Genomic DNA, 112,926 nt, shown 5'->3' on the forward strand with positions numbered 1-112,926 from the left:
CCTCGATCCTGGACACCCTCGACCTGTGCTTGCGGCAGGCACGCCGCCAGTCACCCCTTGGAATCAATCATCTAGGGGTGCGACCGGGGGAGGAGGGGTCTTCATATCCGGGTGGCGGAGTGCACCTCGCGGTTCGCTGATGCCCAGCGGTTGACCCCAGTACGGGTGGACGGCGCGCCCGCCGAGCCAGGCGGCCAGCTGCGGCATTGTCAGCGCGAGGCGGGGTGCTAGCGTGATCGCGAGGACCTCTATGAGCAGGCCCCAGAGGGCGAAGATGAGGAACGTCCACGGCAGCAGGCCGACACTGAGATTCAGCATCGCCGGGATCTCGCCGTCGAACAGCTCGGCACCCTGCCCGCTTACCCGGCCGCTGACGGTGACCGGCAGCAGCACAAGTGAGAGCAGCCCCCACAGCAGACCGAAGGCGACCGGCAGCTGCCAGATCGCGGTCCACGGACTGGAGACGCCGGGCTGGTGTGCCCAGCTCGGCCGGCGTGTGACGGCCGCGGCGACCGCCGCGATGAAGGCGGCCAGCAGCACGGCCAGGAGCCCGAGCCACAGGGTGCCCGGGATTGTGTCGCTGAACATGGTGACCGCTGTCGAACCGCCCTCATGACCGTCACCGGCCAGTGCGCTGCCGCTGGCACTCAGGCCGCCGAGGTGGGTTAGCGCTGCCATCATGAGGGCGGCGGTGCCGGCGAGCAGCGGCACGAAGCTGCCGTTGACATCGAAGTGCAGCGGCAGGACGAAGAAGCTGACGATGAGGAAGATCGTGCCGACGACGACGAGATGCAGCAGCGCGGTGCGTGCTGGCGCTGCGGCGTAGCGCAGCCACGGGAGCCCGGCGGCATCGCAGCCGCGGTGGTGGCCGAGGATCCGGCCGATCGTCGTGGCGATGAGGATGAAGATGAGCGGCAGGAAGAACGTCCGCGGAGTCACGGCGGAGAACTCGATGGAGGCAGAGAAGTAGTCTTCGGTGATGGTCGAGCGGGAGGCGAAGATGAGCTGGAGCAGGAACAGCACGGTGGTCAGCGCCAAGGTCGTCAGGCCGATGCGGATCCAGAATGCCGCGATCGTACGCGAGGGGTGGCGCCGTTCGCTCAGCATCGACCACCACACCAGGGCGGTGGTGAACACGGCGGTGATGAGCAGCGGGGCGCCGGCGAAGTGCACTGCCGCTGAGGCGCTGAGCTCATCGAAGGCCTGACCGCTGAATCGCAGTGCGGCTGACCCGCCGAGGGCGAGGGCGAAGAGGATGAAGGGCAGCACGAAGCCGAGCGATCCGGTCGGCAGGTCGTCAGCGAAGTCGGTGATGGCGTCGTTGATGGTGGAGACGATGATGACGGAGATGATGAGCGAGGCGATGAAGCCGGCGGCCAGCCCGATGGCAGCGGTCACGAGGCCCTCGCGGATCGTCAACCCGTCGATGGGGCTCTGGCGGGCCGGCCATGGGCCGGTGGGAAAGCTGTAGGTCCCCTGCTGCGGTTGCGAGCCTGGGTAGGGTCCGGCGGGCTGACTGTAGACCTGCTGCTGTCCGTAGGCCTGCTGCTGTCCGTAGGCCTGCTGCTGTCCGTAGGCCTGCTGTTGGCTGTAGGCCTGCTGGTGATAGACCGGCTGCGAACCGGGAGCCGGCTGCGGTCCGGTGGCCGGCTGCGGCGGTATGGAAGGGGGTGACGGGATGCCTTGCTGACCGGGGTTCGAGCCGGGCGGGTTCTCAGGTGTCTGGTCCGGTGGCGGCTGGTCGGTCATGACGGCTCCTTGGCTCAGTCGCCTTCGCCTGGGGAGGGGCGAAGCTGCTGCGACGTCGATTCAGTTCTCGTCTCCCACTGATGGCCGAGCGACCCGCGCGAGGATGAGCGGACGGCAAGGCTCCTTGGCGCCCACGATACAAGAACCTGAACGCGCTGTGTATGGTTCATAAGAGAACAGTCAGTCCATGGGTGAGGTGCCGCCGAGGACAGGAGACAGAGCCATGAGTGTTCCGCCCCAGGGAGATCCGCAGCACAACGGCTGGAACCAGCCGCAGGGCCACTGGCCTGCGCCGCAGCAGCCCCAGCAGCCGCAGGGACACTGGCCGGCGCCTCAGCAGCAGCCCCCGGCCGGCTACCCGCCCCACGCCCAGCAGCCCGGCCAGCCCTACACCGTCGGCCCGCCCTACACTGCTGGCCCGCAGCCCCCGCAGCAGCGCCGGAAGCGCGGTCCCTGGCCGGTGATCCTCGGCATCGTGCTCGTGCTGGCACTCGGCGGCGGCATCGGCTGGGGAGCCATCCAGCTGTTCGGCTCCGACGACGACTCCGATGCCACCGCCGCCCCGAGCGCGCCGCCGTCGGCTGCACCCACCGAGGATCCGACCGGCGGGGAGACCAGCGATGAGGGCGCCGACCCGACCGGCGAGGCGAGCGACGGCGCCCTGCCCGACGATCCGGCCGAGGCGCTCAGACAGCGCATCGACACCGACGCCTCGGCGGTGGCCGCCGACATCGAGGGCAGCTGGGTGCCGCAGCTGAGCTCGAAGAAGGTCGGCCTCGAAGCCGAGGGCCGGACGTGGGACGAGCAGGCGATCCTCGATGAGCATGAGCGGCTGCGCGAGGAGCACCCGCGCGTCAAGCTGCTGTGGTCCGGGGACTACGCGAGCTTCAAGAGCAAGGACTTCTACGTCACGATCGTCGGCATCACCTTCGACGACCCTGACCAGGCGCTCGCCTGGTGCGGCTCCCACGGCCTCGACGCCGACTCCTGCTACGCGAAGAAGATCAGCACCACCGGCGGCCACGACGGCACGACGAAGACGCGCTGATGAGCACCCGCAGCCAGGACACCGCCGCGATCGCCCGCGCCACCGGCCGCAGCTGGGCGGAGATCTCAGGCGCCTTCACCGCCGCCGGGGGTGAGTCGCTGTCCCACCGCGAGCTCGCCGCCGTCGCAGCGGAGCTCTTCACCGGCATCGACAATCCCGGCTGGTGGGCCCAGGGCGCGGCCGTGGCCTACGAGCAGCAGATCGGCCGCCGGCTGCCCGGCCAGCGCGCCGACGGCAGCTTCGAGGTCAGTGTGACGAAGACGGTGCCCGGCGACCCCGATGAGGCGCTGGCGGCCTTCGAGACCCTCATGGCTGCGCGCACCGAGCTGGGCGGGGTCCCCTTCGCCGCGGCGCCGGTGACCTCGCGGACCCAGAAGTGGCGCTACTGGCGGGTCCCGTTGGCCGACGGCACCCGCATCGCCGCGACGATCGGCACCCGCCGGCCCGGCGCCTCGGGCGTGGCCGTGCAGGTCAGCCGGCTCACCGGACCCGAGGCGGTCGAGACATGGCGTGAGCACGTGCGCAGTCTGCTGGCTGGGATGTGAGCGGACAGCCACCGGCACCGGGACTACCATGACGACATGACTGCCGACCCGACCAGCCCGCAGCCGCCCGCGCACGAGCCGACCGCAAGCGAGCCGACCGCCTCGGCGCCGGCGTGGGCCGAACGCGACTTCACCCACCGCGAGCTGCCCGGCGGGCTCATCATGCGCCGAGCGCGCACAAGCGATGTCACCGCGATCCGCAGGCTCGTCCAGCCGATGGTCGATGCGCGGATCCTCGTGGCGAAGGAGGCCGTCAACTACTTCGAGGGCCTGCACGAGTTCCGGCTTGTGACCGACCCGCACGCAGACGGTGGGGAGCGGGTCGTCGGCTGTGCGGCGCTGCACGTGCTGTGGGAGGACCTCGCCGAGGCGCGCACGGTGGCGACCGACCCGGACTACCGGGGGCGGGGGGTCGGGCGGATGCTCATGGAGCAGCTGCTCGCCGATGCCCAGGCGATCGGGGTGCAGCGGGTGTTCTGCCTGACGTTCGAGACCCGTTTCTTCACCTCGCTGGGCTTCGAGCAGATCACCGGCACCCCGGTCTCACCGGAGGTCTACGTCGAGCTGCTGCACTCCCATGATGAGAACGTCGCCGAGTTCCTCGACCTGGCCCGCGTCAAACCCAATACGCTCGGCAATACGCGCATGATGAAGCACCTCTGAGACCGGCGGACGCCCCGGTTCGGGGCCTCCCACGGCGGGCCGCTCAGTGCGGCAGGTGCAGCCTGCCGCCGGACTCGGCCGCCAGCCCGTCGGCGATGAGCGCATCGACGAGCCGGCCGATCCGCTGCCCGTCGCCGAGCTCGCGCACCCGCAGGATCGCCGCCTCCACCGTCCCAGCGGCGAACCCCGGGTCGAACCACGGGTCGGACTCCGGGTCGAACTCGGTCGCCGAGGCGGTCAGCAGCTCGCGGGCGACCGGCGCCTCGGCGGCCTTGAGGACGGCCATGATCGCACCGCGCAGCTGCCGGTCGGTGCCGTGCCAGGCCTGGGTCTTGGGCCTGCGGGCGGGGTCGTCTCCTGCCGGGCGGCCGGCGGCCAGCCAGCGGCACTGCTTGGCCAGCGGGCAGACCTCGCAGCGCGGGCTGCGGGAGGTGCAGACCAGCGCGCCGAGCTCCATCACCCCGGCATTCCACGCCACGTGACGGGCACCCGGGGCATCCGGTCCGGCGGGCACGAACTGGGCGGCCCACGCGGTCTCCGACTTCGTCAGCGCACCCTTGGGGTGGGCATGGCCGTCGAAGGCGCGGGCGAGCACCCGGCGGATGTTGACGTCGAGAACAGTGGTGCGCTGCCCGCACGCGAACGCGGCGACCGCAGCGGCGGTGTAGGCGCCGATCCCCGGCAGCGCGCGCAGGGTCTGCTCATCACACGGCACCTGGTCGCCGTGCTCTGAGGCGATGACGGCCGCGCTGTCTTTCAGGCGCAGGGCCCGGCGCGGGTAGCCGAGCGAATCCCAGGCGCGCAGCACCTCGGCGGTGGGCGCGGCGGCGAGGTCGGACGGTGCCGGCCAGCGGGCCATCCAGTCCCGCCAGCGGGGCGCGACCCGGGCGACCGGGGTCTGCTGGGACATGATCTCGGAGACGAGCACCGCCCACGCCGAGGTGCCCGGCGCCCGCCACGGCAGGTCCCGGGCGTGGGCGTCGAACCAGGTGAGGACCGCCTCGTGCGCGGCGGCGAGGTCGGTTTCGGTAGGTGTCCGGTGTGTCATCGTCGTCGCTTCCATCTGCAGCCCGTAGGCTTCAGGTGATGTCTCCTTCTGCGCGTGGTCAGGGTTCCCAGCGGCGCCGGCCGGGTTCGGCCCGCGGCGCGCGCCCGGCCGCCCGTTCGACGGCCCGGTCGGCAGCCCGTTCGGCGGCTGGTCCCGGGGGCGGCGGTCCGCGCCGCCCCGACCCTGCAGTCTATCGCCGCCGGCGCATCGTCGTCGGCGTGCTCGCACTCATCGTCGTGTGCCTGCTCGTGCTCGGCATCGTGCTCATGGTCAAGGCGATCCAGAAGGTGCGCCAGGACTCCCGCGATCAGGCCGCAGCCGAGGCGGCGGCCGCCCAGTCGCCGGAACCGACCCTCCCAGCCCCGACCGGGGACGAGGCCTCGGGCGCCTGCCCGGCCGATGCCGTGGAGATCATCGCCGGCACCGATGAGGAATCCTACGCGCCCGGCGCCTCGGCGACCCTGGAGCTGACGGTGAAGAACAACCACGACGTCGCGTGTGCGATCTCGGTGGGCCCGGAGCATCAAGTCTTCGAGATCCGCCAGGGCGGCAAGACGCAGTGGTCGACGGAGTACTGCACGCCGGGCGGGGACGAGGCGGATGAGGATGTGCGCGTCTTCGCTCCGGGCACCGAGCGCAAGTCGACGCTCAAATGGCAGATGATCCCAACGGACAAGAACTGCAACCGCACCGGTGACTCGTTCACGGCAGGCGACTACGAGCTGGTGACGAAGCTCGGCGAGGTGGAGAGCAAGCCTGCGCACTTCACGGTTGAGGAGCCATCGCCGGAGCCGACCGAAAAGCCCGAAGACGAGGGCTGAACGCAGGGCTGACGGGTGGAGTCAGGGCTGAGCGCAAGGCTGAGCGCAGGGCTGACCGACCCGAATGGAGCGCCTTCAGTTCTCGTGGACTTCCTCTTCGATCCGGTTGAGGCCCTCGCGTACGATCCGCGCGCGGTGCTCGCCGACGCCCTCGACGGATTTGAGCTCTGAGAGCTCGGCAGCCAGCAGCTCGGTGAAGCGGCCGAAGTGCTCGGCGAGCCGGTCGACGACCACCGGGGGCACACGGCGGATCGTCGAGAGCAGCCGGTAGCCCAGCGGGTAGACGTAGCGGTCGAGGGATTCGCTGGCGGCAGAGGAGCCGATGGTACGGGCGACGATGTCGATGTCGATGAGGTCGTGGCCGGGCAGCGCGGCGAGATTGTGCAGGACGTTGTCGATCGAGTCGTGCTCGGGGATCGCGTCGATGTAGTCGCGCAGCAGGTGGTGCTGGCTGTCGCTGCGGGGACCGACGAGCTCATCATGCTGCAGGGTGATGAGGCGGGCGTCGTCGCCGAGCTCGAGGATGTAGGTCTGGATCTCCTTCGAGATCCGGCGCACCATCTCCTGGCGCTGCAGGACGACGAGCATATCGGCCAAGGTGGCCCGGTCGACGATCTCCAGATACGTCAGCGTCGCGGTGACCTCGTCGAGGCGGTGCTTGTAGCGCTCCAGGGTGTCGAGCGCCTGGTTGGCGCGGGCGAGGATCCTGTCGGAGGTCTCGAGCACATGCCGGATGCTGTGCACGTAGACCTGGATGATCTGCATCGACTGGCTGACGGAGATGACGGGGAACCCGGTCTGCTTGGCCACGCGCTCAGCGGTGCGGTGGCGGGTGCCGGATTCCTGTGTGTCGATCGAGGGGTCGGGCAGCAGCTGCACGCCTGCGGTGTGGATGTGGGAGGCGTCGCGGCTGAGCACGATGGCGCCGTCGAGTTTGGCCAGCTCGCGCAGGCGGGTGGCGGAGAATTCGATGTCGATGTTGAATCCGCCGGTGGAGATCGAGTCGACGACCTTCGATGAGCCGAGCACGATGAGTGCGCCGGTGCGGCCGCGCAGGACCCGTTCGAGACCGTCGCGCAGCTCGGTGCCCGGGGCGACGGCTGCGAGTGTGGAGAGGACGAGATCGTAGCTGGTCTGGTCGACCTCGCGCTGAGCGTCAAGGAAGAGGGGATTTGTCGCCGCGCGCACCTATGCTCTCCGATCAGTATCTGCAGTCCTCTCAGTAGGCTAGCGAACCGTGTCGCGCCCCGGCGGGGAATACTGTTGCGAATGAGCAACAGTTGTGTTGCCGATCTGCCGCAATCCTCATGGCGGCAAGGGGCATTGCTGCGTTCCTCAGCGCGCGGTGTTGTTGAGTTCGAGGCCCATGGAGGCCTCGACGGCCTGCCGGATGCTGTCGCATTCGCTGACCTCCATGCCGCGCGGGACGGTGACGTTGTTCAGTCCGCCGGCAGCGACGATCGCATGGCTGACGCCCTGCCGGTACGCCTCCTCCAGCCGCTGCTCGATGCCGGGGACATTGCGGATCTCACCGGACAGGCTGATCTCCCCGATGCCGATGACCCGGTTCTCCAACGGGCGGAACTGCCAGGCGGACTCCAGCGCAAGCGCCAGTGCCAGGTCGGCAGCCGGTTCGACGACCTTGGCGCCGCCGACGGTGGAGGCGTAGACATCGCATTCGGCGAAGCTGTGCAGCATCGGCTCGCTGTTGAGCACCGCGAGCGTCATCGCCAGCCGGTTGGCATCGAGCCCGCTGACTGTGCGCCGCGGCGCCCCCTTCGTCTGCTTGTCGACGAGCGTCTGGATCTCCACGAGCAGGTGGCGTTTGCCCTCCTGCACGACTGTCAGGCACGAGCCCGGCGCGTGCCCGCTGCCGCGCGAGAGGAACAGGCCCGTGGGATCGGGCACCGACTGGATGCCGAGCTCGGTCATGTCGAAGCAGCCGACCTCATCGGTGGGTCCGTAGCGGTTCTTCACCGCGCGCAGCAGCCGCAGGCGGGAGTGCTTATCGCCTTCGAACTCGCACACGACGTCGACGAGGTGCTCCAGCAGGCGCGGGCCGGCAACCGTGCCGTCCTTGGTGATGTGCCCGACGAGCACCGTCGGCACGTCGAGTGACTTCGCTGCGCGGATGATCGCAGCCGCCACCTCGCGCACCTGCGTCACGCCGCCGGGCACGCCCTGCACCTCGGCAGAGGCCAGCGTCTGCACGGAGTCGATGATGAGCAGCTCCGGTTGGATCTCGACGATCATGCCGAGCACCGTGGCGAGGTCGGATTCGGCGGCCAGCAGCAGGTCGGGATGCATGGCGCCGATGCGCTCAGCGCGCAGCCGCACCTGCCCTGCCGATTCCTCACCGGTGATGTAGAGGGCGCGGCGTCCCTCACCTGACTCGCGCGAGGCCCGCCCGGCCACGTCGAGGAGAAGCGTGGACTTGCCGACTCCCGGCTCGCCGGCGAGCAGGATGACCGCACCTGGGACGACGCCGCCGCCGAGGACCCGGTCCAGTTCGGAGACCCCGGTGCGGAATGCGCGGGTGCGAGTTCCGTCGACTTCGGTGATCGGCTTGGCGAGCTTGCTCGCCGGCACTTCCTTGGCCTGCGTCTTGATCGCTGTTGCGCCACCGGCGGCTTCGGACTGCTCGAGAGTCCCCCATTCGCCGCAGCGCGAGCATCTGCCCAGCCACTTGATGCTGCTGTAGCCGCATTCCGTGCAGGTGTATGACATGTGCCCAAGTCTGGCATGGGCCACGGACAACACGGCCTCCGCTGTGGATAACCGCAGGTCAGGCAGCGATGTCAGTGCCCTCTCCTAGGGTGGGAGGCAGATCTGAAGGAGGACGTGTCGATCTGAAGGAGGACGTGTCGAGCACTGAAGATCAGCCGAAATCATCTCTGGACACGGCATATCAGAACGATTATAATAGAACTCAAGAGACGTTCTCCGTTTTTTGATCGCTCACGAGGGGGTGGCGGCAATGAGAACTCGGAATCCTGATCCTGCGGACACGGAGCCATTGATCGAGGCTGCCCTCCGGTCGCACATCCGTCGCCCGCGATGCAGGGGAGTTCTGCCCGGCCGGGCTGCTACGGGTCGCAGGGGTCACGGTGAGGCCGTGCGGGGAGACCTCGATGTCCGGCTCAACCGGCTGCATGCCAGCCGCGTCGCCCAAGGACTGCTCAAAGTGCATGAGTACGAGGATGTGCTCGCAAGCTACAGCGCACGCCTGGATCGTGAGCCTGAGTACCGCGAACTCGCCTGCATCGTGGACGAGTGGATCAAGTACCGGCCGGCGCGGTTCCGGCACCTGCCCCCTGCCTCCACCTCATCGGAGACGATCGAGTGGACGGTCCCCTGCACTGAGGAGCAGCTCCTGGAGTTCCTGCGAAGCCACCGGGGGATGGAAGATGCAGAAGACCACCCGCGGGAGCCGGGCAGTGAGCCGCGGGACCACGTCACCTTCGTCTTCGATCCCTCCGCGATCCATCGCATCGAGGCCGACCTCAGCTGGGATCGCGGCCTGCCCGACCTCAGCGATCCCGACAGCATCCACAGCACGCTGGTCCACCAGGGAATCGACATCGGCCTCCGCCGCAAGGACGCGGTGCGACCGCGTGCGATCATCGGCCATAGTGCGCACGGGCGGTTCTCACGCCTCGGCGCCGTCAGCGCGGATGACCGCAAGCACGGCAAGAGGAACGCGACGAGCGAGTTCCGTCCGATCGCCGACGGGGTCAACGCACAGCTCGCGGAGCGCATGGCCGCCTCGCTCGCCCAGGTTGAGGACACATTCACAAGCGAGCTGCTGCTCAGCCTCACCGAACTGTTCGACTGCACCACCCAGACAGCAGCAAGCAAGGTCAAGCGGGCAGCACGCGCCATCCTCGGCACGCCACGCCTGCTGTCGATGGTGCGCGCAGGTGAGCTCTCGTTCGATCGTCTGGAGTATGCAGTGCGTGCCGCCGGCAAGCTGCCTGCACGCAAGATGCCCGTCTTCGACGACAAGATCTCTCAATGCCGGGCGACGAAGATGGTCTATTTCCGTCGTGCGGTCAACGAGCTGATCGCCGCCCTCATGACCGATGACGAGCGCAACGAAGAAGCCTTTTCCCGGCGCCGTGTCGTCACCCATCACAACGCCAACGGCACCAGCGAGATGACGCTCATCGGCCCCACGCACTCTCTCGTGCTGCTGGAAGCGCGGCTCGCCGGCATGGCCAGGGCGATCCGGCGCGGTCAGCTCTCAGTCTTCGGTGAACAGCTTCCTGAAGGGCACGTCTCGGTCGAGGATCGCACACTCGAGCAGCTGAAGTTCGACCTGCTGGCAGGAGCGATCCTCGCCACGGGGTCCGAGTGCGCCCCTGCTGACGAGGTGGGTGCGGAGTCCATCCCCGGTGTCGAACCGGACCGTGCGCGTGTCCGCTTCACCTGCCCGACCGATACCGAATGGCTGCGCCGGCAGGCGCGCGTGAACATCACCGTGCCGATGATGACTCTGCTGCACGAGGACGCCGACATCCCCGGTACGCTCAACGGCATTCCCATCAATCCCGAGGCCGCTCGCCACATCGTCGGATCTGGGCCGAAGACCGTCTACCGCATCCTCACCGACCCTGAAACCGGGAAGGTGCGTGACGCGCAGGCACAGACCTACACCATTCCCGAGGCGATGCGCATCGCTCTGGTGGAGAAGTGGCAGTACTGCACCGCGCCAGGCTGCCACCAGCCGGCGCGCAAGGCCGAACTCGATCACCAGCGGCCCTTCGATCACAGACATCCGGCAGCCGGCGGGCTCACGACGATGAAGAACCTGCATCCGCTGTGCAAGATGCACCACCAGCTCAAAACACAGGGCGTACTGCGCCTGTCATCCTGCGGAGACAGCGAGATGATCTGCTGGGAGATGGACGGTCGCACGTGCGATCCGGTGACGATCCCCGAAAGTCTGCTCGGCGTCCTCAATGCTGAGCACTTCGCTGCCATGGCTGAAGGGCGATTGCCCAATCCCAGCCCAGAACCGGTGCTGCGCATACCGGACCGCTCCGGCGGAGACGACGACCCAGACGATTCCGCCGAACCAGCCACCGCGCGGACACACCGACCTGCTGATTCCACACCAGCAGACGATCCAGCGCGCCCGCCCCACACGCGGACCGTCTTCGACAACCTCAGAGGCGAGCCCTCAGGCGGCTGGGAGAACTCGGCCGACCCACCACCGTTCTGATCGATCGCCGCAACCCGGAACGTCGACCGCCGCAGCCCGGACACGTCGATCGCCCCGGTCCGAACTCAATGCTCGAACCGGGGCGGTGACAGCGGAGATCAGGCCAGCTGCAGCTCAGCTCGACTACAGCTCAGCTGCAGATCACAGGAACTTCACTCCCTGGGCCAGCGGCAGCTCACCGGAGTAGTTGACCGTGTTCGTCGCCTGACGCATGTACGCCTGCCACGAATCCGCACCGGACTCACGTCCGCCGCCGGTCTCCTTCGTGCCACCGAACGCGCCGCCGATCTCAGCACCAGAAGTGCCGATGTTGACATTCGCGATGCCGGTGTCCGAGCCTGCGAGGAAGCGCTCAGCCTCAGCCTGATCCTGCGTGAAGATCGCCGACGACAGGCCCTGCGGGACAGCATTGTTCAGCTCGATCGCGTCATCGAGATCCGTGTACTCCATGACGTAGAGGATCGGTGCGAAGGTCTCCGCCTCGACGATCTCCGTCTGCCCGGGCATCTTCACGACAGCGGGTTCGACATAGTAGGCATCCGGGGCGTCATCGGCGAGCACACGGCCGCCGCCGCACAGCACCTCGCCGCCCTGGGCCTTCGCAGCCTCAAGCGCTGCCTGCATGTCATCGAAGGCCTTCTTGCTGATGAGCGGCCCGACGAGCACACCGTCCTCCGTCGGCGCGCCGATGCTCAGCGTGCCGTAGGCGTCGACGATCTTGCCCACGAGCTCATCGACGATATCGGCGTGCACGATGAGGCGGCGCAGCGTCGTGCAGCGCTGACCGGCCGTACCGGCGGCAGCGAACACGGCGCCGCGCAGCGACAGATCCATGTCTGCGCTCGGGGCGACGATCGCGGCATTGTTGCCGCCGAGCTCCAGCAGCAGCCGTCCGAACCGCTGCTGCACCTTCGGCCCGACAGCCCGGCCCATCGGCACCGAACCGGTCGCCGAGAGCAGCGCGACGCGCTCGTCCTCGACGAGCACCTCGCCCACGGAGCGGTCGCCGACGAGCAGCAGGTTGAGGTTGTCCGGTGCGCCCTCCTCCTTCGCGGCCTGCGCCAGCAGCGCATTCGCGCCGAGGGCGGAGAGCGTCGAGGCCTCTGAGGGCTTCCAGATCACCGTGTCACCGCAGGCGATCGCCAGCGCGGTGTTCCATGCATACGGGGCGACCGGGAAGTTGAACGCGGTGATGATCCCGACGACACCGAGCGGATGCCAGGTCTCCATGAGCCGGTGGCCTGGGCGCTCACTCGGCATCGTCTTGCCGTACATCTGCCGCGACTGGCCGACCGCCAGCTCGCAGATGTCGATCATCTCCTGCACCTCGCCGGCCGCCTCGGACGGGGTCTTGCCCGCCTCGACGGTGACGAGCTTGGCGAGGTCGTCCTTGTGCTCCTCAAGCAGGCGGCCCCAGCGCTGCACCACCTTGCCGCGGACGGGAGCCGGCACGTCCTTCCACTGGCGGAACGCCTGCTGGGACTTCGCCACCGCCTCGGCGGCGGATTCGGGGGTGTCGACGGCGATGTGGCCGAGGACCTGGCCGGTGATGGGGGAGGGCAACGGCATCGACTGCGCCGACTCGTCGGTCAGCAGCGAATCGAAGTCGATGCCGCAGGCTGCCAGTCCTTCGCGGGTGAGCTGGATGATGGCGTCCTGGCTGGGAAAGGTCATGGATGCTCCTTCTCTTGTGGGGTGTCTTCAGTCTGTCGCAGATTGCCGGCTTACACGACGTTCATCTCGACGCGCAGCTCCTCGCGGTCGAATCGCTCGACGCTCAGACCGCTGACGTCGACGAACGGCGCGCGCCCGAGGTAGAGGTCGCGCACCACCTCGCCCACGGCCGGGCCCTGCAGGAACCCGTGGCCGGAGAACCCGGTCGCATAGATGAACCCGGGCAGGTGGGCCGCGGTGCCGATGAGCGCGTTGTGATCCGGGGTGCACTCGTACAGGCCCGCCCAGCCCTTGCCGATCCCGACGTCGCCGAGGGCCGGCGCTCGGTGCTCGATGAGCTCGGCGAGCCGGTCGAGCCAGGCGGGGTCGGTGTGCAGGTTGAACTCGCGGACGTCCTCGACCTCCGGGGCGCCCATGAGCAGGCCGCGGCACTCGGAGTGGAAGTAGAACGAGGTGGTGAAGTCGATGGTGAACGGCAGCTTCGTCGCATCGAAGTCGACCGGCTCGGTCACCGCGACGTGCCGCCGCAGCGGGGTGACCGGCAGGTGCACGCCGGCCATCTCGCCGATCCGCTGCGACCAGGCACCGGCCGCGCACACCACGTGCGAGGTGGCGATCTCACCCTTCGACGTCGTCACCCCGTGGATCTCCTCGCCGGTGGCGACGATGTCGGTGACCTCGCAGTGCTGCACGAACGTCACCCCGCGCTTGCGCGCGGCGCACGCGAACCCGCTGACGGCAGCCTCAGGTGTGCAGTGGGCGTCGTCGGGGTTGAATGCCGCTGCCACCAGGCCCGAGGTGGAGATCACCGGGGAGAGCTCGTGGGCTTCGGAGACGGTGAGCATCCGCGAGGACTGGCCGAGGGAGCGCTGCAGCTCGACATTGCGCTCGAACGCTGCGGCGTCGGCGTCGTTGTCGAGCAGGAACAGGTAGCCGCTGGTGACGAGATCGAGGTCGGTGCCGAAATCGGTTTCGAAGCGGCGGAACGTCTCCAGGCTGCGGGCGCCGAGCATGATGTTGGTCTCGTCGGAGAACTGCGTGCGCAGGCCGCCGGCGGCCTTGCACGTCGATCCGGAGCCGAGCTGGTCGCGTTCGATGACGACGATGTCCTCGACTCCCGCCTCGGCCAGGTAGTACGCGGCTGCCACGCCCATGATGCCGCCGCCGATGATGACGATCGAAGCACTCGGGGGCAGGGGAACAGTCATGGTGAACCTCCTCCTCTTCAGGCCGGCGCGGCCTGCCGGGACCGGGTGGATCCTGGCAGTCTGCGCCGGGAGCACAGGCCCGACGACTGTGTCGGGTCTCACAACTGCGTGTGCTGTCATCTTCCGCCAGTGAACCGGCTCCAGGCAATGTCCTGACAGCGATGAACTGTGAATGCAGCGTTTAGGATTGCTGAAAGGCGGCCGGTGCGGCCGATGGTGAACGTGACAGAAACGGTAGGGAGTGCCGATGGCGATGAACTGGACGCTCGTGCAGCTGCGCGCCTTCGTCGCCGTCGCCGAGCTCGGCACCATGAGTGCGGCCGCCCGCGCGCTCGGCTACACGCCCGGGGCGGTGAGCCAGCACATGGCGACCCTGCGCCGGGTCGTCGGCACCGACCTGCTCGTCGCCGCCGGCCGCGGCTTCACCCTCACCGAGGCCGGACGCACCCTGCTCGAGCGCGCCCGCGCGGTCATCGCCGCTGAGGAGCAGGCCGCCGAGGCGGTGCGCGGTCAGGACTTCGGTCGCGTCGGCGCGGTGACGCTGGGGGTGTTCGGCTCGGCCTCGGTCGTCGCCTTCGCCGCCGCGGCCAGCCGGCTGACCGGTTCAGGTGTGCAGGCGCGTGAGATCGACGTCGAGCACATGCCCGAGGCGGTGCTCGCCGGCCGCATCGACGTCGGCATCGGGATCGACTACCCGGCCGCCCCACTCGCCCCGCAGCGCGGGCTGCGGGTCAAGCGCGTGCACAGCGAGGAGTTCTCCGTCGTCTCTCCCGCCGGTCCCGCGCCCACGCACGAGGAGCTCGCCGGCAGCACGTGGATCCTGCCGCCGAGCCGGTCCCTGCAGGGCCGGGCGGTCCGCTTCGCGATCGCCGGGCTGGGATTCGCCGCCCGCGAGACCCACATCATCACCGACACCTCCGTGGCTCTGGCGATGGTCCGCTCGGGGCTGGGCTACACGCTCGGCACCCCGATCATGATGGCGCTCGCCCCGCCCGGGCTGCAGCTGGTTCCCGGCACGCAGGCAGGCGGCCGGCACATCGTCGTCATCAGCCGGGAGGAGCAGGCCGACCGGCCCGACATCACCGCAGTCACCGAGGTGCTCACCGAGGTGTTCGCTTCCGGTGCGGGGATACGATGAGGCCATGAGCTACCAGCACCAGTGGGCGCAGATGATCGCCAGGGATCCCGAGCACTCGCATCGCTACGCCGAGCGCTGGCGCAGCCTCGCCGCCGCCGGCCACGACCTCGACGGGGAGGCCCGTCTCATCGACGCAATGGCCGAACGCGACAGCCGCATCCTCGACGCCGGGTGCGGCACCGGCCGGGTCGGGGCGTATCTGGCTGCGCGCGGACACAGCATCGTCGGCATCGACCTCGACGAGGTGCTCATCAGCGAGGCGCGCGAGACCTGCCCGGCAGCCGAGTGGCACGTCGGCGACCTCGCCGAGACCGGCCCCGAACAGCTCGGCGACGGCTTCGACATCGCCGCCAGCGCCGGCAACGTCATGACCTTCCTCGACCCCGCCTCACGCGCGGCCGTCATCGCCAACCTCGCCTCCGTGCTCGCACCCGGCGGGCGGCTCATCACCGGCTTCGGCGCCGGCCGCGGCTACGACTTCGACGAATACGCCGACGACCTCGCTCAGGCCGGACTGCGCATCGAGCACCGCTTCGCCACCTGGACGCTGCAGCCGTTCGCAGCCGACAGCGACTTCCTCGTCTGCGTCTCCGCCAGGACCTGACCCCGCGGGCCGTCTGCAGCACAGCGGTGCCGTCACGACCCGATCGTGAAGATGAAGTTCCAGGTCCCGGCGGCGACCGCCGCACCGATCGTGACGGCAGCGGCGATGATCGCTCCGGCGAGAAGCACGCCGTCGCGCGGATGGAACGTCGAGATCCGCGCCCAGGTGCGGTTCTGCGCACCGAAGCCGCGGCCCTCCATCGCCATCGCCAGCCGGGTGCCGCGCCGGATCGCCTGCACGAGCAGGGCGAACGACGTCTGGAAGAATCCGCCGACCCGGGCGAACACGTTCCCGCCGGCCACACCTCGGGCGCGGCGGGCTTGGGCGAGAGTCTGCCATTCGGCGATGAACAGGGTCACGAGCCGGGCGGCAGCCAGCGCCGCGAGCACGAAGGTCGCCGGCAGCCGCAGGTGCTGGATGAGGCTGTCGGCCAGATCGGTCGGGTCGATCGTCGCGATGAGCATGACCGCCGGCAGCGCGAGTGCGAGCGCGCGCAGCGCAACTGCTGCGCCCATCGTCAGCGAGTCGCTGGTGAGCAGCAGCGGGCCGGCGTCGACGATGACCGTGCCGGTCTTCTGCGACAGCAGCGCGGTGCCCCAGCCGGCCATGAGCGCGGCCAGCGGCAGGAACCACAGCCGCTTGACGAGCATCGCCAGGTCGAGGCCGGTGAGCGGCAGCATGAGGACGACGAGTCCGAGCATGACGGCTGCGGAGACGACGTCGATGCTGAGCACGACCGCAACGGCGAGCACCGCACCGGCAGCGAGCTTGGCGACCGGGTTGCAGCGCACCAGCGCGGTCTCCCGGACGACGGGGACGAGGAGGTCGGCGTTCATGCGCGCACCGCCTGTCCGCGTCCGAAGACCATCCGCTCGGCGGCGATCACCTGCAGGAACTCCGCATCGTGGCTGACGGTCAGCAACGCGGTCCCGGCATCGAGCAGCTCACAGCTGAGCGCCGCCAGCTCCCGCCACGTGTTGGCATCCTGGCCGAAGGTCGGCTCGTCGATGATGAGCACCGGCGGGCGGGTCGCCATCATGCACGCCACCGACAGCCGCCGCTTCTCCCCGCCGGAGAGCGTATGCGGATGCGCGCCGGCCAGCCGGGTGAGCCGGAGGCGTTCGAGCAGCTCGGCCACCCGCGCCTCGGTCTCGGCCTGCGGGCAGCCGGCCTGGCGCGGGCCCAGCCGCAGCTCATCGGCGACCGTGGTCGTGAGGAACTGATGCTCCGGCTCCTGGAACACCGTGCCGATCCGGGCGACGAGGTCGGCCGCCGGCCACCGGTGCGGGTCGCTGTGGCGGGGAGCCCCGCGCCCGAGGTCGAGCAGCCGGTCCGTGGCCCGCACCCTCCCAGCCCGGGCAGGCAGCAGGCTGCCGAGGGTGAGCGCTGTCGTCGACTTGCCGGCGCCGTTGTGCCCGACGAGTGCCAGCGCCTGCCCTTCGGCGAGGTCGATGCTCAGGTCGCTGACGGCGACCGGGCCGCGGCGGGCGCGGGCGACGGCGAGCCCGTCGGCCTCCAGCAGCACCGCACCTGCCGGCTGCGGGGTGCGCGGCTGGGGGAGTGCGGCACCGGGCAGCCACACCCCGGCTGCTGCCAGGGTGCCGCGCAGCGCCGGGTCGTGCAGCACAGCAGCCGGCGAGCCGTCGGCCACCAGCCCGGTCTCACCCAGCACGATGATCCGGTCGACGTGCTCAGCCCAGATGTCGACGCGGTGCTCGACGATGAGCAGGGTCGCCCCGGACGCGGCCTGCGCGTCCAGAACCGCCTGGCACACCTCGGGCACGGCAGCCGGATCGATGTTGGCCGTCGGCTCGTCGAGGACCATGAGGCCAGGTGCCATGGCGAGCACCCCGGCCAGGGCGAGACGCTGCTTCTGCCCACCCGACAGCGCTGAGGTCGGATGGTCCCACGGCAGGTCGAGGCCGACGGTGGCCAGCGCTGCGCGAGCGCGGGCGGGCATGACAGCCGGGTCGACGCCGGTGTTCTCCATCCCGAAGCACACATCGTCGCCGAGCCGGGCGAGCACCACCTGCGCGTCCGGGTCCTGCAGGACGAGCCCGGTGGTGCCCGAGGTGGGGTCCGGTGGGCGGCCGCCGACGAGCAGCTCGCCGGTCCGGTACCCGGATTCGGCCGGCAGCACACCGGCGATAGCGTGCAGCAGCGTCGACTTCCCAGCCCCCGAGGAGCCGAGCAGCAGGACGCGCTCACCGGCCTCGATGCGCAGGTCGATGTCGCTGACGGCGGCGCGCTTGCGGCCGGAGTGCCGCCAGCCGAAACCGCGGGCCAGGACGTCGACGCCGCCGGTCGCGGCTGCCATCAGACTTCTCGCGCGCTGCGTCCGGAGGCGAAGGCGCCGAGCGCCCCGGTGCGGGCGATCGCCTTGAGTGCGAACCACGACACGAGGCCGGCCAGCACCATGCCGGAGATGCCGGCGAAGACGGTGTAGAGCGCCTTGTGCTCGAACGTCCACGCGGCGTTGTAGAGGATGTTCTCGCCGATCGCCAGCGACAGCCCGGCGCCCAGGCCGGCGAGCAGCGTGGCGATGAGGGTGTAGCGGCGGTAGCGCAGTGCGGCGAAGATGAGCTCGGCGCCGAAGCCCTGGATGAGCCCGGAGACGATGACCATGAGCCCGAAGTAGTTGCCCGGCACCGCCGAGACGATCGCCGCGAGCACCTCGACGTACAGTGCTGCGCCGGGCTTGCGGATGATGAGCCCGCCGAGCACTCCGCCGAGCACCCACACGCCGGTCAGCAGGCCCTTGGTGGGCGGGTAGAGGGCCTGGAACGGGGCGCTGATCGTCTCCCAGGAGTTCGACCAGGCCCAGAACACGATGCCGATCGCGACGGCGAGCACCGAGGCGACGACGATGTCGACGACCCTCCAGCGCATCGTGGCCGGCACGCCGGCCGGAGTGGGGTTGGGTTCGGAATCGGTGTGGCGGGTCTGGACGTCAGACATCGCAAATCCTCCTTCAATCAGGCAAGGAGGGGTGAAGAGACTCGACTTCCTCCGGCGGTATGAACCGCGTCAGGTTCGAGGGTCTGCAGCTGTGCACTCTCAGCGCTCCTCATGAGCGCTCCCCTGTCGTCGCGTCTACGGTAGCAGACCCATGTACGCCAGGGCGGCCTTGACGATGTGCTCCTGGCCGTGGTTCATCTCCGCCACGATGTCCTCGCGCAGCGCCTCATCCGGGGTCAGCCAATCGAGGCTGAGCGCATCCTGGCGCGGCGTGCACTCACCCTGCACCGGCAGGATGTAGCACAGCGCGATCGCATGCTGGCGCGGATCGTGGAGCCTGGAGGCACCCTCGGTGGGGAAGTACTCGGCGACGTGGAACGGGTTGAGCGAACTCGGCAGCGACGGGAACGCCAGCGGCCCGAGGTCCTTCTCCGCATGGCGCATGAGTGCCGCCCGCAGGGTCTCGTGGAAGCGCACCCGCCCGCCGATCACCTCGCGCACCAGCGATCCGTCGTCGCCGGTGCGCAGCAGCAGGCCGACCTTCTCGGGCACGCCGTGCTCGTCGAGCAGCACCGGCACCGCATTGATGTAGGCCATCGGCAGGCGTCTGCGCAGCCGGGCCAGCTCATCGGGTTCGAGCCAGTTCTCATCGAAAGCCAAAGCGGTGCGTGTCATAGTCCCATGGTTCCACACGCGCCCTGGTCAGGCCAGACTCCGGGCGCATGTCCGCAGTCCCCGGCGGCATCGACCGCCGGCCCGGCCCTGCGGTAGGTTCGGGGTATGAGCGATGACATGCATGAGCCGACCACCGGCGGAGACCAGCGCCTGGCCGACGAGATCAGCGCCCACTACCACCCGATCGCCATGACCCTCTTCGGGCTGCTCGACGCCGAGGACCAGATCGACCAGCCCGAATCGCAAGCCGTCGACGCCGCCGGGATCGCCGAGGTGCCGGTCGTCAGGGCCGCACTGCGGATCTGGCAGTGGGTCGCCTCCGGCCCGAACGCCCAGCGCCCGGCCGCCGAGACCGGCGAGCTGACCGGCGATGAGCTGACTGCTGTTGCCGAGCTCGCAGGTCTTGACGCACCCGGCGCGGCCGGATCTGCCGGCACACTGGCCGAGCTGCCGCTGACCGAGCGGGCCTGGGCGACGCTGCTGCTGACCGGCATGCTCGAACAGGCCGGCTCCGATGCGGTGACCGTCGGGCTGCCCGAACTCTTCGGCCCCGTCGCCGAGGCGGTGGCTGCCGGCCGTGCGGTCGAGCTCAGCGACGAGCAGGCCGGGGCGCTCGCCCGCTGGCTCAGCGTCTGGGCGCTCGCCGCAGCGAACCACTGGCAGCAGGTCAACACGCAGGTCACCGGTGCCGGAGACCTCGACATCCCGCTGTTCTCGACCCTGGCGATGTACCTCGGTGCCGGCGGTCGGGTGAGCCTGCCGGAATCCGAGCAGGTCCACGCGGTGCTGCAGGCCGATGAGCGGCTTCGGGCGCACACCGCTGAATTCTTCAGGCTGCTCGGCTACGCCCCGGAGACGATCTCCGGTGAGAGCTTCGCCCACGTCGTGCTCGCCGGCACCTCCGAGACCCTGCTGCGGATCCTCAGCGACTGGCGCGCAGGCGGCGTGCTCATCGATGCCGGGGACGGCAGGCTGCGGGCGCATCCGGGAGCGCGGCTGTCGCTCATCACCCTCGTCTCCATCATCCAGGGCGCCGAACAGACCGCACCGGGCGCCGAACAGAGCGCAGAGGACTGAGCAGACAGGGCATCGGCGCAGGCCAGCGAGCTGCGTGCGCGGTCGAGACCGCCCCCGGTGAGCGAGGCCACACGGGCGCGTGGCATCCTAGAGAGCGTACGGCGTTTGTGCTGCCCCTGCTCATGTTTTATCTTGATATCAAGATAAAGTGTGGCGTGGCGCTCAGCCCGCGCCGCTCATACAGTTGAATGCAGCCCGCGAACACCTCGGGCACTGACGGTCAGCGTCGCCGACACCTCGGCTGCCGACGTCGAGATAAGGAGAATCTCCATGATCAACCATGAAGTCCGCACGTATAAGAGCTCGGAAAACCTCCCCCGCGAAGATCAGCTGGCCTGGAAGATCGCAGAAGTCGCATCCGATCCCGTCGCCGTCGACGCTGAGGTGACCGACATGGTCATCAACCGCATCATCGACAACGCCGCCGTCGCTGCCGCCTCGGTCCGCCGTGACGCACCGACCCACGCCCGCGAGCAGGCGCTGCCGCACACGTCGAAGCCCGGTGCCACCGTCTTCGGCCAGCCGCTCGACGAGACCGTCTCCCCGGAATGGGCTGCCTGGGCCAACGGCGTGGCCGTGCGCGAACTCGACTTCCACGACACCTTCCTCGCCAAGGACTACTCGCACCCCGGTGACAACATCCCGGCCATCCTCGCGGTCGCCCAGCACCTCGGCGTCGACGGCAAGGACCTCGTCAACGGCATCGCCACCGGCTACGAGATCCAGGTCGACCTCGTCAAGGGCATCTGCCTGCACGAGCACAAGATCGACCACGTCGCCCACCTCGGCCCCTCGGCTGCAGCCGGCATCGGCGCAATGCTGCACCTGCCGACCGAGGTGACCTTCCAGGCTGTGCAGCAGGCGCTGCACGTCACCACCGCCACCCGCCAGTCGCGCAAGGGCGAGATCTCCTCGTGGAAGGCCCACGCGCCGGCATTCGCCGCCAAGATGGCCGTTGAGGCCGTCGACCGTGCGATGCGCGGCGAAGGCGCCCCGAGCCCCATCTACGAAGGCGAGGACGGCTTCATCGCCTGGATCCTCTCCGGCCCCGAGGCCCGCTACACCGTGCCGCTGCCGGCCAAGGGCGAAGCCAAGCGCGCGATCCTCGACACCTACACCAAGGAGCACTCGGCTGAGTACCAGGCGCAGGCGCTCATCGACCTGGCCCGCAAGATGGGCAAGGAGATCGACGATCTGACGAAGATCAAGAAGATCGTCATCCACACCTCCCACCACACCCACAACGTCATCGGCACCGGCGCCAACGACCCGCAGAAGATGGACCCGAAGGCCTCGCGAGAGACGCTGGACCACTCGATCATGTACATCTTCGCCGTCGCCATGGAGGACCAGGGCTGGCACCACGAGGACTCCTACGCCCCCGAGCGCGCCGCCCGCCCGGAGACCGTCGCACTGTGGCACAAGATCGAGACGACCGAGGATCCTGAGTGGACCCGCCGCTACCACTCGACCGACCCGGAGGAGATGGCCTTCGGCGGCCGCGTCGAGATCGAGTTCGAGGACGGCTCGACGATGGTCGACGAGATCGCCGTCGCCGACGCCCACCCGAACGGCGCACGCCCGTTCGTGCGCGAGAACTACGTCGAGAAGTTCCGCACCCTGGCCAAGGGCATCATCGCCGAGGAGGAGCAGGACCGCTTCCTCGACCTCGTCCAGCGCCTGCCGGAGCTTACCGCCGATGAGGTCCGCGAGCTGTCCTTCGTCGTCGAGGGCCTGGAGCACACCGGGTCGAAGGGGATCTTCTGATGCTCGGCGCCACCACACCAGCAGCTGAGCGGCGCAAGCGGTTCCGCGAACTGCTCGCCGGCAGCGAGATCGTGCAGTTCCCGGGCGCGATCAACCCGATCAACGCCCAGATCATCGAACAGCTCGGCTTCGAAGGCGTCTACATCTCCGGCGGTGCGTTCTCCGCAGCGCAGGGGCTGCCCGACATCGGGCTCACGACGCTGACCGAGGTCGTCGCCCACGGCCGGAACATCTCCCGGGTGACGAACCTGCCGACCTTCATCGACGCCGACACCGGCTGGGGCGAGGCGATGAACGTCGCCCGCACCGTCCAGGAGTTCGAGGACGCAGGCCTGGCGGGCATGCACCTGGAGGACCAGGTCAACCCCAAGCGCTGCGGCCACCTCGACGGCAAGGAGGTCGTGTCGACCGCCGAGATGGTCAAGCGGATCTCCGCAGCCGTCAAGGGCCGCCGGGATGAGAACTTCGTCATCTGCGCCCGCACCGACGCCCGCGCCGGTGAGGGACTCGACGCCGCGATCGACCGCGCGAAGGCCTACGCCGACGCCGGGGCGGATCTCATCTTCCCCGAGGCCATGCGGGACCTGTCGGAATTCGAGGCCTTCGCCTCGGCGCTCGACGTGCCGATCCTGGCGAACATGACCGAATTCGGCAAGAGCGAGCTGTTCACCACCGAGCAGCTCGCCGGCGCCGGCGTGCGGCTCGTCATCTACCCGGTGACGACGCTGCGCATCGCGATGGGAGCCATCAAGCGCGGGCTCGAGACGATCCGCGCCGAAGGCACCCAGGAAAGCATCGTCGAGGGCATGCAGACGCGTGCCGACCTGTACGAGACCATCGACTACGGTGCGTACAACGACTTCGATGCAGACATCTTCAACTTCTCACAGGAGGGTCACCAGTGACCGAGACCGACATCAAGAAGGGCCTGGCAGGCGTCGTCGTCGACACCACGGCTGTCTCCAAGGTCGTCCAGGAGACCAACTCGCTGACCTACCGCGGCTACCCCGTCCAGGAGCTCGCCGCGAACTGCAGCTTCGAGGAGGTCGCCTACCTCATCTGGAACGGCGAGCTGCCCAGTGCTGCCCAGCTGGAGGAGTTCACCGCCCGTGAGCGCTCCCAGCGCGCCGTCGACGACAAGCTCGTCGACCTCATCCTCGGCCTGCCGAAGGACTGCCACCCGATGCACGTCGTGCAGACCGCCGTCGCCTACCTCGGCTCCGTCGACCCGGAGGCAGACGTCGAGGGCGAGGAGGCCAACCGGGCGAAGGCCGAGCGGCTGTACGCGCAGCTGCCGACGATCGTCGCGATTGACCACCGTCGCCGGCACGGCCTCGACCCGGTCGCCCCGACGACCGATCTGCCGTATGCCGCGAACTTCTTCAAGATGGTCTTCGACGAGGTCCCGGCCGACGAGGTCGTGCGCTGCTTCGACATCTCGATGATCCTCTACGCCGAGCACTCCTTCAACGCCTCGACGTTCACCGCCCGCGTCATCACCTCGACGACCTCGGACCTGTACTCGGCCGTCGCCGGTGCCGTCGGCGCCCTCAAGGGACCGCTGCACGGCGGTGCCAACGAGGCCGTCATGGCGATGCTCGAAGAGGTCGGCACCGCTGACAAGGCGGAGGCCTGGATCGACAACGCGCTGGCGAACAAGCAGAAGATCATGGGCTTCGGCCACCGCGTGTACAAGAACGGCGACTCGCGCGTGCCCACCATGCGCGCCGCCTTCGAGGATATGGTCAAGGTCAAGGGAGCGGACGAGCTGCTCGCCCTCTACAACGCCTTCGAAGAGGACTTCGTCGGCCGCAAGGGCATCTACCCGAACCTCGACTACCCCTCAGGTCCGGCCTACCACCTCATGGGCTTCGACACCGAGCAGTTCACGCCGATCTTCGTGATGAGCCGCATCACCGGCTGGACCGCCCACATCATGGAGCAGCAGGCGTCCAACGCACTCATCCGCCCGCTCTCGGCCTACGACGGCGAAGAGCAGCGCGAAGTCCCGGCTGACCGCGGCTGACATGAGCACGCTGGACCAGCTGCGCCGGTCCATCGAGAGCATCGAGGGTTTCGGCTTCACCATCACCGGTGGAGTCGGGACCCTCGTCCTCGATCGGCCCGAGAAGCGCAACGCCCTGTCCCGTCAGATGTGGCAGGCCCTGCCGGACATCCTCGCGACCATCGACGCCAGCGATGAGCTCTCGGTGCTCATCCTCACCGGCGCCGGCGGGCACTTCTCAGCAGGCTCCGACATCCACGACCTCGATGTGCCGCTGGCGGACTTCTGGGAGACGAACTCCACCGCCGAGGCGGCACTGGCCTCGGTGTCGATTCCCACCATCGCCGCGATCGAGGGCAACTGCGTGGGCGGGGGCACCGAGCTGGCTGCGGCCTGCGATGTGCGGGTGGCAGCTCCCGGGACCATCTACGGGGTGACGGCCGCCAAGCTCGGGCTCGTCTACCCGCCGGGGCCGACGAAGCGGCTGGCGGCGATCATCGGCGATGCGTGGGCGAAGTACTTCCTGCTCACCGCCGAGATCATCGACTTCGACCAGGCGCTCAACCTCGGCTTCATCCACACCGTCAGCGAGGATCCGCTCGCCACAGCGCACGAGATCGCCGCGACGATCGCCAGCCGCTCGCCGCTGTCGCAGACCGGGGCCAAGCAGATCCTCTCAGGCGCGGTGCCCGATGTCTCCGCCGGCTCCTGGCTGGCTGAGGCGTATGCCACCGAGATCGTCGAGGGGCAGGAGGCGTTCTTCGCCAAGCGCCGGCCCGACTTCTCCTTCACCCGCCAGGACTGGCAGGACTGACCCGCTCCCGAGGCGGTGCTTCCGTCCCAGCCACTGACGCCCCCGCATCGATGCGGGGGCGTTCTTGCATCTGCCTGCGTTGAATGGTGTACTAGTTGAGTATGTAACCAAGGAGGAGAGATCCATGATCGAAGAAGGCCGTGCGCTGTTCCTGCAGATCGCCGAGAGCATCGAGAACAGCATCGTCGACGGCTCACTGGCAGAGGAGTCCCGGGCGCCGTCGACGAACGAGCTCGCCGCGTTCCACCGCGTCAACCCGGCCACCGCCGCCAAGGGGCTGACGATGCTCGCCGACAAGGGCCTGCTGACCAAGAGGCGGGGGATCGGCATGTTCGTCACCGCCGGTGCCCGCGAGAAGCTGCGCGCTGAGCGCCGCGCAGTCTTCGCCGCTCGCTTCGTCGAGCCGCTCATGGTCGAGGCCGCCACCATCGGGCTCAACGCCGGAGAGGTCATCGCCATGGTCAAGGACCGCGCCGCGGCAGTCGGAGCGCAGTCATGAACCCCGTCGTCCGCGTCCGCGACCTCGTCAAGGCCTACCCGTCAGGCAATGCGCTCGACGGCGTGAGCTTCGATCTGGAGGCGAACACCATCTACGGCTTCCTCGGCCGCAACGGCGCCGGCAAGTCGACGACCATGTCGATCATCACCAGCCAGCTGTTCGCCACCTCGGGAACGGTGCGCGTCTTCGGTGAGGATCCCTACGAGAACCCGCGCGTGCTCGGCCGGATGTGCTTCGTGCGCGAGAACCAGAAGTATCCCGAATCGATGACCGCCGCGCACGCCCTGCGCGCAGCCAGCCTGTTCTACCCCGGCTGGGACCATGACGTCGCCGAGCAGCTCGTGGCCGACTTCCGGCTGCCGCTGAAGACGAAGGTCAAGAAGCTATCACGCGGTCAGCTCTCGGCGGTCGGGGTCATCATCGGGCTGTGCTCGCGGGCGGAGATCACCTTCTTCGACGAGCCCTACCTCGGACTCGACGCGGTGGCCCGGCAGATCTTCTACGACCGGCTCATCGCCGACTACGCGGAGCACCCGCGCACCATCCTCATGTCCTCGCACCTCATCGACGAGATCGCCGGCCTCATCGAGCGCGTCCTCGTCATCGACGGTGGCCGCATCATCATGGACGAGACCGTCGAGGAGGCGACCTCGGCGCTCACCCGTGCGACCGGACCCACCGCCGCACTCGACCGCCTCGCCCGCGGCCACCGGGTGCTCGAGCGCAGGACCATGGGCAGCGCCGGCGCGCTCGTCTTCCACGGCATCCCCAGTGAGGCCGCATCCGAGACCGCCTCCCATGCCGGCGTGCGGCTCGAGTCCGTCGGACTGCAGGAGTCGATCGTCCACCGCACTGCGGCCGCCGCGACGGCGACCGGACCGGAGCTGTCCCCCTCGAGCATGGAAGGAGCGCTGTCATGAGCCAGACTGCGCGCATCGCCAATGTCATCCGCCTGCAGTTCGTCAACCGGCATCCGTTCCTGTGGGTGCCGCTCCTCGTCTTCGGCCTCGCGGTTGCGCTGTCCCTCATCATCTACGCGATGATCCCCGAAACCGGGCCCAAGTACGGCGGCGCGGCTCAGGCGCCGATGTGGACCTTCCTGTTCGTCGGCGTATCCGCGATGACCCTGACCTTCCCGTTCTCCCAATCGGTGGGCCTGGCGCGCTGGGAGTTCTACCTCGGCAGCCTCGCTGCGGCAGCCGTCGGTGCTGCCGCGATGGCCAGCGCGTTCATCGTCCAGGGATTCATCGAACGCGCAACCGACGGCTACGGCATGAACGGCTACGTCGCCCACCTGCCATGGCTGTGGGAATCGGGCTGGTGGGCCGCGTGGCTGACGTTCTTCGTCTTCACCCTGATGGCCTTCGTGCTCGGATTCTGGAGTGCGACCGTGTTCAAGCGCTGGGGCATGACGGTGCTCGTCGCCGTGCTCGGCGTCCTCGGCGTGGCGATCGCCGGTGCGCTGCTCGTCGTCTCCCGCCGCGAAGCCTGGGGTGAGGTCATCGCCTGGTTCGCCACCGCCGGCTCCCTGCAGCTGACCGGCTGGCTCGCACTTCTGACCGCCGTGCTCGCCGGGCTGTCCTACCTCACGCTGCGCCGCGCGGTGCCCTGAGCATGCGCCTCGACCCGGCCGCCCGCGCGGCGCGGATCCGCGCCACTGGGCGGCCGGGAGCGCCGGTGCCGGCTTCGGTGCCCCGGTCCCGAGGCGGGACTCGCCTGCGCCGATGGGCGGGCCGCCTGGTGCGGCGGGCACCGGATGAGCGCAGCGGCATGTGACGGTAGGATGAATCCGTGCGTCTTGCAGTTCTCGATATCGGATCCAACAGCATCCACCTCCTGGTGGTCGATGCTCATGTCGGTGCCCCGCCGCTGCCGGCGACCTCCCACAAAGAGGTCCTGCGCTTAGCCGAGCACCTCAAAGACGACGGATCGATCACCTCCTACGGCCAGCAGCGCCTCGTCGACTTCTGCAGGGAGTCGATCACGATCGCCGAAGAGCAGGGCTCCGAGCAGATCCTCGCCTTCGCCACCTCGGCGATCCGCAGCGCCCCCAACGGCGACGAGACGATCGAGCGCATCCACCGGGAATCCGGACTCACCCTCAACGTCATGAGCGGGGAGGAGGAGGCGCGCATCACCTTCCTCGCCGCCCGCCGCTGGTTCGGCTGGTCGGCCGGCAACATCCTGCTCCTCGACATCGGCGGCGGCTCCCTGGAGATCGCCGCCGGCACCGACGAATACCCCGACATCGCACTGTCCCTGCCGCTGGGCGCCGGGCGCATGCACAGCCGGTTCCTCTCCGCCGACCAGCCCAGCGAGGACGACATCGCCGCCCTGCGCCACCTGGCCCGCAAGGAGATCGGCCGGATCGCCGGAGACGTCAACCGCGTCGGCAAGCCGGAGAAGATCGTCGGCTCGTCGAAGACCTTCCGGTCGCTGGCGCGCATCGCCGGAGCCGCGCCGAGCGGTGACGGCATCTACGTGCCGCGCAAGCTGCAGCGCAAGGACATGCCCGGCATCATCGACACCCTGCTCTCGCGCACTCCCGCACAGCGCGCCGAGCTGCCCGGCGTCTCCGCAGCCCGCTCCGGGCAGGTGCTCGCCGGCGCGATCGTCGCGGATGTCGCGTTCACGATCTTCGGCATCGAATCGATGAAGATCAGCCCCTGGGCGCTGCGCGAGGGCATCATCATGCGCAAGCTCGACCTGCTCGACTCCTCGGAGTCCGTGTCCATCCCGCGCGGCCGCCCGCTCGCCCTCGACCTGTAGGCCGCGTACTAGACTGTTCGGTGTGACACCGAGAGCATCGCGACCCCGACGGACGTTCCGCAAGGCGCTGACGACGCCGAACTCCGCGCGCGCGAACTCCCGCCGCCACCGCGAGTTCTTCGAACGGGTCCCGGTCTACGAGTTCGGCGTCAAGCACGTCTCCGACCATCCGATCCGGCTGGGCCTGTCGACCTCCTCGGTCTATCCGATGACGGTGACCACCTGCTTCGACACCGCCGCCCGCCTCGGCTACGAGGGCGTCGAGATCATGATCACCAACAGCGCCGAGACCCAGGACGTCGACTTCATCCGCTCCGAAGTGCAGCGCACCGGCCTGCCCGTGCTCTCGCTGCACGCCCCGACCCTGCTGTTCATGCCGCGGGTGATGACGAGCGATCACTGGGAGAAGCTGCGCATCACCTGCCGGATCGCCGCCGAGGTCGGCGCCCGCTCAGTCGTCCTCCACCCGCCGTTCCGCTGGCAGGGCGACTACGCCCGCAACTTCGTCACCGGGGTGCGTGAGATCAGCGAGGAGACCGGCATCACCCTGGCCGTGGAGAACATGTACCCGTGGCGGGCCGGCATCCGCGAAGTCCAGGTCTACCTGCCTGACTGGAACCCGATCGGCTACGACTACGACGCCGTCACCTTCGACTTCTCACACGCCGCGACCGCCGGGATGAACGCACTCGAAGCGGTCCAGGAGCTGTTCGGCCGCCTGCACCACATCCACCTGACCGACGGGGCCGGATCGCTCAAGGACGAACACCTCGTGCCCGGTCGCGGCCACATGCCCGTCGCCGAGGTGCTGCAGTACCTGGCCAAGGAGAACTGGTCCGGCGACGTCGTCGTCGAGGTCAACACCCGCTTCACCACCAGCTCCCGCAAGCGCGAGGAGATGCTCATCGAATCGCTCGAGTTCGCCAAGCGCCACCTCGGCCTGCGCGACTGAACCGAACCGACAGGAGGACGTCATGACACTGGCATTCATCGGCACCGGATCGATGGGGACCGCCCTGCTGGCAGGAGTGATCGCCGGCGGCTGCGACCCGGCTGAGATCATCGCGACGACGAAGTCCGCCGACAGCGCCCGCAGGCTCGAACGCGAGCACGGGGTCCGCGCCCTGGCCCTTGATGACGATCCCGATGCCAATCGCAGCGCTGCCGCCGAGGCGGACTGCGTTCTCCTCGGCGTCAAACCGTGGATGGTCAAGGACACCGCCGCCGAGGTGGGTGCTGCGATGGCAGCCGACGCGGTCCTCGTGTCGATGGCCGCAGGTGTCACCCTCGAGCAGCTGGCAGCCGCCTCCGGGCGCGAGGCGGTCGTGCGGATCATGCCGAACACGCCCTGCCAGATCGGCTGCGGGGTCATCTCACTGTCCCCGGCTGAGGCGGTCAGCCCGGACAGGGTCGAGACCCTGCGGCAGCTGCTGTCGGGTGCCGGTGATGTCGTGCCCCTTGACGAAGACCTCATCCCGGCGATGACCGGGATCTCCGGTTCGGGTGTCGCCTACTTCTTCCTGCTCGCCGAGGAGATGGTCAAGGCCGGTGTGGCGATGGGACTCGACGAGGAGACCGCTGCCGGCATGGTGGTGCGCACCGCGGAGGGCGCCGGCCGGCTGCTGGCGAAGCACCCGGACCCTGAAGCGCTGCGCACCGCGGTGACGAGCACCGGCGGGACGACCCACGCGGCGATCACAACCTTCCAGGACGCCGGATTCGCAGACCTGGTCGAACGCGCGGCCCAGGCCGCCGGGCAGCGGGCCATCGAGATGGCCGACGAGTACTGAGCCGACGAGTACTGAGCCGGCGCGCCGGTCAGCCGGCGCGGTCCTCCCGCTCGATGTGGCTGCGCGCGTGTGCGACTGCGGCGTCGAGGTCGTCGAAGAGGTGATTGGGGTGCCGCAGAGCCGCTGACAGCCCGCCGGTGCGGGCCAGCCGCTCATGGCGGGCCTGGATGCCCTTGACGAGCACCGTGATGCCGCGGCGCTCGAGGGTGGTGACGAGTTCGGTGATGACCCGGGCGCCGGTCGAGTCGAGCATCCGGATCTGCGACATCCTGAGGATGACGACCGAGACGTCCTCAATATCGGCCAGCTCGGTCAGCAGCCGGTCGCCGACACCGAAGAACAGCGCCCCGTCGAGCCGGAACAGGGCGATGCGCTCATCGCCGGGCTGCGCTGTGCCCGGCAGCTCCTCCCGCGTCGTCGTCGACTGCGCCGACAGGGTGCGCAGCGCGAAGAACGCAGTGGCGACGACGCCGATGCCGACCGCGATGATGAGATCGAAGGACACGGTGATGAGGGCGGTGAGCCAGAAGACGAGCGCATCGGCACGGGAGGCGCGGCACACCTCGGCGGCCACAGGCACATTCACCATCCGCACTGCCGTCAGCAGCAGCACCCCGGCCAGCGCGGCGAGCGGGATCTGGGAGACGAAGCGGGCGGCGAAGAGCACCACGCCGATGAGCACGAGAGCGTGGACGACGGCCGCCAGACGTGTCTGCGCACCGGAGCGGATGTTGACGGCCGTGCGCGCGATCGCACCGGTGGCCGGCATGCCGCCGAAGAACCCGGCGCCGATCGACGCCAGCCCCTGGCCGACGAGCTCGCGGTCGCCGTTGTAGTGCCCGACCGGGCTGAGCGTCGACGCGACGCGGGCCGAGAGCAGCGACTCGATCGCCGCCAGGGCTGCGACCGTGAGCGCGGGACCGGACAGGGCGGCGATGAGGTGCAGATCGAAGGCCGGCAGGTGTGGCATCGGCAGCGTCTCAGGCAGGGTGCCGATGCGCTCAAGCGGAGCGTCGAGCCAGGCGGCGAGCAGCGCGGCGACGATGATCGCGATGATCGAGCCGGGCAGCTGCGGGTGGATGAGCGGGGCCAGCAGCATGATGCCGATGACGAGGCCCACGGTGCCCAGCGTCCAGCCGAGCTGCGGCCAGCTGGCCCCGGCAGCGGCCTGCACGGCATGGACGACGGCGTTGCGGGACTGCCCGGTGTCACTGCCGAGGGCAGCCGGGATCTGCTGGAAGAAGATGATCGTCGCGATCCCGAGCGTGAAGCCCTCGATGACGGGAAACGGGATGAACGCGACGCTGCGGCCCAGCCGCAGCAGCCCGGCGAAAACGACGAGGACACCGGCCATGAGGGCGACGACCGGGATCGCGGCAGGACCGTGGGCGGCGGCGATCGGGGCGAGCACGACGACCATCGCACCGGTCGGCCCGGACACCTGCACGTGGGAGCCGCCGAAGACCGCGGCGATGAGACCGGCGACGATCGCCGTGACGAGTCCGGCCTCGGCGCTGAGCCCCGAGGAGATCGCGAATGCCAGCGCCAGCGGCAGCGCGACGATGCCGACGGTGAGGCCGGCGAGCAGATCCCGCCGCCAGGTCTGCGGCAGCCGGCGGTAGTCCGCGGCATTGGGCAGCAGTGAGGCGCGCGGCAGCAGCGCGCGCAGGCGGCTGGGCTCAGGCGGCACAGGCACCATTTCACCTCCGGCAGACGACACGCGATCCCACAGCGGCCCGCTGGGGACAGCGGCCCGCTGGGGGCGAGCATCCTCATCCAAGCATGCCTGCGGCCGCGGCGGGGGCAGTGTCAGGAAGCTGAGACCGCCGGGCTCAGCGCGTGGGGTTCAGGGGCGGCCGGCGAAGCGGCCGAGCAGCTCGACGTGGCCGGCGACGATGAGGACGTCCTGGCTGCCGACGCGGGAGGATGGCTCCGCATAGGTGAAGTCCCGGCCGGGGCTCTTGATGCCGACGACGGTGACGCCGTAGGTGTCGCGGATGCCGGATTCGGCCAGCGTGAAGCCCTGCACCTCCTTCGGCGGGCGCATCTTGACAACGGCGAAGTGGCCGTCGTCGAACTCGATGTAGTCGAGCATCTGTGAGGACACGAGGTGGGCCACGCGCGCCCCGGCCTCGGATTCGGGGAACAGCACATGCTCAGCGCCGATGCGGCGCAGGATCTTGCCGTGGGAGTTCGAGATCGCCTTCGCCCACACCTGGTCGATGCCGAGGTCGACGAGGTTGGCCGTCGAGAGCACACTGGCCTCGATCGAGGTGCCGATGCCGACGACCGCGGTCGAGAAGTCCTGGACACCCAGCTGGCGCAGCGCCTCGATGTTCGTCGCATCCGCCTCGACGACGTGGGTGAGGCGGCCGGACCACTCCTGGACCATCTCCGCATTGCGCTCGACAGCCATCACCTCGCGGCCGAGCTTGATGAGGTTCTCAGCCGTTGAGGCGCCGAAGCGGCCGAGGCCGATGACGAGGATCGCATCGTTCGCGGGTTTTCCCGACTGCTTAGCCAATGATCGGCCTCTCCTCCGGATAACGGAACAGACGTTGCTGGTGTCTGGCGGACAGCGAGGCCGCCAAGGTAATCGTACCGAGCCGGCCGAGGAACATGAGCGCACTGAGGACGTACAGCCCGGCATCGGGGGACTTCTCCGTCACCCCGGAGGACAGCCCGCAGGTGGCGAAGGCGGAGATGACATCGAAGACGACATCGTCGAGCGGCAGCCGCGTGATGTGCAGCATCAGCAGGGTGCCGACGAAGACGAGTGCGGCACCGGCGAGCGTGATCGAGATCGCCACGCGCACCGCCGCCGGGTCGATGCGCCGGTGGAAGACAGTGACATCCCTGAGCCCGCGCGCCTCGGCGAGTGCGGCGAGGACGAGCACCGCGATCGTCGTGACCTTGATGCCGCCGGCGGTCGAGGACGAGCCGCCGCCGATGAACATGAGGACGTCGATGAGCAGGTGGCTGGTGCCGTACATCTCGGTGACGTCGATCGAGGACATGCCCCCGGACCGCGGCATCGCGGCCATGAACAGAGTGTTGGCGATCGAATCGCCCAGGCTCAGCCCGCCGATCGTCTTCTCGTTGCCGGACTCGAAGATGTACAGCAGCACGAACGACACGAGCAGCAGCACACCGGTCGTTGCCAGCGTCAGCTTCGTGTGCAGATCCCAGCCGCGCGGGCGATTCCACGTGATCGCCACCATGAGCACCACCGGGAAGCCGAGCGAGCCGATGAGCATCGACACCATGAGGACCATGAGGATCCACGGGTCATCGGAGAAGTACTCGATGCCTCGGTTGTGCAGCGTGAACCCGGCGTTGTTGAACGAGGTCACGGCATAGAACAGACCGTGCCACAGCGCTTCGCCCAGCGTGTCGCCGCGGATGAGGAAGCGGGGGGTGAGCAGGGCCATGATGACGGCTTCGACGGCGAAGATCGTGATGAACACCGCCCGCAGCAGCGTGCCGACCTGGCCGATCTGGAAGGTGTTCGTCGCCTGCGCGGCGATCAGCCGCTGGCGCACACCCAGCCGCTTCGACACCGCCATGCCCAGCAGCGAGGCCAGCGTCAGAATGCCCAGGCCGCCCACCTGCATCGCCGCGACCATCACCCAATGGCCGAACGCCGACCAGTACTCCTCGGTCACGACCGGGGTCAGGCCGGTGACGCAGACGGTGGAGACGGCGACGAAGAGGCTGTTGGCGAACGAGTAGTCGGAGGTGTCAGCGTGGGCGACCGGCAGCGACAGCAGCACGGTGAAGATCGCGATCGCGATGACGAAGGAGGCCATCGCCAGCCGGGCAGGCGAGGCCTCGGCGACCTCGTCGAGGACATCGCGCAGCCGCCGGCCGGGGCGGAATACCCGGTCGGAGAAGGTCGTCTTCGGTCGCTGATGAGCCACAACGTCAGTGTAGCCGTGGGCCGGCGGTGCAGCCGTGACGTCGGCGGGCAGGCGTGGGGCCGCTGAGGCGGGGCCGGGGTGCTGTTCCGCAGCTCACACCGAACCAGTAGAGTGTGGCCATGGCCAAGCGAGAGACAGAAGTCTTCGTCATCTGGGACGAATCCTTCACGCAGTACAACTTCGGACCGACCCATCCGATGAACCCGCTGCGCCTCGACCTGACCGCCAAGCTGGCCACAGAATTCGGGCTCTTCGACCACCCGCGCATCCACATCTCCGGCGTCGGCGGCGTCGACGAGGACGCGCTCGCCGCCCTGCACACCCAGGACTTCATCGACGCGGTCAAACGCGCCGAGACGACCACGGACATCGACCCCGAGGATGCGCAGACCTTCGGCGTCGGCACCGAGGACGTGCCCCGCTTCGACAGGATCCACGAAGCCTCCGGGCGGATCTTCCAGGGCAGCCTCGAAGCCGCCCGCGCCATCACCTCGGGACGCTACGAACGCGCCGTGAACTTCTGCGGCGGGATGCACCATGCGATGCCGGGCAGGGCCGCCGGGTTCTGCATCTACAACGACCTCGCCGCCGCCATCCAGCACTTCCTCGACCACGGCTACGAGCGGGTCTGCTACATCGACCTCGACGCCCACCACGGCGACGGCACCGAGCGCTTCTACTGGGACGACCCGCGGGTCATGACGATCTCCGTGCACGAGAACGGCCGCTTCCTGTTCCCCGGCACCGGCTTCGCCAACGACATCGGCGGACTCGACGCCGCCGCCTCAGCGGTCAACATCGCCCTGCCCCCGCGCACCGACGACCACGACTGGCTGCGCGCCCTCGACGCCGTCGTCCCGGCCGTCATCCGCGAATTCGACCCGCAGGTCATCGTCAGCCAGCACGGCTGCGACGGCCACTCCGCCGACCCGCTCACCCACCTGCGGCTCAGCGTCGACGCGATGCGCGTGGCCACCCAGTGGGTGCGCGACCTCGCTGACGACTACGCTGACGGCAAGTGGCTGGCCACCGGCGGCGGCGGATACGCCCTTGTCGAAGTGGTGCCGCGCGCCTGGACGAACCTCGTCGCGATCGCCGCCGGAGCCGACATCGACCCCACCACCGCGCTGCCGGAGCGCTGGCGGACCTACGTCGAGGACGTCACCCGCATCACCGCCCCGCACATGATGACCGACGGCCACGACGGCACCTTCGACCCGTGGGCCAACGGCTACGATCCCGAATCCGACCTCGACCGCACGGTCATGTCGACGCGGAAGAACATCTTCCCCTTCTACGGCCTCGACGCCCACTTCGACTGACATCCGACCCGCCGCGCAGGCGGCCTCCTTGACTCGAGTGCGCAGTTTTGGAATAACTCCCGGCAACGATAGAATTGAGCGGTTACGTCTGACAGGCGAACGAACAGTGTTCGCCCCGATCGCCTACCCGTGAGGATTTATCTATGGGCTCAGTCATCAAGAAGCGCCGCAAGCGGATGTCGAAGAAGAAGCACCGGAAGCTTCTGCGCAAGACCCGCCACCAGCGCCGCAACAAGAAGTAAGCGGCTGCGTGCGTCCCCGTCGTTTCGAGCGGCGGGGTTTCGTGCTGATAAGGCCCCGGCACGCAGGCCGACAGCGAGGAGGATGACCGGATGAGCGTCGAGCTGACGTTCCTCACCCGCCCCGGATGCGGGCTGTGCGTCACCGCCATGGACGTCATCGAGGACACCCTCGGCGAGCACATCGCCGCAGGCGACGTCACGGTCACCGCCGTCGACATCGAAACCGACGCCGACCTCCTCGCCCAGCACGAATGGGACATCCCCGTCGTGCTGCTCAACGGCCGCAAGCACGCCAAGCACCGCATCGACGGGACCCGGCTCAAGCGCACCGTCGAGACACTGCTCGCCCGCGGCTGAGACCGCCGGCGGGCCACACACCATACGGCATCGTGACACAGACAGGGGGTGAGGTCGTTGGTGAGCACCGCTTCGCAATCCGGCGGCACCGGACTGACCTCCGTGCCCGCCCCGGTCGTCGCCCGCATGCCCGGCTACCTGCAGGCCCTTGACGAACTCGCCGCCGCCGGCCAGCAGACCGTCTCCAGCGAGGAGCTCGCCGGCCGCTGCTCCGTCGGCTCGGCGATCCTGCGCCGCGACCTGTCCCACCTCGACTTCGCCGGCCGCCGCGGCGTCGGCTACGACACCGCCGCCCTCGGTGCCGCGGTGCGCCGCTTCCTCGGCCTCGACCGCACCCGCCGCATCGCCATCGCCGGTGCCGGCCGCCTCGGCTCGGCGATCGCCGACTACGCCGCCGTGCGCTTCAGCGGATTCGAGCTGACCGCCGTGTTCGACACCGCGCCCGAGGTGGTGGGCGCCACCGTCGGCGCCGCCCCTGTCCTGCCGGTCGAGCAGCTGGCCTCAGTCACCGCTGAGACCGGCATCGAGATGCTCATCATCGCCGTGCCCGCCCCCGCCGCCCAGGCTGTCGCCGATGCCGCGGTCGCCGCCGGGATCACCGGGCTGCTGAACTTCGCCCCCACCCCGGTCACCGTGCCCGAGGACGTGCACGTGCGCCATGTCGACCTCGCCACCGAGCTGCGGGTCCTCGCCCACTACACCGCTCCGGCCCGACCGGCCGGAATCGACTCGACCGACCTCCGCAACACACGTCCTAGGGAGCATGCACTGTGACATTCCTCGTGCTCGGGATCTCACATCGGTCCGCACCGATGTCCGTCCTCGATGCCATCGCCCTCGACTCACACGGAGTCGAGGCATTGGCCTCCGGGGTGCGCGCCGGTGACTACGTCGACGGCGCCTGCGTGCTCTCGACCTGCAACCGGCTCGAGGTCATCGCCGACGCCTCGGCCTTCCACGGCGGCCTGGCCGACATCGGCTCCGCGCTCGTCGACGCCACCGGCCTGGACTGGACGCGACTGTCCGAGCACGTCTACGTCTACTACGACACCAAGGCCGTCGAACACCTCCTGACACTCGCCTGCGGCCTCGACTCGATGGCCGTCGGCGAAGCCCAGATCCTCGGCCAGCTGCGCAGCGCCTACGTGCACGCCCAGCAGGCCGGTCAGCTGACGAAGGAACTCGGCATCGTGCTGCAGCAGGCGCTGCGGGTCGGCAAGCGCGCCCACGCCGAAACCGAACTCGACTCCGTCTCCCAGTCCCTGCTCGACAAGGCGCTGACCTCCGCCGAGGCGCACATCGGCAGCCTGGAGCGCGCCCGCGCCCTCGTCGTCGGCGCCGGCGCGATGTCCGGACTGACCGTCGCGACCCTGCAGCGGGCCGGCGTCGCCCGCATCACCGTGATGAACCGGACGGTGGAGAAGGCCGAACGGCTCGTCGCCCCCGTCGGCGGCCGTGCCGTCGAGCTGACCGCCGACACGCTGACCGCCGAGATCGCTGATGCCGACCTCATCGTCTCCGTCACCGGGTCACGCGGCACCGTGCTCTCGCGCGAGGACATCATCACCGGCATGCAGGCCGACTTCGACCAGCAGCCCAACAAGTTCCTCGTCGACCTCGCCCTGCCGCATGACATCGACCCGAGCGTGCGCGAACTGCCCCACATCCGGCTCATCGGCCTCGCAGAGCTCTCAGAGATGTTCGCCGAATCCGATCTGCGCAGCCCCTCGGGCGTCGTCGAGATCGTCGCCGAAGTCCGCAGCATCATCCGCGATGAGCTCGCCGCCTACCGTGCCGAGCACAAGGCCCGCTCGGTCGCCCCGACCGTCACCGCGCTGCGCTCGCACGCCGAGACCACTGTGGCCGGCGAGTTCGAGCGACTGAGCCGCAAGATCGGCGCGAAGGTCGACGGTGAGGTCCTCGACGAGATCCGCACCGCCCTCAAGCGCACCGCCGACAAACTCGTCCACACCCCGACCGTGCGGGTCAAGCAGCTGTCCGTGCAGGACTCCGACGTCGACTATGCCGCAGCCCTGACCCAGCTCTTCGACCTGAGTGCTGCCTCCGGCCGCCGCACCGAGCCCCAGCGCATCGACCGCTCGAAGGTCTCCGTCACCGCCCCCGGTGTCGCCCCGGTCACCGCCCGGACCGACCATCACGTCGAGGCCGACGGGCTGCGCCCGGTCGCCGACCACACCCTCGACGTCGTCGAACCGGCCCACTACACCGGCCGCACCGTCAAGCTCGGCACCCGCCGCTCCCGCCTGGCCCGCTCCCAGTCGACAGCGGTCGCCCAGCAGATCGCCGCACAGACCGGCTGGCGGGTCGAGATCGTCGAGGTCGTCACCGAAGGCGACGTGAACATGAGCCCGCTGGCCGCAATGGGCGGCTCCGGGGTGTTCGTCTCCGCGGTGCGCACCGCCCTGCTGACCGGCAAGATCGACATCGCCGTGCACTCGCTCAAGGACCTGCCGACCGCCCCGGCCGCCGGCATCGACCTCGTCGCCGTGCCCCCGCGCGTCGACCCCTCCGATGTGCTCATCGCCCGCGACGGCATGACCCTGGCCGAACTGCCCGCCGGCGCCGTGCTCGGCACCGGCTCGCCCAGGCGCGCCGCCCAGCTGCGCGCCGCCCGGCCAGACATCGAGGTCCGCGGGGTGCGCGGCAACGTCGACACCCGCATCAAGCACGTCACCGACGGCCGCCTCGACGGCGTCGTCCTCGCTGCCGCCGGGGTCCGCCGCATCGGCCGGCTGGCCGAAGTCACCGATGTCCTCGACGCCGCCGTCATGCTCCCGGCCCCCGGCCCGGGCGCCCTGGCCGTCGAATGCCGGGCCGCCAACGCCGATGTCGGCGAGTTCGACACCGAGCTGCGCGCAGCCCTGACCGGCATCCACGACCCCGACACCGCCCTGGCCGTGCAGGCCGAACGCGCGATCCTCGCCCATGCCGAAGCCGGCTGCTCCGCCCCGATCGGCGCGCTCGCCGAGATCGACGGCAACGCGCTCACCCTCACCGGCGTGATGGCAGACGACACCGGCCGCCTGCAGCGGGCGACCCGCACCGCCGACCTCACCACCGCCTCGGGCGCGGATGACCGCCCGGTCATCGCCAAGGAGCTCGGCAGCGCGATCGCCGACGAGCTGCTCACCATCCTCGGTGTCGTCCCCGACACCGTCACCGGCGCCAACGCCCCGAGCGCGCACATCGACCCGCGCAGCGAACACGCCGCGGCAGCAGACCGGCAGTCCGTGAGCGAGGTGAGCCGATGAGCCGGGATTCCCGTCCCGAGGCGCAGCCAGCCGCCCGCCCGATCGTCCACTTCCTCGGCGCCGGCCCCGGCGACCCGGGTCTCATGACGTACAAGGGTGCTGAGCTGCTCGAGCGCGCCACCCTCGTCGTCTACGACGCCGGCGAACTCGACGACATCGTCGACGCCTACGTCCCGGCCTCAGCCACCCGGCTCGATTCGGCCGAACTCGGCTCGGCAGCGACCACCCGCGGCCGCAAGCTCGCCCAGCTGGCCCGCGAGCACACCCGGGTCGTGCGCATCGTCCCGCACGACGGCGTGCTGTTCTCCACCACCACCGATGAGGCCGCCGGCTGCAAGCGCAACGGCGTCGACTTCGAGATCGTGCCCGGCGTCGGGCTGACCTCGTCGATGTCGGCCTACACCGGCACCCCGATCACCACCAGCCGGGTGCGCTCGGTGCGCTTCATCGAGGCGAGCCCGCAGACCTACGTCGACGTCGCCCGCCACCGCAACACCGGCCACGTCATCACCGGCAGCGTCGACGAGGTCTCGGTGGCCATCGACAGCCTGCTCGGCGACGACTGGGATGCCGACACCCCGATCCTGCTCACGATCGAGGTCTCGACCCTCCAGCAGGTCTCCGTGGAGACGACGCTCGGGGATTCCGGCCGGCACCTGGCCAAGGCCGCCAGCCCCAACCAGCGGGTCGTCATGCTCATGGGCCAGGGGATCGACATGCGCAAGGAGCTGTCGTGGTTCGAGACCAAGCCGCTGTTCGGCTGGAAGGTGCTCATCCCGCGCACCCGCGAACAGGCCTCAGCCACCCAGGACCTGCTGGCCGAATACGGTGCCGAAGGCACCATCGTGCCGACGATCGCGATCCAGCCGCCGCGCACCCCCAACCAGATGGAGAAGGCGATCCGCGCGCTCGTCGAAGGCGACTACCAGTGGGTCGGCTTCACGTCTGTCAACGCCGTGGCCGTGGTGCGCAACTGGCTTGAGGACCTCGGTCTCGACGCCCGCTGCCTGGCCGGCGTCAAGGTCGCCGCGGTCGGCGACCAGACCGCGGCGAGCCTGCAGGAATGGGGTGTCATCCCCGACCTCGTGCCCTCTGGCGAGCAGTCCGCCCGCGGGATGCTCGAGGACTGGCCGCCGTTCGACGATGGCTACCACGCGATGAACCGGGTGCTGCTGCCGCGCGCCGACATCGCCGGTGAGGTGCTCGTCACCGGGCTGCGCGAGGAGGGCTGGGAGGTCGACGACGTCACTGCCTACCGCACCGTGCGCGCCGCCCCGCCGCCGGCCCCGGTGCGCGAGGCGATCAAGCGCGGTGACTTCGATGCGGTGCTCTTCACCTCCTCGTCGACCGTGCGCAACCTCGTCGGCATCGCCGGCAAGCCCTTCCACACCACCCTCGTCGCCTGCATCGGCCCGGCGACGGCACAGACCGCCACCGACCACGGCCTGCGCGTCGACGTCATGGCAGACGAGGCCAACCTCGGCTCCGTCGTCGCCGGACTCGTCGAGTACGCCCGCGACCGCCGCGAGGAGATGCTCGCCGCAGGCCGGACCCCGCTGCGCCCGTCGCAGACCCGCCGACGCAGCTCACGCCGCAAGAAGTGAGGATGCATATGACGCCACCCAACCCGTCCGCACACGCGACCGACCCCGCGACCGACCCCGCGACCGGCCGTGCGGCCGACTCCGCGGCCGCCCGCGCCATCGGGCTGGCCCCGGGCGCGATCCGCCCGCGCCGCCTGCGCACCACCCCGGCCCTGCGCCGGCTCGTCGCCGAACACCGCCTCGACCCCGCGCAGCTGATCCTGCCGATGTTCGTCAAGGAGACCCTCGACGCCCCGGCCGAACTGCAGGGCATGCCCGGCGTCGTCCAGCACACCCTCGACTCGCTCGTCACCGCGGCCCGGCAGGCCGCAGCCGCAGGAGTCGGCGGGATCATGCTCTTCGGCATCCCCGCCGAACGCGACCCCGAGGGCAGCCAGGGGTGTGCGCCTGAGGGGATCCTCAACCGCGCCATCACCGCCGTCGCCGAGGCAGTCGGAGACGAGACCGTCGTGATGGCCGATCTGTGCCTGGACGAGTTCACCTCCCACGGCCACTGCGGAGTGCTCGCCGACGACGGCAGCGTCGATAACGACGCGACCCTGGACCGCTACGCGCAGATGGCGCTCGCCCAGGCCCGCGCCGGCGCCCACGTGCTCGGACTGTCGGGCATGATGGACGGCCAGGTCGCTGCCGTGCGCGCCACCCTCGACGCCGCCGGCTTCACCGATGTCGTGGTGCTCGGCTACACCGCCAAATACTCCTCGGCCTTCTACGGGCCCTTCCGCGAAGCCGTCGAATCCCAGCTCGAAGGCGACCGCCGCACCTACCAGCAGGACCCGGCCAACGGCCGCGAGGCGATGCGCGAGCTCGAACTCGACCTCGCCGAAGGCGCTGACATCGTCATGGTCAAGCCCGGCCTGCCCTACCTCGACGTCCTCGCCCAGGTCGCCGAGGCCTCCCCGGTGCCGGTGTGGGCCTACCAGATCTCCGGCGAATACGCGATGGTCGAATTCGCCGCCCGGGCAGGGGCCATCGACCGGATGCCGGCGATCCTCGAAAGCCTCACCTGCTTCGTGCGCGCCGGCGCCGATGCGGTGCTCACCTACTGGGCGACCGAGGTCGCCGAGCACTTGAACGCCGCGGCCGCCGGCAGGGCGGGCAGGCGATGATGATGGAGCGCGACCGGGTGCGCGACAGCGAGCGGGTCCCGCACGTCTCACCGGTGACCGAGGCGCCGGATGAGCCGCGCTGGCTCAGCGAGGACCAGCAGGTCGCCTGGCGCAGCTTCCTCATCGCCCACCAGCTGCTCATGAGCCAGCTCGACAAGGAGCTGCGCCAGACCCACCGCATCGGGCTGCCCGAATACGAAGTCCTCGTCCACCTCTCCGAACAGGCGGGCCGCTGCATGCGCATGGCGCTGCTCGCCGACGATATGGGCATGAGCCGGTCCCGGCTGACCCACATCGTGTCCCGGATGGAGAAGCGCGGACTCGTCGAGCGCACCGCGATCGCCGAGGACGGCCGCGGCATCAACTGCTCCCTCACCGACGACGGCTGGACGCTGCTCAAGCGCTCGGCCCCGCTGCACGTCGAAGGGGTGCGCCAGCACCTCATCGACCTGCTCGATGACAGCGAGATCGAGACGATGCGCTCGATCTTCCTCAAAGTGAATTCCCATATGCGTGACGTACCGTAAGTGCCGCGTGCGCCCTGGCCAGCGGCCGGGCATCTGACTGTGACGAACTGCCGAAAAGGAGCTCCATGACCTCGCAGAACCTGACAGCCTCCCAGCAGCTCTTCGACCGGGCCCTGGCCGTCACCCCCGGTGGCGTCAACTCACCGGTCAGAGCCTTCGGAGCTGTCGGCGGTACCCCGCGCTTCATCGACTCGGCACAGGGTGCGACGCTGCGCGATGTCGACGGCAACGACTACATCGACCTGATCGGCTCCTGGGGGCCGATGATCCTCGGCCACGCCCACCCCCAGGTGCTCGCCGCCGTCACCGAGGCCGCGCAGAAGGGTTTCTCCTTCGGCACCCCGTCGGCCAACGAGGTGGCACTGGCTGAGGAGATCGTTGCGCGCGTCGAACCGGTCGACGAGGTCCGCCTCGTGTCCTCGGGCACCGAGGCGACGATGTCGGCGATCCGCCTGGCCCGCGGTTACACCGGCCGGGCGAAGGTCGTGAAGTTCGCCGGCTGCTACCACGGGCACGTCGACGCGCTGCTCGCCGCCGCCGGCTCCGGACTGGCGACCTTCTCCCTGCCCGACACCCCCGGCGTCACCGGCGCGAGCGCGGCCGACACGATCGTGCTGCCCTACAACGACCCAGACGCTCTGGCTGCGGCCTTCGCCGAACACGGCGCCGACATCGCCTGCGTCATCACCGAAGCCAGCCCCGGCAACATGGGCGTGGTGCCGCCGCGTGACGGCTTCACCCAGACGATCCGGTCGCTGACCCGCCAGCACGGTGCGCTCATGATCTCCGATGAGGTCATGACCGGCTTCCGCGTCTCGGCCGCCGGCTGGTACGGCTACGAATCGGCCACCGCCGGCTACCCGGAGGGCCCGGCCGACCTGTTCACCTTCGGCAAGGTGATGGGCGGCGGCTTCCCGGCTGCGGCCTTCGGTGGCCGCGCCGAGGTGATGCAGCACCTCGCCCCGGCAGGCCCGGTCTACCAGGCCGGCACGCTGTCGGGGAACCCGGTCGCCACCGCAGCCGGCGTCACCACCCTGAAGCTCACCACCGAACTCGATGTCTACACCCACCTCGAGCGCGCCGCCGACATCCTCCGCCCAGCCGTCAGCGAGGCGCTGACCGCTGCCGGTGTGCCGCACCGGATCCAGAGCGCGAACTCGATGTTCTCGGTGTTCTTCACCGACCAGGAGGTGCGCAGCTACGATGACGCCCGCGCCCAGGACTCCGCCGCCTACGGGGCGTTCTTCACCAGCATGCTCGCATCCGGCATCCACCTGCCTCCGAGCGCCTTCGAGGCCTGGTTCCTGTCACTGGCCCACACCGACGAGGTGCTCGAGCGGATCATCGCCGCTCTGCCCGCCGCCGCCTCGGCCGCGGCCAGCCACCGTGCAGGAGGGAAGGCATGAGTCAGGTGCGCATTCACCTCACCCGCCACGGTGAGGTCCACAACCCCGAAGGGCTGCTATACGGCCGGCTGCCCGGCTACGGGCTCTCGGCCTGCGGACACGAGATGGCCGGCCGGCTCGCCGAGCACTTCACCAGCCCGGACTTCGCCGTCGCGGCACTCGTGAGCTCGCCGCTGCAGCGCGCCCAGGAGACGATCGCCCCGCTGGCCGCCGCCCTGGAGATGACCCCGCGGATCGATGAGCGGGTCATCGAGGCCGCCAACAGCTTCGAGGGCATGGTCGTCGACCGCTCGCACCTGTCGCAGCCGGCCAACCTCGTGCGCCTGTACAACCCGCTGCGCCCCTCATGGGGTGAGCCGTACCGGCAGCAGGTGATGCGCATGCGCGCCGCGATCGCCAGCCTGCGCCGCCGGCTCGAACCCCTGGCCGCCGGCGACGGCGTGGCCGGGGGCAACGGCAGCGTCGACGGCGTCATCGTCTCCCACCAGCTGCCGATCTGGGTGACGCGCCGGGCCGCCGAGGGCAAGCGCCTGTGGCACGACCCGCGCGAACGCGAATGCGCCCTCGCCTCCGTCACCACCTTCACCTATGAGGCAGGAGAGCTCACCGGCATCGACTACACCGATGTGTGCGCTGACCTCCAGCCGGTCAAGGCGGTGCCCGGGGCATGAGCGACCAGCCCTTCGGCCGCCGACCGCTCAGCCGCCGCGGACTGCTGACGCTGGCCGCCTCGACCGCCGGGACGATCGTGCTCGCCGGCTGCGCGAGCGAGAACGACGAACTCGCCCAGCAGGCCGGTTCCGAACAGGGATACGTCTCCGGCTCCGGAGTCATCACCCAGGTCGCCCCCGGCGACCGAGGTGAGCCGCTCGACCTCGACTTCGAGACCCTCGACGGCCAGCAGCAGTCCCTGGCCGGGCTGCGCCCCAAACTCGTCGTCATCAACCTCTGGTACGCCGCCTGCCCGCCGTGCCGCAAGGAGGCCCCGGATCTCATCGAGGTCTCCGAGACGTTCGCTGACGACACCGTGTTCCTCGGCGTCAACGTCCGCGACCAGGCAGGGGCAGCCGAGGCGTTCATCAAGAACTTCGACGTGCCCTACCCGAACATGCTCGACACCGACGGTGCGATGGTCGCCCTGCTCTCGGACATCCTGCCGCCGCAGGCCACCCCGTCGACCGTCATCCTCGACGCCGAGGGCCGCGCGGCCGCCCGCGCCGTCGGCGCCGTCGACGCCTCGACGCTGAGCGGGATGATCGAAGACGTGCTCGGCGAATGACCGAAATCGGCAACACCTTCGCCCAGACGATCCTCGACGGGCCGCTGCTCATCGCCATGCTCGTCGCCGCGCTCGCCGGCGCGGTGTCGTTCGCCTCCCCGTGCGTGCTGCCGCTCGTGCCCGGCTACATCGGGTACGTCACCGGGCTGACCGGCACCACGATCGAGGAGAAGCGCACCTCCACGGTGCTCGGAGGAGTTGCGCTCTTCGTCCTCGGCTTCGCCGTGGTCTTCGTCGCCCTCGGCACCGCCTTCTCCGGGCTCGGCGCAGCAGCAGGGGAGTGGATCGGCCTGCTCACCCGGATCATGGGTGCGGTCGTCATCATCGCCGGCATCGTGTTCATGGGCGGCTTCGGCTGGCTGCAGCGCGACCGCCGGCTGCAGAAGAAGCCCAAGGCCGGGCTGTGGGGCGCACCCGTGCTCGGAGCGACCTTCGCGCTCGGCTGGGCGCCGTGCATCGGCCCGACCCTGGCCGCCGTGCTCGCCCTCTCCACCGGATTCGGTGCCGAAGGGCAGGTGTGGCGCGGCACGCTGCTGACCTTCGTCTACTGCCTGGGCCTCGGCATCCCGTTCCTCATCGTCGCCTTCCTGCTCCACCGCGGCGCCGGCCGGCTGGCCTGGGTGCGCGAACACCAGCAGACGATCGTGCGGATCGGGGGGATCATGCTCATCCTGCTCGGCCTGCTGCTCGTCACCGGTGTGTGGAACGCCTGGATCCAGCAGCTGCAGGGCACCATCGGCGACTTCGACCTGCTGATCTGACGGCCCCGACCATCTGCCACACTTGACGAGGATATGAGTACGAAGACCGCGAAACCCGCCCCGCCCGACATCGGCGCACTCGGCATGCTGCGCTGGGCCTGGCGGCAGCTGACGACGATGCGCACCGCACTCATCCTGCTGCTCATCCTCGCCCTGGCCTCGATCCCCGGATCCCTGCTGCCCCAGCGCATCCAGGACCCCGCCCAGGTCACCCAGTACATCGAGGACAACCCGCGGATCGGCCCGTTCCTCGACGCCGTGCAGCTCTTCGACGTCTACGCCTCCGTGTGGTTCGCTGCGATCTACATCCTGCTCATGGTCTCGCTCGTCGGCTGTGTGCTGCCGCGCAGCAAGCAGCACTACAAGGCGATGCGCCAGGCCCCGCCGCCGGCGCCGCGGCGGCTGTCCCGGATGCCCGGCTACCAGGCCTTCACCGCCTCGGGTACGGCCGAGGACATGCTCACCGCCGCCGAGGCGCGGCTGAAGAAGCTCGGCTACCGCACCACCCGGCGCGGGGACGCAGTCTCAGCTGAGCGCGGCTACCTACGCGAGACCGGCAACCTGCTCTTCCACATCTGCCTGCTCGGGGTCACCGTCACGATGGCGATCGGCGCGCTCATCGGCTACTCCGGCCAGCGCATCCTCGTCGAAGGCGACACCTTCACCAACTCGCTCGTCGCCTACGACTCCTTCGAACCCGGCTCCTACTTCTCCGCCGACCGGCTCGACGACTACCGGCTGCGGCTCAACAGCTTCGACGCCAGCTTCGACGACACCGCAGCCGGGAATCAGTTCGGCCAGCCGCGCGCGTTCAACGCCGACGTCACCACCATCCAGGATGGCCAGGAGACCGACCACAGCCTGCGGGTCAACGAACCGATCCGGATCGACGGTTCGCGCGTCTACCTCACCGGCAACGGCTACGCCCCGGTCATCACCGTGCGCGACGGCGAGGGCAACGTCACCTACTCCGGGCCGGTCGTGTTCCTGCCGCAGGACGGCGTCTACACCTCCCGCGGCGTCGTCAAGGTCCCCGACGCCAGCCCCGACCAGCTCGGCTTCATCGGCATCCTGCTGCCGACCGCCTCACAGAACGAGAAGGGCGAACTCGTCTCCCAGTTCGCCGAGCTGCGAAATCCCTACCTCGTGATGAACGTCTTCGCCGGCGACCTCGGCCTCGATGCCGGCGTCGCCCAGTCGGTCTACGAACTCGACACCGACAACCTCGACCAGCTCGCCGGGCCTGATGGGCAGCCGCTGCAGCTGTACCTCAAGCCCGGGGAGACCACCGAGCTGCCCGATGGGCTCGGCAGCGTCGAACTTGAAGAGATCAAACGCTACGTCGCCCTCGACATCCGCCACGACCCCACCCAGGGGATCATGCTCGCCTTCACCATCTTCCTGCTCGCCGGCCTCGGACTCTCCCTGTTCGTGCCGCGCCGGCGCATGTGGGTCCGCGCCGCCGACACCGACGACGGCGTCGCCACCGAGGTCGCCTCCCTGGCCCGAGGAGAGGACCCGCGCGTGGTGCAGGCGGCTGAGAGCCTTGCAGTAGAATTGAACAACTCACCCAGTCGAAAGGCATGACCTCCATGGACGTCAACGTCACGCTTGCGACGTGGTCGAACCTGCTCGTCTACTCGGCGATGGCCGTGTACGCGATCGCCTTCCTGCTCTACTCCAGCGACCTGTTCGCAGGCCGCACCCTGGCCAGCAGCGGAAAGCAGACCGCATCCGGCAGGGTCGCCGCGAAGACGAACGCGAAGGCCAGTGCGAAGGCGAGCGCGAAAGCCGGAACGCCGGTGCGCACCTCACGCAACGGCTCCGTCGCCGTCCTCGACCGCGAGGACGACGCCGAGACCAGCGGCACGCGGACCGACGGCACGGAGACCGGCAGGACGGGGACGGGCGGGCCCGGTGAGGCGGCGACCACCGCCTCGGGCACGGCCGGACGCCGCACCACCGCCCGGATGGCGACCGCACTGACGGTGCTCGCCGCCGGCCTGCACGTGGCCGCCGTGCTCACCCGCGCGCTGTCGGTGACTCGGGTGCCGTGGGGCAATATGATGGAGTACGCGCTCACCGCCTCGGCACTCGCCGTGCTCGTCTACATCGTCGTGCTGTACTTCGCCGACATCCGCTACCTCGGCACCTTCGTCGCCGGTGGCGCGCTTGTGACTCTGGGTCTGTGCATCACCGTCTTCTACACTCCGGCCGCACAGCTTGTGCCGGCGCTGCAGTCGTACTGGATCTGGATCCACGTGCCGATCGCGATCCTCTCGACCGCGCTGCTGAGCGTCTCAGCGATCCTGGCGGTCTTCCAGATCCTCAAGGCCCGCACTGAGCAGAAGGACACTGTCACCGGGCTGGGCCGGATGTTCAACCGCGTGCCTGCCAGCGATGTCGTCGAGCAGCTGTCCTACCGGATCGCTGCGGTCGGGTTCGTCACATGGACCTTCACCGTCATCGCCGGTGCGATCTGGGCTGAGGTCGCCTGGGGCCGGCCGTGGGGCTGGGACGCCAAGGAGATCTGGTCATTCGTCGTCTGGGTCGTCTATGCTGCCTACCTCCACGCACGCGCGACCCGCGGCTGGTCGGCCACCCAGGTGGCGGTGCTCAACATCGTCGGCTTCTCCAGCCTCATCTTCAACTTCGCCATCGTCAACGTCTACTTCGACGGCCTGCACTCCTACTCCGGGCTGTGAGCGTGGCGTGAGCTGAATGCAGATGATCCGCAGGACCGTACGGTCCTGCGGATCATTTTCTTGTGGCTGATGAGTTCTTGCGGCTATGAGCGGCCGTTGGCGGAGTTGGCGCCGTTCTCGCCGCTCTCCGGGCGATCATCCTGGGTGTCGCGTGCCGCCTGCTCCTCGCGTTCGCGTTCGGCCAGCCAGCGCTCGAACTGCTCGTGCGGGCTCAGCTCCTCAGCAGCGGCCTCCGGCTCGGCTGCCGGTTCGGACGCCGGTCCGGTCGCCGGTTCGTCAGTGGGCTCGGGTGTCGCCGGTGCATTGATGCCCTCCTGCGGCTGGGCCCGGGTGCCGTGCGATGCGGCAGTGCTGCCGGTGGACTTGCGGCGGCGCTCGAGCTCTTCGCGGCGCTTGCGGCGCTCGGCCTGTTCGACCTCATCGGCGATCTTCTGCAGGTAGTCCGGATCATCATCCGGGGCGACCGGGCCGGCCGAGCGGCGCTGGCCGAAGCTGGAGCGGCCGAACAGGAACCACAGCAGCAGCCCGAAGACCGGGACGAAGAGGATGACGAGCAGCCAACCCCATTTGGGCAGGACTCGAATGTGGGCGCGGTCGCGGACGACGCAGTCGAAGAAGCTGTACAGCGTGACAGCGACGAGAATCAGTGCGGCGGCTACCAGAATCCTTGTCATATTGCCTATCAGGATAGTCGATCGGCGCAGGCGGACGGAAACGCGCCAGCGTCTCAGATGCGGCCTCCCAGCGCGGACTCAGGTGCGCCTCCCACGTTCGGGACGGACAGCCGGCACCGGTACACTGGTGGGCATCATGCGTGACTATCTGATGTACCTCCTCGCCCGCCTCGCTGTGCTCATGGGCACGATCGTCGTCGTCTGGTGGATCGCAGGCCCCGGCCTCATCTCGACGATCGCGGCGATCATCATCTCCGCCCTCATCAGCTATCTGACGCTCAGGCCGCTGCGCGATTCGGCGACCGGTTCGCTCATCGCCTGGCAGGAGCGCCGCCGGGCCCGCAGCGGGAAGGTCAAGGCACGCACCGTGAAAAAGGGCAGCGACGAGGACCTGGAGGACCGGGAACTCGACCGCTGAGATCCTGACCGCTGACGTCTGCGGGCCTACAGTGCCAGGCCGAGCGCCAGCAGCGCGGCATAGGCCAGTGCCGCGAGCCCCGTGTGCTTGATCGGCGGGATGAGTGCTGTGCCCTCCGAACCGGAGAGCACCACTTGCAGCGGTGAGATCGTGAGCACTAGCGACAGCGCCGCCAGCACCGCAGCCGGATGCCCGGTGAGAATCGGCACGAGCAGCAGCGCATACGGGATGAACACGAGCAGCGTATAGGCCAGCCGCGCCCGCTTCTCACCCAGCAGCACCGCCAAAGTCAGTTTGTCGGCCTGCCGGTCGGTGGGGATGTCGCGCAGGTTGTTGACCATGAGCACCGCACAGGCGAACAGCCCGATCGCGACCGCACCGGCGATCGCGGCCGCTGAGATCGTCGAGACGAGCGCATAGGTCGTTCCGAGCGTGGCGACGAGGCCGAAGAAGATGAAGACGAACAGCTCGCCCATCGCCCGGTAGCCGTAGGGCTTCGAACCGCCGGTGTAGAACCAGGCCGCCCAGATCGCGGCGGCACCGACCGGGATGAGCCACCACGCCTGGGAGATGATGACGAGGATCGCACCGGCGGCCACAGCGACACCGAAGCTGATGAATGCCGCCCGCTTCACCGCCTCGGGCGGGGCCGCCCCGGAGGCGGTCAGCCGCAGCGGCCCGACCCGCACGTCATCGGTGCCGCGCACGCCGTCGGAGTAGTCATTGGCGTAATTCGACCCGATCTGCAGGGCCAGGGACACGACGAGTGCGAGCGCCGCTTTGAGCAGCAGGAACGACAGTGAGACATCGGGGTTCGGGGCGTCGAGCACGCTGCCGATGACGAGGGCCGACAGTCCGCCGAGCACGCCGAGCGCGGCTCCGGTTCCCAGCAGCACGGGGGCGACAGCCAGCGGCAGGGTGCGCAGCCGAGCTCCCTCGACCCACTGCTGGAAGGTTGCCATCGGAGTCCTCAATGTCATTCAGATCATGCCATGGTCAGTGCGCTGGCCAGCAGTTTCGCCAGCCTGCAGACCAGTCTAGTCTGCCACTGCGACAGGCCGTTTCCCAACGCGGCGCATCACAACTCGGTTGCAGTCAGGGGCACTCGGCCAGCCCGAGACGCTCAACCAGCTGGCGGCGCAGGGCACGCCTGTCCGGTTTGCCCAGACCGGTGGCCGGCAGCGCATCGAGCTCGACCGCATAGACCGGCCGGTGCAGGCCCGGCAAGTCCGGCACCGAGTCAGTGAGCCGGTCGGCGAGCGCACGTGCGGCGGCGACGGGGTCGCTGTCAGTCGTGCCGGGGCGGTCGGTGACGATCGCGCAGGCGAGCACCTCACCCCATTCGGCATCCGGCACCCCGGTGACGAGCACCTCGCGGACGCCAGTGGTTTCGAGGGCGGCAAGCAGCGTGTTCTCGACGGTCAGCGGGCTGATGTTCTCCCCGCCGGAGATGACGACGTCATCAGCCCGGCCGAGGACGCTCAATACCCCGTCGGTGATCGTCCCCAGATCGCTGGTGACGAACCGGCGGGTCCCGTCGTCACCGGTGGTGAACCCGCTGCCGGTGACCGCCTCGGGATCGGGGAGTGCGCGCAGCCGGCCGCTGGTGACATCGACGTAGCCGTCGGCGAGCACAGCGCCGGAAAGCACCACCCGGCCGGCGTCGTTGATGCTGACGTCGACGTCTGCGAAGGGGATTCCGTCGTAGACGCAGCCCCCGCACGTCTCGCTCATCCCGTAGGTGCGCACGATGTTCAGGCCAGCTGATGCAGCGCGGGTGAGCAGGCCGGGGGAGATCGCCGCCCCGCCGAGCAGGATCGCGTCGAAGGCGCGCGCGAGCTCAGCGGCGACCGGGTCGGCCATGATGCGGGTGAGCTGGGTGGGCACGAGCGCAGTGTAGAGCGGGCCGGCCGGGCCGGAGGAGGCGATCATGTGCAGGGCCGCCTCCTGCAGTGCCATGACATCGGCGGTGAAGGACTGCGCGGTGAACGGCCCGCGGGCAGCGAACGGCACCGTCTGGGCCTGCAGCGAGCGCAGCACCACCTGGGCGCCGGCGATGTGGTTGACCGGCAGGGTCAGGTACCAGCGGCCGGGCCCGCCGAGGATCGCCTCGGTCGCCGTCGCCGAGGCGGTGAGCGCCTGAGCGGAGAGCGCCACCCCTTTGGCCGGTCCGGTGGTGCCCGAGGTGTGCACGACGAGGGCTGGGGGTCTGCGGCCGGTGCCGGCGTCGTCGTAGCGGTGCGGGTCGATGACCGAGACCTGACCGTCGCGGGTGGGCGGCAGCACGACGGTGTGTGCGCCGGCCCTCGCCCGGCGCAGCAGTTCGGCGAGTTCGGTGTGGTCCATCGAGCGGGCCCTCACCGGCTCAGTAGTACCAGGGGAACGGCGACCAGTCCGGGTCGCGCTTCTCCAAGAACGCATCCCGGCCCTCGACGGCCTCATCGGTCATGTAGCCCAGGCGGGTGGCCTCACCGGCGAAGACCTGCTGGCCGACGAGCCCGTCGTCGACGAGGTTGAAGGCGAACTTCAGCATCCGCTGGGCATTCGGGGACTTGCCGAGGATCTCCCGTGCCATCGTCAGGGCTGCGGATTCGAGCTCGGCGTGGTCGACGACCTCGTTGACGGCACCCATATCGGCCATCTCCTGGGCAGAGTAGGTGCGGCCGAGGAAGAAGATCTCCCGGGCCCGCTTCTGCCCGACCATCTTCGCCAGATACGCCGAGCCGTAGCCGGCATCATAGGAGCCGACATCGGCGTCGGTCTGCTTGAACTTCGCATGCTCACGCGAGGCGATCGTCATATCGCACACGACGTGCAGGCTGTGCCCACCACCGGCCGCCCAGCCGGGGACGACGGCGATGACGATCTTGGGCATCGTGCGGATGAGCCGCTGGACTTCGAGGATGTGCAGCCGGCCGGCACGTGCCGGGTCGACGGTCTCGGCGGTCTCACCGTCGGCGTACTGGTAGCCGGAGCGGCCGCGGATGCGCTGGTCGCCGCCGGAGCAGAACGCCCAGCCGCCGTCCTTCTCGCTCGGGCCGTTGCCGGTCAGCAGCACACAGCCGACATCGGGAGTCTGCCGGGCGTGGTCGAGCGCGCGATACAGCTCATCGACGGTGTGCGGGCGGAAGGCGTTGCGCACCTCCGGCCGGTCGAAGGCGATGCGCACACAGCCGATGTCAGTACCGTCGGCGTCGATGGCCCGGTGGTAGGTGATGTCGGTGAAGTCGAAGCCGGCGACCGCGCGCCAGCGGCTGGGGTCGAAGATCTCAGAGACAGGCATGCCTGCAAGTTTAGCTGTCGGCATGAGGCCGGCCAGCGGCGTGTCAGGCCGGTACTTCAACGCCCGGCTGCGGCGCGTCGTCGCGTTGGATCTGCCGCAGCCGCAGGAGAAGCCACTGCTGGGAGACCAGGACGGCAGCGGTGGAGAGCCCGTATACGAAGGCGGCGTCGACGACTGTTGCCGTGACCGTCAGATACGCGAAATACGCTGCAGCGATTGCTGGTCCGACCCTTCCGATTGTCACAGCGCGGCTCAGCGAATCAGGGGATTGAGTGGAGAACCCCACGGGCCGGAAGCCCTGCCGAGCACGCACCCAGAGCGCTGCTGCAGGTACGCCGAAACTCAGAGCGACGGTCGCGAGGAAGTGCCCGGCAAAAACCGGAGAGCCGAACGCGTAGCTGTCGGCACAGCTCGTGAGCATGACGGCGAGCCAGAACAGCAGCGACGGCTGGGTGACGGCTGTGGGCGAGGACAGGTTCTTCATGTCGGCTTCTCTCTGCTTACAGTGGATGCGCGGGAATCCGGCTGCCATATGACAGCGCAGGTTGCCGCGATTCGTATTCACGGTTCCAGAGAGAGTTCACCGCTGCAATTGCACCTTTGTCGTAGCGGTACGTCGGAGGAGGAGGTGCGCGACATGATCCCAGACTGGCTGGCCGAGCTCGTCACCGGCACCGACGACCTCGATGCGCTGCTGCCTCAGCGCCGCGTCGTCGAACTGCCGATGATCACCCGCTTCCGCGGCATCACCTCCCGGCAGGCGGTCGTCTTCCGTGGGCCAGCAGGATGGTCGGAGTTCTCACCTTTCCTCGAATACGCCGCGCCCGAGGCGGCACGCTGGCTGGCCGGTGCGCTCGAGTTCGGCCACCGGCCGGCTCCCGAACCGCTGCGTGATGCCGTCCCGCTCAACGGCACCATCCCCGACTGCTCACCAGACGCAGTGCCGGGTCTCATCGCCCGCTATCCGGGTGCCGGCACCTTCAAGATCAAGATCGCAGCCGGCGGAATCGCGAACCTGGACACTGATCTCGCGCGCATCCGCGCTGTGCGCGCCCACGCCCCGGCAGCCCGGCTGCGCTTCGACGCCAACGCCGGCTACCCGCTCGCCGCTGCCCAGCAGCTGTGCGTGGCCGTCGCCGCGCTTCCCGAGGCGGCCGACTGGCTGGAGTACATCGAACAGCCCGTCGCTGCGGTCGAGGACCTCGCCCGGCTGCGGGAGTGGATCGCCGACCGTGGGCTGCCCATCCGCATTGCTGCTGATGAATCGATCCGCAAGGCCGAGGACCCGTACCGGGTGGCAGCCCTCGGCGCGGCGGATGTCGTCATCGTCAAAGCCCAGCCGCTCGGCGGCGCCCAGCATGCCGCAGACGTCGTCACCGGCTGCGGGCTGCCCGCTGTCGTGTCATCAGCTCTGGAGACCGGGATCGGTCTCCGGGCAGGAGCATTGCTGGCCGCCAGTCTGCCGGTCGATGCTGCCGCCGAGGCGATCTTCGCCGGCCCGCCCGCCTGCGGGCTCGGCACGGGAGCACTCTTCACCACCGACATCATCGCGGGCGACACTCACCGCGATGGAGACGACCACCTCGGCGGCGGGCTGCTGTCCGCCTGGCGCGCCGAACCGGACCCAGAGCTTCTCGCCGCCCACACGGCAGACGCCGAGACCCACGCCTGGTGGGACGCCCGGGTCCGTGACTGTCTGTCGGAGCTGCGCCGGCAGGTGTGAGGCCGCAGCCTCCCGGACACCGGCATGCACCACACGGCATATGCACAACCTGCCGCGCGCGCCTAGGATCGCTGCATGGACGCCGTCTTCGATCCCGCACCGCATGCCGCGCTCGCCCGGCTCACCGCAGAGCAGACCGCCCGTCTTGCCACCCTCGACCCGGCCTGGGCGCCCTTGGATGTACCGCAGCCTGAGCCCGGCGACACGATCGTCGGTGCCGGTTCTGGCGCTGCCATGCCCGAGGCACCGGTCGCCCTGGCCATCGTCCGCACCCGCGTCTCCGGGCTCGACACTCCAGCCGCCGTGTGGGGCACCCGGGTGGCGCACACGATTCAGCTGCGCGTCGGCAGCGGTGCCGATGCTGGTGGGATCGCTGCGGTGCTCGCCGCTGCGGTCGCCGAGGCGCGGGCCCGGGACGCTCAGACGGCTCGCGGTGCTGGCAGCCGGTTCGGCGACGGAGAGACGATCGATGATGCGGACCGGTCGATCCAGGTTTCGATTCCCGCTCGCGAGGCGGTGATCGCACAAGCGTTGGCGGCGACCGGATTCCGCCTCGACTCCGTCGACGGACTACGGACACTCGACCGCGACGCTCCCGAGGTGCCGGCTGGGGATCTGCCGTTCACCGCGCCGGAGGAGGCTGATGAGGATGCGCTGACAGCGGGGATGATGAAGCTGCAGGCCTTCGATGCTGCGTTCATGTCCAACCTGTTGCGCGAGAACACCGAGGCGGCCATGCGCCAGTATGCGCGCGAGGCGATCGCAGCCGGCCCCGGCTGGTCGGCGATCGTGCGCGGTCGAAAGCCGGGCGCCATCGATGCCTACCTCACCATCACCCCACCGGAGGAGTCCGCCTGGGCGGCTTCCGGGCTCAGGGTGGGGACAAGCGCCTATGTCGGTTTCGCCTGGACCGAACCGCACCTGCGCGGCACCGGACTGGCCAGCCGAATGCTCGCTGCAGGCGAAGCTCACGCCCGGGCACAGGGGGTGGAGGCGCTGCTCATCGGTTATGCGGCACAGAATCCGCTCTCGGGCCCCTTATGGAATCGGCGCGGCTTCCGCCCGGTCCGCGCGCACTGGCTGCTGCGCCCGTAACCGTCGCCCGGTCTCAAACCGGGATCCGTCACCGAGGTGCTGCAGCCGGCGGTGCTCCGTGGTCGACGGCCGCCGGGTCGTCAGGGGTCGTTGGGCTGTCATGGGCCGTTGGGTCGTCATCAGGCTCATCGCTGTGTGTGCTGCGTTCGATGCGCCGCAGACGGTAGTACAGCCACTGCTGGGAGACAGCGATGAGGATCGTACATGCCCCGTAGAGCAGCGTGACTTCGATCTGCTGGGCGGCCTTCGCCAGGTACGCGAAGTAGAAGAAGACGGCAAGCGGACCGGCAAAACCGATGGTCCTGGCGCGCTGCAGCGTGGCGGGCTGCTTTGGGTTGTAGCCGACCGGCATGAAGCCGCTCGCTGCACGCCACCACAGTGCTGCTGCAGGGACGATGAACGCGATCAGCAGGCCGAGGGCGAAGACACCGAGGTGATGGAATCCTGAGCTGCCGACTTTGTAGAACTCCCCGCAGGCAGCGAGCAGGATCGTGAGCCAGAACAGCCGAGACGGGTTGGCTACCGAGAGCGGGGATGCAGACATGAGGGCTTCTTTCTGCTCCGCGCGGAGGGCGCATCCCGCAGGCGCGGGCGTTGGGGATGCCCCGATTGTATCGCAGATCACATACTGATGAGGTCTCAGCGCTTATCAGCGGCGTCCCCGCGGTGAGGCTTCCGGGCCTTCGCTGCTGCCGGCGCTGGCTCACAGGGCGCGATCGTCACATGGGTGATCTCGTCTTGGCCCCAGGTGCGGTAGTGGCGGGTGCGCCGGCCGGGCACGATCGGGTCGTGCAGGGCCCCAGCCATCCGGCCGGTGAAGTCGAGCCGGCCCTGCGCATCGGCGTGCAGCGTCGAGACCGACTCCGACAGAGGTGAGGAGATCCGCAGCTCGTACTTCTCACCCGGGTGGTACAGCGCCGGGGTGCGGATGCGGAAGGTGCCGGCCCCGTTAAGGGTGAACCCGGCGGTGGTGACCTGGCCGAAGGTCACCAGCTGCGCGCGCCTGCGCGAGATCGAGACCTCCCAGCCGTGCACGGAGAACACCGGCAGACCGGTGATGAAGGTGAACGCTGCGCCATCGGAGACCTGGCCACCACCTCGGGAACGGCGGTCGGCGGCAGCCTGAGCGGCCAGCCGCTGCGGCAGCGCGGTGATCCACTCGCCCAGTTCGCGCTGCCAGGCGAACCAGTTGTGCAGGCCGGTGGCGCGCGGCGTCCACATGTGCCTGATGCCCAGTTCGCTCAGCCGCTGGTGGAAGGACTCGCCGTGGTGGCTGACGCTGGCTTCGAGCACGTCGACGTGCTCTTCAGCCTCTCCTGGGTCCGGGTCGCCAGAGCCGGCGGTGAACCACAGATCGGTGGCAGCGAGGTTATCCGCCAGGTGCAGCGGGGAGTTGGCCAGCCATTCGGCCTTGTCACGGCGCGGGTCGCCGAACAGCGAACGCGGTTCGCCGCCCTCGCGCAGGGAGATGATGTCCATCAGCGGTACGGCGGCCAGCGGGTCGAGTGGGGAGGAGAATGCGGCGGCCGCGCAGTAGCGGTCGGGGTGCCAGGCGGCGTACTTCATCGCCGCGTATCCGCCCATCGACAGGCCGGCCAGAATCTGGCCGCCGCGTTCGGCGTTGACGGAGTAGCGGCCGGTGACGAAGTCGACGAGCTCGCCGGTGTGGAACTTCGGCCAGTCGAGCAGCGTGTCGCCGAAGGCGTGCGTGGAGTAGCTCGCCGCCCCGGCATCGGGCATGACGACGAGATACGGGCTCTCAGCGGTGATCCGTTCAGCAGCCCCGAGGTCGGTCCAGGAGCGGAAGTCATCGCCGGAGCCGTGGAAGAGGTAGATGACGTCGGCGACCTCGCTCGGGGTGCCCGGCAGCAGCACCCGCAGCCCGACGGTGCGCGATAGGGCGGGGGAGTAGACGAAGAATTCGCGCAGCCGGCGGGAGAGCTTGCGCTTCTCCCGCACATGGAAGCGGGTGGCGTCCTCGCCGGTGGGTTCGGGGCCGAGGAAGGTGAGCGTCTGGTTGCGGCCGGGGAATTCGCCGGCCCGGTTGCGGGCGGCGGTCAGGGCGCGCACGGCGCGCGCGCCGACGGAGAGCATGATGTGACGTCGCTGGATCATAAGCGTCCTCGCAGGGCTCGGCAGAGGTGGGCGCGACACGGGGTCTCACCGCTCACGATAGGACGCGTGGGTGAACGGGAGGAGACGGGCGTGCGACTCAGCGCTGGGGATTGGCTGCCCGACGGCGCTCGGTGCGCACGCTCGGCAGCAGCTGGCCCTGCCGGTGGGCGAGGAAGAGCATCGCCAGACCGGCCAGCGAGCACACCGCGACGGTGATGACCGAGCCCTCCATGCCGAGGTCCCCGCCGGTCAGCCAGTCCGGCCCGGAGAACGTCGCAGCGAACAGGCCGTCCCCGGAGCCGACGCCGGAGACCGGGGAGCTGAAGATGCCCCCGGAGAGGAAGTTCCACGTGGCGTGGATGCCGATCGGCAGCCACAGCCGGCGGGTGAGCAGATAGGCCCCGCCCAGCAGCAGACCGGCCTCCACCGCGATCGCGGTCGCACCCCACCAGCTGGAGCCGGGATTGCCCAGATGCGCGGCACCGAACAGCGCTGAGGAGATGATGAGCGCCGCCCATGAGCCGAACCACGCATCGAGGATCCGCAGCAGGATCCCGCGGAAGACGATCTCCTCGATGACACCGGCGCTGATCCCGCCGGCCAGGCCGATGAGGATTCCGTCACTGAGCTGGATGCCGGTGATCCGGTAGCCGCCGAGCAGCGCGATGATGCCGATCGCTGCGAGGATGACCGCGACTCCGACGGTGATGCCGAAGAGGAACTCGATGGTCTTCGAGCCCCCGCGCAGCCCCTGACCCGGATCACCGCCGATCCAGCCGACGATGAGTCGGTAGAGCAGCAGCGCAACGGCGGCGGCCGCGCAGGCGCTGATGACGGCGATCCAGCCGGGCCGGGCGATGGTGCCGGGATCGGTGATCTCGATCGGGCGGCCGGAGAGGTTCAGCAGCGCCCAGTCGACGGTGAGCAGCACGACGCTCGTGATGATGAACAGGACCACCCCGGCGAGCAGCTGCAGGATCCGCCGCCTGTCCGTGCGCTGCGTCTTGGGCTCCTCGGGTTCAGAGCGCAGCAGATAGGGATGCGGCGGGTAGGTCATGAGCACATTCTAAGCTGTCCCGCCGGATGCCCGGCATGCGGCGACCGGAGCGGGAACAGCTGCCGGGCGGGCGTGGTTGAATCGAGGTGATGAACACCTCTTCTGATCAGCAGCTGCAGCCCTCGACTGCGGTGGCCCGCGCCGTCGTCCGCGCCCTGACCGCCGCTGGGGTGCGCGATGTCGTCATCTGCCCCGGCTCCCGGTCAGCGCCCCTGACCTATGCGCTCGCGCAGGCCGCTGCGGCCGGCCGGATCGACACGTTCGTGCGCATCGACGAGCGCTCGGCTGCGTTCCACGCTCTCGGTCTGGCCAAAGGCCGTCGGATCGCCGGTCAGCCCCGCCCGGTCGCCGTCGTCACCACCTCGGGTTCGGCGGTCGCGAACCTCCACCCGGCGTTCGCCGAAGCCGCCTACGCCTGCCTGCCGCTCATCGCGCTCACCGCCGACCGGCCGGCCCGGCTGCGCGGCACCGGCGCCAATCAGACTCTCGATGCGCAGGCGACGATGCTGCCCGAGGCCGTGGCCGGCTGCGATATCCCCGCCGGCGCCCCCGACGCCGAGGTGATCGCCGGGCGCTGCCTGGCAGCGGCCCGCGGTGCCGGGCCGGGTGGGCGGCCGGGCCCGGTGCAGGTCAACGTCCAGTTCGACGTCCCGCTCGTGCCCACCGCCGCCGAGGCGGCAGACGGCTGGGCAGCAGAGCTCACGTGCCCGCCGGTCCCCGCGCCCGAGGCGGCCGAGGCCGCGCAGATCACCGCCGCTGCCGAGGCGCTGACCGAGGCGAGCGGGGAGACGATCGTGCTCGCCGGGGATGTCCACGGCTTCCCGCTGGCAGGGCTGGCCGCAGCTCTCGAAGCCACCGGTGTGCCGATCCTGGCCGAACCATCCTGTCCGCTCGTCGACTCCAGCGCCGCGGTGCCGGCCCACCCGCAGGTCCTCGAGGCGCACCCAGAGCTTCTCGATGGCTGCCGGCGGGTCGTCGTCATCGGCAAGCCGACCCTGTTCCGGCCCGATGCGAAGCTGCTGGCCTCCGACCGGCAGATCATCCGCATTCCCGCCGGCGCCGAGGTGGGCCTCGCCTCGGCACTCGACGCCGCACGCGACGCCGAAGGTCCTGCTGGTGCGGGCAGCTGGTCGGGCCGCTGGATCGAGGCCGGCCGGAAGCTCACCGGAACCGGCGGCAGGCGGGCGGAGATCGTGCAGGCGGCACTCACCGCTGCGCCTGCTGCGGTGCGCCCGCACGTCTATGCAGCCAGCTCCTCGGCCATCCGCGTCATCGCCGAGACCATCCACGCCGTACCGCTCGGCCGGCGCGCGCATGTGCATGCCTCGCGCGGACTGGCCGGCATCGACGGGCTCATCTCGACAGCCACCGGGTTCTCCCGGGCACTTGACCCGGCTGTGCCGGTGCGGCTCATCATCGGGGACCTGGCGATGCTGCATGAGATCGGCGGGCTGCTGCGCGAAGCAGGCGAGGAGCTGCCGGCGCTGCAGATCATCGTGCTCAACGACGACGGCGGGCAGATCTTCGCCGGACTCGAACACGGCCAGGACCACCTCGTGCCCTACTTCGAACGCTACTTCGCCACCCCGCACGGCCGGGACTTCGCTGATTTGGCAGTCGGCTACGGCTGGCCGCACACACAGGCCGACAGTGCCGAGGCGCTCGCCCGGGTGCTCGCGGCTGGCGAGCCGGGCATCATCGAGGTGCCGCTGCCGTCCGTGGCCAGACCAGCAGCCAGTTGAGTCTGGCGTCAGGCGCTGCCGCAGGAATCAGGCGCTGCCGCGGCGCTGCGCGCGCCTGCTGGCAGCAGCGATGAGACTGAGCGCCACGCCGGCGATGAGGATGCCACCAGCAGCGAGCATGATGACCGCGGCGGTGGTCGCCCCGCCGTCGGATGGGGCGAAGAGGTCGGTGACATAGCCGATGAGGAACGTCCCGGCCCCGGCGTAGACGACGATGTTGGCGACCCTGCCGAGCGCAGTGGCCGGGCGTTCGGCTGAGTCGGTGAACTCGCGGCGCGAATCGTCGTGCCGGGTGCCGCCGGAGGTGACGTCGTGCTCGGCATCGCCGTCATGGTCACCGGTGCCGTCATCGAAGGACCCGGCGACCGTGCTCGCCACCTGCAGGCCGAAGCCGGTGGCGATGAGCACGGCGGTGACGGTGAGGACGAACTCCTGACCAGCCGGCGGCCCGTCGCCCAAGAACCTGAGCAGGAAGCTGATGAGCGCACTGAACGCGACGATGACCGCACCTGCGAAGATCGCCAGATACCCGGACCTACGCATGACTTCCCTCCCGCTCAGCAGCCGTAGGTGCTGCATCCGTCGGCATGGCTGCCGCGCGCTCCTCTGCGATCGCGGCCTGCGGGTCGATGCCGAGCGCGGTGCGCATCGGCGCGAACTTCGCACCGGTCTCGACCAGCTCGGTCAGCGGATCGGAATCGGGCATGATCCCGGCCCCGGCGAAGAGCCGGATGCGGTTGCGGGCCTCGAACTGACCGCACCGCAGCGCGATGCCGAACTGCCCGTTGCCGGCCGCGTCCATCCAGCCCACCGGCCCGGAGAACCGGCCCCGGTCGGTGCGTTCGTACTCCGCGATCGTCGCGGCGGCCAGCGGCGTCGGCACCCCGCCGATCGCAGCAGTCGGATGGACCGCCTCGGCGACGGCCAGCGCAGTCGGCACCCGCCCGTCGCGAGCTGTCAGCGTGCCGTGGGCATCGGAGGCCAGGTGGATGACGTTGGCCAGCTGCAGCAGGTGCGGCTCCTCGTCGACGTGCAGCTGATCGGTCAGGCGGGTCAGCGGCGCGACGATCGACTCGATCGCATACCGGTGCTCCTCCTGGTCCTTGGCCTTGCCCAGCAGTTCGCGGGCCGCGGCGAGTTCGGCGCGCGGATCGTCCTCGACCCGGTAGGTGCCGGCGAGCACCCGAGTGGTGACCCGGCCGTCCTCGACTCCGACGAGCAGCTCCGGGGTCGCGCCGATGAGGCCGGCGACATCGAAGGTCCAGCAGCCCGGATAGGCGGTGTTGAGCGCCGCGAGCAGCGCACGCACGTCGATCTCATCGGGAGTCTCGATGAGCTCATCGCGGGCGAGCACGACCTTCTTCAGCGCCTGCGCACCGGTATGCTCCCGCATGAGAGCGCTCGCCTGGGCGACGATGTCGAGGTAGTCCGCCCCGGTCGTATGCCCGGGTTTCCGGGTCGCGCCGACCGGCCGGCGGATCGGGGTCGGGGCGAGGACGAGCTCCCCATCGTCACTGCCATCGCCGTTGCCGGCCGGGTCGGCTGTGCGAGCACCGGCACTCAGCGGTTCGATCGAGGTCAGCCACACGCGCCCATCGCGGCGGCCGAGCAGATAGCGGGGGATGTCGATGACCGAGGTGGCCTGCGACTGGGCGGAGAACGTCACCGCCGAGAAGCACGCCAGGCCCGAACCCGGCAGGCCGACCGGATCGTCGATCGTCGAGGTCGCCACGATCTGCTGCCAGGCCCGGTCGAGGTCAGCGAACCGGCGGGCACCGGTGGCTGTCAGCCGGGCTGCCCGGCCGAACCCGACGAGCCCGGAGGTGTGCCGCACCCAGCAGGAGAACCCTGCAGCCGGCAGCTGGGAGATGAACTCCTGCGGCGTCGTCGGCAGCCCGTGGGTGAAGGGCACCGGGGCATGGGGGCTGAGGCCGTCGATGAACCATGAACGCACCACAAACCGCGGCAGCCCAGGGTCGTCATCGCTCACATCGATCCTGTCCATATTCATGCCATCCTACGTGCTCACCGGCCCCGGCGGCAGGCACCTCGAGCACACTGCACCACGACACCGGGCCCCGATTGGCTCCCGGGCGGCTCAGTTGAGACGATAGGGCAATGAACCGGGCCCAGCTGGACAAACAGGCCGCCGACGTCGCGTCGATGTTCGACGACGTCGCCGAGCGCTACGACCTCACCAACGACGTCATGACCTTCGGGATCTCGCGCCTGTGGCGCATCGCCAACACCGAGGCGGTCGATCCCAATCCGGGTGAGCGGATCCTCGACCTGGCCGCCGGGACCGGCGCCTCGTCCGTTCCGTATGCGCGCGCCGGCGCCGAGGTGGTCGCAGGCGACATCTCCGAGGGCATGCTCGCTGTCGGACGGAAGCGCTACCCGGACATCGAGTTCGTCTACGCCGACGCCCTCGACCTGCCGTTCGCCGCTGAGACCTTCGATGCGGTGACGATCACGTACGGCATCCGCAACTTCCAGGACGTCGACGCGGCCCTGACGGAGATCCTGCGCGTCCTCAAGCCCGGCGGCCGGCTCGTCATCGCCGAGTTCTCCACCCCGACGTTCGCGCCGTTCGCCGTGGCGTACAAGGAGTACATCATGGCCGCGCTGCCGGCCCTGGCGAAGGCCGTGAGCTCGAACCCTGAGGCCTACGTCTACCTCGCCGAGTCGATCCGCACCTGGCCGGACCAGGACACCTTCGCCCGGCAGATCTTCGCTGCCGGCTACGACCAGGTGAAGTACCGCAACCTCACCGGCGGCATCGTCGCCATCCACCACGCCCTCAAACCCGCCGCCGGGCCCAACCCCGCCGGCGGCCCGACGGCATGACCCACATCGACGCCGACGTCGTCATCGTCGGTGCAGGACCGGCCGGCTCGACCGCAGCCGCCCACCTCGCCCAGGCCGGCTTCGAGGTCGCACTTCTGGAGAAGGCATCCTTCCCGCGCGACAAGATCTGCGGCGACGCCCTCACCCCCAGGGCTGTGCGCGAAACCCAGCGCCTCGGCATCCCGACCCGGGCCGAGGACGGCTGGCACCCCAACCGCGGGCTGCGGCTCATCGGCGCCGGCCACCGCCTGGAGATCGACTGGCCCGATGTGCCGGGCATGCCCGATCATGGGCTGACACGCCCGCGCATGAAGCTCGACGCCGACCTCGCCGGCTTCGCAGCCGCGTGCGGCGCGCGCCTGCACGAGAACACGATGGCCACCCATCCGCTCCTCGGCCCCGACGGCTGGGTCACCGGGGTCGCCGCCCGGGCCACCGATGAACGCGGCCGCAGGACCGGCCCCGAGCTGACCTTCCGCGCCCCGGTCGTCATCGCCGCCGACGGCGTCTCCTCCCGCATGGCCGTGGCGCTGGGCATCGAGAAGCGCGATGACCGCCCGATGGGCGTGGCCGTGCGCACCTACCATTCCTCCCCGCGCCATGACGACGACTACATCGAAAGCTGGGTCGAGCTCACCGCACCCACCCAGACCACCGTCTCGGGCCAGGCGACCGCCGGCGAGGTGATGCCCGGCTACGGCTGGCTGTTTCCGCTCGGCGACGGCACCGTCAACGTCGGACTCGGGATGCTCAACACCTCCCCGGCCTTCGGCCAGGTCGACTACCGGGCCGTGCTGCGCGACTGGATAGCAGCCATGGGCCACGAGTGGGACATCGACGAGACCACCGAACTGACCCCGGTGCGCTCAGCGGCCCTGCCGATGGCCTTCAACCGCACCCCGCACTTCGACCGCGGCATGCTGCTCATCGGCGACGCCGGCGGAATGGTCAACCCCTTCAACGGCGAGGGCATCGACTACGGCATGGAAGCCGCCCGCATCGCCGCCGAGGTCATCTCCACCTACGCCCGCTATCCCGAGGCCGCCCGCCGGCGCCGCCTGGCCGAGTACCCGGCCGCCGTGCGCGATAGCTTCGGCTCCTACTTCACCCTCGGACGGGTGTTCGCCGAGCTCATCGGACGCCCCGAGCTCATGAGCCTCGGCATCAAGTACGGTATGAGTAGCAGACTGGTGATGACCTTCGTGGTCAAGCTGCTGGCGAACCTCTACGACGACGGATCCACCACCGACCGGGACGCCTACGACTATGTCATCACCGCACTGACGAGGCTGACACCGGCGACGACGAACGACTGAGGGCTGACGAAACGGACATGACGAAGCATTCGACACCCATGACGGGTCCGCTGTCGCCGGTCTCCTTCACCGGCGCCGGATCCGAACTCAGCGCTGCCCTGACAGCGCGCCTGGACGAGGTCGAGGAGTTCCTCGACATCGCCGTCACGCAGACCGAGAAGCTGCCGAACGAGACGTCCCATCACCTGCTGCGCGCCGGCGGCAAGCGGGTGCGGCCGATGCTCGTGCTGCTCGCCGCCGAGTACGGCGACTCCAGCACCCGCGACGTCGTCAAGGCCAGCGCGGCCGTCGAGCTCATCCACCTTGCGACCCTCTACCACGACGACGTCATGGACGACGCCCCGGTGCGCCGTGGCGCACAGGCCGCACACGAGGTGTGGGGCAACTCGGTGGCGATCCTCACCGGTGATCTGCTCTTCGCCCGCGCCTCGCTGCTGTCTGCCGAACTCGGCGTCGAAGCAGTCGAGCTGCAGTCGCGCACCTTCGAGCGCCTCGTCCTCGGCCAGCTCAACGAATTCGCCGGCCCCCAGCCCGGTGACGACCCGATCGAGCACTACCTCAAGGTGCTGGCTGACAAGACCGGTTCGCTCATCGCCGGCTCCTGTGAGTTCGGGCTGCTCGCCTCCGGGGCCCCAGCCGAGCTCGTGCCGGTGCTGCGCGACTACGGCGAGCGCGTCGGGGTGGCCTTCCAGCTCGCCGATGACATCATCGACCTGACCTCTGATGCGCAGACCTCCGGCAAGACGCCCGGCACTGACCTGCGCGAGGGTGTGCCGACCCTGCCGGTGCTCTGCCTGCGCCGGGCTGCCGCGGCCGGTGACGCTGAGGCGCAGCGGATCGTCGAACTGCTGGCCGCCGATCTGTCCTCCGATGAGGCGCTAGAGACCGCCCGTGCGGCGCTCGCCGCCCATCCGGTGACCGCTGAGGCCCGTGCCGAAGCACGCCGCTGGTCCGATGCCGCGGTCAGCGCCCTTGATGCGCTGCCGGCCGGCTGGATCAAGGACAGCCTCGCGGCGTTTGCCGACACTGTCGTCTCCCGCGTCGCCTGAAGCTCACCCGGCTGCCGGGCCCTATGCGCGGTGACCGGCTGCCGGCGGTTCGTCTGCCTCCGGACGCTTCGCGTCCACACCGTCGGCGGCCCTCGCCTCTCCAGCCGCTGCGGCATCCGGGGTCCCGGTTGCCGCCGGTGGGGGAGGTTCGGGCCGGTTGGCCTTGCGGATCTCGCGGCGCCGCTGCGCCTGGGTGGCGCGCAGCATGTCGACGGTGAGCATGACGACGGCGATCCAGATGATGATGAACCCGATCCAGCGGGCCAGCGGCATCTGCTCGCCGAGCACCGTGATGCCGAGGATGAACTGGATCGTCGGGGTGACGTACTGCATGAGCCCCACCCACGACAGCGGCACCCGCCGGGTGGCGGCACCGAAGAGGATGAGTGGGATCGCGGTGATCGGGCCGAGCGCGAGCATGATGAGCAGATGCCCGGTGCCCTCGGTGCCGAAGTGCGAGGCACCGGTGACGGTGAGGTAGATGATGTAGGCACCGCAGACCGGGGTGAGCACCGCGGTCTCGACCGTCAGCCCCTCGAGCGCGCCGACCTTCCCGCCGACCCGGTTCTTGATGAGCCCGTAGAGTCCGAAGGAGAACGCCACGAGCAGTGCCAGCCACGGCATCTGCCCGTAGCCTACGGCGATGACGACGACAGCCAGGCAGCCGACGATGACCGCCGCCCACTGCAGCCTGCGCAGCCGCTCGCCGAGGAAGACCACCCCGATGAGCACGGTGACGAGCGGATTGAAGAAGTAGCCGAGTGAGATCTCGACGACCCGGTTGAGGCTGACCCCGAGCAGGAAGCCGAACCAGTTGATCGAGACGACGATCGCGGCCAGGGCGAGCGTGCCGAGCACGCGCAGGTCGCGCACCGCAGCCAGGACACGGCGGAACCCGCGGGCGAAGATGAGCAGGATGGTGCAGAACACCAGCGACCACACGATCCGGTGGGCGAGGATCTCGGTCGGCGTCGCCGGGGCCGCAGCGGCGAAGACGAGCGGCATCCCTCCCCAGAACAGGTAGCCGGAGAGACCGAGCAGCAGGCCCGAGCGGCGGCGGGCGGATTCCTCGTCAGTCAGCTGGCGTTCAGTCACGAACGGCAGTCTAGTCCACAGCAGGATCGCTGCTGTGACTTCCCGCATACTGGCCGCTCGAGATGTCGACATCAGGCGCGTGGACGTTAGAATCGTGAGTTGACTAGGTGAAAGGTGTGTTATGACTCGTCCTCTCCGGGTAGCCATCATCGGCGCAGGCCCGGCCGGCATCTACGCCGCAGACCTGCTGACCAAGGCTGAACGGGAATTCGACGTCAGCATCGACCTCTTCGAACGCCTCCCCGCCCCCTTCGGGCTGGTGCGCTACGGCGTGGCCCCTGACCACCCGCGCATCAAGGGCATCACCAACGCCCTCATCAAGGTGCTCGACCGCGGGGACATCCGGCTGTTCGCCAATGTCGACTACGGCACCGACATCACGCGTGAGGAGCTGCAGCAGCACTACGACGCCGTCATCTTCTCCACCGGCTGCTTCGTCGACGCCAAGCTCAACATCCCCGGCATCGACCTGCCCCGCTCCTACGGTGCCGCTGACTTCGTCAACTGGTACGACGCCCACCCCGATGTCTCCCAGGAGTGGCCGCTGGACACCAAGGAGGTCGCCGTCATCGGCAACGGCAACGTCGCCCTCGACGTCGCCCGGGTGCTGGCCAAGCAGGCCGACGACATGCTCACCACGGAGATCCCCGACCACGTCTACGAGGGACTCAAACGCTCCGAGGTCACCGACGTCCACGTCTTCGGCCGCCGCGGCCCGGCCCAGGCGAAGTTCACGCCGCTGGAGCTGCGCGAACTCGGCCACGTCAAGGACGTCGACATCATCGTCTACCCCGAGGACTTCGAGTTCGACGAAGCCTCGATGGCCCAGATCCACTCGAACAACCAGACCAAGCAGGTCACCAAGACGCTGACGGACTTCACGCTGCGTGAGCCCACCGGCGCCAAGCGCCGCCTGCACCTGCACTTCCTCCACGCCCCGGTCGCCGTGCTCGGCGACGAGGACACCGGCGTCACCGGCCTGCGCACCGAACGGCAGGAGCTCGACGGCCGCGGCGGAGTCAACGCCACCGGCACCTTCGTCGACTGGCCGATGGACGCGATCTACCGGGCGGTCGGCTACTTCGGCACCCCGCTGACCGAACTGCCCTTCGACGAGCTCAAGGGCGTCATCCCGAACCACGAGGGCCGCGTCGTCGATGCGCTCTCGCAGTCGGAGTCGGCTGATGCGCCGTGGATCCCCGGCGTGTACGCCACCGGCTGGATCAAGCGCGGACCCGTCGGGCTCATCGGCCACACGAAGGGTGATGCGCTCGAGACGATCACCCACCTCATCGAAGACCATGTCGCCGGCCGGCTGCCGGCCCCGTCGGCCCCAGGTGAGGACGCGATCATCGAACGCCTCAACGCCAAGGGCGTCGACTACGTCGACTGGGAGGGCTACCACCGGCTCGAAGCCGCGGAGAAGCAGCTGGGCGAACCGCACGGCCGTGAGCGGATCAAGATCGCCACCCGTGAGGGCATGCTCGCCGAAGCCCGCCGCGCCGTCGAGGCAGCCGACCCCGTCGCCGTCGGCGAAAGCTGATCGTGGGTGCAGCCGGCCGGGCCGAGCGCATCGCCCGCTCCGTGCGCGGGCTGCGCCGTGTGCGCCGGCCGGCCACCGCCTCGGGCCCGGAGTTCGACCTTCACTACGTCCGCCAGCCGGCCACCGGCGCCCGCCCGTCCGGCCTGCCGATCGTCATCGTCCCCGGCGGGCCGGGTCTCGGCTCCCTCGTGCTGTTCGCCGGCCTGCGGGCCCGTGCCGCCCGCGCCGGTCTCGACGTCATCATGATCGAGCACCGCGGCATCGGCCTGTCCCGCTGTGACACAGACGGTGCGGATCTGCCGCGTGAGGCGATGCGCGTGGCTGCGGTGGCCGATGACATCGCCGCTGTGCTGGATGCGGAATCCGTTCCCGAGGCGGTGCTCGCCGGATCCTCGTACGGCACCTATGTGGTCCAGGCCTTCGCCGCCGGCCATCCCGAGCGCACCGCCGCCCTCGTCCTCGACTCGGCGATGATCGACGCGGGCTTCCCGCAGCGCATCGAAGACTACAGCCTCCAGCTGCTGTTCGAGGGGCACCCGCCAGCAGAGCTGAGCGAGATCGGCCCGGTGCCCGGCATCGCCGGGTCTGTCGATCCTGTCGCTGACCTGCCCGAGACCGAGCGGGTGGCGATGAAGATCCGCGACCTCGCCGGCTCCCAGCTCATCGGGCAGCAGGACCTCGGCCGCATGGTGCGCACTGTCTTCGAGTTCGCCGGGGTCGGCACACTCGACCGGCTGCTCAACCAGATCGCCCTCGGCCGCGCCGGGTGGACGCAGGCGCTGCTGACGAAGCTCACCACCGCCGAGCTCGAATCGCGCAGACCGCACATCATGGAGTTCGACCTCGTCGGTGAGATCGCAGTGCGCGAACTCGGCTATGCGCTGCCGGGCCGCGGCAGCCTCTTCGACTCCTCAGCGGACTTCGGAGACGCAGGTGGCCGCTTCACCCCGTTCGCCGGAGAGCCCTATGATCTGGCGGCGGCGCTCAAACGGCTGCAGGCCCCGGTGACCGTGATCTCCGGGAATCGCGACCTGCGCACTCCACGCAGCATCGCCGCACGCATCGCAGCTGAGGCACCCGACGGTGCGCTCATCCCGGTTGCCGACCACGGGCACAGCGCTCTCGACACACACGCTGGGCTGTTCCTCGCCGTCGTGACCGCGCATGCCGCCGGCCGGCGCCCGCGGGCAGACGAGCTGGCTGCGGCCAGCGGCCGGCGCTCCGGTTCAGGCTCGCACCGCCTCGGCGGGATGCTGCGCGCCAGCCTGCTGGCCGACCGGCTGCGACCGGCCAGCCAGCGACCCGGTCAGCGGTAGTTGGTGAACTGCAGGTCGACGTCGAGGTCCTTGCCCTTGAGCAGGGCGATGACCGCCTGCAGGTCATCGCGCTTCTTCGAGCTCACCCGCAGCTCCTCGCCCTGGATCTGGGCTTTGACGCCCTTGGGGCCCTCATCGCGGATGATCTTCGCGATCTTCTTCGCGTTCTCCTTGTCGATGCCCTCCTTGAGGTGACCCTCCAGGCGGTACTCCTTGCCCGAGGCGTACGGGTCGCCGGTCTCAAGGGACTTGAGCGAGATGCCGCGGCGCACGAGCTTGGACTGGAAGACATCGAGCACGGCCTTGACGCGGTCCTCGCTCACCGCCTTCATCATGATCGACTCGCCGGACCATTCGATCGAGGCATCGGTGCCCTTGAAGTCGTAGCGGGAGCGGATCTCCTTCGCCGCCTGATTCAGGGCGTTGTCGGCTTCCTGCCGGTCGACTTCGGAGACGATGTCGAATGACGATTCGCTGGCCATGGATCCTCCTGGAGACGGTGACGGTTCGCACACCAGTCTAGGCGCTGAGGCGATTGGCGTTTCGGGCGCGAAGCTAGTATTCTTCCATAGGTGCTTGAGCGCGCATGCGCCTCAAGCAGACACCTGGCAGGTTGCCCGAGCGGCCAAAGGGAGCTGACTGTAAATCAGCCGGCATTGCCTTCATAGGTTCGAATCCTATACCTGCCACAGCCAAGGCCCGAGGCGTTCTCGCCTCGGGCCTTCGCCGTCGCCGGGACTATGCCGTCGCCGGGCCTGTGCGGCCGGGTTCGCAGGATGGTGCCGGCTGCGGCTCACCTGGTGCTCGGTTCGTCCTCCGCCTCGGCCTCGCTGAACGCCAGGTCCGCGATCTGGCGCAGCCCGGTCATATGCGCGTCATAGACCTTCCGGCCGGCCGGGGTGAGGCTCAGCCACGTGCGCGCCCGCTTGCCGACGAAGCCCTTGCGGACTGCCACGATCTCCTCGTCTTCGAGGGCGGAGATGTGCTTCGACAGCGTCGAATCGCTGACACCGAGCTGCTCGCGGATCGTGCGGAAATCCGCCCGCACGCAGCCGTGGAGTCCGGCGACGAGGGCCAGCCGCGTCGGGTTCGTCAGCAGCGGGCACAGCTGCGCAATCGCATTCTGATGGGTGCTCATCATCGTTCTCCTGTCCGCCGGCTCATGCGCGGCGGCGCAGCACGGCCATCGCCACGGTGGTGACGAGGATGATGAAGCCGGCGGCCAGGTCGGCGTACAGCGGGGTGGCGAGCAGGTTCGCTGCCATCGCCGCGCCGATGTAGGCGCCCACCTGCAGCACGAGCACGGTGACGAGCAGGGCGGTGTCCCGGCGCGCCCACGAGCGGGCGGCGGAGTAGATCACCGCACCGGGGAGGAGCAGTGCGAGGGAGAGCAGGATCCGCAGGATGAACAGCGGTGAGCCTCCCGCCTCGGCGTCAGCGGCGACGACGAGCGACCCGGCGGTCATTGCTGCCCCGGAGGCCAGGAGACCGGCGGCCAGGCGCAGCGTGTTGGCACGCGCCGAGGTGGTGTGCGCCTGTTCGGCTGCGGCGAGTGATGCGCGGGCTTCGGCTGGGCCGGGGTGCTGGTGGGCGTGTGCTGAGGTGCGGTCGGTCATCGTGACTCCTTCGTCTCTTCGTCTGTCGCTTTCTGCAACTGATGTCAGAGTCTCAACCACTTTCCAGGATGGCAAGTAGTTGAGGTGAGGGAATCTGATCGGCTGCGCCTCAGCTCTCCGGGGTGTCCTCTTCCGCATCGCTGCGCCGGCGGCGAGCCACGAGCAGCGCGGTGATGCCGGCGCCGATCGCCACCAGCCCTGCCGCCAGGAGCAGCAGCGTCTCCGCTCCGGTGCGCGGCAGCGGTGCCCAGCGGTCGGCCTCGTCATCGCGCGGCAGGCTGCGCTCGCCGTCCTCGGAGTCGCCTTCAGGTCCCGGCGGTGTGGTGGAGGCGGACGGTTCGGGCCTGGGCTCCTCGCTCGGATCTGCACTCGGGTCTGGGTTCGGGTCGGTGCTCGGCTCAGACGTCGGCTGCGGGTCGGGATCGTCTTCGCCGCTGAGCTGGAGGACGAGATCGAGGTCGAGGTACCGCGACTGCGTCGCATTCGGCGCCGAGAACGGAAGCACGGCCTCGGCGTCGAGACGGGCAGTGGCCTGTGGGGCGAGCTTACCGAGGTCGACTGTCAGAGGTTCGGCACGCAGCTGGCGGACGGTCGCAGAGCTCCCATTCATGCCCACCGCGAGAACATCGTCGATCGCTGCCGTGTCTGCCGGCCCGATCCAGCGCATCTGCACGCGGACGGCGATCGGCGCAGCGGTGGCATTCCGCAGCCACACCGCGTCCTCGACGCGGTCACCGGGAGAGAGGCGATCGACGCTGTCGAACAGCTGCCGGGGCAGCTTTGGCGCCCAGTGCTCACCGTCGACGGAGACGTCGATGGGAGCTGATGCCGAGGCGGTAGTCGCCGTGGCAGGCAGCACGCCCAGGGTGAGAGCGAGGGCTGCGAGGGCAGCCAGCAGGGCGCGTGCGACCCGGCGCGCGAGAGCGTGCTGTGAGGCGGAGGTCTCAGGCATCGGTGCGCGCCTCCTCGGCGTCGGTGCAATGCTCACCGGGTGCGGTCTCATCCTCGGAATCCGGGTGGTGCCGCACGCGGTCGCGGCCGGCGAGCAGCAGCTGCCAGATCGCGTAGCCGATGAGTGCCAGGCCGATGACGGTGATCGCCGCGATCTTCGCCGGTCCGTCGATGCCGAGTGCGATGTGTCCGACGTAGGGGAGGTGGTAGACGACGACGCCGCGGATCTGCTTGGGAAGCACCGCCCCCGGGTCGGGCGCGTTGTTGGCATCACCCTGGGTGGTGAAGGACTTCTCGCCGGCTCCGTTGACACTGATGCCGACGACCCGGTGCGTGACGAGTGTGTCGTCATCAGGGTTGGGCATGAACGTGATGACGTCGCCGACGGAGACCTCGGCTGCGCCCTGGACGGGTTTGACGTAGACCTGCGAACCCGGCGGGATCGCAGGCTCCATCGACCCGGTCAGCACTGTCAGCGGCACCCACCCCATGAGGCGGGGGACGACGACCATCGCGAGCAGCAGCAGCGCCAGAGCAGCGGCAACGCTCCACAGGAGCCACGTGAGGAGCGTGCGCATCACCACTGCCTCCCCGGGACGTTCGGGGCGCCGGTGAGATTTCCAGGCGTGGTGAAGGTGCTGTGGCAGAGGTACTGGTTCTTAAGCGGATCCGAGATGCCGTTCCACGACAGGTTCCACCCCTGCGCCGCAACGAATCTTGTCTGCGCGGAGTTCTTCAGAACACCGACGATGGCGAAATCACGGTGCTTCCGGTCGCCGTCCAAAGCTGGGTCGCGGATGATGGCACGTTCGACGTACACATGACGCGCTGATGCAGGGATGTTGCCGCCGGGATACTCCGGAGCCAAGACACGATCACTGGGACGCACGTGGTAGCCGTTGGTGATCTTGGACCAGGACCCGCCGGTCGGCTTGCTCCAGACTTCCCACCGGTCGATGACAGCCGTGTCGACGGCGCTGGAGCCGCTGGCATCTGGCCACCCCCACTGCAGCCGCATGTAGCCGCGCAAACTGGACATGCGTCCGGGCTGACATCCGGTAACTCCGTTTGACGTGATGGAGGGCGACGGTACTGGCTGCGGCATGCTGACGCGGTAGAGGCTTGTGACCGACCCAGATTCACGGCCATCGGTCGACAGCGTCTGAGCCGAGCCGATGTCGGTGACGGCTTTGATGCCGGCGCCGGCGAAGGTGCGCAGCAGGGTGCGGCGCTCGTCCACCGTCGACGAAGCGGTGTTGAGCGCGACGTCGATGCACATGTGGCGGGTCTCGCCGGCTGCGAGCATGAACGTCGCATCACCGGCCGGCGGAGTGAAGAGCCCATTCGCAGGTGGAGCCTCTTCGGGTTCCTTCACCGTCCAGACCTGCTCGCGTTCGCTGCTCATGCACGTCTGCCCGGCCGGGGCGAGAGCGAAGGTGATGCGGGAGTGGCGCACCGGCTCGAGTTTCGAGTCGTAGTAGTTGTAGCGGCTTGTGAGCTGGGCACGGGTGATCCGCATCTTCCGCGCGAGCGTCGAAGACTCGTTCGTGACGGTGAAGCTCGGCTGATTCCATACCGGAGGCTGTGCCGGGTTGGTGCTCTCGCTGGTGCTGGGCACATCGGCGAAGTCGAGCGTATAGCGGTCCGTCTGTGCCGAGAGCTCATCGGTGGTGAGCTTTTTGAACCATATGGCCAGAGTGGAACCCGTCGGGGTGATGGCAGTGGCGATGACGATGAGGAGTGCAGCGATGAGGCTTGCCGGGGCGATCCACTGCTGTCTCACGGTGCGTGCTCCTTTCGTATCGTCGTCATGCGTGTCGTGTCTCGTGTGTTCTCGGATACAGCTCGGCACGGGGGTGAGCTGTCACCGGCGGTGCTCCCTGCCGGTGTGCCGTGCGGGCCTGCTGTGCCGGTGGGGTGTCGAGTGCAGGCGAGGTGTTACGGCGCCTGCTGCTCGACCTGAACGGTGAGCGCGCCGAGGTCGATGCTGCGGGACTCGAAGGACACCGGCCACTGCTGTGGCGTGGTGATCCTCGAGCTCACCAGCCACTCGGCTTCCTTCAGTTCTGCGGGGTCGGATCCGGAGATCTCAGCCGGATCGCCGAGGCTCTCACCATCGCGGGTGAACTCGGTGTCCACGGTTGTGCCGTTCGGCAGCGCAGCAGTGACGTCTGCTCGATCGATGATGACGTGTGCGGTGAGGTTCGTCCCGTTCGCTGCTGCCGTGAAAGTCTCCTGGATGAGCAGCTGGTCGCCGGGCAGCAGCAGCTGCCCTTCGAGTTCAGCTGCCGTGAGTTCACGGCACGCCGCGAACCCGCTCGGTGCCGTGCATGCGGTGCCGCCGGCGAAGGTCCGCTGATCTTCGGGAAAGCGGCTGTGCAGCTGCACCGGAGCGGTGGAGCCGGCCTCAAGCGTGAGCGAGCCGGAGGAGATCTGGGTATCCGGCAGGGTGGTCTCTTCGTACCACTTCGCCAGGGTGACGCCGGTCGAGGACAGGAGGACCAGTCCCAGACCGGCGGCCACCGCGGCTGCCGCTACCCGTCGCACGGAGGCAACGGTCATCAGATCAGGGGTTGTCGTTCTGATCGAGTTCGATCTTGATCTCGGAGAGGTTGACGGTTCCGTCCTCGCCACGGTCGCCCCACCAGTTGGACTTGTCTTCGGCCGGTTCTGCATCGTCGGTCGTTTCCGGGAATCGCAGCTCGACGGACACCTTGATGGCGGTATTGTCTCCGGGCCTGACGGTCTGCTGGGTATCGGTGCCGTCACCGACAACGGTCTTGACCTTGACGATGTCCTTCAGGTCGCCGGTGACGGTCTCGGAGGTGTTGACTTTCAGCGTGGCGACGAGATTGTCGCCTTCGAGGTCAGGGGTGACGTCTGCGGTGTAGAGCAGCGTGTCACCGGGCACCATCTTGAACTGAGCCTCATCGATGGTCTGACCGCTGTTGACGTCGATCCACTTGGCTCCGTCGACAGTCATGTTCAGGTGACCTGACTGCAGGCTGCTGCCGCCGATCGAATGCTCTTCGTACCACTTGGCGAAAGTGGTGCCGAGTCCGGCGAGCAGGGCCACACCGAGGGCACCGGCTGCGGCTGCCTTGACGGCACGACGATTGGGCTTCTTCTGCGTTGGCGTTTCGGTCATGAGAGATCCGTTCCTCACGTGGGTTGTTTTGCGGCATGCTTCAGTTGCGGTGCGCCGCAAGGATGGCGCGGACGGCACCGTGGAACAGTATTCAGTTTATGCGAATTTGCAGATTCAAACAATTCAGTGCGATGCAGATGACTGCGCAAAATCTTTCTGGAGCCGCGCCTGCGCCCACATTCAGGAATGCATGCTTGAGCCACGCATTACTGCCGAGTAGAAGCAGGTGAGTGATGAGCAGGCAGCAAGCGGTCGTATGTGCAAATCCTGCGTAGAGGGCTCATGCGAGATGAATGTGAGCTGAATAAACCTCATAGAAGTGATGAACACCTCATGGCTGCACGCTTCTGCGGGGCAGACGCGGGTGCCTTCGCAGATGCGGAGGGCTCGCCTCGCCGCCCACGCGTCGCCGAACCGGTGCCCATCCGTCTCCCTCGCGCGAACTCAGACATCAACGGGGTTCGCTGTCCCTGCCGTGCGAATAGTCAGCGTGGGGCAGGAGGTGTCGGCTAGCCTGGGACCATGCAATCGCCCATTCAGCAGTACCTCGACTCCGTGCACGAGCGTCTCTTCGATGTCCACGGCGGTGAACAACCGCAGAACAACCCCTCACTCGCCGAGGCCGACCCTGATCTGTGCGGCCTGGCGATGACAACCGCTGACGGATACACCTACACCTCCGGTGACGCCGAGGTGCCCTTCAGCATGCAGTCGATCTCCAAAGTGTTCTGCTACGCCATCGCGCTGCAGGACCGCGGCTTCCGGTTCATGGACGCGAAGATCGACGTCGAGCCCTCCGGCTCCTCGTTCAAGGACCTCTCCAGTGAGGCCAACACCGGCAGGCCGAAGAACCCGCTCATCAACATCGGTGCGATTGCTGCAACCGCGCAGATTCTGCCGGACTCCGACGGCGAGGTCTTCGACAAGATCCTGCGCGTCATGTCCGGCTGCGCTGCCCGGGACCTCGAAGTCGACGAGGTCTCCTATGAGGCGGATCGCGACGGCGGCATGCACAACCGCGCGCTGTCATGGTTCCTCGCCTCATGGGGCATCATCGACGGCGACCCGCTGCCGGCCTTCGACGACTACAGCCGCCAGTGCGCCATCCTCACCAGCGCGAAGGACCTGTCGATCATGTCCGCGACGCTGACCAACCTCGGCGTCAACCCGGTCACCGGCAAGCGCGTGTTCTCCCGCCAGGTCGCCCAGCGGGTGCTGTCGGTCATGCTCACCTGCGGCATGTACGACGACTCCGGTGACTGGGTGTCCTCGGTCGGCATGCCGGCCAAGAGCGGCGTCGGCGGCGGCATCATCTCCGCTCTGCCCGGCCAGCTCGGCATCGCCACCTACGCTCCGCCGCTCGACCAGCACGGTTCGAGCGTGCGCGGTCTGGCCGCCCACCGGATCCTCTCCCGCGACCTGGAGCTGCACTTCGTGCGCACCTCCAAGGCCGGTCTGTCGACGATCCGCACGCACGACACCATCGACCATGTGCCCTCGACGACCCGTCGTCCGGAAGCCGCCGAGGCGGTCCTCACCGAATACGGTGAACGCGCCCACGTGCTCGAAGTCATGGGCGACCTGCTGTTCTCCGGCATCGAAGTGCTCTCCCGTGAGGTCGCCACATTCGACAAGAACACCGTCTGCGTCGTCGTCGACCTCTCACGTGCCGATCACATCGCCGAGGTCTCAGTCAAGGCGATCTCGCGGCTGGCCGCCGCCCTCGCCGACGTCGACACCTCCCTCGGTCTCGTCGACCCGTTCGACCGGCTGGCGAACCTTCTGGTGCCCGTCGACATGCAGGTCGAGATCTTCGAGGACCGCAACGATGCCCTGTCATGGGCTGAGGATCAGATTCTCCGCCAGTACGGCGACGAGGACTGCTTCCCCGATGAGGCGATCTCCACTCCAGTGCTGCTCGAGGGCATCGACGAGAAGATCCGTGAGAAGGTCGTCAGCCTGCTCAAGCGCGAAGAGTACGACACCGGCGATATCGTCCGCAAGGTCGGTGACGAGTTCGACGGCATCCGGTTCATCGTCTCCGGCGAGGTGCACACGCTCAATCCTGAGGATGAGGGCGGCGACGTCAACGCGCAGCTCGTCGCCGGCATGTCCTTCGGTGAGCTCGCCCTCAATGAGACCTACCATCAGCCCTTCGATGTCCGCGTCGCCGAGCCGACCGTCGTCGAACTGCTGTCGAAGTCCGCAATCGAGAAGCTGGAGAAGTCGGATCCGGAAGCCGCGGCAATGCTGTGGCGTGCGATCGCGGTCGAAGGCTACATCCGCCTCGGGCAGGTCATGCGAGGAGTCAACTGATGCTCGAGGCGTTCCTCGCCGACCACGGGTACCCGCACACCCCCGGCGGGGAGCACAAGCCGTGGGTCATCGCCCACCGCGGCTACTCGGGAGTCGCACCGGAGAACACCCTCGTCGCCATCGAAGCCGCCCGGGTGCTCGGATCCGACTGGATCGAGATCGACATCGGGATCAGTGCCGACGGGACCCCGATCGTGCTGCACGATACGACCCTGAACCGCACCACCTCGGCGACGGGAACCGCAGCGCAGATGAGCGACGAGCGGATCTCACTGGCCGATGCCGGCTCGTGGCTGGGCCCGGGCTTCATCGGCCAGCGGGTGCCGAAGCTGCGCACCGTGCTCGCCAACCTCGCAGACTTCGACGGCAATCTGCTCCTGGAGTTCAAAGACGACTGGTCGCCAGGTGCGATCGCGCAGGTCGCCGACGACATCATGGCCACCGGGATGGCCGACCGGATGATCCTGCAGAGCTTCTCTCCCGCAACGCTCACGGCCGTGCGCGACCTCATCCCCATGGTCGCCCGCGGGCTGCTGCGCATGGTTCCACGGCCGGAGGACAAGACGCTGGCCTCGGACCTCGATGTGACCTTCTACAACCCGTCGCGGCGCGGCTTCTTCCTCCGGCAGGCGCTGCTGGAGGAGTTCATGGCCGAGGGCTACGGATGCCTTGTGTGGACGTCGAACGTGCCTGCCGACTGGGAGCGCCTCATGGCAGCTGGAGTGCACGGCATCATCACTGATCACCCGGGCCGTCTGCAGGGCTATCTGAGCGCCAAATACGACGCTGATTGAGCACCCCGGAGCTGATTTTGCCCGCGGCCGGAAAGTGTGTATAGTGTTTTCTCGTTGCCCCGATAGCTCAGTCGGCAGAGCATCTCCATGGTAAGGAGAAGGTCAAGGGTTCGATTCCCTTTCGGGGCTCTCGTGCCGCTCAAAAGCGGTACTGCGGCGGGGTAGCTCAGGTGGTTAGAGCGCACGACTCATAATCGTGAGGTCGCGGGATCGAGCCCCGCCCCCGCTACCACTGAAGCAGAACCCTCACCCACCGGGTGGGGGTTCTCCTCATTGCGCCAGGTTTCCTTCCTGCAGTCGCTCTACCGCCGGGCTCAGGTGCCGCGCAGCTTTCGGCGCAGGATCTTTCCCGTCGCCGTCTTCGGCATCTCATCGAGGATCTCGATGGAGCGCGGATACTTGTACGCGGCCAGATCGGCTTTGCAGAAATCGATGAGCTCCGACGGGTTCACGGTGCGCCCCTCGTGCAGCGTGACGAAGGCGATGACGGTCTCTCCGCGGTATGCGTCTGCGGCACCGACGACGGCGGCCTCGGCAACGGCGGGATGCGTGTAGAGGACATCCTCGACCTCTCGCGGCCACACCTTGTAGCCTGAGGCGTTGATCATGTCCTTCTTCCTGTCGACGAGGTAGTACCACCCGTCTGCGTCGACGAACCCGATGTCACCCGTTCTCAGCCACCCATCGGCAAAGCTCTCCGCTGTGGCATCGGGGCGATTCCAGTAGCCCGGCGTGACCTGCGGACCGCGCACCAGGATCTCCCCGTATGTCCCCGCCTGGACATCGGCACGCTGCTCATCGGCGATGCGTACCTGCGTGTCGTATACCGGCCTGCCGACGGACAGTGCGCCTGAGACCGGATCGACCGGCGCCCGCTGCCCGCGGGGGACGAGGTGCGTCGGCGAGGAGGTCTCGCTCATGCCGTAGACGTTGTGGACATACGTGCCGAAGATCCCTTCGAGCCGGTCGGCCAGGGCCGGTGCGATCGGAGCGCCACCGGAGTAGATCGTGCGCAGGCTGGCGAAGTCGGCGGCCGTCGCCGCCGGACAGTCGGCCAGAGCCATGAGCGCAGTGATCGCACCGATGGTGAAGACAGGACGGCTGTGGCGTATCGATTCGAGCATCACCTGCGGGTGGAAGCGGTGGCTCAGGACGATCGGTGCTCCCACGCGCAAGCCCAGCAGCACATGACCGACCATCCCGGTGATGTGGAACAGCGGAGCGATCGCCAGAATCGGCTCACCGGGCTGAAGAGCCGACATCTGCACATAGGTTTCAGCATTGAACGTCAGATTTCCATGGGTGTTCATCGCACCCTTGGGCCTGCCGGTCGTGCCCGAGGTGTACGTCAGCAGCGCGACATCATCTGCGCAGACCGCACCTGGCGTGTAGTCCGACCCGTCTGGGAGAGTATCAGCAGACACGACCTCGGCGGAGCCGACACGGCCGAGCAGCTCGGGCGGCACGGGGACTGAAGATGTCTCGAACTGCTCCCCGTCCTGCCTCCACGCGGTGTGCGGTGCCAGTATGACGAGCCTGACGTCTCCGATGCCGTCTGCCACCACCTGCTGGGCGACCTGTGTCCACAGCCCAGGGAGGGCGATGAGCGCCACCGCAGCCGAGTCCTCCAGCTGAAACGCCAGCTCCCGGCCGGTGTTCATCGGGTTGATCGGCACACCGATCGCCCCGAGCTTCCATGCGGCCAGCAGCCCGGTGACGAAGATGGGATCGTTCTGCACGAACAGCGCCACCCGGTCGCCCGCCGCCACTCCGGCGCCGGCGAGAGCGCGCGCAAGGCGGTGGGCCTCAGCGTCGACCTCGGCGTACGTCCAGGTCCGGTCGAAGGCGTGGATGACCACGGCGTCAGGATCAGCCGCCAGCGCCGAAGCACACATCTGCGGCACCGTGTGATGCGGTGGGCGCAGGTGCTGTCCCAGCGGCAGCATCGGATCCGGTGGCCGGCGACGCGGAGTCGTCATCGCAGCGCCACAGGGTTGACCGGAGAGCCGGTGGCCCGGTGGATCTTCAACGGTGCTGCGACGTAGAAGAACGTGTAGCGGCGGTCTTGGGCGCATGCCTCTGCCAGAGATTCCAGATCGCAGATCTCGGTGAAGGCGACCCCGAGGTTGCGCATGAGCGCATTGTGCAGGACGAGTGCTGCACCGGAGTCCGGATCGGTCGTGACCTCGTTGGCGATCGTATCGGTGACGAGATTCGGGATCTCCATGTCGGCGAACCACTGCACAAGCTCCGGACTGTAGGTCAGCCCGGGTTCGCAGAAGTCGGTGTAGAAGTCATCGCCCTGCTCGAAGAACAGCTGAAGGTGATTGGTGCGGATGACGAGGATGTCCCGCTTGCTGATGGTGACTCCCTGGCGCTCTGCGCACGACAGCAGGTCAGTGTGATCGAAGGTGTGATTGGCCTCCATCGCCTCGACGCCGAAATGACGCGCCATATCGAGCAGCACACCGGTGCCGACGACACCGCGCTGAGCGATCGGCTCGACGCTCGCCTTGTCCATGCCCCCGATGGTCGTGCGAGCGTCATAGCCGTTCCACAGCTTCCCGTCGTACCAGACGTGGCCGAGGGCGTCGTACTGGGTCGAGCCCTGCAGGAATGCTTCGATCTTGTCGTCGGCATAGTGCAGCCCGCCGGGGAACTGCGGTGCATCATCGCTGTCCCAGGTGGCTTCGTCCATCACCATCTCACGCTCAGCCGGAGAGCGGCCCGGCCACACCGGATCGCCCTGTGGGTCGCCGATGAGCCGCTGCAGAGTATGCACCTCGCCGGTCTTGATATGAGCGGCACCGCGAAGCACCTCCTCAGCGCTGAGGTAGTTCAGCGCCCCGACTTCGTCATCCGGGCCCCACTTCCCCCAGTTCTTCGGGGCATCGGCGAGCAGAGCCGTGAGGTCGAGTGCTTCAGTCATGGCGTTCCTCCCACAGAACTCAGGATGTGCGATCTGTGCCGCAGAGCCCGAATCGGTGTGAGCGGAAGCGATCGCCGTGTTGAAATTTAAGTTACGGTGAACAAACGTTAGGTAGACGTATGCCGATCCTCGACTTCGACCTGCCTGCTGTCAATACCGCAGTGGGTATTCGGTCTGGAGGCTCCGGCGGTGGGAGAGACGGTGCGGATTTCGGTGAGCTGAGCGCTGCCCCAGGTCACGGGGCTGGCGGCATCGTTGTGAGAAAGGTTGTATCGCCTGCCGGCGCTGCTGGCTGCGATCTCATGGTTCGGCTCACAATGGACTATGGAACAGATCACACATCACCCCGAGAACACCACCCCGCCGCCGATCGACACCCTCAGCAGCGACGAGTGCTGGGTGCTGCTGGAGTCCGAGAGCTTCGGCCGCCTCGCCGTTGCCGCCGCCGGAGAGATCGAGATCTTCCCCGTCAACTACGCCGCCTACGACGGTGCCCTCTACATCCGCACCGCCGCCGGCACCAAGCTCGCGGCCGTGACGATCAGCGACCGGGTCGCCTTCGAAGTCGACCGCATCGCCGCCCCCGGCGCCCGCAGCGTTGTCGTCAAGGGACGCGCCGAAGTGCTGGAGTCCGCCGACGACATCGCCGCAGCCGAAGAGGCCGGGCTGCGCCCCTGGGTTGCGAGCACCAAGTCCCGCCACATCCGCATCCGCCCGACCGAGGTGACCGGCCGCAGTCTGCGCTTCGGACCCGAACCCGAGGCCGAACCCGACGTCACCTGCTGAGCTGAACGATCGCTAGGACCGAGCACACGGCCCTCCGTCCCGCCTCGCGGCCGCACAGCGAAGCCGGGGCGCTGGGGCAGGCGGCTGGACAGCACCGCACCGTGCTCTATGCTGTTTAGCATGGTTAAAGAAGCGGATCTGAGCGGTGCCAGCGTCGGCGGGCGCGTGAGGGCCGCACGCACGCGAGCCGGCCTGACACTTGAGGAGCTGAGCTCGCAGATCGGCGTCAGCCCCGCCACCCTGTCCCTCATCGAGCGCGAGCGCGTCTCCGTCACCGTCGAGCGGGTCTCGCAGCTGGCTGAGGTGCTCGGCCTCGAACTCGAGGACCTCATGTACTCCGGTGACTTCGAGCCGAGCGCGGTGCGCACCGGACCCGGCGGCCGCGAGCACGCCGGTGCCCCACACCTCGTGCGCGGCGCCCCCGATGCCCCGCATCCCAAGATCGTCGAGGCGATCATCGACTGCTTCGTGCGCTGGGGCTACCACGGCACCTCGATGCGGCAGATCGCACAGGCCGGCGGGGTGAGCGTCGCCGGGGTCTACCACTACTTCACGTCCAAGCAGCAGATGCTCGTCAGCCTCATGGACGAGACGATGGCCGAGCTCATCAGCCGGCTCGACGATGTGCTCACGGCGGCAGAAGGCCAGCCGGTCGAGGAGCGCTACCGGCAAGTGGTGCGCGAGCTCGCGCTGTTCCATCTGGAGCAGCGGCGCAAGGGCTTCATCGGAGCCAGTGAGATGCGCAGCATCGACGAACCCGACCGCTCCCGCATCGCCGGACTGCGTCGCGACGTGCAGCACACCGTCGACGCACTCGCGCGCGAAGGCATTGAGACCGGTGCATTCACCAACCCCGACTGGCGCTTCGCCGGCCGCGTGGTGTCGAACATGTGCACCTCGACCTCGCAGTGGTACGACCCCGAGGGGCCGGTGCCCAAAGACGCCGCCGCCGACAACCTCGCCGACTACGCCCTGGCGATGATGCGGGTGCCCGGCCTCGGGCGATAGACTCGCAGATATGGGACTGCCGCACGTCCCCGGTCAGCGGCCGGGAGGTGCCGGCAGTCTGTCCACCTGAGCCGGACGAACCCGCACGGGCACCGTGCCTGTGCCCAAGGAGGTACATCTGCCGATGGCTGTCAACACCGAGCTGCAGGGTGCGAGCTACGCCCTGCCGGAGCCCTATGAGGTCTCCCGCGAGGCGATCATCGAGTTCGCCCGCGCGACCGGGGCGCAGAACCGCGCCCACCGCAGTGCTGAGGCCGCAGCCGAGTTCGGCTACGCCGACGTCGTCGCCCCGCCGACGTTCGCCGTCATCCCCTCCCAGCGCGCCGAAGCGCTCTACATCTCCAACCCGGAAGCCGGCATCGACTTCTCCCGCGTCGTCCACGGTTCCGAGCAGTTCACCTACGCCCGCCCGATCGTCGCCGGCGACAAGCTCAACGCCGTCTGCCACGTCGATGGACTGCGCGAGGCCGGCGGGCATGCGATGATCACCACCCGCACCGAACTCACCGACGCGAACAGCGACGACGCCCCCGTGGTCACCGTGACCTCGACGATCGTCGTGCGAGGAGGAGAAGCATGAACGAGCCCGTCGAACGCGAGGAATACCGTCCCTCCGGCACCGACCTGGCGCCGAAGCTGCGCGACCAGGAGGTCGGCCGCACCGTCGTCTCCGCCCGCATCCCGCTTTCCCGCGCTGATCTCGTCGCCTACGCCGGCGCCTCGGGAGACCACAACCCGATCCACTGGAACGAGCGCTTCGCCCGCGAGGTCGGCCTCGACGACGTCATCGCCCACGGCATGCTCTCGATGGGATCCGTGCTCGCCCGCATCACCGAATGGGCCGCCGACCCCGGTGCGATCGTCGACTGCCGCACCCGCTTCACCGCCCCAGTCATCGTCGCCGATGCCGCCTCCGGCACCCCGGACACCCCGACGGCCTACCTCGACATGGCCGCCGTCGTCGGCGCAATCGATGAAGAGGCCGGGACCGTGCGCCTCGACATCTCCGTCAGCTGCGGTGAGGACACCGTGCTCGGACGCACCCAGGCGAAGGTGCGGTTGGCGTGAGCCGGACACAGCTGGCGGACTACGCGACGATGCGCGTCGGCGGCCCGGCCGCCGACCTCACCGTCGCCGGCACCCGCGAGGAGCTGCTCGACTTCCTCACCGCCCACCCGCTGACTGCTGACCGGGCGGCTGAGTCCCCCAGCAGCGGGGGAGAGGCAGCCGGCAGCGGGCAGGGACTGAACCCCGATGTGCTCTTCATCGCCGGCGGATCCAACCTCGTCATCAGCGATGACGGCTTCGCCGGGCCCGTGTGCCTCATCCGCACCAGCGGCATGGAGTTCACCGAGCTCAGCGGCGACCGGGTGCTGATGCGCGTGGCAGCCGGCGAGAACTGGGACGACTGCGTCGCCGAGACCGTCACCCGCGGGCTCTCCGGGCTCGAAGCGCTCTCCGGAATCCCCGGCTCAGCCGGTGCGACCCCGGTGCAGAACGTCGGCGCCTACGGAGCCGAGGTAGCCGACACCCTCGAATCCGTCACCGTCTACGACCGGCTCTCCGGCGACGTCATCACCCTGCCGCGCGCCGAGCTCGAATTCGGCTACCGCACCTCCCGGCTCAAGCGCACCACCGCCGAGATCGGCACCGTGCGCTTCGTCGTCCTCGACGTCAGCTTCGCGCTCACCTCCTCGGCCGAGTCCGCACCGATCCGCTACCGGCAGCTCGCCGCTGCGCTCGGCGTCGACCTCGAAGACCGGGTGCCGCTGGCCGAAGTGCGCGAGGCCGTGCTCGCCGTGCGCGCCTCCAAGGGCATGGTCCTCGACCCTGCCGACCACGACACGTGGTCATGCGGGTCGTTCTTCACCAACCCGATCGTCCCGCTCTCCACCCCGCTGCCCGACGGGGCGCCGGAATACCCGGTCATCGACCCGCTCACCGGCATGCGCGATGAGCACCGGAAGAAGACCTCGGCCGCCTGGCTCATCGACCGGGCCGGGTTCCACAAGGGATTCGGGATCGGCGAACAGCGCGCCCGCCTGTCGACCAAGCACACGCTGGCGCTGACCAACCGCGGGCAGGCACGCACCGCCGACATTCTCGACCTCGCTCGCCACATCCGCGACGGAGTCGAGGAATTCACCGGCATTCGGCTCGAACCCGAACCCAACCTCATCGGCTGCCGGATCTGAGCTTCCGGGGCCGGCAGGCGCGGTCAGCCGCGGCAGGCTCAGCCTGCGGCCTCCCAGCGGTCGATGTCACTGATCGCGGCCTGCCGGATCCGCTCAGGTGCCAGCGAGATCGCAAAGGACTGCCGGGCAAGCTCGGCGATCTCTGCCCGGGTCAGCCCTGCTTCGGCGGCGGCGACATACTGATCGACCAGCCGCGAATCGAAGATGAGTGGGTCATCGGCCCCGAGCGCGATCTGCGCACCGGAGTCGAACAGCTGACGCAGCGGCACCTGCTCATCGGTGGCGTACACCCCGAGCGAGACGTTCGAACCCGGGCACACCTCCAGGCCGATACCGGCGTCAACGATCTGGTTGAGCAGCTGCGGATCCTCCACCGCCCGCACTCCGTGCCCGAGGCGGTGGGGGCGCAGGTGCGCGATGACCTCGCGGATGTGCGCGGGTCCGAGCAGCTCCCCGCCGTGGGGCAGGGAGGCCAGGCCGGCTCGGCGGGCGATGCGGAAGGCGTGCCGGAACTCTGCAGTGTCGCCGCGGCGCTCATCGTTCGACAGCCCGAAGCCGACGACGGTGGCGGCCTCGTCACCGGCGTACTGGGTGGCAAGCCGGGCCAGTGTGAGGGCCTCGAACTGACTGCGGGTGCGGGAGGCGGCGACGATGATCGCGATGCCGAAGTCGGGTCCGGACTGGCAGGCGGCCTCATCGAGGACGATCTCCAAAGCCCGAGTGATGCCGCCGACGTAGGGGCCATAGGAGGTCGGATCGATCTGCAGCTCCAGCCAGCGCGAGCCCTCAGCCCGGTCAGCGGCCGCGGCCTCGGCGACGACCCGGCGCATGATCGTCTCCCCGCGCACGACCGCGCGGGCGGCATCGTAGAGGCGCTGGAAGCGGAACCAGCCGCGCTGGTCAGGGGACAGGTTCGCCGGAGTCGAACCGACGATGCCGCGCGGCAGCCGGATGCCGGCCTCGGCGGCGAGCTCGGCGAGCGTCTCATCAGCCAGTGAGCCGGTGAAGTGCAGGTGCAGGTGGGCCTTGGGAAGTGCGCGCAGATCCTCCCGTGTCACCATGACGACAGTCTAATCGATGCCCCGCTGCGCCTGCCGCCGGCAGCCGGCATCTGCCCTGATGGGCTGGCCTGTCACCCGGCGGTGGGCCGCTCGTATAATTGCCCGCATGGTCTCAGCTCAGCGCCCCGCACGCCGGGCAATCTCCCGCCTCGCAGCCGCGGCGCGATTCCTGGCCGCAGCCCTCGGACTGTTCCTCGCAGGCGCCCTGCTCGCTGCACCGTGGGCGGTGACGACCGCGCAGACCGAGGCGAACTTCGGCCCGCACGATGCAACCTATGCGGTCACGACCGACGGGGCGATCACCGTCGACCTCGGGCCGATCGGCGAGCTCGTGATACCGGCAGGCGACAGACTCCCGCTGGGCCTCGGCGTTGACGTCACCGTCGAGGAGATCCCGAACCATGCCGGCGTGCCGGTCTCGACGATCGACGAACTCGCCCAGGACGCCACCGCCTATGCCAGCCTGTTCGGCGATATCGACGCACTCGTCACTGTCGTGCGCAACGGCATCATCGCCGATGCGCTCACCCGCGACCTCATCGCCGCTGGTGTGATCACCGTGGTGGCCGGGGTCTACCTGCTGCACAGGCGCACCCGCCCGCAGCTCGCGATCTCCAGCGAGCGGGACCCGGCCGACGGGCCGATGACCGCGCTCGTGCTCAGCCTCGCCGCGGTGCTCATCGCCATCATCGCCGTGCCGGTGAGCGCGCCCAAGCAGATCACCCCGAACCCGGTGTTCGACCGCACACCGCTGGCCGGGTCCGAGGTGACCGGCAGGTTCTCCGGCATCATCGACGAAGTCGCCCGCGTCGTCACCGACTACTACGACGACAACGAGACCTTCTACGACACCGCCCGCACGAGCCTGGACGCCGCCTGGCTCAGGCGCCCGACCAGCCCGCGCACCACCTCGGGCGCGGACCTGGTGCCCCGGCCCAACTGGGACCAGCCGCTGGCCGGCGACCCGCCAGCCGGTGGCGACGGAGCCCAGGCCGCGACCGGGGAGGCGGCCACCGGGGAGGCCCAGGCGGGCGGGCAGGCCGGTGCACAAGAGAATGAGCCGGCCGGCGTCATCACCGTGCTCATGGCCTCCGACATCCACTGCAACACCGGCATGTCGCGGGTGCTCGCCCGCGCCGCCCAGCTGTCGGGGGCCGACCTCTACCTCGACGGCGGGGACATCACGATGACCGGCACCACCGCCGAGAACATCTGTGTCGACTCCGTGCACCAGGCGCTGCCGGACGACCTGCCCCGCGTTTACGTCAAAGGCAACCACGACTCGGCCGACACCGCCGCCCACGCCCGCTCACTGGGCTGGAAGGTCCTCGACGGACAGCCGGTGACCGCGGCCGGACTGACGTTCTTCGGGCTGCCGGATCCGCGGCGCACCGTTTTCCCCACCGGCGACGTGCTCGAACGCGGAGAGACCGGCGCCGAGTTCACCGACCGGGTCGCCGCCGAGGCGTGTGCGACCGAGGACATCGACACTCTCGTCATCCACGACCCCAGGCAGGCAGCGGCGGCCCTCGGCGAGGGCTGCGCAGGCTTCGCCATCTCCGGCCACTGGCACCGGCGGGTCGGGCCAGAAGCGTTCGGCCCGGCCACCCGGTTCGTCAACTCGACGACCGGCGGGGCACTGGCCAATGCGCTGACACCGGGCCCGCTCAAGATGCCCGCCGAGTTCTCCTTCATCCGCTACGACGCACAGACCCACGAGCCCATCGACGTGCAGGTCGTCACCGTCGACATGGACGCACAGGTCAGCTTCAGCCCGTGGATGCTCATCCCGCCGCCGGGCCCCTGGGCGCCGGCCGAAGCGGAGTGAACCGTCGTTAGACGGATGAGACATCGAACGTGTATGCTCGTACCTTGGCGGAAGCCGACCCGGGTCCCCGGGTCTGTTTCATGCCCCGGCCGTGCCCGCACGGCCGAAGGGGTGTGGCGCAATTGGTAGCGCAACGGTCTCCAAAACCGTAGGTTGCAGGTTCGAGTCCTGTCACCCCTGCTGAGAACGGCGAAGCACAACGACCCCCGAGTGAGGAAGCGTGACCGAGACACCCGCAGGAACCTCTGAGAAGCGCGGCTTCTTCGGTACGATCATGCAGTTCTTCCGCGAGGTGATCAGCGAGCTCAAGAAGGTGGTCACGCCCACCCGCAAGGAGCTCATCAACTACACGCTCGTCGTGCTCGGGTTCGTCATCTTCATGATGCTGCTCGTCACCGTCTTGGATCTGCTGTTCGGAAAGCTCTCCGGCTTCGTCTTCGGCGGCTCGCCGATCTGGCCTCTGTGGGGTTAGTCGGCTGATCCAGCCGCTGATCGGCGACACCGCCGCAGACGCGCCCGCACACGCCAGACCACGCCCCACGACCTAAGCACAAGGAGAACAGGTGTCGGACAACACCCCGGAAACCGAGAACCTCGACGCAGCCGCAGAGCCGACTGCCGATGAGGCTGTCACTGAGGAGACTGCCAGCCAGCCGGCCGCCGACGAGGCGACCGAGCAGGCGCCGGCCGCCGAGGACACCGGCGACGAGCACGATCCGGCCGAGGAGTTCAAGTCCGAGCTGCGCATGAAGGACGGCGACTGGTACGTCATCCACTCCTACGCCGGCTACGAGAACCGCGTGAAGGCCAACCTCGAGAACCGCATCATCTCGCTGGACATGGAAGACTACATCTTCGAGATCCAGGTGCCGATGGAAGACGTCATCGAGGTCAAGAACGCCCAGCGCAAGCAGGTCCGCCGCGTGCGCATCCCCGGCTACGTGCTCGTGCGCATGGAGCTGACCGACGAGTCATGGGGCGTCGTGCGCCACACCCCGGGCGTCACCGGCTTCGTCGGCAACGCCTACGACCCCGTCCCGCTCACCATCGACGAGGTCTTCTCGATGCTCGCCCCGGTCTTCGAAGAGGAGCAGGCCAAGGCCGCTGCCGAAGCCGGCGAGCAGGCGAAGGCCGCCGCTGAGGGCGGAGCCGCCTACGAGGTCGAATTCGAAGTCGGCGAATCCGTCATGGTCAAGGAGGGCTCCTTCGAAGGACACCCGGCCACGATCCAGGAGATCCGCCCCGAATCGCAGAAGCTCACCGTCCTGCTGTCGATCTTCGAGCGCGATGTTCCCGTCGAACTCGGCTTCGACCAGGTCGCCAAGATCTGAGCCGCACCACAGCGTTCGCCGGCACATCCCGGCACACAGCCGCGCCCGAGGTGAGAACCGCCTCGGGCGTGGCGGCGTCTGGAGGGCCTAGGGCTGGATTTAACAACCACGGGCTGTTCATGGAATAATGGTGTGGTTTGCGCCTGCGACATTCATCGGAGCGCGGCGCAGCACCCCTGACGCATCCCGCGCAGGGAACGACCCTCGGCAGCCGCCGAGGGCTTCATCGAAGTATTAAGGACCGAAGAATGCCTCCCAAGAAAAAGGTAGCCGGCCTGATCAAGCTTCAGATCCAGGCTGGTGCGGCCAACCCCGCACCGCCGATCGGCCCCGCGCTTGGTCAGCACGGCGTCAACATCATGGAGTTCTGCAAGGCGTACAACGCCGCAACGGAAACCATGCGTGGCAACGTCGTCCCGGTTGAAATCACCGTCTACGAAGACCGCTCGTTCACCTTCATCACGAAGACTCCGCCGGCTGCGGAGCTCATCAAGAAGGCCGCCGGTCTGAAGTCGGGCTCGGCCACCCCGCACACCGACAAGGTCGGACATCTGACCAAGGACCAGGTGCGCGAGATCGCCGAAACCAAGATGCCGGACCTCAACGCCAACGACATCGACGCAGCGTCGAAGATCGTCGCCGGCACCGCCCGCTCGATGGGAATCACCACCGACGTCGAAATGTGATGAACGGTGCCCCGGCTCGGTGGAACCGGCCGGCAACGGCACCGACATCACGTGGTAGGAGCAGCGCGCTCCCCGACACCACAACTGCAAGGAGAGAAGCAGATGGCAAAGCGCTCAAAGGCCTATCAGGCCGCCGCGGAGAAGATCGCGGCTGACACATACTACGAACCGGCTCAGGCAGTCTCCCTGGCCAAGGACACCTCTGTCGCGAAGTTCGACGCCACCGTGGAGGTCGCTCTGCGCCTCGGCGTAGACCCGCGCAAGGCTGACCAGATGGTGCGCGGCACCGTCAACCTCCCGCACGGTACCGGCAAGACCGCTAAGGTCCTGGTGTTCGCAGCCGGCGACCGTGCCGAAGCAGCCCGCGAAGCAGGTGCCGACTACGTCGGCTCCGATGACCTGCTCGAGAAGGTCGCTGGCGGCTTCACCGACTTCGACGCAGCCGTCGCCACCCCGGACATGATGGGCAAGGTCGGACGACTCGGCAAGGTGCTCGGCCCCCGCGGCCTCATGCCGAACCCGAAGACCGGCACCGTCACCATGGACGTGGCGAAGGCCGTCTCGGACATCAAGGGCGGAAAGATCGAGTTCCGCATCGACAAGCACTCGAACCTGCACTTCATCATCGGCAAGGTGTCCTTTGACCAGAGTGCACTCGAGGACAACTTCAACGCTGCGATGGACGAGGTCATGCGCCTCAAGCCGTCCTCGTCGAAGGGTCGCTACATCTCGAAGGCGACCATGACGACGACGAACGGCCCGGCCATCCCGATGGACGTCTCCGCCCTGCGCAAGTGACACCGGAGGCACGACTCAGCCGCCAGTCGGTCTGAGGTCTGCAGCCGCACCCCACAGGCCCCGCCTGCCCCCACACCGTTGGGGACAGGCGGGGCCTGTGGCGTTGAGCGGAGTCTGTCCTGCGTCCGGGATATGCGCTCGCGCCCGCATGTGAAGCTGCAGCTGGCGCAGATTCCCCGTATCACCGCCGTGCACGCACCACCGGCTGACGATCTGCAGCGCGCCAACGATGGATGGGCGCTCATCGCCGTTCCGGACCCAATGCAGGGGCGAACGTCTCCAGCGCAGTGCCGGAGCGCCCGCGAACGCGGCGCCAACCCTGATTTGGATTCTCGGCGCGCTGTGCTCTATGCTGATACTTGCCCAAGACCGTCGGTCTTCACAGGGACTCACATCTCTCCTCCGCGTGCAGCTGTGAGCCGCTGTGAACGAAGACTCGCAAGAGTGGCCAGCGCAGGTGTGTAGTGGATGACTGTCCCGGTGATCCGGCTGCTGAGCAGCCATGAGAATCCGGATGTGCAAGCGTTCCGTGCAACCTGCGCGGAACGCTTTTTCGCGTCTGACGCACCGACATATACGAAAGGAATACCATGGCGAGGCCTGACAAGGCAGCCGCAGTAGCCGAACTCAAGGAACTCTTTGAGAACGCTCCTGCTGCAGTGCTGACCGAGTACCGCGGTCTCACCGTGGCGCAGCTCAAGGAGCTGCGCCGTGGTCTCGGTGAGAACGCCTCCTACGCCGTGGTAAAGAATACGCTGACCGCTATCGCGGCTAAGGAAGCCGGCATCGAAGCGCTCGAGGGACAGCTCACTGGCCCCTCGGCCATCGCCTTCGTCACCGGTGAACCCTCCGAAGCCGCCAAGGTCCTGCGTGACTTTGCCAAGGCGAATCCGCAGCTGGTCATCAAGGGTGGTTACTTCGAAGGTAACGCCATGACCGCTGAGGACATCACGAAACTCGCCGACCTCGAATCCCGTGAGGTGCTGCTGGCCAAGGCGGCCGGTGCCATGAAGGCAAGCATGTACAACGCTGCTTACATGTTCACCGCTCCGCTGGTCAAGGCCGCGCGCACCGTCGACGCTCTGCGCGAAAAGCAGGGCGGCGAAGCGGCTGCCGAGGACGCCTGAGTTTCACTCAGACCCACAGACAATCCATTCACGGCTGAAGAACCAGCCACGTACGGAAGGACATAGCCACCATGGCTAAGCTCACCCCCGAAGAGCTCATCGAAGCATTCAAGGAGCTCTCCCTCATCGAACTGTCGGACTTCGTCAAGAAGTTCGAGGAGACCTTCGAGGTCGAGGCTGCCGCTCCGGTTGCCGCCGTTGCCGCTCCTGCTGCCGGCGGTGCCGGCGGTGGCGATGCCGCTGCTGAAGAGAAGACCGAGTTCGACGTCATCCTCGAGTCGGCCGGCGACAAGAAGGTTCCGGTCATCAAGGAGGTCCGCGGCATCACCTCGCTCGGACTGAAGGAAGCCAAGGACCTCGTCGACAACGCTCCGAAGGCCGTCCTCGAAGGCGCCGACAAGGAGACCGCCGAGAAGGCCAAGGAAGCCCTCGAGGGCGCAGGCGCCACCGTCTCGCTCAAGTGATCTTCCACCCGGCCAGGCAGCGTTCACGCGCAGCCTAGCCCGGGATCACGCAACAGCCCCGCTGCCAGCTGGCAGCGGGGCTGCTGTCATTCATCCACACACCGGTCACTGGGCAGGAAGGTCAGCGCACGCGGCCTGCCAGGAGACCGCCAGCTGATGCGCATCAGCGCGGGCATGCGCCATCGCCGCAGCGTGCCGGTCGGCAGTCAGGGGAGTGCCCTCGGCCGTCCACTGCTCCAGCGCGCGGATCGTGATCGCCTCCGGCAGCCGGCCACTTGCGTTCGTCACCCGCCACCACGCGACATTCGATCCCCACGTGGCCATGATCCTGCCGACCATCCGCGGGGAGGTGCCGACGAGCTCGGCGATCATCCCGTAGCTGACCACCTGCCCGGCCGGTACGCATTCAGCCGCCCGCAGCACCCGTTCGATCAGCAGGTCATCCATCGTGACGGGGTTCCTGCCACGTCCCCGACGGCGGGGCAGGCGGGGGCTGGGCAGGTGGTTGCCAGTTCCGTTCCCGAGGCGGCGGCTGGCCGGGCCCGCTTGGGACCTGGCCGGGCGGCCGGGGAGGAGCAGGAGGTGGTGGGCCCTGCCGCGGCGGGACGTGCGGCGGTCCGAATCCCTGCTCCGGGCCGGCATGCGGCGGGTTCTGCGGAGGCTCCTGGACTGGGCTGCCCTGCGGCTCGGGACTCTTCGGTTTGCGCAGCAGCTGCCAGATGACGACGCCGATGATGAACACGGCGATGATGACGAGGGCCAGCCACATGAGATCGCGCAGGAACCACACGATGCCGGCGCTGACACCGGCCAGCCCCCACCACAGCGCCCAGGCTCGCAGCAGCACGGCGCCGGCGATGAGCAGTGCGGCATGGTCGATGAGGAACAGCAGGGAGTAACCGGCGTGATCGGCGGTGAACGCTGCGATCGTGCCGGTGAGCGTGATGAACGCCATCGGGATGACGGTGCGCAGGTCGACGCGGACGAACTGGGCACCGGGCCCGCTGCGCACCGGCTGGCTGCGCGCGCAGAAGATCGCCCAGCCGATCGCTGCGGCCAGCAGCACATGCAGGGGCACGACGAGGCGCAGCTGCCAGATTCCAGCCAGCGCGATCATCCCGCCGACCGCGCCGATATAGGTGGCGACCTCAGCGGTGATGCGGCGCGTGAGCTGGTGCGGGAACCGCTGGGCCAGCAGCACGAGCATGAATGCCGGCATCATGAGCGTGATGCCGGCGATGAGCATCGTGAGCGAATGGAGTACCGGCACCTCTGCATCGACGAGCAGTGCGCTGATGAAGGCGGTGAGCATCGCGGCGAACGCTGCGATCAGCGGGGCGAGCGACCAGCGGGAGAATCCGGCCACGAGGTGCCGGGCACCCGGCTTGCGGTCATAGGCGACCGAGACGAACCAGTACAGCGCGTACGCCAGCATCCAGACCAGCCATGCCGCCAGCAGGTGCGCCAGTGCCGCGTCGGTGATGCCGAGTCCGGCGAGGACCCGAATCCCGTGGTAGAGAGCGAGGAACCCGAGGAGCACGACTTCGGGGACACGGGCGGCGAACGCGTGGGCGAAGGCGACGGCGGCCAGCAGCAGGAGCACGATCGCTGCCGCCAGCCGCACGTGCTCGACCGAATGGAGGCAGATGATGAGCACGCTGGCGAGGAACGCCGCCACTGCCGAGATGCTCAGCGGCAGCAGCCGCAGCTCGCTGTAGCGAAGCCCGGGCCCGGGACCGGCGGCGGCCAGTCTGCGGCTGGCCCAGTGACCGGCTGCGAACAGTCCGACGGTGATGAACAGGAGAACCGGCCCGGCGATGTAGGCGGCCTGACTGTCCTCGATGCCCAGTGTGACGATCCTGAACAGCAGCCCGAACCCGAAGAAGGCCGCGAGGATGCCTGCGGTGATGACCGCGTAGCGGGCACGCCAGGTCCGTCCGCGCCGGCGCAGACCCACCTCGGCGAGGGCCAGCCCGGCAAGAGCTGCGGCCAGGATGATGAGGTACCCGCCGGTGACGATCGGGGAGGTGACACTGGAGCCGAGGCCGAGCGCCTTCCAGATGTCACCGAGGACGTAGCCGAAGGCCAGCGCCACCGGCACAGCGCCGGTGACGAGCAGCGCATTGCGCGCCCACCATGCGCACAATCCCAGAGCCGCCACAGATGCAATGACGATGAGCGTGCTGACCGGCGAGTCGATGTCGGCGGCTGCCATCGGCGCCGGGATCAGCAGCAGGAGAGCGGCAGCCGGCATGAGCGGCGGCATGCCGGCGCGCAGCACCGTGAGGTGGCGGGCCCGGCGGGAGGTGATGGTCGAGCTGAGCCACGCGAGCCCGATGAGCAGCAGCACATGCCAGATGAATCCGGCGCTCGTCGCCACCCCGCTGGGCAGCTGGTCGCCCAGCGGCGCATCCTCCGGGCCGTGGTGCATGATCTGGTAGACGAGGAACGCCCCGACCCGGGCGGCGACGGCGATCCCGGCGCCAAGCGGCAGCAGTGCATCGGCGCGCAGGGCCGCGAACACGGCGGCACCTGCTGCCAGCAGCCCGGTGACGCTGATGAGGATCGTGGCAATGGTGCTGGCCGGGTCGGTGTAGGGCACCTCGGCGAGCACGATGCCGGTGGCGTAGAGGAATCCGCCGGCGAGCATGAGCGCGATGTGCGCAGCCGCCGCCTGTATGGCAGGTGCGGCCATGGCCGCCGGCAGCTCGGACGCCTCCGGCTGAGGGGCAGGGCCGCCTCGGCGGGCCGGGCGGCGCAGGGCAGCCTCGGTGAAGAAGGCCGCACCGATGAGCAAGGCCGCGACCGTGGTCAGCGGGCGGTTCCAGCTGGCGTGCAGGCCGATCATCTCGTTGTGGACCAACCCGCTGATGATGAGCAGGATCGCCAGCGCGAAGCTGAACCGCGCCCCGACCCCGCGAAGCGGCGAGCGGCGCAGCAGGGCGCCGACGAGGAAGTGCACACCGAGAGCGGCGAACAGGATGCCCCACTCCAGGCGGGTCGGAACCGGGTCGATGAAGACGGCGCCGGCCACGGCCAGGGGTGCGAGCACATCGCCGAGGATGATCTGCGGGCGGATGTACTTCTCGGCCAGCCGGCCGCGCAGCAGCACTGCCAGCAGCGCCAGGGGAGCGGTGGTGAGGATGAGGACGACGAAGTACCAGACCACCGGTGCCGGGGTCAGGGCGATCGCCGACATCGTCAGCGAGAACGTAAATGCCACGCTGAGCCAGGTGACGAGCTGGGAGCGCAGCACAACCGCAGCCCCCAGGTAGGCGAGCACACCGGCGGCAGAGGAGATGAACCAGGCCAGCGTTCCGGAGGTCAGCTGCCAGCCGCCGAGGCCGAACCCGGCGATCGGGATGATCGCCAGGCCGATTGCAGTGAGGGCGAAGCCGACCGGCCGCAGCTTGGAGACGAACGAATAGACGATGAGCCCGGTGCCGTAGAAGACGACGGCGACGACCCACAGACTCACAGCCTTGACGACAGTCGAGGAGGCGACGGTGATGAAGATGATCGCCGCAGTGATCATGAGCAGCGCCGCGACCCCGAGCAGGATGTTGAGGTACAGGCTCGTCCGGTCGATTGGTGGTCTCACCGGGCCCGAGGCGGTGGCTGCGTAACCGGGATGCCCGCCGCCGGCATGGGGCGGGTAGGGCAGGCGGGGCGGGCCAGGCGGTCCGGCCGATGGTCCGGTCGGTGGTCCGTTCGGCGGGCCGGCGTGCGGCATGCCGGGGCGCATCGAGGGCCCGATAGGAGGTCGCATGCCCGGTGGCGGGGGAGGAGCGAACCGGCTGCCTGGCTGCGTCGCGTGCTGGTGAGGGTGCACACCCTGCTGCGGACCCGGATGGCTGGGATGCTGCGGAGCTGACCATGGGGGTGCAGGCGGAGGCGGTCCTGGTCTGCCGGGTGTCGGCTGGCCGTCTGCCGGGCCGCGGGGAGCAGGTGCGGGCCGGGGCCGGTCTTTGACACGAGCGGTCGTCCAGGCCGCGAACCACGCCACCGTCGCATAGCCCACCAGCAGCAGTGTGAGGATGAGGCTGATGAGATTCAGTCCTGCTGCAGCTGAGGCGTTCACGGCAGACTCGCTTTCGATGGGTGCTGTGCCTCACCCTAGCGAATCTCCGCGTGCAGAACCGGTTATCCACAGCCGGGAGTGCGACATGCTGACATGCCTCCCACCTCGGGCGCGGAAGCATCCTAGGATCGGATCATGATCCGACTGCCCCGAAACCGCAGGCGCCTGGCCGCCGGTGCATTGGCGCTTGCACTGGTGAGCGGACTGTCGGGCTGTGCGCTGCTCGGCCCGGTCGAGGTCGGCACCCATGATGCCGGGATCATCGCGCGGTTCACCGATCCGCGCACCGGCTCAGCCAACCGCAGCTGGGTCATCGAAGCCGTCCCCGAACGGGCCGCCCTGCGCGTGCACGCCCACGAAGAGTTCCTCAGCTATGAACGCGTCGACCTGCCGGCCGAGGTGTGGTCCGAGGTCGCCACCGCCGCTGAGGCCGCTCAGGAGCGGACGAACTTCATCCCCGAGCAGGGCTGCGAGGGGGCGCGCGAGATCGAGGTTGAGCTGTGGCGCGGGGACAAGCAGATGAAGTCGCTGACCGCCAACAACTGCGGCAGCGACGACACCTACTACGACCTCTACATCGCCGTCACCCAGCCGCTGGTCGACCAGTTCGATGCCGGCCGGCTCAACCCCAACGTCGAGCCCGAAGAGACCCAGCCGCGCACGACGATGAGCCGCGAGGTCAGCGGGCCGCCGCGGCCCTGAGTGCTCAGCAGTGCAGCAGCTCTGCGGTTGAGCTGCTCAGCGCAGGCGGCGCACACCCGCAGGAAGGCCGGTGCTCTCAGCGAATGCGAACGGCTCGGCGCTCATGGCGGTCAGCTCATGGTCGGGATCGGCGGCAAGGGCTGCGATGTCCTCGGCCTGACGGCGGACGAACCCGGCGTCGACCGGCTGTCCGTGACCGGGTGCGAACACCTCGGCACCGGGCAGAGCCGCAAGCTCCCGCAGCCCAGCCGCCCACCGGCTCGGGGTGGCGTCATCGCCGGCCTGCGGCGCAGCACCCTCCTCGACGAGATCGCCGGTGAAGACGACATCAGCGCAGGCGAGGACGAGATCGGTGTCCGTGTGCCCGGGCACCTCGTAGGCGTGCAGCTGCCAGCCGCCGATGTAGAGGACTGCGCCGTCGGCCAGCGCCGCGACCTCGACGGCCAGCGCACTCGGGTCGGACGGCAGCTGCGGTTCGGCCTCCAGGGGCACCGAATGGAACTGCAGCCAGGCCGAACCGGCCTGATCGCGGACGAAGGCCGGGGAGCCGAAGAACTTCTCGACGCCGCAGGCGGCGAAATGGGCGTTGCCGAAATAGTGGTCCCAATGGTCGTGGGTGTTGACGACGGCGATCGGCAGCTCGCCGTCCCGGCCGGGCGTCCTGTGCTGTGCGAGCACGGTGGTGAAGACGTCGAGGATGCCGGCGGCCTGAGCGGGGCCAGCGCCGGTGTCGATGATGACGGCGCGCTCGGTGCCGATGATGAGATAGGAGTTGAGCGCAGCCGGGTCGGAGGTGTGGACGAAGATCGCCGGGGCCGGCAGGGAAGGCGCAGACATGGCCGCAGACTATCACCGGCTCACCAGGGCAGATGGGGCAGCAGAGGCGAAAACTCGGCACTCTACCACACCGGCTTGCCACACGGGGATGCGGCGACTATGCTGGTCCCTTGCGTTGCTTTGTCTTTGTGGTGCCTTCATATAGCGGTGGGCTCACGCACAGCGCCAGACGGAATCGGGGCCAGCCGACCCTCATTCACCCGGGACTCTACCAGCCACTGCGAGCTGTGTCCGGTGTGTGCGGCGGCGCGTCTCCTCTCCTTCTCAGGCAGGCGAAGCGAACTGACCAGGTGAACCACTCGGAAGGATCCCATTGGCCGCCGCCAACGAACACACCAGGACCGCTAACCCACCCACGCGCGTTTCTTTCGCGAAGATCAACGAGCCGCTGCCGCTGCCGAACCTCCTCGGCCTGCAGACCGACAGCTTCGACTGGCTGATCGGCAACGAGAAGTGGCAGGACCGCGTCGCCGAGGCTATCGAGACCGGCGATGACTCCGTTGCCACCACCTCGGGCCTGGAGGACATCTTCGAGGAGATCTCCCCGATCGAGGACTTCTCCGGCGCGATGAGCCTGTCGTTCCGCGAACACCGCTTCGAGCCTCCGAAGTACTCCATCGATGAGTGCAAGGAACGCGACATGACCTACTCGGCGCCGCTGTTCGTCACCGCCGAGTTCATGAACAACAACACCGGCGAGATCAAGAGCCAGACCGTGTTCATGGGCGACTTCCCGCTCATGACCGACAAGGGCACCTTCGTCATCAACGGCACCGAGCGCGTCGTCGTCTCCCAGCTCGTCCGCTCGCCCGGCGCCTACTTCGAGGCCGCTGCCGACAAGACCTCGGACAAGGACATCTACACCGCCAAGATCATCCCGTCGCGCGGTGCCTGGCTGGAGTTCGAGATCGACAAGCGTGATCAGGTGGGTGTGCGCCTGGACCGCAAGCGCAAGCAGTCGGTCACCGTGCTGCTCAAGGCCCTCGGCTGGACCAGCTCGAAGATCCTCGAGGAGTTCGGCGACTTCGAGTCGATCCGCGAGACCCTGGCCAAGGACACCGTCGAGACCCGCGAAGACGCCCTGCTCGACATCTACAAGAAGCTGCGCCCGGCAGAGCCTGCCACGATCGAAGCGGCAGAGAACCTGCTGAAGAACCTCTACTTCAACGCCAAGCGCTACGACCTCGCCAAGGTCGGCCGCTACAAGATCAACCGCAAGCTCGGCATCGACGCGCCGCTGTCGGACTCGGTGCTCACCGTCGACGACATCGCCCAGACGATCCGCTACATCGTCTCGCTGCACGCTGGCAAGGACACCATGTCCGGCCGCCGCGACGGCGAAGACGCCGAGATCCGCGTCGCCCTCGATGACATCGACCACTTCGGCAACCGCCGCATTCGCGCCGTCGGCGAGCTCATCGAAAGCCAGGTGCGCACCGGTCTGTCGCGTATGGAGCGCGTCGTGCGCGAGCGCATGACGACCCAGGACGTCGAGGCGATCACCCCGCAGTCGCTGATCAACATCCGCCCGGTCGTGGCCGCGATCAAGGAGTTCTTCGGAACCTCCCAGCTGTCGCAGTTCATGGACCAGAACAACCCGCTGGCCGGCCTGACCCACAAGCGCCGCCTGTCGGCACTGGGCCCCGGCGGCCTGTCGCGCGACCGCGCCGGCATGGAAGTCCGCGACGTCCACCCGTCGCACTACGGCCGCATGTGCCCGATCGAGACGCCGGAAGGCCCGAACATCGGCCTCATCGGCTCGCTGGCCTCCTACGGCCGGATCAACCCGTTCGGCTTCATCGAGACCCCGTACCGCAAGGTCGAGAACGGTTTCGTGACCGACACGATCGAATACCTCACCGCCGATGACGAACTCGAATACGACATCGCGCAGGCCAACGCCCCGCTGACCGAGGACGACAAGTTCGCCGAGGAGTTCGTGCTCTGCCGCCCGGCCGGCGGCAGCGGCGAAGCGGAGCTGCTCCCGGTCGACGAGGTCGACTACATGGACGTCTCGGCACGCCAGATGGTCTCGGTCGCCACCGCGCTCATCCCGTTCCTCGAGCACGACGACGCCAACCGCGCGCTCATGGGTGCGAACATGCAGCGTCAGGCGGTGCCGCTGGTGCGCAGCGAATCGCCGCTGGTCGGCACCGGCATGGAGTACCGCTCCGCCGTCGACGCCGGCGACGTCATCCTCGCTGAGCACCCCGGAGTCGTCACCGACGTGTGCGCCGACTACGTCACCGTCATGAACGACGACGGCACCACCACGACGTACAAGGCCGAGAAGTTCCGCCGCTCCAACCACGGCACCTCCTACAACCAGCGCATCCTCGTCAACGAGGGTGACCGGGTGGAGGCCGGTGCGGTGCTCGCCGACGGACCCTCGACCCAGGACGGCGAGATGGCACTGGGCAAGAACCTCCTCGTGGCATTCATGTCGTGGGAGGGCTACAACTACGAGGATGCGATCATCCTGTCCCAGCGCATGGTGCAGGACGACGTGCTCTCCTCGATCCACATCGAAGAGTACGAAGTCGACGCCCGCGACACCAAGCTCGGTGCCGAGGAGATCACCCGGGACATCCCGAACATCTCCCCGGATGCGCTTGCCGATCTCGACGACCGCGGCATCATCCGCATCGGCGCCGAGGTCACCGACGGCGACATCCTCGTCGGCAAGGTCACCCCGAAGGGCGAGACCGAGCTGACCCCCGAAGAGCGCCTGCTGCGCGCGATCTTCGGTGAGAAGTCCCGCGAAGTCCGCGACACCTCGCTCAAGGTCCCGCACGGCGAGTCCGGCACGGTCATCGGCGTCAAGGTCTTCGACCGCGACGAGGACGACGAGCTCTCGCCCGGCGTCAACCAACTGGTGCGCGTCTACGTCGCCCAGCGCCGCAAGATCACCATCGGTGACAAGATGGCCGGCCGCCACGGCAACAAGGGCGTCATCTCGACGATCCTGCCGGTCGAGGACATGCCGTTCCTCGAAGACGGCACCCCCGTCGACGTCATCCTCAACCCGCACGGCGTACCGCGTCGTATGAACATCGGACAGGTGTTCGAGGTGCACCTCGGCTGGATCGCCAAGCAGGGCTGGAAGATCGAAGGCAACCCCGAGTGGGCCACCGAACTCCTCGACCACGGCTTCGCCGCCGAGGTGGAGGCCGGCACCAACGTCGCCACCCCGGTGTTCGACGGTGCGCACGAAGAGGAGCTGCGCGGACTGCTCGAAGCCACCCACCCGAACCGCGACGGCGACCGCCTCGTCGACACCTCGGGCAAGGCGCGCCTGTTCGACGGCCGCTCCGGCGAGCCGTTCCCGTACCCGATCTCGGTCGGCTACATGTACCTGCTCAAGCTGCACCACCTGGTCGACGACAAGATCCACGCGCGTTCGACCGGACCGTACTCGATGATCACCCAGCAGCCGCTGGGCGGCAAGGCGCAGTTCGGCGGTCAGCGCTTCGGTGAGATGGAGGTGTGGGCACTGGAGGCATACGGTGCCGCCTACACCCTGCAGGAGCTGCTGACGATCAAGTCCGACGACATCCCCGGCCGCGTCAAGGTCTACGAGGCGATCGTCAAGGGCGACAACCTGCCGAATCCGGGCATCCCGGAATCGTTCAAGGTGCTCATCAAGGAGATGCAGTCGCTGTGCCTCGACGTCGAGGTGCTGTCCTCGGATGGCATGCACGTCGAGATGCGCGACTCCGATGATGAGGTGTTCCGTGCAGCCGAGGAGCTCGGCATCAACCTGTCGCGCCACGAAGCACAGACCGTCGAAGAAGTCTGATCGCCCCTGCCGGCCCCGCGCGGGCCGGCAGGCACAAGCCTGAGTATTCGAGAATTCCGACAGCTGTCCGTCAGCTGTCAAGAGAAAGAGGATTTACGTGCCTGACGTCAATTTCTTTGATGAGCTGCGCATCGGCCTGGCCACCGCTGATGACATCCGCCGCTGGTCCCACGGTGAGGTCAAGAAGCCCGAGACGATCAACTACCGCACCCTCAAGCCGGAGAAGGACGGCCTGTTCTGCGAGAAGATCTTCGGCCCGACCCGCGACTGGGAGTGCTACTGCGGCAAGTACAAGCGCGTGCGCTTCAAGGGCATCATCTGTGAGCGCTGCGGTGTCGAGGTCACCCGCGCCAAGGTCCGCCGTGAGCGCATGGGCCACATCGAGCTCGCCGCCCCGGTGACCCACATCTGGTACTTCAAGGGTGTGCCGTCGCGCCTGGGCTACCTGCTCGACCTGGCGCCGAAGGACCTGGAGAAGGTCATCTACTTCGCCGCCTACATGATCACCTCCGTCGACGAGGAGTCCCGTCACCGGGATCTGCCGACCCTGCAGAACCAGATCGACGTCGAGAAGAAGCGCATCGGCGACCGCCGTGACGCCGACCTCGACCGCCGGTCGAAGAAGCTGGAAGAGGATCTGGCCGAACTCGAGTCCGAGGGTGCCACCGCAGCTGCGAAGAACAAGCTGCGCACCCAGGCCGAGAAGGAGATGAACAACCTCCGCAAGAACGCCGATCGCGAGATCGACCGCATCGAGCAGGTGTGGGACCGTTTCAAGGGTCTCAAGGTCTCCGACCTCGAAGGCGATGAGAGCCTCTACCGCGACATGGTCGCCCGGTTCGGCATCTACTTCACCGGCGCGATGGGCGCTGAGGCGATCCAGAAGCGCCTGCAGGACTTCGACCTCGAAGGCGAGTCCGACAAGCTGCGCGAGCTGATCAAGACCGGCAAGGGACAGCGCAAGACCCGTGCGCTCAAGCGCCTCAAGGTCGTCAACGCCTTCCTGTCGACCGACAACAGCCCTGAGGGCATGGTGCTCGACGCGATTCCGGTGATCCCGCCGGAGCTGCGTCCGATGGTCCAGCTCGACGGCGGCCGCTTCGCCACCTCGGACCTCAACGACCTTTACCGTCGCGTCATCAACCGCAACAACCGCCTCAAGCGCCTGCTCGACCTGGGTGCGCCTGAGATCATCGTGAACAACGAGAAGCGGATGCTGCAGGAAGCCGTCGACTCGCTGTTCGACAACGGCCGCCGCGGTCGTCCGGTCACCGGACCGGGCAACCGCCCGCTCAAGTCGCTGTCCGACATGCTCAAGGGCAAGCAGGGCCGGTTCCGCCAGAACCTGCTCGGCAAGCGCGTCGACTACTCCGGCCGTTCGGTCATCGTCGTCGGCCCGACGCTGAACCTGCACGAGTGCGGTCTGCCCAAGACCATGGCGCTCGAGCTGTTCAAGCCCTTCGTCATGAAGCGGCTCGTTGACCTCAACCACGCGCAGAACATCAAGTCCGCCAAGCGCATGGTCGAACGCCAGCACGCCCAGGTGTGGGACGTCCTCGAAGAGGTCATCTCCGAGCACCCGGTGCTGCTCAACCGCGCACCGACCCTGCACCGCCTCGGCATCCAGGCCTTCGAGCCGCTGCTCGTCGAGGGCAAGGCCATCCAGATCCACCCGCTCGTCTGCTCGGCGTTCAACGCCGACTTCGACGGTGACCAGATGGCCGTGCACCTGCCGCTGAGCGCTGAGGCCCAGGCTGAGGCCCGCATCCTCATGCTCTCGGCGAACAACATCCTCAAGCCCTCGGACGGCAAGCCCGTCACGATGCCGTCGCAGGACATGATCATCGGCCTGTACCACCTCACCAGCGAGCGCTCAGGCTCGGAGGGCGAAGGACGCACGTTCGCCTCGATCGCCGAGGCGATCATGGCCTTCGACCGCGACGAGCTCAACCTCGGTGCCAAGATCAAGCTGCGCATCGACGACATCGTGCCCTCGCGCACGATGGAGATGCCCGAGGGCTGGGAGCCGGGTCAGCCGGCGATCGTCGAGACGACGCTCGGCCGCGCCCTGTTCAACGAGACGCTGCCGGCGGACTACCAGTACGTCAACTCGACGGTGGACAAGAAGGCGCTGTCGAAGATCGTCAACCGCCTGGCCGACCTGTACCCGAAGGTCGAGGTCGCCCACACGCTCGACCAGTTCAAGTCCGAGGGCTTCTACTGGGCCACCCACTCGGGCCTGACCGTCGCGATGTCCGATATCGTCTCCCCGGAGTCGAAGGCCGGTATGCTCGACGAAGCCGAAGAGCAGGCATCCCGCGTGCAGGAGCAGTACGACTTCGGTGCGCTCACCGACGATGAGCGCCGCAGCGAGCTCGTCAAGATCTGGTCGGACACCTCCGACCAGGTCGCCGAGGCGATGCAGAAGAACTTCCCTGAGGAGAACTCCGTCGTCCGCCTCGTCAACTCCGGCGCATCGGGCAACTGGACCCAGGTCCGTCAGCTGGCCGGTATGCGCGGCCTGGTGACGAACCCGAAGGGCGAGATCATCCCGCGTCCGATCAAGTCGAACTACCGCGAGGGCCTGTCCGTCCTCGAGTACTTCATCGCCAGCCACGGTGCTCGTAAGGGCCTGGCCGACACCGCTCTGCGTACGGCGGACTCCGGCTACCTGACCCGTCGTCTCGTCGACGTGTCGCAGGATGTCATCATCCGCTCGGAGTCGACCGATTCGCCCAAGGGCATCACGCTGCCGGTCGCGCAGCGCGGCGTCGACGGCGAACTGGAGCCGCACGAGTTCGCAGAGACCAGCGTCTACGGCCGCCTGACCGTCTCGGACATCACCGACGCTGACGGCAACGTCATCGTCCCGGCCAAGACCGACGTCGGCCCCGACGTCGTCGACACCCTCGTGGCCGCCGGCATCGAGGAGATCAAGGTCCACTCGGTGCTCACCGCCGACTCGGACGTGCAGATCTCGGCGATGCACTACGGCCGTTCGATGGCCACCGGCAAGCTCGTCGACATCGGCGAGGCGATCGGCACCGTCGCAGCCCAGTCGATCGGTGAGCCGGGCACCCAGCTGACGATGCGCACCTTCCACACCGGCGGCGTGGCCGCCGGCGGCGGAGGCGACATCACGCAGGGTCTGCCGCGCGTCACCGAGCTCTTCGAGGCCCGCACCCCGAAGGGCTTCGCCCCGATCGCCGAGGCGACCGGCAAGGTGAAGATCGACGACAGCCGCAAAACCCGCTACGTCATCGTCACCCCGGACGACGGCTCGGAGGAGATCGAGCACCCGGTCGGCCGCCGTGCGCAGCTGCTCGTCGAGGACGGACAGCGCGTCGAGGCCGGATCGAAGCTCGTCGAGGGTGCCATCGACCCGAAGCAGGTGCTGCGCATCCGCGGTCGCCGGGAAGCCGAGCGCTTCCTCGTCGACGAGGTGCAGAAGGTCTACCGCTCGCAGGGCGTGGGCATCCACGACAAGCACATCGAGGTCATCGTCCGCCAGATGCTCCGACGGGTCACCGTCATCGAATCCGGCGACACGAACCTGCTGCCCGGTGAGCTGGTCGACCGCGGCCGCTACCAGGAGGAGAACCGCCGTGTCGTCGCCGAAGGCGGCAAGCCGGCCTCGGCCCGTGACGAACTCATGGGCATCACGAAGGCCTCGCTGGCGACCGAGTCCTGGCTGTCGGCGGCCTCCTTCCAGGAGACCACCCGCGTCCTCACCGAAGCAGCGATGGAGGGCAAGACCGACCCGCTGCTCGGCCTGAAGGAGAACGTCATCCTCGGCAAGCTCATCCCGGCCGGCACCGGTATGCACAAGTACCGCGACATGATCGTCGAGCCGACCGAAGAGGCCCGCCAGGACATGTTCTCCAACTCCTACAACGACTTCTACCCGTCGCTGGCAGGAGAAGGAGCGGCGATCCCGCTGGAGGACTACGACTTCGGCGCCTTCAGCTGATGACGTGACCGGCAGCCCACGGCTGCAGGCCTGAACCGCACGGGGCGGGGACAGCACACGCTGTCCCCGCCCCGTCGGCATTCACCCCCGGTTCCCCACAGCCGGCAGCAGCTGTGCACATCCCTGTGGACAGTGCGCATCATACCCGGTCTCACGCGGTTTTCGGCCCCGTTCCCGAGGCGGGAGTCACCATTGCCGGTTGTCACGGCCTACGTGTCGGTAACCCGCCTGCATGCTTTGCGTGACAGGGGAGAGCGGGGAGCGCGACGGTTGCGTAACGGGGCGTGAGTAACCTCCTGCACATCTGTGGATATACCTGTGGACAGAGCGCGGCTTTTCCACAGACCGCGGCTGCCTCTGGCCATCGTGGGCCGTGGGCAGCAGGGTGACGGCATGGATACGACAACACTGCTCCGCCGTCGGGAGCCGACAGCGATCACGCACACTGCAGCAGCAGTGCTGCCCGCGCCCCTCCCGCCCCTGGCGCCCTCGGACGTCATCTCGCACGAGACCGCCGCACGCCTGCACGGCATGCCTGTCCTCGGAGCCGTCGACGAGGCGCCGATGCATGTCTCGCATCCGCGCAAGGGGGCGGAATCGGCGCTCCTGCGGCGCTGGCGCAACCCGGTGCTGCCTGCCGACCGCCTGACGATCGGCGACCTGCAGATCACCAGCCCGGCCCGCACGGTCATCGACATGGCTCGCGACGTCGGGATCATCGCAGGGGTGCTGGCCGCTGACCATCTGCTGCGCGGTACGCACGACCGGGAGCACACCCGGCGAGAGCTGCACACCGTGGCCGACACGCAGCAGCGGCGCAACCGCTTCGCCCAGGTCCGGACGGTGCTCCACGCCGCCACCGGCGAGGCGGTGACACCGGCTGAATCGGTGCTGCTCGCCGTGCTGCACGGTCTGGGAATCACCGGCTTCCGACAGCATGTCGTACTGCCGGGGGCCGAAGAGCCGGCCGAGGGAGCGGCAGTGTCGTTCCTGTTTCCCCGCCTGCGTGTCGTCGTCGACGTCTGCCGGGCAGGGGAGAGTATGCAGGTGCTCGAATCCGCCCATGAGTCGATCAGCGCACTCGGCTACGAGGTTGTGGCCTTCGATGCGCAGGAGCTGCTGGCTCTGGCAGCAGACCCCGCGTCGGCCGGCCAGCTGCAGGATCGGGTGGCGGCGCGACTGGCGCCCACCCTGCTGGCGGACGAATTCAGCCGAGCAGCACCTGGACTTCATCCCACCTGTGCTGCGGGACGAACTTGAGCCGGTCAACGGCCTCGGCCATCGGCACCCGGATGATGTCGGTGCCGGTCAGGCTGGCCATCTGACCCCAGTCGGCGTCGTGGCACAGATCGACAGCCGCCATCCCGAGCCGGGTGGCGAGCACCCGGTCATAGGCCGTCGGGGAGCCCCCGCGCTGCAGGTGGCCGAGCGTCACCGCCCGGGTCTCCAGACCGGTGCGCTCTTCGATGATCGGGGCGAGGTGGTTGCCGATGCCGCCCAGACGTACCCGCCCGTGCTTGTCGAGACCGGCATCTGAGACCTGGTCGTCGAGGCCCTCGGGCACGAAGCCCTCCGCCACGACGACGAGCGGGGCGCGGCCGCGATCCCACGCTGAGCGCACCCAATCGCAGATCTGCTCATAGCCGACCGGGAACTCCGGGATGAGGATGGCATGGGCGCCGCCGGCCATGCCCGACTGCAGCGCGATCCAGCCGACGTTGCGGCCCATGACCTCGAGCACCATGCAGCGGTGATGGCTTTCGGCCGTCGTGCGCAGCCGGTCGATCGCCTCGGTGGCGATCTCCTGGGCGGTGTCGAAGCCGAAGGTGTAGTCGGTGTTGTCCAGATCGTTGTCGATCGTCTTCGGCACGCCGACGACCGGCAGCCCCTCGTCATCAGCCAGTCGCGAGGCGCCGGCCAGCGTGCCCTCGCCGCCGATCGCGATGACGGCGTCGATGCCGCGCGCGGCCATCACCTCGCGCATCTTCTCCGGCCCGCCGCCTGAGTACGGGTGCGTGCGCGAGGTCCCGAGAATGGTGCCACCGCGGGCGCCGATGCCGCGGACGTCGACCATATGCAGCGGATGGATATCGTCTTCGAGCAGCCCGCGCCAGCCGTCGCGGATCGCGGAGAAGCTGTAGCCGTACTGGCGGATGCCCTTGCGCACCGCCCCGCGGATGACAGCGTTGAGTCCGGGGCAGTCGCCGCCGGAGGTCAGAATGCCGATGTTCACTGCAGGTCCTCTCGGGTCGGTGTCAGGTTCAAGGTCAGGTCGGTTCCCGGGAGCGCTCAGCGGTCCTCGGGAGTCCAGTTCGGGTCGAGCTTGACGTCGTGGCCGGCCATGAGGTTGAAGCCGTCGAGGATGAGCGTGCCGTTGGAGCCGTCGCCGCTGGCATTGCGGGCGACGTCGTTGCCGGCGAGGAAGTTGACGGTGTTGTCGATGACCTTGACGCCGGCCGGCACGTAGATGTCGTGGCCGCCCATGATCGCGACGTTCGTGAGCCTGAGCTCCACGCCGGGGCCCATCACCTCGTGCAGGTAGATCTCGCTGCCGCCCATGAGCGCATACGTCTCGACCTTCGAGGTGCCGGCGACGATCGTCTTCGCGGAGCCGCCGAGGACTGCGATGTCGTAGACGGGTTTGCCGGTGCCGGGCGTGGCTGGCGGAATGTGCTTGCGGCGGTGCGACAGCGCCGTGCCCGAGGTGCCGTTCCCGAGGTCGATTCCGGCCTCGGCGCGCAGCCGGGCCACCAGCTCATCGCCTTCGGGCAGGTCGTCGATGAGATCGGGGAGCTCGGCGAGGAACTTCGTTGCCATCGTCGCCTCCTGCCGCTCATCGAGCTCCGTGGGGTCGAGGCGACCGGAGGCGTGGGCGGAGGAGAGGACGTCGAGGACGGCGTCGCGGTCCTGATCGCTGGCGCGCAGCTTGCGGGGCCGGTCGCTGTCGCCGGCGCTGGGTACGAGGTCGGACATGTGCCCAGCATAGCCAAGCCCGGCGAACGGAGCGTGACCTGTGTGTGACGCCGGGGACCGCGGTGTCTGTGGCGCAGCCCACCGCGTCGGTCGAAGGGGATTCTCCGCACGGAACCTGGCGCTGAAGTCGTTTTGACCGGCGGCGCCGCCACCGTCTAGGCTGTACTGTGACTGATTGTGATCAGATCGTGTCCGCATGCGCGCACGAGGCTGTGTCACCCGCTCCGCACCGGGTGACGAGGAGCAGCCGCGGGCGGTGTCATGCAGGCCGCAAGGCCCCATCGGTTCTCTGACTGGCTGTTTCGGCAGCTCGACAAGGGCGCCCTGCCATGATGGCACATCCGGTTCCGGATGCAGCGGGGACTCGCGGGGACTGGGGACGGGCAGGCAGCTTCACCCGCTCCCAGCAGGACATGTCCGAGGGTGCGGACGGCACAGCAGGCGCTGTGATCGCCATCGGACTTAGGTATATCGAGAAGCATCGGAGAATATTCAGTGCCTACAATCCAGCAGCTGGTCCGCAAGGGCCGGCACGACAAGGCCGCGAAGAACGCGACGCCTGCCCTCAAGGGCAGCCCGCAGCGCCGCGGCGTGTGCACGCGTGTGTACACCACCACTCCCAAGAAGCCGAACTCGGCACTGCGCAAGGTCGCACGTGTCAAGCTCTCCAGCCAGATCGAGGTGACCGCCTACATTCCGGGCGAGGGCCACAACCTGCAGGAGCACTCGATCGTGCTGGTCCGCGGAGGCCGTGTCAAGGACCTCCCCGGCGTGCGCTACAAGATCGTGCGCGGATCGCTCGACACCCAGGGTGTCAAGGGCCGCCAGCAGGCACGCAGCCGTTACGGAGCCAAGAGGGAGAAGAAGTAATGCCACGTAAGGGTCCCGCCCCCAAGCGACCGGTCGGCATCGATCCGGTCTACCACTCGCCGCTGGTCACCCAGCTCATCAACAAGGTGCTCCTCGACGGCAAGCGCTCCACCGCTGAGCGCATCGTCTACAGCGCCCTCGAAGCCGCCGCTGAGAAGGCCAACACCGACGCGGTTTCGCTGCTCAAGAAGGCCCTGGACAACATCCGCCCGGCGCTCGAGGTCCGCTCGCGCCGTGTCGGCGGTGCGACCTACCAGGTGCCGGTCGAGGTGCGTGCAGCGCGCTCGACCACCCTCGCTCTGCGGTGGCTCGTCGGCTTCGCTCGTCAGCGCCGTGAAAAGACCATGACCGATCGCCTCCAGAACGAGATTTTGGATGCGAGCAACGGTCTGGGCGCCGCTGTGAAGCGCCGCGAGGACATGCACAAGATGGCCGAGTCCAACAAGGCCTTCGCCCACTACCGCTGGTAAGCGACGCTGGGCCGGACCGGCTCGACCCGGTCCGGCCTGCTGTCCAACTCAACGAGACGGAAGAGAGACACCGTGGCACTCGACGTGCTGACTGACCTCAAGAAGGTCCGCAACATCGGCATCATGGCTCACATCGATGCCGGTAAGACCACTACCACCGAACGCATCCTGTTCTACACCGGTGTGAACTACAAGCTCGGCGAGACCCACGACGGCGCCTCGACGATGGACTGGATGGAGCAGGAGCAGGAGCGTGGCATCACGATCACCTCGGCTGCCACCACCTGCTACTGGGAAGACAACCAGATCAACATCATCGACACCCCGGGCCACGTCGACTTCACCGTCGAGGTGGAGCGCTCGCTGCGCGTGCTCGACGGTGCCGTTGCCGTGTTCGACGGCAAGGAAGGCGTTGAGCCGCAGTCCGAGACCGTGTGGCGTCAGGCTGACAAGTACGACGTTCCGCGCGTGTGCTTCGTCAACAAGATGGACAAGCTCGGTGCTGACTTCGACTTCACCGTCAAGACCATCCGTGAGCGCCTCGGCGCCAAGCCGCTGGTCATCCAGCTGCCGATCGGTGCTGAGTCCGACTTCCGTGCTGTCATCGACCTCGTTGAGATGAAGGCCTGGGAATGGCCCGACGAGTCGAAGATGGGCCAGGACATGACCGAGATCGAGATTCCCGAGGAGCTCAAGGCACGCGCCGAGGAGATGCGTGCGAACCTCATGGAGGATGTCGCTGAGGCTAGCGAAGAGCTCATGGACAAGTACCTCGAAGAGGGCGAGCTCACCATCGACGAGCTCAAGGCCGGCATCCGCCAGCTGACCATCTCCTCTGAGGCGTTCCCGGTGATGTGCGGTTCGGCGTTCAAGAACAAGGGCATCCAGCTCGTGCTCAACGCCGTCATCGACTACCTCCCGAGCCCGCTCGACGTCCCGGCTGTCGAGGGCTACGCCCCCGGCAAGGAGGACGAGGTCGTCACCCGCGAGCCGCGCAAGGACGGACCGTTCGCCGGTCTGGCCTTCAAGGTCGCCAGCCACCCGTTCTTCGGAACGCTGACCTACGTCCGCGTGTACTCCGGAACCGTGAAGTCGGGTGAGCAGGTGCTCAACACGACCAGCGGCAAGAAGGAGCGCATCGGCAAGATGTTCCAGATGCACTCGAACAAGGAGAACCCTGTCGAGGAAGCAGTCGCCGGACACATCTACGCCTTCATCGGCCTCAAGGAGACCACCACCGGCGACACCCTGTGCGATGCACAGCAGCCGGTTGTGCTCGAGTCGATGTCCTTCCCGGAGCCCGTCATCTTCGTCTCCATCGAGCCGAAGACCAAGGGCGACCAGGAGAAGCTCTCGACCGCGATCCAGAAGCTGGTCAAGGAGGATCCGACCTTCACCGTCAACCTCAACGAGGAGACGGGCCAGACCGAGATCGGCGGCATGGGCGAGCTGCACCTCGATGTGTTCGTCGACCGCATGAAGCGCGAATTCAAGGTCGAGGCCAACATCGGCAAGCCGCAGGTTGCCTACCGCGAGACCATCCGCCGCAAGGTGGAGAAGGCCGACTACACGCACAAGAAGCAGACTGGCGGTTCCGGCCAGTTCGCCAAGGTGCAGGTCACCATTGAGCCCCTGGAGGTCACTGGCGACCAGATCTACGAATTCGAGAATGCCATCACCGGCGGCCGAGTGCCGCGCGAGTACATCCCGAGCGTCGACCAGGGCATCCAGGATGCCATGCAGATGGGCGTGCTGGCCGGCTACCCGCTGGTCGGCATCAAGGCCACCCTTGTGGACGGCCAGTACCACGATGTCGACTCCTCGGAGATGGCGTTCAAGATCGCCGGCTCGATGGTCCTCAAGGAGGCCGTCCAGAAGGCGAGCCCGGCTCTGCTCGAACCGCTCATGGAGGTCGAGGTGCGCACCCCTGAGGAATACATGGGTGACGTCATCGGCGACCTGAACTCGCGGCGCGGACAGATCCAGTCGATGGAGGATGCCACAGGCGTTAAGGTTGTCCGTGCGCATGTTCCGCTGTCGGAGATGTTCGGCTACATCGGCGACCTGCGGTCGAAGACCCAGGGTCGTGCCATGTACTCGATGCAGTTCCATAGCTATGCGGAGGTCCCGAAGGCTGTCGCCGACGAGATCATCCAGAAGACCCGCGGCGAAGAGTAATCTCGCCCGTTGCTGCAGGCGCCAGCCGGCAGCTGTCAACAACAGAAGAGGCGCGGGGCATGAACCGCATGTCCCGAACCAACCACGAGGAGGAACCCAGTGGCAAAGGCTAGTTTCGACAGGACTAAGCCGCACGTCAACATCGGTACCATTGG

104 protein-coding genes, 4 tRNA genes and 1 riboswitch (1 of these 109 only partly in view) are annotated in these 112,926 nt (G+C 68.4%); of the genes, 68 read left to right on the plus strand and 40 right to left on the minus strand.

Annotated elements, in window-relative coordinates; translation table 11 throughout:
- Positions 1-63: 63 nt before the first annotated feature.
- Positions 64-1,749: a hypothetical protein gene (locus H9634_RS00005; RefSeq protein ID WP_191724832.1), complete on the minus strand. Its 1,686-nt coding sequence runs from the start codon at positions 1,747-1,749 to the stop codon at positions 64-66.
- A 223-nt stretch (positions 1,750-1,972) separates the two neighbouring features.
- On the opposite strand from H9634_RS00005, the gene H9634_RS00010 reads away from it, so the two are divergent.
- The 3 genes from H9634_RS00010 to H9634_RS00020 all read left to right on the plus strand — a co-directional run bounded on the left by H9634_RS00010 (position 1,973) and on the right by H9634_RS00020 (position 4,005).
- Positions 1,973-2,797, plus strand: coding sequence for a hypothetical protein (locus H9634_RS00010; RefSeq protein WP_225210431.1), 825 nt, complete (start codon positions 1,973-1,975; stop codon positions 2,795-2,797).
- The gene (locus tag H9634_RS00015; protein WP_191724833.1) at positions 2,797-3,342 is read left to right on the plus strand and encodes a hypothetical protein; all 546 of its coding nucleotides are present in this window, start codon (positions 2,797-2,799) and stop codon (positions 3,340-3,342) included. The genes H9634_RS00010 and H9634_RS00015 overlap by 1 nt, the downstream gene beginning before the upstream one ends.
- 162 nt (positions 3,343-3,504) lie before the next feature.
- Positions 3,505-4,005 carry an amino-acid N-acetyltransferase gene (locus H9634_RS00020; RefSeq protein ID WP_225210460.1) on the plus strand — a complete coding sequence of 167 codons (501 nt, stop codon included), beginning with the start codon at positions 3,505-3,507 and terminating at the stop codon, positions 4,003-4,005.
- 43 nt (positions 4,006-4,048) lie between these two features.
- Here H9634_RS00020 and H9634_RS00025 read toward each other — a convergent pair whose 3' ends face one another.
- The gene (locus H9634_RS00025; RefSeq protein ID WP_191724835.1) at positions 4,049-5,053 is read right to left on the minus strand and encodes an A/G-specific adenine glycosylase; all 1,005 of its coding nucleotides are present in this window, start codon (positions 5,051-5,053) and stop codon (positions 4,049-4,051) included.
- Between the two features lie 38 nt (positions 5,054-5,091).
- On the opposite strand from H9634_RS00025, the gene H9634_RS00030 reads away from it, so the two are divergent.
- Positions 5,092-5,874 carry a hypothetical protein gene (locus tag H9634_RS00030; protein ID WP_191724836.1) on the plus strand — a complete coding sequence of 261 codons (783 nt, stop codon included), beginning with the start codon at positions 5,092-5,094 and terminating at the stop codon, positions 5,872-5,874.
- A 75-nt stretch (positions 5,875-5,949) separates the two neighbouring features.
- Here the strand turns inward: H9634_RS00030 and disA are convergent, their stop codons facing one another.
- Together disA and radA are read right to left on the minus strand one after the other, a co-directional pair.
- Positions 5,950-7,062, minus strand: a complete 1,113-nt coding sequence (gene disA / locus H9634_RS00035; RefSeq protein WP_191724837.1) for a DNA integrity scanning diadenylate cyclase DisA — start codon at positions 7,060-7,062, stop codon at positions 5,950-5,952.
- Positions 7,063-7,209: 147 nt separating this feature from the next.
- Positions 7,210-8,601, minus strand: a complete 1,392-nt coding sequence (gene radA, locus H9634_RS00040; protein WP_191724838.1) for a DNA repair protein RadA — start codon at positions 8,599-8,601, stop codon at positions 7,210-7,212.
- A gap of 388 nt (positions 8,602-8,989) precedes the next feature.
- Between radA and H9634_RS00045 the strand changes: the two genes are divergently transcribed.
- On the plus strand, positions 8,990-11,098 hold the full coding sequence (locus H9634_RS00045; RefSeq protein ID WP_191724839.1) for an HNH endonuclease signature motif containing protein: 2,109 nt from the start codon (positions 8,990-8,992) through the stop codon (positions 11,096-11,098).
- A 141-nt stretch (positions 11,099-11,239) separates the two neighbouring features.
- On the opposite strand, the gene amaB is transcribed toward H9634_RS00045, so the two are convergent.
- Complete coding sequence (gene amaB, locus H9634_RS00050) at positions 11,240-12,772, minus strand: L-piperidine-6-carboxylate dehydrogenase (RefSeq protein WP_191724840.1); 1,533 nt, start codon at positions 12,770-12,772, stop codon at positions 11,240-11,242.
- A 50-nt stretch (positions 12,773-12,822) separates the two neighbouring features.
- Entirely contained in the window at positions 12,823-13,980 is a 1,158-nt protein-coding gene (locus H9634_RS00055) for an NAD(P)/FAD-dependent oxidoreductase (RefSeq protein ID WP_191724841.1), read from the minus strand.
- A 247-nt stretch (positions 13,981-14,227) separates the two neighbouring features.
- Between H9634_RS00055 and H9634_RS00060 the strand changes: the two genes are divergently transcribed.
- Both H9634_RS00060 and H9634_RS00065 read left to right on the plus strand, forming a co-directional pair.
- Complete coding sequence (locus tag H9634_RS00060) at positions 14,228-15,118, plus strand: LysR family transcriptional regulator (protein ID WP_225210432.1); 891 nt, start codon at positions 14,228-14,230, stop codon at positions 15,116-15,118.
- Positions 15,119-15,122: 4 nt separating this feature from the next.
- Positions 15,123-15,722: a class I SAM-dependent DNA methyltransferase gene (locus tag H9634_RS00065; protein ID WP_191724842.1), complete on the plus strand. Its 600-nt coding sequence runs from the start codon at positions 15,123-15,125 to the stop codon at positions 15,720-15,722.
- Positions 15,723-15,754: 32 nt separating this feature from the next.
- Here H9634_RS00065 and H9634_RS00070 read toward each other — a convergent pair whose 3' ends face one another.
- The 4 genes from H9634_RS00070 to H9634_RS00085 form a co-directional block, all read right to left on the minus strand.
- On the minus strand, positions 15,755-16,558 hold the full coding sequence (locus tag H9634_RS00070; protein WP_191724843.1) for an energy-coupling factor transporter transmembrane component T family protein: 804 nt from the start codon (positions 16,556-16,558) through the stop codon (positions 15,755-15,757).
- On the minus strand, positions 16,555-18,039 hold the full coding sequence (locus H9634_RS00075) for an ABC transporter ATP-binding protein (protein ID WP_191724844.1): 1,485 nt from the start codon (positions 18,037-18,039) through the stop codon (positions 16,555-16,557). Before H9634_RS00075 ends, H9634_RS00070 begins: the two co-directional genes overlap by 4 nt.
- The gene (locus H9634_RS00080) at positions 18,039-18,680 is read right to left on the minus strand and encodes an ECF transporter S component (RefSeq protein ID WP_191724845.1); all 642 of its coding nucleotides are present in this window, start codon (positions 18,678-18,680) and stop codon (positions 18,039-18,041) included. Before H9634_RS00080 ends, H9634_RS00075 begins: the two co-directional genes overlap by 1 nt.
- Before the next feature lie 29 nt (positions 18,681-18,709).
- Positions 18,710-18,815, minus strand: a riboswitch (TPP riboswitch).
- Positions 18,816-19,355, minus strand: coding sequence for a DUF4916 domain-containing protein (locus H9634_RS00085; protein ID WP_165884610.1), 540 nt, complete (start codon positions 19,353-19,355; stop codon positions 18,816-18,818).
- A 105-nt stretch (positions 19,356-19,460) separates the two neighbouring features.
- On the opposite strand from H9634_RS00085, the gene H9634_RS00090 reads away from it, so the two are divergent.
- From H9634_RS00090 to proC, 11 genes are all read left to right on the plus strand, one after another.
- Positions 19,461-20,432: a hypothetical protein gene (locus H9634_RS00090; RefSeq protein ID WP_191724846.1), complete on the plus strand. Its 972-nt coding sequence runs from the start codon at positions 19,461-19,463 to the stop codon at positions 20,430-20,432.
- A 270-nt stretch (positions 20,433-20,702) separates the two neighbouring features.
- Positions 20,703-22,199, plus strand: coding sequence for an MmgE/PrpD family protein (locus H9634_RS00095; RefSeq protein WP_191724847.1), 1,497 nt, complete (start codon positions 20,703-20,705; stop codon positions 22,197-22,199).
- Entirely contained in the window at positions 22,199-23,104 is a 906-nt protein-coding gene (prpB, locus tag H9634_RS00100) for a methylisocitrate lyase (RefSeq protein WP_191724848.1), read from the plus strand. Before H9634_RS00095 ends, prpB begins: the two co-directional genes overlap by 1 nt.
- Positions 23,101-24,225 (plus strand): bifunctional 2-methylcitrate synthase/citrate synthase, encoded by a 1,125-nt coding sequence (locus H9634_RS00105; protein ID WP_191724849.1) that lies wholly within the window; start codon positions 23,101-23,103, stop codon positions 24,223-24,225. Before prpB ends, H9634_RS00105 begins: the two co-directional genes overlap by 4 nt.
- Before the next feature lies 1 nt (position 24,226).
- Positions 24,227-25,018 carry an enoyl-CoA hydratase/isomerase family protein gene (locus tag H9634_RS00110; RefSeq protein WP_175293105.1) on the plus strand — a complete coding sequence of 264 codons (792 nt, stop codon included), beginning with the start codon at positions 24,227-24,229 and terminating at the stop codon, positions 25,016-25,018.
- Between the two features lie 124 nt (positions 25,019-25,142).
- Positions 25,143-25,517, plus strand: coding sequence for a GntR family transcriptional regulator (locus H9634_RS00115; RefSeq protein ID WP_191724850.1), 375 nt, complete (start codon positions 25,143-25,145; stop codon positions 25,515-25,517).
- On the plus strand, positions 25,514-26,437 hold the full coding sequence (locus H9634_RS00120; RefSeq protein WP_191724851.1) for an ABC transporter ATP-binding protein: 924 nt from the start codon (positions 25,514-25,516) through the stop codon (positions 26,435-26,437). The genes H9634_RS00115 and H9634_RS00120 overlap by 4 nt, the downstream gene beginning before the upstream one ends.
- Positions 26,434-27,129, plus strand: a complete 696-nt coding sequence (locus H9634_RS00125; RefSeq protein ID WP_191724852.1) for a hypothetical protein — start codon at positions 26,434-26,436, stop codon at positions 27,127-27,129. The genes H9634_RS00120 and H9634_RS00125 overlap by 4 nt, the downstream gene beginning before the upstream one ends.
- A gap of 179 nt (positions 27,130-27,308) precedes the next feature.
- Positions 27,309-28,286 (plus strand): Ppx/GppA phosphatase family protein, encoded by a 978-nt coding sequence (locus H9634_RS00130; protein ID WP_175293101.1) that lies wholly within the window; start codon positions 27,309-27,311, stop codon positions 28,284-28,286.
- 22 nt (positions 28,287-28,308) lie between these two features.
- Positions 28,309-29,238, plus strand: coding sequence for a sugar phosphate isomerase/epimerase family protein (locus H9634_RS00135; RefSeq protein WP_191724853.1), 930 nt, complete (start codon positions 28,309-28,311; stop codon positions 29,236-29,238).
- 22 nt (positions 29,239-29,260) lie between these two features.
- On the plus strand, positions 29,261-30,076 hold the full coding sequence (proC, locus tag H9634_RS00140; protein WP_191724854.1) for a pyrroline-5-carboxylate reductase: 816 nt from the start codon (positions 29,261-29,263) through the stop codon (positions 30,074-30,076).
- A 28-nt stretch (positions 30,077-30,104) separates the two neighbouring features.
- Here the strand turns inward: proC and H9634_RS00145 are convergent, their stop codons facing one another.
- From H9634_RS00145 to H9634_RS14385, 3 genes are all read right to left on the minus strand, one after another.
- Positions 30,105-31,775 (minus strand): SulP family inorganic anion transporter, encoded by a 1,671-nt coding sequence (locus H9634_RS00145; RefSeq protein ID WP_191724855.1) that lies wholly within the window; start codon positions 31,773-31,775, stop codon positions 30,105-30,107.
- A 147-nt stretch (positions 31,776-31,922) separates the two neighbouring features.
- Entirely contained in the window at positions 31,923-32,600 is a 678-nt protein-coding gene (locus tag H9634_RS00150) for a potassium channel family protein (protein ID WP_225210433.1), read from the minus strand.
- On the minus strand, positions 32,593-33,996 hold the full coding sequence (locus H9634_RS14385) for a TrkH family potassium uptake protein (protein WP_318244948.1): 1,404 nt from the start codon (positions 33,994-33,996) through the stop codon (positions 32,593-32,595). The genes H9634_RS00150 and H9634_RS14385 overlap by 8 nt, the downstream gene beginning before the upstream one ends.
- Positions 33,997-34,115: 119 nt before the next feature.
- Here H9634_RS14385 and H9634_RS00155 point away from each other — a divergent pair, with 119 nt between their 5' ends.
- The 14 genes from H9634_RS00155 to ccsB all read left to right on the plus strand — a co-directional run bounded on the left by H9634_RS00155 (position 34,116) and on the right by ccsB (position 48,580).
- Positions 34,116-35,318, plus strand: a complete 1,203-nt coding sequence (locus H9634_RS00155; RefSeq protein WP_191724857.1) for an acetoin utilization protein AcuC — start codon at positions 34,116-34,118, stop codon at positions 35,316-35,318.
- Between the two features lie 143 nt (positions 35,319-35,461).
- A complete protein-coding gene (locus tag H9634_RS00160; RefSeq protein ID WP_005504750.1) occupies positions 35,462-35,560 on the plus strand; it encodes a 30S ribosomal protein bS22 in 99 nt (32 codons plus the stop codon).
- A 90-nt stretch (positions 35,561-35,650) separates the two neighbouring features.
- Positions 35,651-35,917 carry a glutaredoxin family protein gene (locus H9634_RS00165; protein ID WP_191724858.1) on the plus strand — a complete coding sequence of 89 codons (267 nt, stop codon included), beginning with the start codon at positions 35,651-35,653 and terminating at the stop codon, positions 35,915-35,917.
- Positions 35,918-35,977: 60 nt separating this feature from the next.
- Positions 35,978-36,691, plus strand: coding sequence for a redox-sensing transcriptional repressor Rex (locus H9634_RS00170; RefSeq protein ID WP_318244949.1), 714 nt, complete (start codon positions 35,978-35,980; stop codon positions 36,689-36,691).
- A complete protein-coding gene (hemA, locus tag H9634_RS14825; RefSeq protein ID WP_191724859.1) occupies positions 36,688-39,189 on the plus strand; it encodes a glutamyl-tRNA reductase in 2,502 nt (833 codons plus the stop codon). The genes H9634_RS00170 and hemA overlap by 4 nt, the downstream gene beginning before the upstream one ends.
- Positions 39,186-40,793, plus strand: a complete 1,608-nt coding sequence (locus tag H9634_RS00180) for a bifunctional uroporphyrinogen-III C-methyltransferase/uroporphyrinogen-III synthase (protein WP_191724860.1) — start codon at positions 39,186-39,188, stop codon at positions 40,791-40,793. The genes hemA and H9634_RS00180 overlap by 4 nt, the downstream gene beginning before the upstream one ends.
- Positions 40,794-40,801: 8 nt before the next feature.
- Positions 40,802-41,902, plus strand: coding sequence for a porphobilinogen synthase (gene hemB / locus H9634_RS00185; protein WP_191724861.1), 1,101 nt, complete (start codon positions 40,802-40,804; stop codon positions 41,900-41,902).
- A complete protein-coding gene (locus tag H9634_RS00190; RefSeq protein ID WP_225210434.1) occupies positions 41,899-42,429 on the plus strand; it encodes a MarR family winged helix-turn-helix transcriptional regulator in 531 nt (176 codons plus the stop codon). Before hemB ends, H9634_RS00190 begins: the two co-directional genes overlap by 4 nt.
- Before the next feature lie 65 nt (positions 42,430-42,494).
- On the plus strand, positions 42,495-43,835 hold the full coding sequence (gene hemL, locus H9634_RS00195) for a glutamate-1-semialdehyde 2,1-aminomutase (RefSeq protein WP_191724862.1): 1,341 nt from the start codon (positions 42,495-42,497) through the stop codon (positions 43,833-43,835).
- Entirely contained in the window at positions 43,832-44,506 is a 675-nt protein-coding gene (locus H9634_RS00200) for a histidine phosphatase family protein (protein WP_191724863.1), read from the plus strand. Before hemL ends, H9634_RS00200 begins: the two co-directional genes overlap by 4 nt.
- Entirely contained in the window at positions 44,503-45,114 is a 612-nt protein-coding gene (locus H9634_RS00205) for a TlpA family protein disulfide reductase (protein ID WP_191724864.1), read from the plus strand. The genes H9634_RS00200 and H9634_RS00205 overlap by 4 nt, the downstream gene beginning before the upstream one ends.
- Positions 45,111-45,875 carry a cytochrome c biogenesis CcdA family protein gene (locus H9634_RS00210; protein WP_191724865.1) on the plus strand — a complete coding sequence of 255 codons (765 nt, stop codon included), beginning with the start codon at positions 45,111-45,113 and terminating at the stop codon, positions 45,873-45,875. Before H9634_RS00205 ends, H9634_RS00210 begins: the two co-directional genes overlap by 4 nt.
- A 33-nt stretch (positions 45,876-45,908) precedes the next feature.
- Complete coding sequence (gene resB / locus H9634_RS00215) at positions 45,909-47,462, plus strand: cytochrome c biogenesis protein ResB (RefSeq protein WP_225210435.1); 1,554 nt, start codon at positions 45,909-45,911, stop codon at positions 47,460-47,462.
- Entirely contained in the window at positions 47,459-48,580 is a 1,122-nt protein-coding gene (ccsB, locus tag H9634_RS00220) for a c-type cytochrome biogenesis protein CcsB (protein ID WP_225210436.1), read from the plus strand. The genes resB and ccsB overlap by 4 nt, the downstream gene beginning before the upstream one ends.
- 83 nt (positions 48,581-48,663) lie before the next feature.
- Here the strand turns inward: ccsB and H9634_RS00225 are convergent, their stop codons facing one another.
- Entirely contained in the window at positions 48,664-49,254 is a 591-nt protein-coding gene (locus tag H9634_RS00225) for a PLD nuclease N-terminal domain-containing protein (protein WP_191724866.1), read from the minus strand.
- A gap of 136 nt (positions 49,255-49,390) precedes the next feature.
- Between H9634_RS00225 and H9634_RS00230 the strand changes: the two genes are divergently transcribed.
- Entirely contained in the window at positions 49,391-49,672 is a 282-nt protein-coding gene (locus H9634_RS00230; RefSeq protein ID WP_175293086.1) for a DUF4229 domain-containing protein, read from the plus strand.
- 26 nt (positions 49,673-49,698) lie between these two features.
- On the opposite strand, the gene H9634_RS00235 is transcribed toward H9634_RS00230, so the two are convergent.
- From H9634_RS00235 to H9634_RS00250, 4 genes are all read right to left on the minus strand, one after another.
- The gene (locus H9634_RS00235) at positions 49,699-50,634 is read right to left on the minus strand and encodes a 1,4-dihydroxy-2-naphthoate polyprenyltransferase (protein ID WP_191724867.1); all 936 of its coding nucleotides are present in this window, start codon (positions 50,632-50,634) and stop codon (positions 49,699-49,701) included.
- A 133-nt stretch (positions 50,635-50,767) separates the two neighbouring features.
- The gene (locus H9634_RS00240; protein WP_191724868.1) at positions 50,768-52,018 is read right to left on the minus strand and encodes an AMP-binding protein; all 1,251 of its coding nucleotides are present in this window, start codon (positions 52,016-52,018) and stop codon (positions 50,768-50,770) included.
- Positions 52,019-52,037: 19 nt separating this feature from the next.
- Positions 52,038-52,955, minus strand: coding sequence for a 1,4-dihydroxy-2-naphthoyl-CoA synthase (locus tag H9634_RS00245; protein WP_191724869.1), 918 nt, complete (start codon positions 52,953-52,955; stop codon positions 52,038-52,040).
- 43 nt (positions 52,956-52,998) lie between these two features.
- Positions 52,999-53,439, minus strand: a complete 441-nt coding sequence (locus H9634_RS00250) for a hypothetical protein (protein ID WP_191724870.1) — start codon at positions 53,437-53,439, stop codon at positions 52,999-53,001.
- A gap of 153 nt (positions 53,440-53,592) precedes the next feature.
- Between H9634_RS00250 and H9634_RS00255 the strand changes: the two genes are divergently transcribed.
- Positions 53,593-54,678, plus strand: coding sequence for an o-succinylbenzoate synthase (locus tag H9634_RS00255; RefSeq protein ID WP_191724871.1), 1,086 nt, complete (start codon positions 53,593-53,595; stop codon positions 54,676-54,678).
- 75 nt (positions 54,679-54,753) lie between these two features.
- Complete coding sequence (locus H9634_RS00260) at positions 54,754-55,773, plus strand: GNAT family N-acetyltransferase (RefSeq protein ID WP_191724872.1); 1,020 nt, start codon at positions 54,754-54,756, stop codon at positions 55,771-55,773.
- A gap of 28 nt (positions 55,774-55,801) precedes the next feature.
- On the opposite strand, the gene H9634_RS00265 is transcribed toward H9634_RS00260, so the two are convergent.
- From H9634_RS00265 to H9634_RS00275, 3 genes are all read right to left on the minus strand, one after another.
- Positions 55,802-56,317: a hypothetical protein gene (locus tag H9634_RS00265; protein WP_191724873.1), complete on the minus strand. Its 516-nt coding sequence runs from the start codon at positions 56,315-56,317 to the stop codon at positions 55,802-55,804.
- Between the two features lie 95 nt (positions 56,318-56,412).
- Positions 56,413-57,888 carry an alpha/beta hydrolase gene (locus tag H9634_RS00270; protein WP_191724874.1) on the minus strand — a complete coding sequence of 492 codons (1,476 nt, stop codon included), beginning with the start codon at positions 57,886-57,888 and terminating at the stop codon, positions 56,413-56,415.
- Between the two features lie 97 nt (positions 57,889-57,985).
- Entirely contained in the window at positions 57,986-58,945 is a 960-nt protein-coding gene (locus H9634_RS00275) for a CPBP family intramembrane glutamic endopeptidase (protein WP_191724875.1), read from the minus strand.
- Positions 58,946-59,034: 89 nt separating this feature from the next.
- On the opposite strand from H9634_RS00275, the gene menD reads away from it, so the two are divergent.
- On the plus strand, positions 59,035-60,687 hold the full coding sequence (menD, locus tag H9634_RS00280; protein WP_191724876.1) for a 2-succinyl-5-enolpyruvyl-6-hydroxy-3-cyclohexene-1-carboxylic-acid synthase: 1,653 nt from the start codon (positions 59,035-59,037) through the stop codon (positions 60,685-60,687).
- 27 nt (positions 60,688-60,714) lie between these two features.
- Here menD and H9634_RS00285 read toward each other — a convergent pair whose 3' ends face one another.
- Both H9634_RS00285 and H9634_RS00290 read right to left on the minus strand, forming a co-directional pair.
- Entirely contained in the window at positions 60,715-61,230 is a 516-nt protein-coding gene (locus H9634_RS00285; RefSeq protein WP_191724877.1) for a hypothetical protein, read from the minus strand.
- Positions 61,223-62,677, minus strand: coding sequence for an isochorismate synthase (locus H9634_RS00290; protein ID WP_318244950.1), 1,455 nt, complete (start codon positions 62,675-62,677; stop codon positions 61,223-61,225). The genes H9634_RS00285 and H9634_RS00290 overlap by 8 nt, the downstream gene beginning before the upstream one ends.
- Positions 62,678-62,805: 128 nt before the next feature.
- Here H9634_RS00290 and H9634_RS00295 point away from each other — a divergent pair, with 128 nt between their 5' ends.
- The 3 genes from H9634_RS00295 to H9634_RS00305 are packed head-to-tail and all read left to right on the plus strand — an operon-like array spanning position 62,806 to position 65,899.
- Complete coding sequence (locus H9634_RS00295; protein ID WP_191724878.1) at positions 62,806-63,534, plus strand: demethylmenaquinone methyltransferase; 729 nt, start codon at positions 62,806-62,808, stop codon at positions 63,532-63,534.
- A complete protein-coding gene (locus H9634_RS00300) occupies positions 63,531-64,850 on the plus strand; it encodes a geranylgeranyl reductase family protein (protein ID WP_191724879.1) in 1,320 nt (439 codons plus the stop codon). The genes H9634_RS00295 and H9634_RS00300 overlap by 4 nt, the downstream gene beginning before the upstream one ends.
- A 17-nt stretch (positions 64,851-64,867) precedes the next feature.
- A complete protein-coding gene (locus H9634_RS00305; RefSeq protein ID WP_225210437.1) occupies positions 64,868-65,899 on the plus strand; it encodes a polyprenyl synthetase family protein in 1,032 nt (343 codons plus the stop codon).
- Between the two features lie 21 nt (positions 65,900-65,920).
- On the opposite strand, the gene rarD is transcribed toward H9634_RS00305, so the two are convergent.
- The gene (gene rarD, locus H9634_RS00310; RefSeq protein WP_318244951.1) at positions 65,921-66,994 is read right to left on the minus strand and encodes an EamA family transporter RarD; all 1,074 of its coding nucleotides are present in this window, start codon (positions 66,992-66,994) and stop codon (positions 65,921-65,923) included.
- Positions 66,995-67,115: 121 nt separating this feature from the next.
- Here rarD and H9634_RS00315 point away from each other — a divergent pair, with 121 nt between their 5' ends.
- Together H9634_RS00315 and H9634_RS00320 are read left to right on the plus strand one after the other, a co-directional pair.
- A complete protein-coding gene (locus H9634_RS00315) occupies positions 67,116-68,537 on the plus strand; it encodes an FAD-dependent oxidoreductase (RefSeq protein WP_191724880.1) in 1,422 nt (473 codons plus the stop codon).
- Between the two features lie 2 nt (positions 68,538-68,539).
- Positions 68,540-69,853 carry an alpha/beta fold hydrolase gene (locus H9634_RS00320; RefSeq protein ID WP_318244952.1) on the plus strand — a complete coding sequence of 438 codons (1,314 nt, stop codon included), beginning with the start codon at positions 68,540-68,542 and terminating at the stop codon, positions 69,851-69,853.
- Here the strand turns inward: H9634_RS00320 and H9634_RS00325 are convergent.
- Positions 69,844-70,335 (minus strand): YajQ family cyclic di-GMP-binding protein, encoded by a 492-nt coding sequence (locus tag H9634_RS00325; RefSeq protein WP_102161404.1) that lies wholly within the window; start codon positions 70,333-70,335, stop codon positions 69,844-69,846. The two genes, H9634_RS00320 and H9634_RS00325, sit on opposite strands and share 10 nt — an antisense overlap.
- 125 nt (positions 70,336-70,460) lie before the next feature.
- On the opposite strand from H9634_RS00325, the gene H9634_RS00330 reads away from it, so the two are divergent.
- Positions 70,461-70,542: transfer RNA gene (locus H9634_RS00330), tRNA-Tyr, on the plus strand.
- Between the two features lie 104 nt (positions 70,543-70,646).
- Here H9634_RS00330 and H9634_RS00335 read toward each other — a convergent pair.
- From H9634_RS00335 to H9634_RS00365, 7 genes are all read right to left on the minus strand, one after another.
- A complete protein-coding gene (locus H9634_RS00335) occupies positions 70,647-70,991 on the minus strand; it encodes a transcriptional regulator (protein ID WP_191724881.1) in 345 nt (114 codons plus the stop codon).
- Positions 70,992-71,013: 22 nt separating this feature from the next.
- Positions 71,014-71,469 carry a hypothetical protein gene (locus H9634_RS00340; RefSeq protein WP_191724882.1) on the minus strand — a complete coding sequence of 152 codons (456 nt, stop codon included), beginning with the start codon at positions 71,467-71,469 and terminating at the stop codon, positions 71,014-71,016.
- A 109-nt stretch (positions 71,470-71,578) separates the two neighbouring features.
- On the minus strand, positions 71,579-72,421 hold the full coding sequence (locus tag H9634_RS00345) for an LPXTG cell wall anchor domain-containing protein (protein WP_191724883.1): 843 nt from the start codon (positions 72,419-72,421) through the stop codon (positions 71,579-71,581).
- Positions 72,414-72,998, minus strand: coding sequence for a signal peptidase I (locus tag H9634_RS00350; protein WP_191724884.1), 585 nt, complete (start codon positions 72,996-72,998; stop codon positions 72,414-72,416). The genes H9634_RS00345 and H9634_RS00350 overlap by 8 nt, the downstream gene beginning before the upstream one ends.
- Positions 72,998-74,203: a hypothetical protein gene (locus H9634_RS00355; RefSeq protein WP_191724885.1), complete on the minus strand. Its 1,206-nt coding sequence runs from the start codon at positions 74,201-74,203 to the stop codon at positions 72,998-73,000. Before H9634_RS00355 ends, H9634_RS00350 begins: the two co-directional genes overlap by 1 nt.
- A 155-nt stretch (positions 74,204-74,358) precedes the next feature.
- Positions 74,359-74,982: a hypothetical protein gene (locus H9634_RS00360; protein ID WP_191724886.1), complete on the minus strand. Its 624-nt coding sequence runs from the start codon at positions 74,980-74,982 to the stop codon at positions 74,359-74,361.
- Between the two features lie 4 nt (positions 74,983-74,986).
- The gene (locus H9634_RS00365) at positions 74,987-75,568 is read right to left on the minus strand and encodes an alternate-type signal peptide domain-containing protein (protein ID WP_191724887.1); all 582 of its coding nucleotides are present in this window, start codon (positions 75,566-75,568) and stop codon (positions 74,987-74,989) included.
- Between H9634_RS00365 and H9634_RS00370 the strand changes: the two genes are divergently transcribed.
- The 5 genes from H9634_RS00370 (at position 75,567) to H9634_RS00390 (ending at position 78,910) form a co-directional block, all read left to right on the plus strand.
- Positions 75,567-75,788, plus strand: a complete 222-nt coding sequence (locus H9634_RS00370; RefSeq protein WP_191724888.1) for a hypothetical protein — start codon at positions 75,567-75,569, stop codon at positions 75,786-75,788. The two genes, H9634_RS00365 and H9634_RS00370, sit on opposite strands and share 2 nt — an antisense overlap.
- A 302-nt stretch (positions 75,789-76,090) precedes the next feature.
- Positions 76,091-77,884, plus strand: a complete 1,794-nt coding sequence (glsA, locus tag H9634_RS00375; RefSeq protein WP_191724889.1) for a glutaminase A — start codon at positions 76,091-76,093, stop codon at positions 77,882-77,884.
- Positions 77,884-78,678, plus strand: a complete 795-nt coding sequence (locus H9634_RS00380; protein ID WP_175293060.1) for a glycerophosphodiester phosphodiesterase — start codon at positions 77,884-77,886, stop codon at positions 78,676-78,678. The genes glsA and H9634_RS00380 overlap by 1 nt, the downstream gene beginning before the upstream one ends.
- A gap of 56 nt (positions 78,679-78,734) precedes the next feature.
- Positions 78,735-78,807 (plus strand) — tRNA-Thr (locus H9634_RS00385).
- A 26-nt stretch (positions 78,808-78,833) separates the two neighbouring features.
- A tRNA-Met gene (locus tag H9634_RS00390) sits at positions 78,834-78,910 on the plus strand.
- Positions 78,911-78,992: 82 nt separating this feature from the next.
- Here H9634_RS00390 and H9634_RS00395 read toward each other — a convergent pair.
- On the minus strand, positions 78,993-80,657 hold the full coding sequence (locus H9634_RS00395; RefSeq protein ID WP_225210438.1) for a class I adenylate-forming enzyme family protein: 1,665 nt from the start codon (positions 80,655-80,657) through the stop codon (positions 78,993-78,995).
- Positions 80,654-81,607 carry a cyclase family protein gene (locus H9634_RS00400; RefSeq protein WP_191724890.1) on the minus strand — a complete coding sequence of 318 codons (954 nt, stop codon included), beginning with the start codon at positions 81,605-81,607 and terminating at the stop codon, positions 80,654-80,656. The genes H9634_RS00395 and H9634_RS00400 overlap by 4 nt, the downstream gene beginning before the upstream one ends.
- A gap of 324 nt (positions 81,608-81,931) precedes the next feature.
- On the opposite strand from H9634_RS00400, the gene H9634_RS00405 reads away from it, so the two are divergent.
- The 5 genes from H9634_RS00405 (at position 81,932) to H9634_RS00425 (ending at position 85,596) form a co-directional block, all read left to right on the plus strand.
- Positions 81,932-82,393: a pyridoxamine 5'-phosphate oxidase family protein gene (locus tag H9634_RS00405; protein ID WP_191724891.1), complete on the plus strand. Its 462-nt coding sequence runs from the start codon at positions 81,932-81,934 to the stop codon at positions 82,391-82,393.
- Positions 82,394-82,513: 120 nt separating this feature from the next.
- Positions 82,514-83,401 (plus strand): helix-turn-helix domain-containing protein, encoded by an 888-nt coding sequence (locus tag H9634_RS00410; RefSeq protein WP_191724892.1) that lies wholly within the window; start codon positions 82,514-82,516, stop codon positions 83,399-83,401.
- Between the two features lie 124 nt (positions 83,402-83,525).
- Positions 83,526-83,981 (plus strand): FAS1-like dehydratase domain-containing protein, encoded by a 456-nt coding sequence (locus H9634_RS00415; protein ID WP_170273267.1) that lies wholly within the window; start codon positions 83,526-83,528, stop codon positions 83,979-83,981.
- On the plus strand, positions 83,978-84,469 hold the full coding sequence (locus H9634_RS00420; RefSeq protein WP_191724893.1) for a MaoC/PaaZ C-terminal domain-containing protein: 492 nt from the start codon (positions 83,978-83,980) through the stop codon (positions 84,467-84,469). Before H9634_RS00415 ends, H9634_RS00420 begins: the two co-directional genes overlap by 4 nt.
- On the plus strand, positions 84,466-85,596 hold the full coding sequence (locus tag H9634_RS00425) for a UDP-N-acetylmuramate dehydrogenase (protein ID WP_191724894.1): 1,131 nt from the start codon (positions 84,466-84,468) through the stop codon (positions 85,594-85,596). The genes H9634_RS00420 and H9634_RS00425 overlap by 4 nt, the downstream gene beginning before the upstream one ends.
- A gap of 38 nt (positions 85,597-85,634) precedes the next feature.
- Here the strand turns inward: H9634_RS00425 and H9634_RS00430 are convergent, their stop codons facing one another.
- On the minus strand, positions 85,635-86,657 hold the full coding sequence (locus H9634_RS00430) for an adenosine deaminase (protein WP_191724895.1): 1,023 nt from the start codon (positions 86,655-86,657) through the stop codon (positions 85,635-85,637).
- A gap of 106 nt (positions 86,658-86,763) precedes the next feature.
- On the opposite strand from H9634_RS00430, the gene H9634_RS00435 reads away from it, so the two are divergent.
- From H9634_RS00435 to rplL, 8 genes are all read left to right on the plus strand, one after another.
- Complete coding sequence (locus H9634_RS00435; RefSeq protein ID WP_191724896.1) at positions 86,764-88,485, plus strand: metallophosphoesterase family protein; 1,722 nt, start codon at positions 86,764-86,766, stop codon at positions 88,483-88,485.
- 107 nt (positions 88,486-88,592) lie between these two features.
- Positions 88,593-88,665, plus strand: a tRNA-Trp gene (locus H9634_RS00440).
- 40 nt (positions 88,666-88,705) lie between these two features.
- Complete coding sequence (gene secE / locus H9634_RS00445) at positions 88,706-88,957, plus strand: preprotein translocase subunit SecE (RefSeq protein WP_404801662.1); 252 nt, start codon at positions 88,706-88,708, stop codon at positions 88,955-88,957.
- 91 nt (positions 88,958-89,048) lie between these two features.
- Positions 89,049-89,816 carry a transcription termination/antitermination protein NusG gene (nusG, locus tag H9634_RS00450; protein ID WP_170273272.1) on the plus strand — a complete coding sequence of 256 codons (768 nt, stop codon included), beginning with the start codon at positions 89,049-89,051 and terminating at the stop codon, positions 89,814-89,816.
- 248 nt (positions 89,817-90,064) lie between these two features.
- On the plus strand, positions 90,065-90,502 hold the full coding sequence (gene rplK, locus H9634_RS00455; RefSeq protein WP_191724897.1) for a 50S ribosomal protein L11: 438 nt from the start codon (positions 90,065-90,067) through the stop codon (positions 90,500-90,502).
- Between the two features lie 102 nt (positions 90,503-90,604).
- Positions 90,605-91,300 (plus strand): 50S ribosomal protein L1, encoded by a 696-nt coding sequence (gene rplA, locus H9634_RS00460; RefSeq protein WP_102161446.1) that lies wholly within the window; start codon positions 90,605-90,607, stop codon positions 91,298-91,300.
- Between the two features lie 590 nt (positions 91,301-91,890).
- Entirely contained in the window at positions 91,891-92,427 is a 537-nt protein-coding gene (gene rplJ / locus H9634_RS00465; protein ID WP_170273273.1) for a 50S ribosomal protein L10, read from the plus strand.
- Positions 92,428-92,498: 71 nt separating this feature from the next.
- Entirely contained in the window at positions 92,499-92,891 is a 393-nt protein-coding gene (rplL, locus tag H9634_RS00470; RefSeq protein ID WP_102161449.1) for a 50S ribosomal protein L7/L12, read from the plus strand.
- A gap of 105 nt (positions 92,892-92,996) precedes the next feature.
- On the opposite strand, the gene H9634_RS00475 is transcribed toward rplL, so the two are convergent.
- Both H9634_RS00475 and H9634_RS14665 read right to left on the minus strand, forming a co-directional pair.
- On the minus strand, positions 92,997-93,338 hold the full coding sequence (locus tag H9634_RS00475) for an MGMT family protein (RefSeq protein ID WP_191724898.1): 342 nt from the start codon (positions 93,336-93,338) through the stop codon (positions 92,997-92,999).
- Positions 93,331-96,660, minus strand: a complete 3,330-nt coding sequence (locus H9634_RS14665; protein WP_191724899.1) for a proline-rich domain-containing protein — start codon at positions 96,658-96,660, stop codon at positions 93,331-93,333. The genes H9634_RS00475 and H9634_RS14665 overlap by 8 nt, the downstream gene beginning before the upstream one ends.
- Before the next feature lie 447 nt (positions 96,661-97,107).
- Between H9634_RS14665 and H9634_RS00485 the strand changes: the two genes are divergently transcribed.
- Entirely contained in the window at positions 97,108-97,674 is a 567-nt protein-coding gene (locus H9634_RS00485) for a hypothetical protein (RefSeq protein WP_191724900.1), read from the plus strand.
- Positions 97,675-97,710: 36 nt separating this feature from the next.
- On the opposite strand, the gene H9634_RS00490 is transcribed toward H9634_RS00485, so the two are convergent.
- Complete coding sequence (locus H9634_RS00490) at positions 97,711-98,511, minus strand: MBL fold metallo-hydrolase (protein WP_191724901.1); 801 nt, start codon at positions 98,509-98,511, stop codon at positions 97,711-97,713.
- Positions 98,512-98,824: 313 nt separating this feature from the next.
- On the opposite strand from H9634_RS00490, the gene rpoB reads away from it, so the two are divergent.
- From rpoB to H9634_RS00505, 3 genes are all read left to right on the plus strand, one after another.
- Entirely contained in the window at positions 98,825-102,310 is a 3,486-nt protein-coding gene (gene rpoB / locus H9634_RS00495) for a DNA-directed RNA polymerase subunit beta (protein WP_170273278.1), read from the plus strand.
- 97 nt (positions 102,311-102,407) lie between these two features.
- Entirely contained in the window at positions 102,408-106,280 is a 3,873-nt protein-coding gene (locus tag H9634_RS00500; RefSeq protein ID WP_191724902.1) for a DNA-directed RNA polymerase subunit beta', read from the plus strand.
- 393 nt (positions 106,281-106,673) lie between these two features.
- A complete protein-coding gene (locus H9634_RS00505; protein ID WP_191724903.1) occupies positions 106,674-107,540 on the plus strand; it encodes a hypothetical protein in 867 nt (288 codons plus the stop codon).
- Here the strand turns inward: H9634_RS00505 and H9634_RS00510 are convergent.
- Together H9634_RS00510 and H9634_RS00515 are read right to left on the minus strand one after the other, a co-directional pair.
- The gene (locus tag H9634_RS00510; RefSeq protein WP_170273281.1) at positions 107,488-108,513 is read right to left on the minus strand and encodes a 6-phosphofructokinase; all 1,026 of its coding nucleotides are present in this window, start codon (positions 108,511-108,513) and stop codon (positions 107,488-107,490) included. The genes H9634_RS00505 and H9634_RS00510 overlap by 53 nt on opposite strands.
- 56 nt (positions 108,514-108,569) lie before the next feature.
- Complete coding sequence (locus H9634_RS00515; protein ID WP_191724904.1) at positions 108,570-109,253, minus strand: DUF1707 SHOCT-like domain-containing protein; 684 nt, start codon at positions 109,251-109,253, stop codon at positions 108,570-108,572.
- 495 nt (positions 109,254-109,748) lie between these two features.
- Here H9634_RS00515 and rpsL point away from each other — a divergent pair, with 495 nt between their 5' ends.
- The 4 genes from rpsL to tuf all read left to right on the plus strand — a co-directional run.
- Positions 109,749-110,123, plus strand: coding sequence for a 30S ribosomal protein S12 (gene rpsL, locus H9634_RS00520; protein ID WP_102161472.1), 375 nt, complete (start codon positions 109,749-109,751; stop codon positions 110,121-110,123).
- Positions 110,123-110,593, plus strand: coding sequence for a 30S ribosomal protein S7 (gene rpsG / locus H9634_RS00525; protein ID WP_170273283.1), 471 nt, complete (start codon positions 110,123-110,125; stop codon positions 110,591-110,593). Before rpsL ends, rpsG begins: the two co-directional genes overlap by 1 nt.
- Before the next feature lie 72 nt (positions 110,594-110,665).
- Positions 110,666-112,771, plus strand: coding sequence for an elongation factor G (gene fusA, locus H9634_RS00530; RefSeq protein ID WP_191724905.1), 2,106 nt, complete (start codon positions 110,666-110,668; stop codon positions 112,769-112,771).
- A 99-nt stretch (positions 112,772-112,870) separates the two neighbouring features.
- Positions 112,871-112,926: the 5' portion of an elongation factor Tu gene (gene tuf / locus H9634_RS00535; protein ID WP_191724906.1), read on the plus strand. It continues 1,153 nt past the right edge of the window; the window shows 56 of its 1,209 coding nt (coding positions 1-56); the start codon lies at positions 112,871-112,873; its stop codon lies beyond the right edge, outside the window.

The sequence above is a fragment of the Brevibacterium gallinarum genome, assembly GCF_014836885.1.
Lineage (GTDB): Bacteria > Actinomycetota > Actinomycetes > Actinomycetales > Brevibacteriaceae > Brevibacterium > Brevibacterium gallinarum.

Excerpts from the sequence above, each read along its gene's own strand:
- H9634_RS00005 (WP_191724832.1), bottom strand. The coding sequence starts at position 1,749 with ATGACCGACCAGCCGCCACCGGACCAGACACCTGAGAACCCGCCCGGC.
- H9634_RS00010 (WP_225210431.1), top strand. The coding sequence starts at position 1,973 with ATGAGTGTTCCGCCCCAGGGAGATCCGCAGCACAACGGCTGGAACCAG.
- H9634_RS00015 (WP_191724833.1), top strand. The coding sequence starts at position 2,797 with ATGAGCACCCGCAGCCAGGACACCGCCGCGATCGCCCGCGCCACCGGC.
- H9634_RS00020 (WP_225210460.1), top strand. The coding sequence starts at position 3,505 with ATGCGCCGAGCGCGCACAAGCGATGTCACCGCGATCCGCAGGCTCGTC.
- H9634_RS00025 (WP_191724835.1), bottom strand. The coding sequence starts at position 5,053 with ATGACACACCGGACACCTACCGAAACCGACCTCGCCGCCGCGCACGAG.
- H9634_RS00030 (WP_191724836.1), top strand. The coding sequence starts at position 5,092 with ATGTCTCCTTCTGCGCGTGGTCAGGGTTCCCAGCGGCGCCGGCCGGGT.
- radA (WP_191724838.1), bottom strand. The coding sequence starts at position 8,601 with ATGTCATACACCTGCACGGAATGCGGCTACAGCAGCATCAAGTGGCTG.
- amaB (WP_191724840.1), bottom strand. The coding sequence starts at position 12,772 with ATGACCTTTCCCAGCCAGGACGCCATCATCCAGCTCACCCGCGAAGGA.
- H9634_RS00055 (WP_191724841.1), bottom strand. The coding sequence starts at position 13,980 with ATGACTGTTCCCCTGCCCCCGAGTGCTTCGATCGTCATCATCGGCGGC.
- H9634_RS00060 (WP_225210432.1), top strand. The coding sequence starts at position 14,228 with ATGGCGATGAACTGGACGCTCGTGCAGCTGCGCGCCTTCGTCGCCGTC.
- H9634_RS00065 (WP_191724842.1), top strand. The coding sequence starts at position 15,123 with ATGAGCTACCAGCACCAGTGGGCGCAGATGATCGCCAGGGATCCCGAG.
- H9634_RS00070 (WP_191724843.1), bottom strand. The coding sequence starts at position 16,558 with ATGAACGCCGACCTCCTCGTCCCCGTCGTCCGGGAGACCGCGCTGGTG.
- H9634_RS00075 (WP_191724844.1), bottom strand. The coding sequence starts at position 18,039 with ATGGCAGCCGCGACCGGCGGCGTCGACGTCCTGGCCCGCGGTTTCGGC.
- H9634_RS00080 (WP_191724845.1), bottom strand. The coding sequence starts at position 18,680 with ATGTCTGACGTCCAGACCCGCCACACCGATTCCGAACCCAACCCCACT.
- H9634_RS00085 (WP_165884610.1), bottom strand. The coding sequence starts at position 19,355 with ATGACACGCACCGCTTTGGCTTTCGATGAGAACTGGCTCGAACCCGAT.
- H9634_RS00090 (WP_191724846.1), top strand. The coding sequence starts at position 19,461 with ATGAGCGATGACATGCATGAGCCGACCACCGGCGGAGACCAGCGCCTG.
- H9634_RS00095 (WP_191724847.1), top strand. The coding sequence starts at position 20,703 with ATGATCAACCATGAAGTCCGCACGTATAAGAGCTCGGAAAACCTCCCC.
- prpB (WP_191724848.1), top strand. The coding sequence starts at position 22,199 with ATGCTCGGCGCCACCACACCAGCAGCTGAGCGGCGCAAGCGGTTCCGC.
- H9634_RS00110 (WP_175293105.1), top strand. The coding sequence starts at position 24,227 with ATGAGCACGCTGGACCAGCTGCGCCGGTCCATCGAGAGCATCGAGGGT.
- H9634_RS00115 (WP_191724850.1), top strand. The coding sequence starts at position 25,143 with ATGATCGAAGAAGGCCGTGCGCTGTTCCTGCAGATCGCCGAGAGCATC.
- H9634_RS00120 (WP_191724851.1), top strand. The coding sequence starts at position 25,514 with ATGAACCCCGTCGTCCGCGTCCGCGACCTCGTCAAGGCCTACCCGTCA.
- H9634_RS00125 (WP_191724852.1), top strand. The coding sequence starts at position 26,434 with ATGAGCCAGACTGCGCGCATCGCCAATGTCATCCGCCTGCAGTTCGTC.
- proC (WP_191724854.1), top strand. The coding sequence starts at position 29,261 with ATGACACTGGCATTCATCGGCACCGGATCGATGGGGACCGCCCTGCTG.
- H9634_RS00145 (WP_191724855.1), bottom strand. The coding sequence starts at position 31,775 with ATGGTGCCTGTGCCGCCTGAGCCCAGCCGCCTGCGCGCGCTGCTGCCG.
- H9634_RS00155 (WP_191724857.1), top strand. The coding sequence starts at position 34,116 with ATGGCCAAGCGAGAGACAGAAGTCTTCGTCATCTGGGACGAATCCTTC.
- H9634_RS00160 (WP_005504750.1), top strand. The coding sequence starts at position 35,462 with ATGGGCTCAGTCATCAAGAAGCGCCGCAAGCGGATGTCGAAGAAGAAG.
- H9634_RS00165 (WP_191724858.1), top strand. The coding sequence starts at position 35,651 with ATGAGCGTCGAGCTGACGTTCCTCACCCGCCCCGGATGCGGGCTGTGC.
- H9634_RS00180 (WP_191724860.1), top strand. The coding sequence starts at position 39,186 with ATGAGCCGGGATTCCCGTCCCGAGGCGCAGCCAGCCGCCCGCCCGATC.
- hemB (WP_191724861.1), top strand. The coding sequence starts at position 40,802 with ATGACGCCACCCAACCCGTCCGCACACGCGACCGACCCCGCGACCGAC.
- H9634_RS00190 (WP_225210434.1), top strand. The coding sequence starts at position 41,899 with ATGATGATGGAGCGCGACCGGGTGCGCGACAGCGAGCGGGTCCCGCAC.
- hemL (WP_191724862.1), top strand. The coding sequence starts at position 42,495 with ATGACCTCGCAGAACCTGACAGCCTCCCAGCAGCTCTTCGACCGGGCC.
- H9634_RS00200 (WP_191724863.1), top strand. The coding sequence starts at position 43,832 with ATGAGTCAGGTGCGCATTCACCTCACCCGCCACGGTGAGGTCCACAAC.
- H9634_RS00205 (WP_191724864.1), top strand. The coding sequence starts at position 44,503 with ATGAGCGACCAGCCCTTCGGCCGCCGACCGCTCAGCCGCCGCGGACTG.
- H9634_RS00210 (WP_191724865.1), top strand. The coding sequence starts at position 45,111 with ATGACCGAAATCGGCAACACCTTCGCCCAGACGATCCTCGACGGGCCG.
- resB (WP_225210435.1), top strand. The coding sequence starts at position 45,909 with ATGAGTACGAAGACCGCGAAACCCGCCCCGCCCGACATCGGCGCACTC.
- ccsB (WP_225210436.1), top strand. The coding sequence starts at position 47,459 with ATGACCTCCATGGACGTCAACGTCACGCTTGCGACGTGGTCGAACCTG.
- H9634_RS00225 (WP_191724866.1), bottom strand. The coding sequence starts at position 49,254 with ATGACAAGGATTCTGGTAGCCGCCGCACTGATTCTCGTCGCTGTCACG.
- H9634_RS00230 (WP_175293086.1), top strand. The coding sequence starts at position 49,391 with ATGCGTGACTATCTGATGTACCTCCTCGCCCGCCTCGCTGTGCTCATG.
- H9634_RS00235 (WP_191724867.1), bottom strand. The coding sequence starts at position 50,634 with ATGGCAACCTTCCAGCAGTGGGTCGAGGGAGCTCGGCTGCGCACCCTG.
- H9634_RS00240 (WP_191724868.1), bottom strand. The coding sequence starts at position 52,018 with ATGGACCACACCGAACTCGCCGAACTGCTGCGCCGGGCGAGGGCCGGC.
- H9634_RS00245 (WP_191724869.1), bottom strand. The coding sequence starts at position 52,955 with ATGCCTGTCTCTGAGATCTTCGACCCCAGCCGCTGGCGCGCGGTCGCC.
- H9634_RS00250 (WP_191724870.1), bottom strand. The coding sequence starts at position 53,439 with ATGAAGAACCTGTCCTCGCCCACAGCCGTCACCCAGCCGTCGCTGCTG.
- H9634_RS00255 (WP_191724871.1), top strand. The coding sequence starts at position 53,593 with ATGATCCCAGACTGGCTGGCCGAGCTCGTCACCGGCACCGACGACCTC.
- H9634_RS00260 (WP_191724872.1), top strand. The coding sequence starts at position 54,754 with ATGGACGCCGTCTTCGATCCCGCACCGCATGCCGCGCTCGCCCGGCTC.
- H9634_RS00265 (WP_191724873.1), bottom strand. The coding sequence starts at position 56,317 with ATGTCTGCATCCCCGCTCTCGGTAGCCAACCCGTCTCGGCTGTTCTGG.
- H9634_RS00270 (WP_191724874.1), bottom strand. The coding sequence starts at position 57,888 with ATGATCCAGCGACGTCACATCATGCTCTCCGTCGGCGCGCGCGCCGTG.
- H9634_RS00275 (WP_191724875.1), bottom strand. The coding sequence starts at position 58,945 with ATGACCTACCCGCCGCATCCCTATCTGCTGCGCTCTGAACCCGAGGAG.
- menD (WP_191724876.1), top strand. The coding sequence starts at position 59,035 with ATGAACACCTCTTCTGATCAGCAGCTGCAGCCCTCGACTGCGGTGGCC.
- H9634_RS00285 (WP_191724877.1), bottom strand. The coding sequence starts at position 61,230 with ATGCGTAGGTCCGGGTATCTGGCGATCTTCGCAGGTGCGGTCATCGTC.
- H9634_RS00295 (WP_191724878.1), top strand. The coding sequence starts at position 62,806 with ATGAACCGGGCCCAGCTGGACAAACAGGCCGCCGACGTCGCGTCGATG.
- H9634_RS00300 (WP_191724879.1), top strand. The coding sequence starts at position 63,531 with ATGACCCACATCGACGCCGACGTCGTCATCGTCGGTGCAGGACCGGCC.
- H9634_RS00305 (WP_225210437.1), top strand. The coding sequence starts at position 64,868 with ATGACGAAGCATTCGACACCCATGACGGGTCCGCTGTCGCCGGTCTCC.
- H9634_RS00315 (WP_191724880.1), top strand. The coding sequence starts at position 67,116 with ATGACTCGTCCTCTCCGGGTAGCCATCATCGGCGCAGGCCCGGCCGGC.
- H9634_RS00325 (WP_102161404.1), bottom strand. The coding sequence starts at position 70,335 with ATGGCCAGCGAATCGTCATTCGACATCGTCTCCGAAGTCGACCGGCAG.
- H9634_RS00335 (WP_191724881.1), bottom strand. The coding sequence starts at position 70,991 with ATGAGCACCCATCAGAATGCGATTGCGCAGCTGTGCCCGCTGCTGACG.
- H9634_RS00340 (WP_191724882.1), bottom strand. The coding sequence starts at position 71,469 with ATGACCGACCGCACCTCAGCACACGCCCACCAGCACCCCGGCCCAGCC.
- H9634_RS00345 (WP_191724883.1), bottom strand. The coding sequence starts at position 72,421 with ATGCCTGAGACCTCCGCCTCACAGCACGCTCTCGCGCGCCGGGTCGCA.
- H9634_RS00350 (WP_191724884.1), bottom strand. The coding sequence starts at position 72,998 with ATGCGCACGCTCCTCACGTGGCTCCTGTGGAGCGTTGCCGCTGCTCTG.
- H9634_RS00360 (WP_191724886.1), bottom strand. The coding sequence starts at position 74,982 with ATGACCGTTGCCTCCGTGCGACGGGTAGCGGCAGCCGCGGTGGCCGCC.
- H9634_RS00370 (WP_191724888.1), top strand. The coding sequence starts at position 75,567 with ATGAGAGATCCGTTCCTCACGTGGGTTGTTTTGCGGCATGCTTCAGTT.
- H9634_RS00365 (WP_191724887.1), bottom strand. The coding sequence starts at position 75,568 with ATGACCGAAACGCCAACGCAGAAGAAGCCCAATCGTCGTGCCGTCAAG.
- glsA (WP_191724889.1), top strand. The coding sequence starts at position 76,091 with ATGCAATCGCCCATTCAGCAGTACCTCGACTCCGTGCACGAGCGTCTC.
- H9634_RS00380 (WP_175293060.1), top strand. The coding sequence starts at position 77,884 with ATGCTCGAGGCGTTCCTCGCCGACCACGGGTACCCGCACACCCCCGGC.
- H9634_RS00395 (WP_225210438.1), bottom strand. The coding sequence starts at position 80,657 with ATGACGACTCCGCGTCGCCGGCCACCGGATCCGATGCTGCCGCTGGGA.
- H9634_RS00400 (WP_191724890.1), bottom strand. The coding sequence starts at position 81,607 with ATGACTGAAGCACTCGACCTCACGGCTCTGCTCGCCGATGCCCCGAAG.
- H9634_RS00405 (WP_191724891.1), top strand. The coding sequence starts at position 81,932 with ATGGAACAGATCACACATCACCCCGAGAACACCACCCCGCCGCCGATC.
- H9634_RS00410 (WP_191724892.1), top strand. The coding sequence starts at position 82,514 with ATGGTTAAAGAAGCGGATCTGAGCGGTGCCAGCGTCGGCGGGCGCGTG.
- H9634_RS00415 (WP_170273267.1), top strand. The coding sequence starts at position 83,526 with ATGGCTGTCAACACCGAGCTGCAGGGTGCGAGCTACGCCCTGCCGGAG.
- H9634_RS00420 (WP_191724893.1), top strand. The coding sequence starts at position 83,978 with ATGAACGAGCCCGTCGAACGCGAGGAATACCGTCCCTCCGGCACCGAC.
- H9634_RS00430 (WP_191724895.1), bottom strand. The coding sequence starts at position 86,657 with ATGGTGACACGGGAGGATCTGCGCGCACTTCCCAAGGCCCACCTGCAC.
- H9634_RS00435 (WP_191724896.1), top strand. The coding sequence starts at position 86,764 with ATGGTCTCAGCTCAGCGCCCCGCACGCCGGGCAATCTCCCGCCTCGCA.
- rplK (WP_191724897.1), top strand. The coding sequence starts at position 90,065 with ATGCCTCCCAAGAAAAAGGTAGCCGGCCTGATCAAGCTTCAGATCCAG.
- rplA (WP_102161446.1), top strand. The coding sequence starts at position 90,605 with ATGGCAAAGCGCTCAAAGGCCTATCAGGCCGCCGCGGAGAAGATCGCG.
- rplJ (WP_170273273.1), top strand. The coding sequence starts at position 91,891 with ATGGCGAGGCCTGACAAGGCAGCCGCAGTAGCCGAACTCAAGGAACTC.
- rplL (WP_102161449.1), top strand. The coding sequence starts at position 92,499 with ATGGCTAAGCTCACCCCCGAAGAGCTCATCGAAGCATTCAAGGAGCTC.
- H9634_RS00475 (WP_191724898.1), bottom strand. The coding sequence starts at position 93,338 with ATGGATGACCTGCTGATCGAACGGGTGCTGCGGGCGGCTGAATGCGTA.
- H9634_RS14665 (WP_191724899.1), bottom strand. The coding sequence starts at position 96,660 with ATGCGACCTCCTATCGGGCCCTCGATGCGCCCCGGCATGCCGCACGCC.
- H9634_RS00485 (WP_191724900.1), top strand. The coding sequence starts at position 97,108 with ATGATCCGACTGCCCCGAAACCGCAGGCGCCTGGCCGCCGGTGCATTG.
- H9634_RS00490 (WP_191724901.1), bottom strand. The coding sequence starts at position 98,511 with ATGTCTGCGCCTTCCCTGCCGGCCCCGGCGATCTTCGTCCACACCTCC.
- H9634_RS00505 (WP_191724903.1), top strand. The coding sequence starts at position 106,674 with ATGGATACGACAACACTGCTCCGCCGTCGGGAGCCGACAGCGATCACG.
- H9634_RS00515 (WP_191724904.1), bottom strand. The coding sequence starts at position 109,253 with ATGTCCGACCTCGTACCCAGCGCCGGCGACAGCGACCGGCCCCGCAAG.
- rpsG (WP_170273283.1), top strand. The coding sequence starts at position 110,123 with ATGCCACGTAAGGGTCCCGCCCCCAAGCGACCGGTCGGCATCGATCCG.